We start from the raw sequence: 111,999 nt of genomic DNA, 5'->3' as shown, positions 1-111,999 counted from the left end.
GTCGACTCCGCGTCCAGCACACCGTGGTCTTTGAGCACCGCGCCCGCCCGCAGCGTGAAAACACTACCCAGCGTGGCGATTCCGAGCGTGAAGCTCAGTTGCTGCGCGGTATTGACCGCGCCGGTGGCCATGCCGGCCCGCTGCCACGGCACCGCGGCCATGGCCGCCGAACTCAACGTCGCGGTGGCAAGGCCGACACCGAGACCGATCGCCAGGAAGCCGGGAACCAGTGCCGCCCAACCGGCTTCGTCGTGCACCAGCAGCGCGCCGATGATCCCGCCCGCGCCGGTCACCAGCAGCCCGCCGCCGATGATCCGGCCGCGGTTGTCGCCGTGCAGGAATCGGCCGATGCCGCCGGACACCAGAAATGCCATGACGGACAACGGAAGTCCGACTGCACCGGCTTGGATCGCGGTCAACCCGAGGACCGACTGCAACCAGATCTGGGTGTACATCAGCGCGCTGAAGGCGGCGAAGAACAATGCGCCCGCGGCGACGAGCACGCCGACGAACGAGCGGTCGCGCAGCAGGGCCAGGTCGAGCATCGGCTGCGCCGAAGCGCGTTCGACCAGCAGGAACGCGATCAACGCCGCCGCGGCGACCAGCAGCAGCCACCAGGTGAGCGCGTTGGACCACCCGTGCTCGTTGGCCCGGATCAGCGCGTAGGTCGCCGCCGCGGCGCTGACGGTGAAGCTCGCCATGCCCGCCACGTCCACCCGGCCGCGCGCGGTGCGCGCCTGATCGGTCAGCACCCAGGCGCTCAGTGCGATAGCGACCGCGCTGACCGGCAGGTTGACGAAGAAGATCCACCGCCACGACGCGAGATCGGTGAGCAGGCCGCCGATGATCGGTCCGATGGCGCTCGACCCGCCCGCGACCGCGCCCCAGATCCCATATGCCGCAGCCTGATCCCGGCCGGAGTAGGCGCTGTTCAGCAACGCGAAGGTGGTGCACGCCATGGTGGTTGCGCCGATGCCTTGCACCACCCGCGCCACGATGAGGACGGTGGGATTCGGGGCGAGCCCGCAGACCAGCGACGAGACGGCGAACAGGGCGAGCCCGGCGAGGTAGGTGCGCCGATGCCCGGCCAGGTCGGCGATCGAGCCCGCGCCCAGCATCAGCGCCGCCATCGCGAGCGCGTAGCCGTCGACGACCCATTGCAGCGCGCCGAACGACGCGTTCAAGTCGTTGCGCATATCCGGTAGTGCGACGTTCACGATGGTCACGTCGATCAGCAGCATGAAGGTGCCGAGGCACACCGTCAGCAGCGGCAGCCATTTACGCAAAGCCGTTGTCCTCTCTCGAAATCGGTGGTGGGAGACCGCGTCGAGTATCCGGAGAACCGTCTTGGTGGGTCGCGCGACTTCGAGTTGGGCGTACATTTCCTCCTTATGGCGGGCACTCTTATGGGCAAAAATTCCATCCTGGACGACGTCGATGCGCAGATCGTGCACGCGCTGCAGCTGGATCCTCGGGTGTCGTTCGCCAGGGTGGCCGCCGATCTCGGTGTCGCGGAGCAGACCGTCGCCCGCCGCTACCGGCGGCTGCGCCGGGACGGGGTGGTCCGGGTGATCGGCGCGGTCGATCCCCGCGCGCTCGGCGAGAACGACTGGATCATTCGGGTGCGCTGCCGTCCCGACGGCGCGATGCAGGTGGCCGAGGCGCTGGCCCGCCGCGACGACGCCGCCTGGGTCAGCATCGCCGCGGCGGGCGCCGAGGTGACCTTCTCGCTGCACCCGCGCACCCAGCAGGACCGCGACGACCTGCTGGTGCAGCGGCTGCAGCGCAGTGCGCCGGTGCACGACATCGCCGCGGCGATGGTGCTGCACCGCTTCGTCGAGGCGGACGTGCGTGACTGGCGTGGGCGGCAATTCGCCAAGCGGGAGGGTGAAACAGACTCGGCCCCAAGCGAATACGTCGAGTCGGAACTCCGGCTCCGCGACGAGGACCATGGCCTGCTCGAGCTGCTGTCGCGGGACGGACGCACCAGCTACTCGGTGCTTGCCCGCTCCACCGGCATGAGCATCGGCCGGGTGACGCGCCGCATCGCCGCATTGCAGGCGGCGAACATTCTGTACTTCGACCTCGACATCGCCCCGGCCGCGGAGGGCACCGCACTCAACGCGTTCCTCTGGCTCCGGGTCGCGCCGGTGCGACTCGACGCGGTGGGTCGCGCCATCACCGAACACGTCGAAACCGTCTATGCCGCTGCGGTTACCGGGCCGTTCAACCTTTTCGCCGTGCTACGGGCCGACACCGCCGCCGACCTGTACCGCTATGTCACCGTCGAGATGGCCGATCTCGACGGTGTGCACAGCTTCGAGCTGAGCCCGGTCCTGGAACGACTGAAGCAGGCGGGTTCGCGGACCGTAGCCGGACGGCTCATCCCGCCTGCGCCCGTGCCGCCACGGGCGTCACGTCGCTGACCTCGCAGACGGCAACGACGTCTGGCAGCGCGGACGGTGTGGTTACCGCAGGGGTCGGCTACCGCTGATTACAGCGCAATGCCGAACCGTGCGGCCGTGGTCTTTCCCATCCGGTACAGCGGAACACCGAGGTCCTCGTAGGCCGGGCCGAGCAGGCGCGGAATCAGGTCGAAGGCCCTGGCATCCGCGCCGATCAGCACCCTGGCGCTGTTGCGCTGCACGCCGCGCAGAATGATCTTCGCCGCGGCCTCGGGGCGGGTCAGGGTGAACGTATCGAAGCCGCGGCGCACCGCCTCGATGTCGACGTCGTCGGCGATGCCGCGCGCGTTCACCGCGATGTTCGTCTTCACCCCGCCGGGGTGCACGCAGGTGACGCCCACCGGGTGCCTGGCGATGCGCAGCTCCTGTCGCAGCGCCTCGGTGAACCCGCGCACCGCGAATTTGGCCGCGTTGTAGGCGCTTTGGGATGGCACGCCGATCAGGCCGAACACCGAGGACACGTTGACGATGTGCCCGTCACCCGAGGCGATGAGGTCGGGCAGAAAGGCCTTGGTGCCGTGCGCAACGCCCCAGAAGTTGATGTTCATCAGCCAGTCGAAGTCGTCCCACGCCATGTCCTCGACGTCGGCGGCGAGGGCGACCCCGGCATTGTTGATCACCAGGTTCACCCGCCCGAATTCGCCGCGCACGTCCTCGGCGTGCGCATACACCGCTGCCCGCTGCGCGACGTCCAGCTCGTATGGAACGGCTGTGGCGCCGAGCTTTTCGCAGCGCCCCGCGGTGTCGGCGACCGACTCGGTGTTCACGTCGGACAGCGCGAGCTGCGCGCCGCGCCTGGCGAGTTCCAGTGCGAGCGCCCGGCCGATGCCGGAGCCCGCTCCGGTGATCACGGCGACTTTGTCTGTGAAGTTCTTCATTGAACATCCTCGGTTACTGGGTTGCTGGAGTCGGCCTACCGTTGCTTTTCGCGGTCGGAAAGGTCTGCGGCGGAAAATCTTTCGCCACCGACGGGCGTCGCGTCGCCGGACTCGGTGCCGGACCGAAGAATTCGTACTCGGCCGGGTCGAGCCGCCTGGTCTGCAGCCAGTACTGCCAGGTGAAACCGGACCACATCGTGCGGTTGTTGCCGTGCTCGTCCAGGTACCAGCTCTGGCAGCCGCCGGTGTTCCACACCGAGCGCGCCAAGCCGTGCTGCAGCTTGGCGTTGAACCGGTCCTGCGCCGCCCGGCGCGGCGCCAACGCGACCGCGCCTTGCGCTTTGAGCTGCCGAATCGCTTGCCGCACATAGTGGATCTGTGCCTCGATCATGAAGATGATCGAGTTGTGGCCGAGCCCGGTGTTCGGCCCGAGCAGGAAGAATGCGTTCGGCATGTCGGCGACGGTGACGCCGCGATGGGCCTGCACGCCGTCGCGGGCCCACCGTTCGGACAGGTCGACGCCGCCGCGGCCGACGATGGCCAGGTTCTGATAGGAGTCGATGACGCGAAAGCCGGTGCCGTAGATGATCACATCGGCGGCATGCTCGACACCGTCAGTGGTGACGATGCCGTGCGGGGTGATCCGGTCGATGTGCGCGGTGACCAGCTCGGTCTTGGGATCGGCGAGCGCGGGGTAGTAGGTGTCCGAGCCAAGCAATCGCTTGCAGCCTGCCCGATAGTCCGGCGTCACCTGCGCCCGTAGCACCGGATCGGCGATCTGCCGCTCGATCTGGCGTCGGCCCAACCGCTCGAGCACCTTCAGCAGGTCCGGCCGCCAGTTCATCGCGAACCCGCCGACCTCGGCGCCCCAGTACAGGGCGTTGCGTAAGACGAAGCGCAGACCGGGAATCCGGCGCAGCGCGTTCTTGAACCGCGGGGAGAACTCCGCATCCGCGCGGGGCAGCACCCAGGGCGGGGTGCGCTGGAACACCAGCAGCTGCGCCACCTCGTCGACGATTTCCGGCACGAATTGGACTGCGCTGGCGCCTGTTCCGATCACCGCGACCCGTTTGCCGGTCAGCTCGACCTGGTGATCCCATTCGGCCGAGTGGAATGCGGCGCCGCTGAAATCGGCCGCGCCGGGGAATTCCGGAATATTCGGGATGTGCAGCGCCCCAACGGCGGACACAAGAAACTGCGCGATGTACTCCTGTCCGTCGGCGCTGTGCACGTGCCAGCGTCGTTCGGCGTCGTCCCAGTACCCGCGATCGATCCGCTGGCCGAAGCGAATACGTGAACGCAGCCGGTACTTGTCGGCGATGTCGCGCACGTAGTCGAGGATCTCCTGCTGCCCGGAGAACAGTCGCCGCCAATCCGTCCGTGTCTCATAGGAATACGAGTACAGGAGGGTCGGCACGTCGCAGGCGCAGCCGGGATAGGTGTTGTCGCGCCAGGTGCCGCCGACCTCGTCCGCCTTCTCCACGATCAGGTAGTCGTCGATGCCGTCGGCGTCCAGGGCGATACCCATGCCGAGGCCGGAGAAGCCGCTGCCGACGATCAGGACCCGGGTGTGGATAGCGGACGTCATCGTCCTCACCAGCTCTCTGCGGTGATCCACCGGAGGTATCCAATACCGCCGGTTCTGTGTACTTTTCCGAGTGTGTCCGACGCCTCAGGCGATGTCAACGGCGGGACCTGGTCATCGGTACCGCTGGTAGCAGGTAGCATCCGGAATTGTGATGCGCAGCGGGCGAAAACTGGACGAGGCACCGCGCAAGCGCGTCGACGCGCGGACCGAGCGGTGGCGTGAGCACCGGCTGAAGGTCCGCGCCGAGTTCGTCGACGCGGCGTTCCGCGCGCTCGACACGTTCGGCCCCGAGGTCAGCATGGGCGATATCGCCAAGGAGGCCGGCGCGGCGAAACCCAAGCTCTATCGGCATTTCGAGGACAAGACCGACCTCTACAACGCCATCGTCGACCGGGTGCAGGACATGCTGTGGGAGCAGATCATCTCCAGCTTCGACCTGACCAATGATTCGGCGCGCGAGCTCGTGCGCCGGGGCGCGGCGGAGTACGTGCTCGTGGTGTCGGAGCACCCGAACGTCTTTCGGTTCATGCTGCACAGCCACTTCGCGCAGCGGTCCGACGATTCCGAGCGTGCGCTGCAGTCCGCAAGGCAGTCGGCCAAGCGGGCCGCGGATCTGTTCGCCGGCCTCGTCGGCGCCGAGTCGGTGGAGGTGGACGGGGTCGAGCTCGTCATCTACTCGATCTTCGGCGCGGTCGCCTCGGCCACCGATTGGTGGCTCGGCGCGAATCGCGCACAGCCACATGCCATGCCGATCGAGAAGTTCGTCGCCTATCTCGCGGAGACCATCTCGGCGCTCACTCAGGCGAACGCCAGGCTCAGCGGCATCACCATCGATGCCGATCTGCCACTGCGCCTTGCCTTCTCCGGCGAGTAACGGCACTCCACCGACCGCCGCGTCGCCCCTGTCGCGACATTGAAACGACGCTGAGGTCGGTGCTCGCATCCACTCGAACGACGCTGTTCTCGCTGTGCGCTTCGTTGCGGCCAACTGCGTTTGCGACATCCTTATTGTCTCAGGACCCACCGACAAGAAATGGGCCCGCGCAGCGCCGTCGACCGCACGATTGAATTCAGTTCTCGCGCAACCGCCACAGCGGTGACACCGGGCCGTGCCCTGCGCCGAGGTCATAGGACGCGGCGAGGCAGCGGTAGGTCCACTCCTTGGCGAACTCCACCGCCGCAGGCACCGAATACCCGTTCGCCAGCGCGCAGGCGATCGCCGCGGCGAGGGTGTCGCCGCCGCCGTGATCGTTGCTGGTGCTGATGCGCGGCGCCGTGAATTCCAGGAACTCTTCGCCGTCGAACAGCAGGTCGGTGCTGTACTCGGAGGACCGGAGATGCCCGCCCTTCACGATCGCCCATTGCGGGCCGAGCTTGTGCAGCGCCCGCGCGGCCTCGCGCGCGGAGGCGTCGTCGGTGACATCGATGCCGGTGATCAGCCTGACCTCGTCGAGATTCGGCGTGACCACGGTGGCCAGCGGAATCAACGTGTGCCGCACCGCGTCCAGCGCTTCCTCGTGCAGCAGCGGGTCGCCGTGCATGGACGCCGCCACCGGGTCGACGATCAGCGGGATCTGTCCGTCGCGGCCGATGCCGACCTCGCGGCAGACGTTCGCGACCGCTTCGATGATGGCGGTGGAGGCAAGCATGCCGGTCTTGGCCGCGCCGACGCCGATATCGGTCGTCACGGAGCGCACCTGACCGGCCACGATGTGCGGCGGGATCTCGTGGAAGTCACTGACCCCCGTCGAGTTCTGCACGGTCACCGCCGCGACCGCGACGAGGGCATGCGCCCCGCAGAGCGCGATGGTGCGGGTGTCGGCCTGAATCCCGGCGCCGCCGCCGGAGTCGGTCCCGGCGATGGTGAGCACCCGGACGGGAGTCTGCCCCGCTGGGGTCAATGGCAGGAGTTTCACACCACAGACCCTACGTTCGTCCGGCCGCGCGGCCATGGCCAACCGGCAACCCGACACCCCTGCTCTAAATGAAAACCATTATCATTAGAGGATGACGACGCCACTGACCTCCGACCTGCTTCCCGTCACCGTGCTGTCCGGTTTCCTCGGTGCGGGGAAGACCACGCTGCTCAACCACATCCTCGCCAACCGGGAGGGCCGCAGGGTCGCGGTCATCGTCAACGACATGAGCGAGGTCAATATCGATGCCGCGCTCGTCGCGGGACAGGGCCACCTGGACCGCACCGAGGAAAAGCTTGTCGAGCTGACCAACGGGTGCATATGCTGCACGCTGCGCGAGGACCTGATCGAAGCGGTGGGCAGGCTCGCGCGGGAGGGCCGGTTCGATCAGTTGGTGATCGAGTCGACGGGCATCTCCGAGCCGATGCCGGTCGCCGCGACCTTCGACTGGGAATTCGAGGACGGGTTCAAGCTCGGCGATATCGCACGGCTCGACACCATGGTGACGGTGGTCGACGCCTCGACCTTCCTCGCGGAGGTAGCCAAGGGGCAGGCGCTGGCCGAGCGGAATCTGCAAGCAGGCGAAGGTGATGCGCGCACCATCGCCGACTTGCTGGTGGATCAGGTGGAATTCGCCGATGTGCTGCTGGTGAACAAGACCGATCTGGTCGGTGCGGCCGCCGCCGGGGCGGTGGAAGCCACTGTGCGCAGGCTCAATCCGCGGGCGCGGGTGTTGCGCACCACCAACGGAGTCGTCGAATTGGCGGAGGTGCTCGGCACCGGGCGGTACAACCCGGTGGTCGCCGCCGAGGCGGCGGGCTGGGCGGAGGAACTGGCAGGCGGACATACGCCCGAGACCGAGGAGTACGGCATTCGCAGCCTCACCTACACGGCCGATCGTCCGTTCCATCCGCAACGCCTGGCTGAGGCGCTCGGCGAACTGCGAGGGCTGTTGCGCAGCAAAGGTTTCTGCTGGATCGCCAGCCGGGCGGAACTGGCCGCCATCTGGTCGCAGGCCGGGCCGAACCTGGTCTTCGAACCCGCCGCGTGGTGGTCGTCGCTGGAAGTGCCTGCCGGGCAAGAGCTTGTCTTCATCGGCATCAAGCTCGACCGGGAAAGAGTGCGCGGGTTGCTCGACGGCGCGCTGCTCACGGATGCCGAATTCGCCGCAGGCCCACTCGAATGGGCCGAATACTCGGATCCGTTCCCTGCCTGGGGTGTGTTGCACGAGCACGTCTGACGCAACGGCAGCGACCCACGCACCCGAGCTCGGGGCGTGGGTCGCGGGGGTCGGTCCGGCTGTTGCCGTGCCATGGCGGGCGCCTAATTGGAGATGCCAGGGGCCTTGTGGAGGTAGGTCGTGTCGTTCAGCTGTTCGAGCATGAAGTCGGCGATGTCGGCGCGGGAGATCTTCAGCGACAGGCCCTTCTCGTCGCCGGGGAAGCCGCGGCGGAAGGCACGGGTGCGCGGTCCGTCGGTGAAGGCGCTCGGCCGCACGATGGTCCAGTCCAGGTCGCTGGCCTGGACGTACACCTCCTGCAGCTCGTGGTCGGCGTAGGCCGCCCGCAGCAGCATCCCGAACATCAGGTACTTCCACACGAAGTTCAGGTTGGGCTTGCTGTCGCCGACCCCGAGGGTCGTCTGCACGATCAGCCGCTTCACCCCGGCCCGGTTCATCGCCTCGAGCACCGCACGGGTGCCCTCGGCCCGGATCACGCCTTTGCGGCCTGCGCCGAGCGAGACGAGCACCGCGTCCTGCCCCGTCACCGCCCGTTCCACCGAATGGGTGTCCAGCACATTGCCTTCCACGACATGCAGCCGCTCGTGCCGCTGTCCGATGTTTGCCGCGCTGCGGGTGAAAGCGGTGACCTCGTGCCCCTCGGCGAGGGCCTGCTCGACGACCAGGCGACCGACCGTGCTCGTGGCTCCGAAGACTGCGATTTTCATGGTGTTTCTCTCCTTGTCGAAAGCTGTTGTGCTGTTGATGAATTAAGTACAACAGCGGAGAGCGAGACGAACCATGGCCGTGCGTCTCGATGACATAAGAGACTGTCTCGCGGGTCCGCGAGCATGCGAACGGCCCGCATCCGGTGGCGGGATGCGGGCCGTTTTCTGCGCGGGCAGCCTCAGTCGAGCTGGGCGAAGAACTCCCGGATATCGCCGACGTAGAGCTCCGGCGCCTGGTGCGCGGCGTAATGCCCGGACGCGTCGTTCGGTCCGCCGGTGGGCAGGCCCGGATCGTAGGAGTTCCACCGGACGATGTTCTTGTGGTCGCGATCGGCGAACCGGCGGATGGACTGGAAATCGCCCTTGAACATGGCCACCGCGGTGGGTGTCGTGGTCGGGCCCGCGGGTGCTTCGGTGCTGTGCGCCGACTCGTAGTAGTACCGGACCGCAGAGGCGGCGGTGCCGGTCAGCCAGTAGAGGGCGACGTTGCCGATCACGAAGTCCGGGTCCAGGCTCTCACCGAAAAGCTGTGCGTTCCAACCCAACAGGCCGACCGGGGAGTCGGTGAGCGCATAGGCAAGCGTCTGCGGTTGCTGCGAGCAGAAGATGTTGAAGGCCATCTTGTTGTCCTGGAACCACTGCAGGTGGCCCAGGGCCGCCATATCCTCCGCGGACAGGTCGACGAACTCGGCCGGGTCGCCGGACGGGAACGAAAACAGCTGCGTCACATGGACACCCACCACCCGGTCGGGCGCAAGGCGGCCGATCTCGGGGGAGGCCATCGAGCCGCCGTCGTTGCCGATCGCGCCGAAGCGGTGGTAGCCGAGCCTGGTCATCAGCTCGAGCCAGGCCTTGGCGACGCGGTGCATGTCCCAGCCGGTGCTATGCGTCGGGCCGCCGAAGCCGACGCCGGGCAGACCGGGGATCACCACGTGGAACGCCGGGTCGTCCGCCGAGGCGGGCGCGGTGAGCGGCTCGATGATGTCGAGGAATTCCAGCACCGAGCCGGGCCAGCCGTGCGTCAGGATCACCGGGGTCGCGTCCTCGCGCGCAGAGCGGACGTGCAGGAAGTAGATCTCCTCACCGTCGATTTCAGTGGTGAACTGCGGGTAAGCGTTCAACCGCGCCTCGAGCGCCCGCCAGTCGAAGCTGTCCAGCCAGTACTCGGCCAGGGCCTGCACGCGCCCCTTCGGCACGCCGTAAGAGTCACCGACACCGGGCAGCTCGTCCGGCCACAGGGCGCGGCGCAGCCGGTCGGCCAGATCATCGAGCTTTTGCTGGGGGACGTCGATGCGGAAGGGGCGGATGGCGGTCATGTCGATCTCCTCTTGAAACGGAATGTCTCGTTCTGTTTGAAACTCTATCAGAACGGATTATTCCGTTTCAATAGATGTCTGAAAATTTCTGTTTTCGCAGCTTAGGGCGGCTGGAACGCACGAAGGCCGCGCTCCATTCCCGGAATTGGGAAGGGAGCGCGGCCGTCAGAGCTGCCCGCCGACTACCGGTACTGCCCGAAGAACTCGGTGATCTCGCCCGCCATCAACTCGGGTGCGACGTGGTGCAGGTAATGGGTGTACACCTCGTGGGTCCGCCACGACACGATGTTGCTGTGATCCCGGTCCGCGAACCGGCGGATGCCGTGGAAGTCGCCGACCGACCCGGACAATGCGAGCGGAACCGTGGTCGGCCCGGTCGGCTGCTCGGCACGGCTCTTCTCGAAGTAGTGCCGAATCGCGGAGCCCGCCGTGCCGGTGAGCCAGTGGATCGCGATGTTGGTCAGGACGAAATCGTCGTCCAGGTCGGGTCCGAGCAGCTGTCCGTTCCAGCCGACCAGGCCCGCAGGCGAATCCATGATGGCGTGGGCCAGGGTCTGTGGCTGCTGGGACTGCAGGATGTTGAAGCCCATCTTGTTCTTGACGAACCAGTCGAGCGTCGCCAGCGACTGCGCCTCCTCGTCGGTGAGGTCGGCCAGCTCGGCCGGGTCGCCGGTGGGGAACGCGTACACCTGCGAAACCTGCACGGCCACCACGTGTTCCGGATCCACCCGGCCGAGTTCGGGGGAGATCTGCGCGCCGCCGTCGTTGCCGACGGCGCCGTACTTCTCGTAGCCGAGCCTGCTCATCAGTTCGGCCCACGCCTTGGCGATCCTGGTGTCGTCCCAGCCGGCATCCGTGGTCGTTCCGGAGAATCCGTACCCCGGCACGGACGGGATCACCAGGTCGTAGCCCGCTGCGGTGAGCGGTGCGATCACGCCGAGGAATTCGACGAAGGTGCCGGGCCAGCCGTGCGTGAGGATCAGCGGAAAGGCGTTGTCCCGCTCGGACTTCACGTGCAGGAAGTGGATGTTCTGCCCGTCGATCTCGGTCGTGAACTGCGGGTACGCGTTGAGCTTCGCCTCGACCTCGCGCCAGTCGAAGCCGTCGCGCCAGTAGTTCACCAGGTGCCGCACCCGGTCCACGCTCACGCCGTAGGTGTCGCCCGAGCCCGGGATCTGATCCGCCCACCTGGTGCGCGCCAGCCGATCCTGCAGGTCGTCGAGGTCGGCCTGGTCGACGTTGATGCGGAAGGGGGTGATGGTGGTCATCGGGTTGCTCCTTTGTGAAACGGAATGCTTCGTTCTGTTTGAAACAGTAGCAGAACGGATCATTCCGTTTCAAGTGCTATCCTCGATTCATGGCTAAGACATCCGATCTCCCAGCTCAGAAGGCCCTGCCCGGTCGCAAGGCGCAGGCGGCGCGTAACGATGGCCTCATCCTGGACGCCGCCCGCGCCGTCTTCCTGGCCGATGCCAACGCACCCATCGCCGCCGTCGCGGAGCGCGCGGGCGTGGGGATCAGCGCGCTCTACCGCCGCTATCCGAGCAAGGAGGATCTGCTTCGCACGCTGTGCCAGGACGGTCTCCGCAGGTACAACCTGGAAGCCGATGCGGCGCTGGAAGATTCGGATGGCTGGCAGGCGCTGGTCGACTTCCTTTCCCGAGTCGTCGACGCCGATGTGCACTCGCTGACGGTTCACTTGGCGGGCACATTCACGCCGGACGAGTCCTTCCTGCCCGATGTGTTGCATTCGGCCGAGGTGACCGAGGAGATCGTTCGCCGCGCGCACGCCACCGGACGGTTGCGGCCCGAGGTGAATGCGCAGGATCTCGCCCTGATCCTGGAGTCGTGCGCGGCGATCACACTGCCGAATCCCACGCGCAGCACGGAATTACGCCGCCGCGTGCTCGCCATGCTGGTTGCCGGTCTTGCCGCGCACGGTGACCTGCCGGGTCCGCCGCCCGCGGCGGGTGAGTTCGCGTGGCGCTGGGAGCGGCGCCACTAGGAATCGGGTCAGCGGTTGGCCAGGTACAACGTTTGGGTGCTGCGGCCGAGCGGACCCTTCTCATCGAAGAGGGCGGATTCGGCCAAGCCGATGCCGTGCGGCTGGGGATAGGTGACCGCGTCCAGGCATACCCATTCGCCAACCGGTTGGCGGTGCAGGGTCACGGTGAGATCGGTGTTGATGAACAGGTAGCTGCTCCAGTCGAGCACCGCGCTGACACCGTTGCCGGAGTCGGCCGCCGCGAGCGTGCGTTCCAGCGGGCTCGGGTCGGTGCCCGCCACGATCGGATACTTCAGACGGATCCAGCAGATCGCCGGGCCGGGATCGACGAAAGATCCGGTGATGAAACGGTATTCGATGCCGGTGTGGAACCCGACCGGCTGGGTGGACGGGAACGGCGTCGAGCCGTGCGCGTGTTCGATGCCGGGGCGGGCTCCGGTCGGCAGGATCTGTTCGGCGAGTGCGAGTTCCGGATCGGCCCGCTTGAAACGCCAAGCGTTGGCCTGCAGCACGGGGCCGCGATCGCTGGACAGCGTCGCCTGGATCAGTTCGACGCTGCGACCGGAACGGGCGACGCGAGTCTGCACGGTCAGCGGTGCCAACGGGACCGGGCCCAAGATTTCCACGGCGACCCGGCCGACCTGGAAGCCCTCGCGTGGTTCGCAGCGCTCGATCGCGTAACCGAGCAGGGCGGACGGCGGGCCTGCGTGCTGTGCGTCGGGCGACCACGGCCCCCTGGTGAGTTCGGTCGAGAGAAACCGTTGCGGGTCTGCCGGATCCGGCAGGTAGAAGGCGGTCGGTCCGCTGTCCTCGGTCTTCGGGCCGGATGCGGGCGCCGTCGACGGCGCGCCGGCGGCTGGCGGTGGAGTGCCCGGTGCGTTACCCATGTCCTCACGAAATCAGATGACGGGTGCGGGCGTGGCATGGGGTCTGCGGTGCTCAGGCTCGGCCGAACGCCAGCGCCACATTGTGGCCGCCGAAGCCGAACGAATTGTTCAGCGCGTAGTCGATGCGTTGTCGGCGCGGTGCGCCGGTGACGATGTCGAGGCCGATCTCCGGATCGCGGTTGTCGAGATTCAGGGTGGGCGGGACGATTTGGTCGCGCAGCGTCAGCAGCGTCACGAGTGATTCCAGCGCGCCGACCGCGCCGATCGAATGTCCCAGAGCGGATTTCGGCGCGTAGACCGAGGCGTCCGGGGCGACGGCCGCGATCGCGTTGGCCTCGGAGGCATCGCCGATCGAGGTGGACGTCGCGTGTGCGTTGATGTGCTGGATATCCGAAACCTGAAGGCCCGCAGTCTGGATCGCCTTGCGCATGGCCCGCGCGGCGCCGATGCCCTCGGGCTCGGAGGCGACGATGTGATAGGCATCGGAGGTGATGCCCGCGCCGAGCACCCTGCCGTGGATCGTCGCGCCGCGGGCCTTGGCGTGCCGCTCGGATTCGAGCACCATGAGCGCGCCCGCCTCGCCGAACACGAAGCCGTCCCTGTCTCGATCGAACGGCCGCGATGCCCGCTCCGGTTCGTCGTTGCGGGTGCTCATCGCCCGCATCATGGCGAAGCTCGCGATGGGCACCGCGTGGATGTGGCCCTCGACGCCGCCGGTCACCACCACGTCGGCCTCGCCGGTCCGGATCAGCCGCCAGGCGTGCGCGATCGCCTCCGAGCCCGACGAGCACGCCGACACCGGCGCGAAAACACCGGCCTTGGCGCCGATTTCGAGGCCGACGGTGGCGGCGGGGCCGTTCGGCATCACCATCGGCACCGACAGCGGCGACACCTTGCGATAGCCCTCGGCGCGCATCGCGTCGACCGCGTCGATCAGCGCGTCGCCGCCGCCGAGTCCGGTGCCGATGGCGACGGCGAGCCGCTCGCCGTCCAGCTCTGGGGTGCCTGCATGGCGCCAGACCGCACGGCCGAGCACCAGCGCCACCTGTTCGACGTACGACAGCCTGCGCTGCTGGATCCGGGTCAGCTGCGCGCCGGGATGCGACTTCAGCTTGCCGCCGATGCGCACCGGGAGTTCGTACTCGGTGACGAAATCATCTGTCAGTTCGCCGATTCCGCTGTGTCCGAGCAGCAGTTCGGACCAGGTCTCGTCCATGTCGTCGGCCAGTGAGGTGGTGGCCGCGTAGCCGGTGACGACGACGGAGTCCGGAGTTTCTGAAGCGATTGTTACAGTCACGATGTCATGAATACCTGTAGCGGTCGCTACAGTCAACTCATGGCCCGCCCCCTCGACCACGCCAAACGTGCCGACCTGCTCGCCGCCGTCGTGCGCTACATCGCCGACCACGGCCTGGCGGAGCTGTCCCTGCGCCCGCTCGCCGCCGAGCTCGGCACCAGCTCACGGATGCTGATCCACTACTTCACGACCAAGGAAGAACTGCTGGTTCAGGCCTTGGCGACGCAGCGGCCCGAGATGGAGACGTTGTTCGCGGACATCGCGGACGCGGCTGCGCTGCGGGCTCGCCTGTGGGATTTCTGGCAGGCGAACACGGCCGGTGCAGGGCAGACCAGTGTGCGGGTGATGCTTCAGGTTCTCGGCGCGGCCTGTGCACCCCGCAGTCCCTACGTCGAGTACGCCGATGCCGCGATCGGCACCTTCGTCGCTGCCCTCACCGAGGGCCTCCGCGCCACCGCCGTCGAGCACCCGGAAGTCGTTGCCACGCTCTTGGTTTCGGGCCTGCGCGGCATTCTCCAAGATCGCCTGGTGACCGGCGATGTCGATCGCACCGATCGCGCCGCTCGTCGTCTGATCGAGCAGAACGTGGTCTGAGTCCGGCTCGCGGCCCGGTTGTGGTTACTTGTTGTTTGCCAGCGCGCCGTGAATGCTGCGTCGGGACGGGTTCGGCGAGGGAGGAGGCGGTATGGCTGCGAGGTTGCCGGGATGAGCGACGACACCGCGGTGGTGCGGACGTTCGGGAGGGTGCGGTGGGTGATGCTCGCCGTGCTGTGCGCCAGCCTGCTGTTGGTGGCGATGGATGCCACGATCCTGAACGTCGCGCTGCCGTCGCTGATCGCCGATCTCCAGGTCGGGCAGCTGGAACAGCTGTGGATCATCGACGTCTACGGGCTGGTGCTCGGCGGTCTACTGATCACCACGGGCGCGGTCGGTGACCGTATCGGCCGAAAGTTGTTGTTCCTCGGGGGTTTTGTGCTCTTCGGGGTGGCCTCGGTGGTTGCGGCTACCGCGCAGAGCTCATGGCAGCTGATCGCGGGTAGGGTGCTGCTCGCCGTCGGCGGCGCCATGGTGATGCCGTCCACGCTGTCGCTGATCAGGAACATCTTCACCGACGCGCGCGAACGCACCCTCGCCATCGGCATCTGGGCCGCGGTGGCGGGCGCGGGTGCGACGATCGGCCCGATCGTCGGCGGCGTGCTCGTCGAGCAGTTCGGCTGGGCGTCGGCGTTCTGGTTGAACGTCCCGATCGTCGTGCTCACCGTTGCGGTCGGCGCCTGGCTGTTGCCGGAATACCGTGCACCGCAATCCGGTTCGCTCGACTGGCTGGCCGCCGCACTGTCCATCGCCGGAATCGTCAGCGTGGCATGGGGAATCAAGCACGTCGCCAAGGGTTCCGCCGAACCGATCGACTGGACCGTCCTGGCGCTCGGCGTGCTGCTGCTCGCCTGGTTCGCGCGCCGCCAACTCGTCGCCGACGACCCACTGCTCGACGTGCGACTGTTCCGCAACGGCGCCTTCACCGCCGCCGCTCTCGCCACCCTGCTCGCGATGCTCGCCATCGGCGCCGCGCTGTTCCTGATCTCGCTGTGGTTGCAGTACGTGCACGGCTATTCGCCCTCCGAGGCCGGCTTGCGCACGCTTCCTTCGGCATTGACGCTGCTGGTCGCCTCGCTCGCGACACCGACATTGATGCAGCGCCTAGGTGTCCGTGCCGTGCTCGCCATCGGACTCGGCGCACTCGCGCTCGGGTTCCTCGTGCTGGCGTTGAGCCCGGAGCCGACCACCTACCCGGTCATCGCGCTGGTGCTCGCGTCCTTCGGCATCGGCGACGGCCTGGCGATCACCGCGGCCGCCGCTGTCCTCGTCTCCGCCGTCCCGCCAGAACGCGCTGGCCAAGCGGGTGCCGTCTCGGAGACCAACTACGAACTGGGCATCGGCCTCGGTGTTGCTTTGCTCGGCAGCATCCACGCCCGCATCTTCACCGAGAACATGGACCGACTCCCGCTGCAGGGCGAAAACCTCGACGATGCAAGGGAATCCATCGGCGGCGCCATCGACGTAGCGGGCCGCCTGGACACCGCCACCCGGGATCAAGTCCTCGAGGCCGCCCGCCACGCCTTCGACGTTGCGCTCACCACCACCTCCTACGTCTCAGCCGCCATCGTCGCGACCGTCGCCGTTGTCGCAGTGCTCTTGGTGCCCAAAGGGTTCCGCATCACCGGCTCTCACTGAACGATCTCCACGAGTGGCGCACCATGGAGAGCTCTTCTCGCGATTCGCCACAGCCATGTGCCACTCGTCGGCGCGCTCGCTATTTTGGGGGTGGGTCCTGGTGGGCGTGGTCGAAGACGCGGCGCAGGATGTCCGTTAGTTGAGCGCGTTCCGTGTGGTCGAGTGGGGCGAGGAGCTCGGCGCCGACCTGGTTGGCTTCCTTGTCGAGAGCGCGCAATGCCGCACGACCCGCGCGCGTGATTCGAACGGTCATACGCCGCCGGTCTTTCTCGTCGCGCGTCCGTTCCACCTGCCCGGCGGCGGTCAGCTCATCGACAATCTTCGTGACGTCACTCGGATGAATAGTCAGCCGCTCGGCCAGCTCTCGCTGCGCATGCGGCCCGAAGTCGACCAGCGCCGCGAGTATCGCCATGTGCCAGAGCCGAAGTCCGCGAGCTGCCAAGCGCTCGGCGAACCGTCCGCGCGCCACCTTGCCGACTCGTGACAGCAGATAGATATCGAGCCCGAGCAAGCTCGGCGGCAGTGCCGGTCCAGCATCCATCGCCATATTCTAGGGCACCACCTATAGTAGGTCTGTACCTACTATCTGGAGACACCGTGGACGCCCTACATCCGAGACTGCTCGTCACCAACTTCGCCGCATGCTTCACCTTCTACGCCGCCGTCCTCCCGGAACTGCTCGGCGCCAAGCTGATCAAGGGCACCGCGGCGGGCCCCTACGCCAACTGGGACGTCGACGACCAGGCCATTCTCATCCTCTTCGACCGTGCCGCCATGGCCGCCATCGCGGGCACCACTGCCCTCCCAGTGGACTCCCCGCCTACCCAAGACTCAACCATGTTCGTCTGCCGAGTCCCCGACGTCGATGCTGCCAACACCCTCTGCCTCCACCACGGCGCCACCCCCGTCACCGCCCCCACCGACCGCCCCGACTGGGGCCCAAACCTCCGCACCGCCCACCTCCGCGACCCCGCAGGCACCCTGATCGAACTCCAGTCCTACTGAAACCGGTCGGTCAGTGGGCCGGTTGCAGAAACGAACACATCTGGAGGCAACCTTGTTTCGCCGAAACGCCGGACACGGAACATCTACTGGCGCAGGGCTATTCGGTGACCAGCAGCTGGTCGCGTAGTCGATCGATGACCTTCTGGTCGATCCCTACTTGCCGGGTGAGGTACTGCGAGACTGATTCGTGGGCTGCTGTGAGGTCGTCGAGGACGAGGCGCATGATGGTGGCGGGGGCGCGGCCGTAGCCGGGCCAGGTGAGTTCGCGGTTCGGGTTTGCGGCCTTCCATTCGGTGATGAGGTGTGCTGTGGCTAGTTCGGTGAGGGCGAAGTCGGCCAGGATCTGGTCTTCGGAGATGTCGAGTGCGGACAGCAGCATGGCGGCGATGAAGCCGGTGCGGTCTTTGCCTGCGGCGCAATGGAACACCGTTGGGCCGTCGCTGTCGGCGACAGTTTCGAACACCCGGCGGATCTCTTCGACGCCGTCGGTGGCGACCTCGGCGAATCTGTCGGCGAGGTAGCGCCACGGGTCGACGGCGGGGTCGATCGCTGCCTGGTCGTAGGGGCGGTGTTCGATGCTGAAGTTGGCGTAGGTGAACCGCTGCGGCTCCGGCACCGCACCTCTGGCCGTGATCTCCGACGGATAGCGCAGGTCGATGACTGTTCGGATGCCCAGCTCCAGGAAGCGATCCCAATCGGAGCCGCGCAGCTTGCCCAGCGAGTCGGATCGATACAACCGGCCCCACGCGATCGTTCGCCCGTCGGCCGCGGTGTAGCCGCCGAGGTCGCGAAAATTGTGTAGTCGTTCGAACTCGATGTGCCGCTGCATATCCCGCCCTTCGCCGCCGTCGATCTTAGCGGCAGGGCGGGCGGCCAGGCTTTTCGGCCTGGCCGCACCGGCAGTCGGAGGAATCGAGGTGAGCGGGTTCGGTCGGCTTGGTTGTTGCGAGTGGGTCGCTACTTGGGGAGGACGTTCTGCTTGAACTGGCCTCGGACGTTGCCCGGGGGTGAGTATTCGGCCACGTAGAACGGGCCGTCGGGGCACTGCGCGACGGCCACGCCGACCTGGGTGGTTGCCTTCCAGACGACCTGCGTGAAATGGCCGGTCTCGGGCGAGAATTCGCCTGCGTCGTAGTCGTACTTGGGTTCTTCGTCGTCGACCCAGCCCTTCATCACCTCGTCCCAGGATCGGTAGCCCATGGCGATGTTCTCTCCGTACTTGCGGTCCGGTGAATGTCCGAACTCGCAACGGTCGGCCCATTTCTTGGCAAAGCTCGCCGCCTCGGCGTTCCAGGTCAGCGCGGGTGCGTGGTGCTTGGCTCGCACGGTGTTGTGTAACTCCAGCACGCGATCGATCTCCGCTTGCGACAAGCTATCCGCGTGGGCTGGAACAGCATTGGGCACCGCACCGATGACACCGGCTAGCAAGAGACCGGCGGCTACGACGTAGGACATCTTCATCGAGGCTCCTTCGAGATCCACGCCCCCGATCGGCAGTGGGGGCTACCCCAGATGCTGCCATTCGGAAGGGATTCGGTTCGGAGGATTCATACGATCGTCATATATCTACCCAGTTCCCAACTGCCACTTATATTTCGGGTGTCAAAGCGGCGCTGGGGAGATCTGCCGACCACCGCTTCGCTGGAGCCGAAAAATACGTGCGTGCCGTAGACCCGCTGAGCTATCATTGGTCTCGTGCCACACCGTTAGGTTCCTCCTCGCCGCCTCTACCTGGTCACCCGAGCCGATCTGGCCCCGGGGACGCAGATTGCACAGGCGGCACATGCCGCGTTCGACTTTGCTGTCGCGCATCCCGACTTGGTCATCGACTGGCACGCCACCTCAAATGTGTTGGTGGTGCTTGCCGCACCTGACGAACTGTCTCTCGGTTGGCTGTGCGCCGATGTCACAGCGGCCGGTCACCGGCTGGTCAGAGTCAACGAACCCGATCTCGACCATGCGCTGACGGCCGCCGCGTTCGAACCAGCCGCCCGACGGCTGGTCGCCCACCTCCCTCTCGCCTGCACTGAACGAGGGGAGGTGAAAACATGACTGATTCCATCGATACTTAGCTGAGCGATTTGCGCGCCCAGCTCGTCGAGCTCGCCGCCGAGCGGGACGCGCTGCGCGCCCAGCTCGTCGGGGACCTGCCCACGGCCACGCGCTGGCTGCAGCGCAAGGTGTGGCGGCAGACCGCCGCGCTCGACGTGCTGAACCGCCGCGTCGTCACGCAACGGTTCGTGCTGCGGACGCTCGACGAGCTCGGGCGATCCCTGACGGCTGCGGAGTACCGCGCCGCCAGGGCCGGGATCGCGAACGCCGAACTGCGCGACCGGATCGACGATCCGGACGCCGCCTGATCGGTCATCATGGGGTGGCCGGCAGCGTGCCGGTCACCCCCAACGGCCCCAGAAGCTCGACGGCCGAGCAGCCGCCTCTAAAGCGGCCTGGAGCGGGTTCGACTCCCGCCTGGGGCACCCGGTCATCGTTCAGTTCTGCGAGATACCTTGCGGAACAACATCACCCACGAGTCCGATCGGGGTTCGGGGGTCACTCGACGAGGTAGCGCAGCATCAGCGCGGTGTCGAACTGCCTCGTCTCGACCAACCGGAGCCGAATGCGCTTGTCCAGCAACGGGAAGAACGGCGTGCCCCCGCCGAGCGCAACGGGCACGAGGAACATCTGATACTCGTCGATGAGCCCATGCGGTATCAGCGAGGCCGCGAGGCTCGCGCCGCCGACCTCCATGACGCCGTCACCGGCCGCCTTGAGCCTGCGGACCTCCTCGACCGCGTTCTCGCTGACCAGCGTGCTGTTCCAGTTGACCTCGGTGAGCGTTCTGGAGAAGACGACCTTCGGCTTCGCGGTCCAGAGCCCGCCGAACTCGCGTTGGATCGGCGGCGCATCCTCAGGCAGGTGCGGCCAGAACTCGGCCATCAACTCGTACAGGCGGCGGCCGTGCAGCGAGACCTCGATCTGGCGGTAGCGGTCGTTGTGGAACTGGTGCAGTTCGTCATCCGGGTCGGTCCAGTCGATGTTGCCGTCGCGGTCGTTGATGTAACCGTCCATGGACACGCCGATGCCGTAGATCAGTTTCCGCATGACCGCGTAGACCTCCTTCGAGCTCGCCACTCATCGGTGGACATTAGTTACCGATGCCGTGCCGCGGTGGCAGATGAGCTTGTTTCGTCGCGAACCCGGTGGCACCCGAGCCGATTGTCATCGAACATATGTTCGATACACTGGAGGTGCTGGATGCGGCGAGAGCGAGGGGTCATGCGTGAGTCGTCGGCGGGGTTGTTGAAGTTGCTGGTCAACGAGGTGGCGCTGCGGCATGGGTATGGGTGTGTGGAGTCGGGGGACGAGTTCGTGTTCTCCGGGCGCGGGTCGTTTCGCGTGGTGGTGCCGTGTACCCGGTTGGAACGGCGGGTGGCGCGGGCGCCGCGGCAGCTGTGGGCGACGATCGTCGGGGACCGGCTGGACATGCAGATCGCGGATCTGGTTGCCGATCATTTCGAGATGTCGCGCCTGGCGTTCGTGCGCCCCTTGCTACGGACGCGGCTCTGCTCGGCGCGGACCAGCGGGCTGATCAATGATGTGCGCCGGTTGGTGGCCCCGGGATTGTTGCAGCGGGTGCTGGTCGACTTCGGCGACATCATGACGCCGGTGACCTATGCCCAGGCGCAGGCGTGGGGCGCGAAGGAATCCGAGCTGTTCGAGATCGCGGAGGGGAACACTCGCGCCGACGGCGGTCTCGATCTGATGGCCGCCGAGATCGACGGCATGGACGATGTGGACATCCAGATGCTCTATGGCGCTTCGGATTTCGTCACCGCACACGTGCGCTGGCTGGACGATTATCCGGTGGTCGGGCCATGGGGTGCCCTGCTGGTCATCCCAGGCCACACTCATCTGCTCATTCACCCGATCACCGGGCCCACCGTCTTCGCCGGAACAAGCCTGCTTGCCCAACTATTGGTCGCGGGTGAAGCCGACGTGCGACCGATCAGCCGCGCAATCTACTGGTGGCGCAACCGAATCACGGTGGACATCGCCGCCACCATCCAGGGTGTCGGCGAACTCATGGAGGTCGTCCCCGCGGATCACCTCGAGTCGCTGCTCGACATCATGCGCCGCGGCTGAGCGGTTCCCGCGCACCATGAGTACGCGGGAACCGCTTGCGGAAAACTACGAAACCACCGGCAGATAAACAGCTTTACCGTGGTCGACGAACTCGGCCGACTTCTCCGCCATCCCCGCCTCGATCGCTTCCACGTCGGTCAACTGGTTGCGCGCGGCGTACTCGCGCACATCCGCCGAGATCCGCATCGAGCAGAACTTCGGCCCGCACATGGAGCAGAAGTGTGCCGTCTTGGCGGGCTCCGCGGGCAGCGTCTCGTCGTGGTACTCGCGGGCGGTATCCGGATCCAGCGACAGCGCGAACTGATCGCGCCAGCGGAATTCGAAACGCGCCTTGGACAATTCGTTGTCCCGGTCCTGCGCGTGCGGATGCCCCTTGGCCAGATCGGCGGCGTGCGCGGCGATCTTGTAGGTGATCACGCCGACCTTCACGTCATCCCGATTGGGCAGGCCGAGATGCTCCTTCGGCGTGACGTAGCAGAGCATCGCCGTGCCTGCCTGCGCGATGATCGCCGCGCCGATGGCCGAGGTGATGTGGTCGTAGGCGGGTGCGATATCGGTGGCGAGCGGGCCGAGGGTGTAGAACGGCGCCTCCTCGCACAGCTCCTCCTCCAGCCGCACGTTCTCCACGATCTTGTGCATCGGCACGTGGCCCGGTCCCTCGATCATCACCTGCACGCCATGGGATTTCGCGATCTTCGTCAGCTCGCCGAGCGTGCGCAGCTCGGCGAACTGCGCCTCGTCGTTGGCGTCGGCGATGGAACCGGGACGCAGCCCGTCACCGAGGGAGAAGGTCACGTCGTAGCGGGCGAGGATCTCACACAGCTCCGCGAAGCGGGTGTACAGGAACGATTCCTGGTGATGCGCCAAACACCAAGCGGCCATGATGGATCCGCCGCGCGACACGATGCCGGTGACCCGCTTCGCGGTCAGCGGGATGTAGCGGAGCAGCACGCCCGCATGCACGGTCATGTAGTCGACACCCTGCTCGCACTGCTCGAGGATGGTCTCGCGGTAGATCTCCCAGGTGAGCTGGGTCGGATCGCCGTTCACCTTCTCCAGCGCCTGGTAGATCGGCACGGTGCCGACCGGAACGGGGGAGTTGCGCAGGATCCACTCGCGGGTCTCGTGGATGTTCTTGCCGGTCGACAGGTCCATGATGGTGTCGGCGCCCCAGCGGGTGGCCCACACCATCTTCTCCACCTCCTCGGCGATGGAGGACGAGACGGCCGAGTTGCCGATGTTCGCATTGATCTTCACCAGGAACTTCTTGCCGATGATGGTCGGCTCCAGCTCCGGATGCTTGTGGTTGGCCGGAATCACCGCGCGCCCCGCCGCGACCTCGTCGCGGACCAGCTCGGGCGAGACGCCTTCGCGAGCGGCAATGAAGCGCATCTCCGGTGTGATGATGCCCTGCCGTGCCCAGGCCAGCTGGGTTGGTGGGCCGTCCACCTCGGGCTTTGCCCAGGTGTCGCGCAGTTTTGGCAGCCCACCCTCCAGATCGATGACCGCGGTGTCATCGGTGTACGGACCCGAGGTGTCGTAGACGTCGAAATGCTCACCGTTGGTCATGTTGATCCGGCGGACCGGAATCCGCAGGCCGTCCACTTCGGTGTAGTGCTTGACACTGCCTTCGATCGGTCCGGTGGTCACCGAATCGACGGTCTCGGACGCAGCGGCTTTTGCCATGATGTTTCCTCCCTACGCCGGCATTACCCGGTCAGGTTCATACGGTCGACGGCCCTAGCCGTCCTCTCAGCCCGCTGGTGCGAGCCCCCGTTGGCGGTGTGAAATTTTCCCGCCCGACAGTACCTGTTGCCCCTGAGAGTTGCCCGATGACCGGAGGAATTTCCAACTCGACGCCGAGCCCGAGGGGCCCGGCGTCGGCGGAATCGACGGTTCGGCTCAGGCGGGGTCGATCTTGCCGTCGTAGGCGTCGCGCATCGCCTGCAGCACGATTTTCTTCATGCCGAACATCGCCTTCATGGCGCGGTTGACGGCTTCCCGGTCGTCGCCGCTGACCAGTTCGTAGGCCTCGCTCGGCCAGATCTGCCACGGGACGCCGTACTTGTCGTTCAGCCAACCACATTCGATCTCCTTGCCACCGTCGGCGAGCAGTGCCGACCAGAGGCGGTCGACCTCCTCCTGGTCGTCGCAGTTGACCAGCAGCGACATGGCATGGGTGTAGTTGTATTCACCGCCGCCGTTGATGGCGGTGAACTTCTGGCCGTTCAGCTCGAAGTCGACAGTGACCGCCAGGTCGGCAGGGCGGCCGCTGGCCTCGGTGTAGTGCTGGATATCGGTGATCTTGGAGTCGGCGAACAGCGAACAGTAGAACTCGGCGGCTTCCTTGGCCTCCGTGTCGTACCAGAGGTTGGTGACGATTTTCTGCATGGCGGTCCTCCCGGCCGGAGTGGGTGATGTACCTATGCAGACGATGCGGGCCGCCTGAACTAATCGCAGCGGAACAGACAAGACCGCCCTTCGACCGGGCCGACGTCGGTCGAGGGGCGGCCGTCCGCGGGCTTACCGCTCGCGGGGTCCGATCGGGAAGCCCAGTGCGCCGAAGGTGGCGTTCAGGTTGATCTCGATTTGGGTCAGCAGTGCGTTGAAGTCAGCCAGCATGGACACGACATTCTCGGTGCGGCAACCGAATTGGTCGGGTGCCTGCGGTGCGAGGCGGGACTTCAGCCAGTTGAGCGTGTCGGCCATGCCGAGTGAGGGCAGGGTCAGGTGCTCACTGAGATGGTCGCGCTTGTAGATCACGGAAGCGCCACCGGCACACCACTGTTGGGACAGCCGGTCGTTGGTCCACACCGGCACAGCCTCGTCGAAGACGCCCTGGTACAGGAAGATCGGCGCGGTGGGGATGTTGCGGCCGAGCACCGTCGACTCGAAGGCCTCCTTGATCTCGGGCACCTGCAGGAAGTCCGGGATCGGGATGGTCAGCATGCGGCCGTAGTCGATGAACATCTGGCTGAGTGCGTTGCGCGGCAGGCACTGCTGGTTGGTCCGGTCCATCAGCGCCTTGCCCTCGGCGGTCAGGTAGCGGTCGCTCGCCTCCTTGAACTTCGGGTAGGCGTTGCGCAGCGACGAGATGCCGATGCCGATCAACGAGGAGAACATCGAGCCGTTGACGTGCAGCAACGACACCACATCCGAGGTCGGCGCGCCGAGGGCGATGCCCTTGACGTTCAGCTCCGGCGCGTAGGTCGGCTGCATTTCGGCTGCCCAGCCCGAACCCATGCCGCCGCCGGAGTAACCCCACATCGCGACGGGTGTGTTCGCGCCGTCGAGGCCGAGCGGTTGGAAGCGTTGCGCGGCACGGATGCCGTCGAGGGTCATGTAGCCGGGCTCCCGCGGCACGGTCAGGTGGCCGTTGAGGCCCTCGTAGTCCGGGACCGAGATCGCCCAGCCCTGGCTGATCAGTGCCGCGATGGCGATCAGCTCGCTCTGGGAGTGGATGCCTTCGATTCCTGGCAGGCCTGAACCCTGTTGCAGCACAAAGGATGGTGAGCAGTTGTTGCTCGCGCTGTCGTAGTAGAACTGCAGCGAAACCAAGGGGCGCGAGCGATTCGGGTCCGCGCCTGCGGGCAGGATCACCGTGGTGACGGCGACCGTTGGTTGTTCGTTGAGATCGGTGGTGCGGTAAAGCAACTGCCAGGTGCGCACATTCAGCGGCAGCAGCGTCGCCACGGCCAGCCGTACCTCGCGGGACCGGAGAATGGTGCCCGGCTCCTGTGCGTCGAACGCTTCGGGTGGTTGGTAGAACGGGTCCTCGGTCGGGAGCGGCAGCGCCGCGGCCGGTGCAGGCGTGATCCCGCCGGCGAGCAGCACGGTGGCGACGGCGAAGGCCATGGTCACCAGCACTGCGATGGCACGTCTTCCGCGGCGCGGGCGGCCGGTCGGATCCCCTTTGATCACTGACACGTGTGCGTCCTTCCTCATCAACGTGACAGCGATTACAGCATGAGAACCTGTTATCAACAAGAACTCTTTTTACTAATCATCGAGCTATGGTCATTGGATGACCCGCAGCAAATCCGCCGCGCGGCCTGCCCCGACGCCGGCTCGCCGCCGGATCCGTGGACTCGACGCCGAACAGCGCAGCGCACAGCGACGTAGCCAGCTGCTCGACGCGGCCACCGAACTGTTTGCCGAGCACAGCTATTCGGGAACATCGATCGAGCAGATCTGCCAGCGTGCCTACGTCGGAACCAAAGGGTTCTACGATCATTTCGACAGCAAGGAAGCGTGCTACCTCGCGCTGCTCGCACAGCTCACCGCGCAGATCCAGCAACGAGTGATCGACGGCGCTGCCGCGGCAGCCACCTTGGACTGGCCCGAGCGCTCCGTGCCGGTGATCGCCGCGTTCGTGCACGCGATCGCCGACGATCCGCGCTTGGCGAAGGTGACTTTCGGTGAGGCGGGCGGCATCTCGCCGACCGTGGAGAAGATGCGCCGCAGCAACCGGCGCTGGGCGGCGGCCTTCCTCGACCGCGAATGGTCCGGCGAGCCTGCGCCCGATGCCGGGGTCCAGCGGGCCAGGCTGGCCTCGGCGTTGGCCACGATCGGCGGCATGTTCGAGCTCGTCGCGGACTGGCTGCACCACCACGACGACGGCGGCCCGCCGGATGTCATCGAGACGCTGATCGAAGACCTGACCCACTTCATCGCCGTGGTGTACGCGGGGCGCAAAGTTGTTGCGGGGGAATAGATGCGGAAACGACGCGAGTCGAACCGATAAGGATCGGTCCGACTCGCGTCGCAGTGTGGTGCGGTCCGACTAGCCGCGCGGGCGCGCGGGCCGGATGCGGCCCCTGACCTCACCGAGGCCGATGCGCTGGACGTCGGGGCCCGGCGCGGACGCCGTGATGTTCACCTCGTCGCCGTCCTCCAGGAAGGTACGCTTCTGGCCGTTCACCAAGACGGGTTCGCTACCGCCCCAGGACAATTCGATGAACGATCCGCGTTGATCCGGTTCCGGTCCCGAGATGGTGCCCGAGGCGTACAGATCGCCGGTGCGGGTGACAGCGCCGTTCGCGGTGAGATGGGCCAGCATCTGCGCCGGTGACCAGTACATCCGGGAGAAGGGCGGGTGCGCGACCTCGGATCCGTTCCAGGAGACCGTCAGATCGATGTCGAGTCCCCACGGTTGCTTGTCGAGCAGGTAGGGCAGCGGTTCCGGCGATTGCTCCGGAGTCGGCACGCGCGCGGATTCCAGTGCGGCCAACGGGGTTACCCACGGCGACAGCGACGTCGCGAACGACTTGCCGAGGAAGGGGCCGAGCGGCTGGTACTCCCAGGCCTGGATGTCGCGGGCGGACCAGTCGTTGACCAGGGCGACGCCGAAGACCCGTTCGGCGAACTCGCCGGTCTCGACCGGGGTGCCGAGTTCGGAGCCGACGCCGATCAGGAAGCCGAGCTCGGCCTCGATGTCGAGCCTGCGGGACGGTCCGAAATCCGGTGTGCCCGAATCGGTTCTGCGCTGGCCGCATGGACGGATGACGTCGGTGCCCGAGACGACGACGGTGCCTGCGCGGCCGTGGTAGCCGACCGGCAGGTGCCGCCAGTTCGGCAGCAGCGCTTCGCCGTCCGGCCGGAACAGCCTGCCGAGGTTCGTCGCGTGATCGATGCTGGCGTAGAAATCGACGTAGTCGCCGATCGGCACCGGCAGACCGAGGTGCACCTCCGACAGCGCATGCACCGCGCTGCTGTCGATCTCGGTGTCGACCAGCGCGCGGACGCGCTCGCGCACCTCGCGCCAGCGCTGCGGGCCCTGCGCCATCAGGCCCGCCAGGCTCGGCGCGCCGAACTCCGGATCACCAAGTGCCACTGCGAGATCGATGACGGAATCGCCGAGCCGGGTGCCGACGCGGTAGGCCTGCCCCGCGGGCGCGAACACACCGTAGGGCAGATTGTCCGGACCGAACAGCGAATCGTTCGGTACCTCGATGCGTGTCTTCACTCGGGCCCCCGTCCTGACCAGGTCCACGCGTACGCCGGATCTTCGCAGGCGAGCGCCCCTTCGCCGAGCTCGAGCGGCCGGAAGGTGTCGACCATGACCGCGAGCTCGTCGAAGTACTCCAGCCCGATGCTTCGCTCATAGGCGCCGGGTTGCGGGCCGTGCGCGTAGCCGCCGGGATGCACCGACACCGAGCCCTGCGCGATGCCGGACCCCTTGCGCGCCTCGTAGTTTCCGCCGCAGTAGAACATGATCTCGTCGGAGTCGACGTTGGAGTGGTAGTACGGCACCGGGATCGACAGCGGGTGGTAGTCGACCTTGCGCGGCACGAAATTGCACACCACGAAGTTGATCGCCTCGAAGGCCTGATGGGCAGGCGGTGGCTGGTGCACGCGGCCGGTGATCGGCTCGAAGTCGTTGATATTGAAGGTGATCGGGTACAGACAGCCGTCCCAGCCGACCACATCGAACGGATGGGTCGCATACACCAGCCTGGTGCCGACGATCTGCCCGCCCGGCCGGTGCTTGACCAGCACCTCGACGTCGGTTCCGGTCGCGGTCAGCGGTTCGCCCGGTCCGTGCAGGTCGCGCTCGCAGTAGGGCGCGTGTTCGAGCAGTTGCCCGAACTTGGACAGGTAGCGCTTCGGCGGCGTGATATGGCTTGACGCCTCGATCGCGTAGGCGCGTAACGGTTCCTGGCCCGTCGGCAGCCAGCGATGCGTGGTGGCGCGCGGGATGAGCACCTGATCGCCCTGGCGCGCCTCGATCGCGCCGAAGACCGTCTCGACGACCGCGGTGCCGGACTCGATGTAGACCAGTTCGTCGCCGATCGCGTTGCGGTACAACGGCGATGCGCCCTTGGCCACCACATAGGAGATGCGGACATCGGCGTTGCCGAGGATCAGCCTGCGCCCGGTAACCACGTCGGTGCTCGCGGGCACGTCGCCGGGAAACAGCTCGTGCAGCCGCAGATGACGGTGGCGCAGTGGATGATTCGGTGTCGTGGTCTGATCGGGCAACTCCCAGACCGTCGAGTCGACGATCGCGGGCGGCAACCCGCGGTGATAGAGCAGCGAGGAATCTCCGGAGAACCCCTCCTCGCCCATCAGTTCCTCGTAGTAGAGGTCGCCCTGTTCGTTGCGATGTTGTGTGTGCCGTTTCGGCGGTACCGCTCCTACCTGTCGGTAGAACGCCATGACCGCACCTCCTGCCTGGCTTGTGGCCTGCTTAGCTGATCGCCATCGTAGTGATGGCAGCTGACCCGTTGCGAGGAAATCCGGGTCGGCACCGCGAATTCTGCCGGGTTTCCGCGTTTTTGCTCGACATATCGCCGAGAAAGCTGGAGCTTAGCTGGAGATTTGTCGAGCAGCGGACACTACCTGCGGTGTGTGGTCGCGGCGGCTCAGACGAGCTGGCTGTCGTCGGGCCGTTTTCCGCTGCCCGGCTCAGTCACGTCTGGTTGCGGGTTGGGAACCAACGGGCCGTCCGGCAGCCGATCGATGGGGGGTCGGCACATGGCTTGGACGCGCTCGGCGTTTTGCTCGCTGCTGCGCGCCCTGTCCTTCATGATGGTTTCGGCGTTCGAGAACGCGGTATCCAAGATGTTCAAGAACCGCGCGTCGTCGGGGATACTGCCGACGGTGGCGAATGTGGTCGAGTACTTGTTGATACCGGCGATCAGGTCCCTGATGCCGTTGCGGCCCAACTCGGCGTTGTGTTCGCCCTTGTCGACGAGATTCGACAGCTTGACGCTGTCTTTTGCGAAGTCATCTGCCGTGTTCACCATGTGGTTCGCGCGGGTCTCATAGTTCTTGATGCCGCTGTGGTGCTCGGGTACGTGCAGTTTCGTCGGTGACGATGCCACCGGGGGCGGTTCGCAACTGTCGGCTCTGCCGAACAGCTTCCAGATCTGGCACAGGAAGGGCGGCAATTGGTCGTAGAGCTCGTTGAGCTCGAGACCGAGCCCGGCTGGCTTCAGCAACGGTGGCATGGCGGGGCAGCTGTCGTTGCCGATGTCGATCGTCCGTCGATCCTTCGGTGTGAATCCTCTGACGAGTTGTCCGAGTCCGGTGCCGCCGCCGACCATTGCGTGCCCAATGCCCCGCCACAGCGCCTCGTCCGCCGCGGCAATGCCCATTTTGGCTACGCCGAATGACGCAAGGCTGCCGCCGACCGCACCGACTCCCGCATCGAGGAGGATGTCGCCGACACTCTCGTTGTTCAGAAACCCACCGACGGCGCCGCCGATAGCTCCGCCGATCGCGGCGCCTGCCACGAGTCCGGCCGGTCCGAACGCGCCGCCGATCAACCGACCGACTACCGCGCCGCCGGTGGAGGTCGCGGCTCCGATAAAGGGATTCCCGTCGGGATGTTCCAGGGTGTTCTTCGCCATGGGGAATCTTCCCGAGTCGATGGATAGCTTTAGCCACCAACGCTATCCGCTATCCACTCCGACTTCTCGAGGCTGGCGAGCCCGGCCTGGATGCGAAACCCGCCGGACGCGGGACCGCTCAGGCCTGGCGCAGGGCGCGGTAGACGGCGGCGCCGACGAAGGCACCGAGATCCTGCGGAGTCCAGTCATCTTCGGATGCGAGCAGGCTGCGGACCGCGCCTTCTCCTGCGGACACCCACTGCTCGACCAGGATCGGCAGTTTGCGTTCGGCGTCGGCGGTGCCCCAGGCGCGCAGGGTCGGGCGCAGCAGGGTGGTGCAGCGCTCGACGGCGAGCGTGCGGCCGCGGCCGAACGAATCGGCAACGGCCGGATCGGGATTGCCGTAGAGCAGGCGCCACGCGTCGGGGCGGGCGGCAGCCTTTTCCAGTAGTGCGCGGAAACCCTCGACGAACACGGTTTCATCCGCGTCGACATGCCGGGGCGGCAACACCTCGAGCAGGCCGTCGACCAGGTAGCTCTCCTCGCGCTGGATGAGCGCTTCGATCAGTTCGACGCGGTCGGCGAAGCAGGCGTAGACCACCGGCCTGGTCACCTGCATCCGCTCGGCAATGGAGGCCATGGTGACCGCGGCGATGCCGTGTTCGATCGCGATGGTCAGTGCGGTGTCGAGGACCTGGGGACGGCGGCGTTCCGGACCGAGGTGCGGCGCTCGCTGCTTAGGCTGCACGGCCGAATCGCTACCCATCGCACCAACATAGCAGCGGTGGTTGCCGAATTCGTGCTGGTCCGGTGCCCGAAGATCAATTTCCTACATCTGAGAACAAAAATGCTACAGTCGTGCATGAAGTCGGCTGGACGGCGGTCGGCTGCCGCGTTGTGCCATGGCTGAGGAGTCCCGATGACCGACACCCTGTTCAACCCGAAGACCTGCGCGTTCACCGAGTTCGACGCGGAGACTCGGCGCCTGCTGCGGGCCACCGTCGACTGGTTCGAAGGTCGCGGCAAGGCGGTGCTCAAACAGGAGGATCGGGACCGGATCTGGTACGCCGAGTTCCTCGACTTCGTGAAGCGGGAGGGGATCTTCGCCACCTTCCTCACCCCGGCGGCCGAGGCCAACGGCGACCCGAACAAGCGCTGGGACACCGCGCGCATCGCGATGATGAGCAAGATCCTCGGCTTCTACTCCATGCAGTACTGGTACGTCTGGCAGGTCAGCATCCTCGGCCTCGGCCCGATCTGGCAGAGCGACAACGCGGCGGCCAAGCAGCGGGCGGCGGGCCTGCTGGATTCCGGTGAGATCTTCGCCTTCGGCCTGTCCGAGAAGGAGCACGGCGCCGACGTCTACTCCACCGACATGATCGTGACGCCGCAGCCGGGCGGCGGCTACCGCGCCACCGGCGGCAAGCACTATATCGGCAACGGCAATCAGGCCGCGCTGGTCTCGGTGTTCGGGCGGCGGTCGGACAAGCCGATCATCGACAGCTCGAAGGCGCTGGAAAGCAAACCGACAGACCAGGATTACGAGGGATACCTGTTCTTCGTCGCGGACAGCAAGCACGAGAACTACCAGCTGCGCGGCAACGTCGTCGACAGCCAGATGTATGTCGCAGCCTTCGATCTGGAGGATTACCCCGTCGCCGAGGAAGACATCCTGCACCGCGGTGAGGCGGCGTTCCACGCGGCGATGAACACCGTCAACGTCGGCAAGTTCAACCTCGGCTTCGGCGCGGTCGGCGCCTGCGAACACGCCTTCTACGAGGCGATTACGCACGCGGAGAACCGAATCCTGTTCGGGCACAGGGTCACCGAGTTCCCGCAGGTGCAGTCGCTGATGACCGACTCGTACGCGCGGCTGCAGGCGATGAAGCTCTACAGCGAGCGCGCCATCGACTACATGCGCTCGGCGTCGCCGGAAGACCGCCGCTACCTGCTGTTCAACGCGATCGAGAAGATGACCGTGACCAGGCAGGGGCAGCGGATCATCGAGGATCTCGCTGACGTGATCGCGGCCCGCGGTTTCGAGAAGGACATGTACTTCCCGATGGCGATGCTCGGCCTGTTCGGCCTGCCGCGGCTGGAGGGCACGGTGCACGTGAACATGGCGCTGTCGCTGAAGTTCATGGCCAACTACATGTTCCATCCCGCCGACGCCGGTCTGGCGGCGCTGCGTCTCGTGCCCGGCGCCGGTGTTGCGCCGCAGGGCGCCGTCCGCGCCGTCTCCGGCGCGCTGAGCTGGTCGAGTCGCAAGCTTGCGCCGCGCGCAGGGGGCGCGGTGCCGAAGCTGCGCGCCGAACTCGCCAGTGCCGCTTACGCTCCGGTGCCGACCCGGCGGGACGCAGCCGACGACGAGTTCCTGTTCCGGCAGGGGCCGAGCAGCGGGCTCGGCCGCATCCGGTTCAGCGACTGGCGGCCGGTCTTCGAAAAGTTCACCCGCGTACCGAATGTCGCGGTGTTCCTGGAACAGGCGCTGGCCTTCCAGACCCTGCTCGTCGCCGCGTCGCCGACCGCGGCGCAGCAGCGCGACGTCGACTTCCTCTTCGCGCTCGGCGAGCTGTTCACCGCGCTGCCGTACGCCCAGTTGATCCTCGAACAGGCCGAGATCGAGGGCACCGACGATGATCTGCTCGACCAGATCTTCGACATCTTCGTTCGCGAGTTCGCCAAGCACGCGTTGACGCTGCACACCAAGCCCGCCGCGACCAAGGCGCAGCAGACCCGCGCTCTCGACCTGCTGCGCAGGCCGGTCGCCGATCGCGCGCGCTTCGAGCGTGTGCTCGGTCGGGCGCGGGCGCTCGCGGGCGCCTACGAGATGAACCCCTGAGGTCTGACCTGCGGTAACGGTAAACGCTACACTGATGTATGAATATCTCGGTGTAGCTACGCCATCCGTCGTGCAAAGGAGCAAGACGATGACAGTGCAATCCACGCGCCCGCACTTCGACGCACCCGCGCGGACCATCCGCGAGGTCGATTACGGATTCTTCGGCCCGGACTCACCGACCTGGAAGGTGTGGACCAACGCGACCGCCGTGATCGGCTTCCAGCGCTCGGTGGTGCTCGAGCACTTCGACCCGGCCCTCACCGCTGCGGTCGCCGACGTACAAGGCATCTACACCGACCCGCGCGGCAGGCTCGACCACACCTTTGCCTACTTCCTCATCGCCGCGGTCGCCGACAGTCGCATGGCGATCGAGGCCGCCGAGCATCTGATGACGGTGCACGCGCAGGCCACCGGCGTCGAGCCGATCACCGGAAAGCGTTACAGCGCAAACAATCCCGCCTCTCAGCTGTGGATCCACGTCACCGGCTGGCACTCGGTTCTCAAGTGCTACGAGGTATTCGGCCCCGGCCCGCTCTCCGCCGAGGAGGAACGGCGGTACTGGGCCGAATGTGTGATCGCCGCCGAACTACAGACCTGCAAGCCCTCGGACGTGCCGAGCTCGCGCGCCGAAGTCCGCGATTACTTCGCCGAGATGCGCCCCAAACTGTGCAGCTCCGAACGTGCGCACCAGGCCATGCACTACCTGCTGCACACCCCGCGCGACCGTGGTTTCAAGCTCTGGTCCGGCAGCCGCCTAGTGGCCCCCGCTGCCATCGCCACCCTGCCCCAATGGATGCGCACCATCGGTGGCTTCGACCACCCCGGCATCGTCGACTTGGGTTACCGGATCCCGATGAAGGTGGCGATCAAGGCGCTCGGCAACGAAACCGCCAAACAGGCCGTGCTCGGAAACTTCTTGGGCCCCATGACCGCTCGCCTCTATCGCGAACATCTGGACGCGGGCACCCCACAGCACCCGGTGACGGTCACTCCGGCGGAAGCCAAGCAACGCTATGGGCGCGCCGCTCGTCCCAACGCCTCAGCCAGCTGAACCGTGCGATGATCGAGAGACTGATCGATGAACTCAGTGGTCTCTGCCAGGGTTTGGCAGAGACTGGTTAGTTGTCGGTCGCGACCGGTACCGTTTTGCTATGACCGCCATCCAGGAGCCTCGCATGAGTACTGAGTCCCTGATGACCACCGAGGAGTTCGAGGAACTCGCACGGCTGGCTGGTCAAGTCTCGGAGGGTGTGCGGCTGGAGTTCATCGACGGAAAACTGGGGGCCAAGGCGGTGCCGGACGGGGATCATGGCTGCATTGTCGAGTGGTTGATCCGAGCGTTTTTGCTGCTGCGTCCAGAGCTATGGCTTTTTCAGGAGCAGGGTCTGAAGGTCGAGGGGTACCGTTCCGGCCGCGCGCGACCCGACGGCGTCCTGGCGCCAAGCGGTGTTTTCGCCGGACAACCCGAGTGGGCAGATCCCGACCCCGTACTTCTTGTCATCGAGGTGACCTCGCACGATCAAGACACCGACCGTCGAGATCGGGTGGAGAAGCCTCGTGCCTACGCTCAGACCCGCATTCCGGCCTATCTCCTGATTGATCGGGATTCGTGCGAATTCACGCTCTACAGCGAACCGCGGGACGGAAAGTACCAGCGCACTCTCACCCAGCCGATCGGAGCTCGCCTCGAACTTCCTGAGCCCATCGGCGGCTCCATCGATACCGAGCCGATCAAGAATTGGGTGCGCTGAGTTTCGGTTGGCCGACGTTCAGTCGGTGAATTCGGCGATCACGGGGGCGTGGTCGCTGGCGCCCTTGCCTTTTCGCTCCTCGCGGTCGACCTGCGCATCGGTTGCGGTGGCGGCGAGGGCGGGGGAGGCGAGGATGAAATCGATGCGCATGCCCTCTTTGCGGGGGAAGCGGAGCTGGGTGTAGTCCCAGTAGGTGTAGACACCGGGGCCAGGGGCGAAGGGGCGCATGACATCGGCGAAGCCGGTGTCGAGGAAGGCTTGGAAGGCGTCGCGTTCCGGCTGCGAGGTGTGGGTTTTGTGCTCGAAGAATTCCGGCGACCAAACGTCGTCGTCGGTGGGGGCGATGTTCCAGTCGCCGACCAGCGCGATCTTCGCCTGCGGGTCGTCGGCCAGCCAGCGAGCGCCGTTGTTACGCAGGGCCGCAAGCCATTCCAGCTTGTAGGCGTAATGCGGGTCGTCGAGCGCGCGGCCGTTGGGCACGTACAGGCTCCAGACCCGGACACCGCCGCAGGTCGCGCCGAGCGCGCGTGATTCGACGACCGGCGCGCTGATCAGCGACTCGCCTGCCTCCTTGTCGAAACCGGGCTGATCGGGGAAAGCGGGCTCGACATCGGTGAGCCCGACGCGGGACGCGATGGCCACCCCGTTCCACTGGTTGATGCCGAGATGGGCGACCTCGTACCCGAGCTCATCGAACCGCTCGAACGGGAACTGGTCGTCCCGGCACTTCGTCTCCTGGATGGCGAGCACGTCGATGTCCTGGCGGTCCAGGAATTCGGCGACCCGGTCCACCCGGGAGCGAATCGAATTGACGTTCCAGGTGGCGAGGCGCACAGGTGCCTTCCTTTGTAGGGCCTAACTCGACATGCGGTCGCGGTGTGCGGCCATCTCGGTGTTTGTTGCGGTGGGTTGTCGATTCCTCTGCTGGGGGCCGTCCCCGGCAGGCGCGGCCTATGGTCCAATTCCGTTCTACCCCAGGTCGGCAGAACCGGCGAGCGCGGCTGGGGCCGCATAGCGGTACATGTGGTGCTCGACGAAACCCATGTCGCGATACAGCGCGATCGCGGCGCCGTTGCCCGCCTCGACCTGAAGATACGCGTGCGTCGCGCCACGGCTGTGGCCCCACCGGATCAGCTCGGCGCACACCAGCGAACCGAGACCCTTCCTGCGGTGCGCGGCGGCTACCGCGACGCAGGTGAGGCCGACCCAGCGTCGTCCGTCCGGCGCGGTGGTGACCGCGCCGCGCCCGATCGCGATCGGGCGAGGCACGCCCAGCGAGGCGAACCCGAGCTCACCGTCGCGCACGGCGGTGAGCACCGCGACATCCGGCTCCGCGGTCGAAAGCTGTTGTGCCGTCGGCTCCGCGCCCTCGAAGCGGTGCATCGCCAGCCAGGCGTCGTCAGGTGCCGCCGCGCAGCGCACCATAGAAGGCCCCTGCGGGAGCACGAAATTCTCGATATCGATGGCCATCATGACGGTCTCGCGGAAGCTGTTCCAGCCCGGCGGGATGGGGGCGAGCCGGTCGGGCAGCGCGAGCAGCAGCGGCAGGCCGTGCGCGGTGTACCACTCGCCGATGCGGTGCGCGGCGTCCGCGGTCAACGCCGCCGGATCCGCGGAACTCCCGAGCGGCACAGCGGAATTGGCACGCCTGGTGTACCCGTTGCCTGCCCGGACGAGCCACCCGTCGATCCAGGTGTGCTCGATGCCAGGCCACGCGTCGGCGGCGGCCGCCTCCAGCGCCCTGATCTCCTTCGTGCGAATCGGCCTCGGCCCCACCGCTTTCAGTGCGACCACTCGATCCGGCGTCACCGAGACGATCTGGCCGTCGGCGCCGCGCACGGTCGGTGGATCCAGCGAGACGAGCTCGCCGATCACATCGGTGAGTGGCTGGGGATAACCGGCGGGCAGCCGGTAGCGCAGTACTACGCGATGGCCGAGCGGAATTCCGGGGTGGGTGCTTTCAGGGTCAGTCGTCATGGCCGAACGGGTCTGCGACGGTGCCCGGAATCCAGCTGAGTCCCGGTGTGCCCCAACCGTTGCGCTTGATCGCCTTCTTCGCCGCGCGGGCATTGCGCCCGATCAGCACGTCGACGTAGAGGAAGCCGTCGAGGTGCCCGACCTCGTGCTGCAGCATGCGGGCGAAGAAATCCTTGCCCTCGATCTCGACCGGCTTGCCGTGCTCGTCGGTGCCGGTGACCTTCGCCCATTCGGCGCGGCCGGTCGGGTACTGCTCACCGGGCACCGATAGGCAGCCTTCTTCGTCGTCGTCCGGATCCGGCATGGTCTCCGGGATCGCCGAGGTCTCCAGCACCGGGTTGATCACCGCGCCGCGGCGCCGGGTCGCGGTGCCGTCGGCCGCCACATCCGGGCAGTCGTAGACGAACAGCCGTAGTGGAACGCCCACCTGGTTGGCGGCCAGGCCGACTCCGTGGGCGGCGTCGAGCGTGTCGTACATGTCCGCGATCAGCTCTGCCAGTTCTTCCGGTGATTGGGTGACCAGCTCGGTCGGGTTGTGCAGCACCGGGTCGCCGACGATCACGATCGGGAGAATAGCCATGCGCTCAATTATTGCCGTGTCCCCTGGTCGCCGCCGCTGCGGGGGCGGCAACCGGCGCGACGCGCTGAGGGCTGAGCGTCAGCGCAGGAGGAGGCAGCGCAGCGTCACCACGTAGGCGTAGCGAAGCCCTCGAATCTGACACTGACCGGCGGGTCGTGAACACGCCGCGCCGTAGACCGAGTGATCCTGCGGTCTCGTGGTTGAATGATCCGCGACGTACAAGCACCATTTTTCGTCTGGTGGTAACTCGGCGAGGGAGCAAGATGGACGGCGCAGCGGCACGGAACTTTTCCGCGATCCAGGGCGACCCTTCCGCGAGCGACGATGTCACGGCAGCGGAATCGACCGGCGACAGCGACGGGCTCAGCCGTCGCGAACACGACATCCTGGCCTTCGAACGCCAGTGGTGGAAGTACGCGGGGGCGAAGGAAGAAGCGATCCGGGAGCTGTTCGGCATGTCGCCGACCAGGTATTACCAGGTGCTCAACGCGGTCGTCGACCGCCAGGAGGCGCTCGCCGCCGACCCGATGCTCGTCAAGCGGCTGCGCAGGCTGCGGGCGAGCAGGCAAAAAGCCAGGGCCGCGCGACGGCTCGGTTTCCAGGTATGACGGCGCTAGGCTCGACTAGGTGAGCTACCCGAATCCCACCTCCGGTGGGCCGCCATTGCGAGCGTTGGCGATGGTGTTGATCGCACTGGCCATCGTGTTCGGCGGACTCGGCGCGATGTCGCTGTCGACGTCCGATGCAGACAGCACCGGATCGGGTCCCTCGGAGACCACGACCGCGAGCGCTGCGCCGCAGGTTCCCGTTGTCAGCACGGCCCCGAAGCCGTCGGAGGCCGCATCGTCATCCGCCGCTACCACCACGCCGTCGTCGGCGACGACAACGCCACCGGCCACCAGTAGCGCGCCAACCCCCACCGCGGCTGTCAAGGCGGTCCCCGTGCGGGTGCTGAACAACAGCATGATCGCGGGCCTGGCGGGCAAGACGGCGGGCCAGCTCACCGACGCAGGCTGGAATGTGATCGAGACCGGGAACTATCCGGGCGCCAACATCCCGAAAACGACCGTGTACTACGGCAATTCGCCGGGCGACAAGGAGGCCGCGCAGGCCATCGCCGCCCAGCTCGGCATCACCGCGGAATCGAAGTCGACCGGATTGGGTGAGACCTCGCCAGGTGTGACGGTCATCGTGACGGGTAACTGACTGACGCGACCGGCCGTGCACGGCCCTGTCACCGATGCGACACAGCGGGCGTGGCATCATCTTGTCCGGTAACGATCGTGTCCACCCAGCTTTACTCGTAAACTCGGTACTCGTAAAGGAGTTCCCCGATGGCCCCGTCCACATCTCGTCGCCCGTCCTGGCGGACTGTGACCCCGGTGCTTGCGGTCGCGGTCCTCGGCCTCGCAGGCTGCACCAACAGCCAGGAGTCCAGCGACGTCAAGGGAACGACCCCGCCGGTGTGGAGTGGCGCGGCCGCCCCGCCCGCGAAGGAATTCGGCAAGGAAACCGGCACCGCCGCGACCGACGCCGGCGTGAAGGTCGACCTGAAGGACGCCGCTGGTGTCTCGGTCGGCACCGCGAGCTTCGCCAAGGACGGCAACCATCTGCAGGTCACCGTTGAGGCGCACGGCTTGCGGCCCGGCTTCCACGGCATGCACGTGCACTCGATCGGCAAGTGCGAGCCCAACTCGGTGGCGCCGACCGGTGGCCCGTCCGGCGACTTCCTTTCCGCCGGTGGCCATCTGCAGGTCGGCAGCGCCAACACGCATCCGGCCAGCGGCGACCTCACGTCGCTCGAGGTCCGCGCTGATGGCTTGGCCAAGCTCGTCACCACCACCGATGCGCTGACTCTCGACGACCTGAAGAACAAGGCGTTGATCATCCACGCCGATGCCGACAACTTCGGCAACATCCCCAACCGTTACACCCGTGCCGACGGCGTTGCCGGCCCGGATGATTCAACGCTAGCGACAGGTGACGCGGGTGGCCGCGTCGCCTGCGGTGTGATCCAGTAGCGCAGGAGCCGACATGGCCGGGGCAGGCAGAGAAGACGTTCCTTTCCATGGTTCGCCCCGGCCCACGATAGGCATCGAGTGGGAGATCGCGCTCGTCGACAAGGTGAGCCGTGATCTGTCGAATACCGCTGCGGCCGTGTTCGATTCGGTCGGCGATCTGCGCGCGCACGACGGCACGCCGCAGATCACCAAGGAACTGCTGCGCAATACCGTCGAGCTGGTCACCGGGGTGCACGACACCGTCGCCGAGGCGGTCGACGACCTGCGCGGCACCATGGACGCCGTGCGGCGCGCCGCCGATCCGCTCGGGGTCGACCTGTTCTGTGCGGGCACCCATCCGTTCGCGCAGTGGTCGGCGCAGCAGCTGACCCGCTCGGAGCACTACGACGAGCTGATCGAGCGCACCCAGTGGTGGGGCAGGCAGATGATGATCTGGGGCGTGCACGTGCACGTCGGAGTCTCGCACCGCGACAAGGTTTTTCCGATCCTCAACTCGTTGTTGCTGACCTACCCGCATCTCCTATCGTTGTCCGCGTCCTCACCGATGTGGGCGGGCGCGGACACCGGTTACGCGAGCAACCGGACGTTGATGTTCCAGCAGCTACCCACCGCAGGCCTGCCGTTCCAGTTCGAAAACTGGCGGCAGTTCGAGCATTTCGTGCACGACCAGCTCAAAACGGGGGTGTTCGAACAGCTCGGCGGCATGCACTGGGACATCCGGCCTGCGCCGAAGTGGGGCACGATCGAAGTGCGGGTGTGCGACGGGATCTCGACCCGCGCCGAGCTGGCCGCGATGGCGGCGTTCATCCACTGCCTCATCGTCGACCTGGATCGCAGGCTCGAAGAAGGTGAGACATTGCCGACACTGCCGCCGTGGCACGTGCAGGAGAACAAGTGGCGGGCGGCGCGCTACGGGTTGGACGCGATCGTCATCGTGGACGACCAGAGCAACGAGCGGCTCGTCACCGACGACGTGACCGATCTGCTGAACCGGCTCGAGCCCACCGCCAAGCGGCTGGGCTGCGCGGATGAGCTCGCGCTCGTCGCCGAGATCCCCGAGCGCGGCGCGTCGTATCAGCGGCAGCGCAAAGTCGCCGCCGCCGCACAGGGCGACCTGATCGCGGTGGTCGATGCCCTGGTCAAGGAGCTCGACCAGTAGGTGAGCCGGGGCGGACGCGCCAGCTGCCGTCCCCCGAGTGTTCAGTCAGCAAGCGGGATGGCGTTCACCCCCCGTTTACTATGGTCGACGTGCTTGTCGAAGACCCGGGACCCAGAGTAGGCCGTGCGGCTTCGTGGTTACGTGTGCCGTCGCCCAAGGTGTGGGTCGCGGTCGGCGTTGCCGCGGTGCCGGTGCTGCTGATCGTGTTGCAGGTCGTGGCGATGCGGGAAGGCTTCCAGGGTCCGCTGGGCAGTCTCTGGCAGGACTACGTCGGCACCCCCAAGTCCATGTCGGTGCCGTGGGCCGGGTTGGTCCTTGCGCTGGTCGGCATTTCGATGCGACATCGGCTCATCGCCCTCGGCGTCGCGGTGTCGATCGACGTGGTGTGGGCCGGGATCCGGCTGCTCGCCGGTGCGCCGTTCGCGATCGGGAACGGTGCGGTGATCGTGCTGACCGCGCTGGCGGCGATCGCCTGGCTGCGGTGGGACGGGATCCAGCGGCGCAACGCGCTGCACGCCGCCGCGCTCGGTGCGCTGCTCATCCTCGCCACCAAGGTCGGCGACGTGTGGTTGCACGTGACCGTGCTGAGCAGGCCGACGGTGTTCGACGAGTACGTGCTGCTCGCCGATCACGCGCTCGGCGATCCGTCCTGGGTGATGGGGCGGGTGCTCGATGTGCTCGGGCCCGCCGTCTACGCGGTATTGCATTGGGTCTACATCGAATTGCCGGTCGCGGCGATCGTGGTCGCGGTGTGGCAGTTGCGCCGGGTGGTGTCGAGCGGCCGGTGGCCGACCCACTATCTGGTGCGCACGTTCCTGGTGCTCGGTCTGGTCGGCCCGATCGTCTACGTGATCTTCCCGGTGGTCGGCCCGATGTTCGCGTTCGGCGCCGACGGGCACGGCATGCAGCTCGGCAACTATTGGCCCGGCGTTGTGCCACCGTTGGACCGCAACCCCGCGCCGATGCCGTTCGATACGGCGACCCCGCGCAACTGCATGCCCTCCATGCACACCGCGTGGGCCCTCTCGGTCTTCTTGCACACCCGCCGCGACACCGACGGCAGTCAAGCACCCCCCTGGATTCGCTGGGGCGGCACCTTCTGGCTGTTGGCCACCCTGACCGCCACCCTCGGCTTCGGCTACCACTACGGCGTCGACCTCGTCGCGGGCGCCGTCCTCTGCCTGACTGTCGAATCGGCGCTGCGCGCCCCCGAACGCGGCTGGGGCTGGTTCCGCATCCGCCTGGTCGCCAGTGGCGTAGTCATTCTCGCCGCGCTGCTGCTGTCCTACCGTTATCTTCCCGCCTCGATGGCCGAATACCCGGTCCTCGCAGGCACTGTCGTCCTCGCCCTGCTTGCAGGTTTGGCCGCTGCTTTCCACGCGACCTGGTTCGCGGGCAAACAGGAAACGCCGCAGGTGTCGCACGAAGTGGAAACCGCCGCACGCTGATTCCGGGTTGTGCCGTGCTGACCTACTCGTAGGCGCCATCTCGGCTGTGTCGTCGGCTCGACCTCAGTCGTCGACGTTGTCGCCCAGTTCGTTGACGGTGAGGAGGCCGTCACGGTGGCGTTGTTCGCGGTAGGCGGTGCGGCCGATGAGGTGGGCGACGACCGGGGCGGTCAGCAGGGTGAAGACGCCGACGAGGACCAGGGCCCAGACGTTGCCGTGGCCGAAGAGCTCGATGGCGGCGCCCTGCAGGACCAGGATGAGGCCCACCACTTGGGGTTTGGTGGCGGCGTGCATGCGGGTGAGGGTGTCGGGGAAGCGGACGATGGCGATGGCGGCGGTCAGGGCGAGGGTCGCGCCGGAGAGCATCAGGGTGCCGGAGATCCACGGCCACGGGTTCATCAGTCGTCGCTCACGCGGAAGCGGGTGACCGCGGCCGAGCCGAGGAAGCCGACCAGAGCCAGCGCGATGATGGCGGGGAGCAGGGTGGTGTCCTCGCTGTAGGAGGCCCAGACGGCCAGACCGGAGGCGGCGATCGCCATCAGCGAGTCGATGCCGACCACCCGGTCCAGCGTGCTCGGTCCCGCCAGGACGCGATAGCTGGTGATGACGGCGGCAGCGGTCAGCAGGACCCCCGCCACGATGACGACCACGGTCACAGCTCCACCTCGCTAGCGCTCGGTTCCGCTGCGACCGATGGTGCTGTGTCCATGGTTCCCTCGCTACGCTCGGTCATCAGTACACCTCCGGAGGTGTTGAGCTGGAACGCCATTCGGAGTGGCGTTCGAACGATGAGATGAGCAGCTTCTCCAGGCGGCGCGTCGTCCGGTAGAACTTGTCCACCGCCGCGTCGCTGCTCACGTCGAGCACATGCACGTAGACGATGCACCGCCGCCGATCGATCTCGAGCACCATGGTGCCCGGAATCAGGTTCAGCAGGTCGGTGCAGAGCACGAGCACCAGATCGGACTTGGTGCTCAGATAGACGCGCAGCACCCCGGAGACCGGCGGTGGCGCTGGCCTGATCGCGAACCAGGCCACCTGCACGCTGGATTCGATCGCGTAATACGAAGCGACAACGATCAATTCGAGCATGGACAGCGGATGCAGCCTGCCGCTGACCGGCACCCGTGGCAGCGGCAACGCCATCATGATCAGCGCACCGACCGCGAGCCCGGCCAGGATGGTTGCCGCACCGAGATCGCCCCACAGCGCGGTCCAGACGACGGTCAACCAGCCGAGCACCCCGATGCGCACCACATTGTCGCGGCTTATCCGCATGGCTTGCCTCCCGTCGTGCCTGCCACCCGGCATTCGGTGTGCGGATCCGCGCCGACGCCTGGCCTGCCTAGTGCGGCTCCGCCGGGCGCGTCGTCGGCGGGCTGGAGGACCGCGGTGATGTAGACGGCAGGGTCGCGCAGGTCCGCGGCCGACCGGTCGGCGATGCGCAGGACCGGGCCTGCCAACACGGTGAGGGCGAGGCCGACCACCAGCAGCCCGATCGTCGAGCCGACCATCATGAGCGGCATCCGCCCAGGATGCGGACGATCGTCGTAGTGCACGTCCGTCGAATCCTCCACCAGCGACGGCGTTTTCGCCGCGGTGAGGTGTCCCTCCGGCGCCTCGGCCCGCGGCCGCCAGAACGCCTTGCTCCACACCCGCGCCATGGCGTACAGCGTCAGCAGGCTGGTGAGCACCGACCCGGCGACCAGGATCCAGGCCAGCACGCTGCCGTCGCCCACACTGGCCTGCAGCAGCGCGACTTTGCCGATAAACCCCGAAAACGGCGGTATGCCAGCAAGATTCAGTGCCGGAATGAGGAAGAGCACGGCGAGCAGCGGGCTCGCCGTTGCCAACCCGCCGAGCCTGCGCAGCGAGGTGGACCCCGCCTGCCGCTCGATCAGCCCGACCACCAGGAACAACGTCGTCTGCACCAGAATGTGGTGCGCTACATAGAAAACCGCACCGGAGAGCCCCTCGGTACTGGCCAGTCCGACGCCGAACACCATGTACCCGATGTGGCTCACCAGGGTGAACGACAGCAACCGCCGGATATCGCTCTGCGCGATCGCGCCGAAGATGCCGACAAGCATGGTGAGCAACCCGCAGACCAGCAGGATCGAGTTGAACTCGCCGCCGGGAAACAGCAGCGAGTGCGTCCGGATGATCGCGTACACACCGACTTTGGTGAGCAGGCCGGCGAAAACGGCGGTGACCGGCGCAGGCGCGGTCGGGTACGAATCGGGCAGCCAGTTCGACAGCGGGAACACCGCGGCCTTGATGCCGAAGGCGACGAGCAGCACCGCGTAGACGGCCGTGCGCGTCCCCTCCGGCACCGCGCCGATCCGCTGCGCCAACTGCGCCAGGTTCAGCGTGCCGGTGGCCGCGTAGGTGAGCCCGATGCCGGTCAGGAAGATCAGCGACGCCACCATCGAGACCATCACGTACGACACGCCTGCCCGGATCCGTGCCTCGGTGCCGCCGACGGTGAGCAGCACGAACGAGGCGGCGAGCAGGATCTCGAACCCGACGAACAGGTTGAACAGATCACCGGCGAGGAACGCGGCAGCGACACCGCCGGTCAGCACCAGGTAGGTGGGCCGGTAAATGGACGTCGGCTGGCGCTCGTCGCCGTCTCGAATATTCTGTCCCGCACCGTAGATCGCGACGGCGAGCAGCACGATGGACGAGACGAGCAGCATGCCTGCGGACAGCCGATCCACCACCAGCGTGATGCCGATCGGGGTCTCCCAGTTGCCGACCTGCAGCGCGGTGGTGCCGTTGCGGTCGGCCAGATACAGCAGCAGCGCGCAGATGACGACGACGGCGCCGAGAGCGCCGAGCATGATGATCCGCTGGGTCCGCGGTCTGCGGCCGAAGACCAGGGTGCCCGCGGCGGCGAGTAGCGGCACCAGCACCGGGAGCGGCGTGAGGATCGGAAGCAGCTCGGGGGAGACGATCAATCTTCCGGGTCCTCTCGCTCGCGCCGCCGGGCGATATCGACGTCGTCCTGGTCGTTTTCGACGTCGTCGGTGGTGGTGAGCGTGTAGGAGCGGTAGGCGAGGGCGAGCACGAAAGCCGCCAGGCCCATGGTGATCACGATCGCGGTGAGCACCATCGCCTGGGCGAGCGGGTCGGCGGTGTCGCGGTGGGTGGTGTCGGTCTGGCCCTGGATCGGCGCCCGCCCGTCCGGTCCTGCCAGCGTGATGATCAGCAGGTTCACCGCGTTGCCGAACAGGATCAGGCCGAGCAGCATCTTCGACACCGCGCGCTCGAGGATCAGATACACCCCGCAGGCGACCAGGATGCCGATCACGATCAGCAGCGTGAGATTGCCGGTCATGGCGCGGAATCTCCTTTCGCGGAACGGGTTACGGTGGCGAGCTCGCTGTCCAGGCGAGCTCCGAGGCTGCGGAGCACGTCGAGCACCAGGCCGACGACGATCAGATAGACACCTAGGTCGAAGAACAACGCGGTCACCAGCTTGACGTGGCCGAGCACGGGCAGCGTCACCTCGAAGATCGCCGAGGACAGCGGCGGTGCGCCGAAAAACAGTGAGCTGACGGCGGTTCCGGCGGCCATGGTCAACCCGGCCCCGAGTAGGTGGCCTGCGTCGACGGGTAGTGCCTCGCCGAGTTCGTACCGCCCGCCCGCAAGATAGCGCAGCGTCAGCGCGAGCCCCGCGGTGAGCCCGCCGGCGAAGCCGCCGCCCGGCGCGTTGTGGCCGGAGAAGAAGAAGTACACCGAAAGCACCATGATGGTGGGGAAGACGAGCCGGGTGGTGATCTGCAGGACCATCGAGCGGTCCGCGCGATCGACCAGCCGCCCGGCGGGCAACCAGCTCACCAGATCCGGGTCGTAGTTCGGCGAATCCGCGGCGCGCGGCGCACTGCCGAAGCGGCGGCTGCGGAACACCAGCGAGGCGACACCGGTCGCGGCGACCACGAGCACCGAGATCTCACCGAGGGTGTCCCAGGCCCGGATGTCGACGAGCAGCACGTTGACGGCGTTCTTGCCGCCGCCGAATTGGTAAGCGGCATCGGGGATTCGGTACCAGATCGGCTCTGCGGTGCGTGCCGCCGTCGCGAACGCGCCGAACACGGTGACCGCGGTGCCGACCAGTGCGGCCAGCAGCGCCCTGCGCGCCTTGAACGCGGTGGCCCTGCTCTCCTCGATCTCCGCGGGGAAGGCCCGCAGCACCAGCACGAAGATCACCAAGGTCAGTGTCTCGACCAGGAATTGGGTCAGCGCCAGATCCGGGGCGCCGTGCAGCGCGAAGATCACGCCGCAGCCGTATCCGGTGACGCCGACGACGAGCACCGCGGCCAGCCGGTTGCGCAGCACCGTCGCGCCGAGCGCCATCGCGATCATGATCCCGCCGATCACCGCCTGCAGCGGCGAATCCCACAGGCGCAGTTCGACTCCGGTGCGGGTGCCGACGGCGAGCAGCGCCGAAGGCAGGATGATCAGCGTGCCGAGAATCGTCGCCTGGCTCAGCGGCAGCGAGCCGCGCTGCACGGCGCCGGTCATCCGCAGCGAAAGCCGGTCCATGGCGTGCAGGGTGGCGTCGTAGGCGCGGTCGGCGTTGCCGAGCCGCGGGCGCTCCGGATCCCGCAGCCGATCGCGCAGCTGGAACAGGCCGAGGCCGCCCGCGATGATCACGACCGTCAGCGCGAGCGGAACGGTCAGCCCGTGCCAGAGCGCCAGGTGCGAAAGCAGTTCCGCGGGCAGGGTTTCCGCGTACGGGCTGAAAAGGTGATCCAGCCACGGTGCGGCCGGTCCCGCGAGAAAACCCGCTGCCGCGAGGATCGCGGGGGGCGCGATGAACAATGCGCTCGGCGCGTGCCATACCGTCGTCGCTCGGGCAGGCCTGGCGTGCTCGGCGCGTGCCGCCTCGCCGTGTTTGGCGGCATGTGCTGGGGGCCCGTGCTTTTCGGCGCTGTGCTCGAACCACGCCGGGTGGCCCTCGGCCGGACTCGCCCGGTGCGCACCCTGCTCCGACGGGTGCAGGGTCTTGTCGGCGAACGCGCCCCACAGGAACCGTGCGCTGTAGCCCACCGTGAGCATCGACCCGAGCACCACGCCGACCGCCAGTGCAACGCGTATGGGCCCGGCGATCGTCTCGGTGTCCAGGATCGCGCCCAAAGCACTTTCCTTGCCGACGAATCCGATCAGCGGCGGGATCCCCGCCATGCTCAGCGCGGCGAGCACCGCCGTACCGCACAGCACCGGGGCACGGCGGCCGAGCCCGGACAGTCGCCGCAGATCCCTGGTGCCTGCACTGTGATCGATGATCCCGACGACCATGAACAGGCAGGCCTTGAACAACGCGTGCGCGACGATCAACGCGACACCGGCCAGCGCCGCGTCCGGGGTGCCGAGGCCGACCAGCACGATCAGGAACCCCAGCTGGCTCACCGTGCCGAAGGCGAGCACCAGCTTCAGGTCGGTGACCTCCATCGCCCGCAGCCCGGCGAGCAGCATCGACGCCACTCCGAGGGTGAGCACGAGCGGATGCCAGACCGGGTTGTCCGCGAAGACCGGGGCCAGCCGCGCCACCAGATACACGCCCGCCTTCACCATGGCCGCCGCGTGCAGATAGGCGCTGACGGGTGTCGGCGCCGCCATCGCGCCAGGCAACCAGAAATGCAGCGGGACAACGGCGGACTTGCTGAGCGCGCCGATCAGGATCAACACCACCGCGACGTTCACCGCGAGCCCGTGCGGCGGTTGCGCGCGGGCCAGCAGGTCGGAGAGCAGATAGCTGCCGTTCGCCTCGCCGAGGATGATCAATCCGACCAGCATCGCCAAGCCGCCTGCCGCGGTGACCAACAGGGCCTGGATGGCGGCGCGGCGACTGGCGGCCTGCTCGGCGTGATGGCCGACGAGCAGGAACGACAGCACCGTCGTCACTTCCCAGAAGACGAAGAGCAGCAGGATGTTGTCGCTGGTGACCAAGCCGAACATGGCGCAGGCGAAGCCGACCATCTCGGCGGCGAACACCCCGAGGCGGGGCTCGTCGTCGTCGAAGTAGCGGGCGCAGTAGGCCAGGATCAGCGCGCCGACGCCGAGGACGAGCGCGCTCATGACCGCGGCGAGCGAATCGAACCGCAGATCGATGTTCATCTCGATGCTCGGCGCCCAGGCCAGCCGAACTTGCTGTGTGCTACCCCAATTCGCGAACACCCAGCCGAGACCGGCGAGTGGGACCACGGCCAGCACGTAAAAAGCGTTGCGCCCCAGCGCCTTTACCCACAGCGGTGCGACCAGCGCGGCGGCGGCGAGGGCGAGCAGGATGGCGAGCAAACTACACTCCGTCGGGTAGGGGCGGCGGGGTGGTCCGGGATAATCCTACGTTGTGCCTGGGACTTCCGCGTCCCGTCGGCCGTGGCGTCGGTCATCCCGTGCCGCTGAAGCTATATATCCGCTAACGCTTCGTCGGCGGTCGGTCCCGTCCGATTCGGCTTGCCGCGCGGCCGTAGGCGATACAGCACGGCGAGGCCGACCGCGCTGCCGAGGACGATCGCCAGCGCGGCTCGGCCCGGTGTCGAGTTGTGTGCGGCGCCTTCGTCGACATGCCAGCTCTTGGTGTTGTCCGGCAGCGAGCCGACCACCGACGGCAGGTACAGCGCGGCGATCGCGAGCACGGCGCTCGGCGGGTAGGCAGGCCAGGCCGTGCCGCAGCAGTACCCGGCGGTGAGCGCGAGAATCGCGCTGCCGATGGAGAATGCGATCCAGTTCGAGTCCGCGGGTGTGTTGATGGCGAAGACGGCGATGACGATCATGAGCAGCACGGCCAGCGTCGTCGACGGCCGCCGCACGCCTGCGAGCAGGCCGATCGCGGCGAGCACGACCAACAGCCAGATGCTCCAGCCAGGACGCTGCGCGTAGCCGAAGGCATCGGCGGTCGCGGTCAAGCTGATCGCCAGATAGATGCCAACCCCGTCGCGTTTCGGGAGCAGCATCGCGGCGGCGGTCGCGGCGAACACCGTGGCCGCCGCGGTGATCCCGATGTCGACGGCATGGTCGATGGCGGGCGCGGTGACGTATTGCCGGTTCAGCCACTCGGTGACCGCGAGGATCACCAGCGCGAGCACCATCGCCGCGAGGATCGGCGCCACCGGCAGTTCGATCGAGATCTTCGCCGTCTCCGGCTTGCCCGCGCGCGACCAATTGCGCAGGGTGCTGAGGAGCAGCAGCGCCAATGCGACCGCGATCAGCCAGCGCGGCGGCGTCTCCAGCACCGCGAACGGGTCGTCGTCGATGTCGAGCAGCTCGGCGAGATCACTGAACAGGAAGAAGCCGACGCCGCCGAGCGCGAAGCCCATGGCGGGCAACGGCCTGCGCAGGACCGCCGCGCCCAGCGCGCCGAGCACGACGCCCGCGCACACCGCGTCGACGTAGTTCTGCGTGGTCAGCATGTCGGCTGACGAAGCATTGTGTCCGACAATGTGATTGATCAGCTGCACGAACATGCCGAGCAGCGCGGCGAGCCAGGCCGTCGCAGGCCTGGCCGCCGTACAGGCAAGCACCGCGACCGAGGTGGCGATGATGACGCCGATCGCCGCGCCGCGCGGCACGCTGCTGGTCAGGCTGGACAACAGGTAAGGCGAGCTGTCACGCACCGTGACGAAGGAGATCGGCAGGAACATCGTCACGGCCGCGACCACGGCCGCGAAGAAGGCGGTGACCGCGTCGAACGCGTCGCCGAGTGGGCGCAGCCGCAGCGGGACGGCGGACGACGAAGCCGACGGAGTGGGTGGCTCCAGCGGGTCCGTCATCGGGCCGCGCTCCGTCGCAGCGCTGGCGAGGGCCGCAGCGTTGGTGGGGGAACGCCTATTCGCCGCACAGGCCGAACATACCCGCGTCCGACCGGCCAGCCTGTGATTGCCGCCACTTCGCCAGTTGATGTCGAATTGGCAGAAGTGCCAGTAATTGGCCGTTAATCAGGTGTTAGCCAACCTCTCGGCTGCTAAAGGTAGCGGCCCTCTCCGCCCGCAGGCTGCCCCCGTGTCTCCGCGTACCGGCGCAGCGATTCGACCTGCAGCGGGTCCAACGAGGGCCGCACCACCGACCGGGCCGCCGCCACATCGGCCGCGGTGACGTCCGCGGCGTCGACATCGCGGCGCATCGCCGCCAGCGCCGCCTCGCGCAGTAGCGCCGCGCAGTCCGCCGCCGAGTAGCCGTCCAGCTGGCGGGCCAGGGCGGGCAGGTCGACGCCTGCCAGCGGCACCGCGCGCCCGGCCGTCCGCAGGATCGCCAGCCGCGCCGCGCTGTCCGGCGGCGGCACGAACACCAGCCGCTCCAACCGTCCGGGGCGCAGCAGCGCGGGGTCGATCAGCTCCGGCCGGTTGGTCGCGCCGAGCACAACGACGTCGCGCAGCGGCTCCGCCCCGTCGAGCTCGGTGAGCAAGGCGGCGACCACCCGATCGCCCACCCCGGAATCGCCGGTCTGGCCGCGCCGCGGCGCCAGCGCGTCCACCTCGTCGAGGAAGATCAGCGAGGGCGCGGAATCGCGTGCGCGCTGGAACAATTCGCGCACCGCGCGCTCGGAGGAACCGACCCACTTGTCCATCAGCTCGGCGCCCTTGACCGTGTGCACGCTGAGCTGGCCGGTGCTGGCCAGTGCCCGCACCAGGAAGGTCTTGCCGCAGCCGGGCGGGCCGTAGAGCAGCACGCCGCGCGGTGGGTCGATGCCGAGCCTGGCGAACGAGTCCGGGTGGCGCAGCGGCCACAACACCGTTTCGGTGAGGGCCTGCTTGGTCTCCACCATGTCACCGACCTCGTCCAGGGTGAGGCTGCCGATGGCGGGTTCGTCGACGCTCGAACGGGACAGCGGCCGAATCACGGTCAGCGCGCCGAGCAGGTCCGGCTGGGTGAGCTGGGGATCGATGTGTTCCTTGCTGGTCCGCGAGGCCGCGCGCAACGCCGCCTCCCGGCAGAGCGCGGCGAGGTCGGAGACCACGAAACCCGGAGTGCGCGCCGCGATCTCGTCCAGCATCAGCTCCCCGGTCGGCACCCGGCGTAACAGCTGTTCCAGCAACGACTTTCGCACTGTCGCGGTCGGAAGTGCCAGGGCGAGTTCGCGGTCGCACAGGTCGGGCGCGCGCAATCGAGCATCGATCCCGGCCGGGTGGGCAGTGGTGGCGAGGAAGGCGACGCACGGCTCGGCGACCGCGGCCCGCAGCTGATCGAGGATGAGCGTCGCGACCGGCTCGGCCTGCGCGGGCAGCAGCGCGTCGATGTCGGTGATCAACAGGATGCCGCCCTGCCCGGAACACGCGTCGGACACCGCCTCGGCCACCTCACGCAGCCGGGTGCCGCTCTCGGCGGCGCCGATCGTCGGGCCGTCGAGTTCCACGATCCGGCGCGGTGCGGTGACCGCGCGGGCGAGGGTGGCCTTGCCGACACCGGCCGGCCCGGTGATCAACACGCCGAGATGCGGTGTCGCGCCCAGGGTTTTGAGCAGTTCGGGTTCGTCCAGAGCGAGGCTGAGCCATTCGGTGAGCTTCGTCGCCTGGCTGTGCGCACCGGCGAGATCCTTGACGGTGATCGGCGGATTGATCTCCCTGGTCGCGGCGAGGCGGCCGGCCGCGGCCCCCTCCGATGCCGCCGCGCCCTCGAAGGCCGCCGCTTCGGTGACGGCGCGGGCCGCCTCGCCCCTCGGGACCGGGGTCCCGGCCAGCGCGCGATCGGCGGCGTTTCTGGCGGCGACCACGCCTGCACCCCAGACGACCGCGGTGTTCGGTTGCACGCTCACCGGGCCGCGCGGATCGGTGGTCGTGACGGTCAGTAGTTCGGTGGTCCACGCGATGCCGAAGGTGCGCGAAAGCGCTTGGGAGGCAGCGGCAGAACTGATATCGGGCCCGAGATCGCGCGGCAGCAGGGAGACCGCGTCGCCGACGGTCACCACCTTGCCGAGCAGTGCCTGGCGCAGCGTCGCCGCCGGGATGGTGCGGGTGGCGTGCACCGAGCCGCTCACCGAGATCTGCTTTGCGCCGTACACGGTGGCCGGCGCGACCACCACGGTCGCGTCCTCGCGCAGACCAGCGTTGGACAGCGTCACGTCATCGAGCAACGCGACCCCGGCGGGAGTGCCCGCCGGGGCGACCCCGACCACCGCGGCGGTACGCCGCGCGCCGACCAGCGAGATCCCGTCCCACTCGCGCAACCCGAGCGCGGTGAGCGCCTCGGGATGCAGCCGCACCACGCCGCGGCGTGCGTCGGCCGCGGACGGATTCAATCGAGCGGTGAGCGCCAGTTCTGCCACCGTGCCATTCTGCCGCGCCGACGGCGGGCTGTGGCCGGGACGGCGGGCAGCCGCGGACTTACTTGTCTTTGGGCACGATCCCGACGGCGACCGCGACCGAGGTGTTCGCGGCGCTACCCGACAGGCAGACCAGCTTCGCCGTGCCGAGCGCGACATTCGGGCTGCCCGCGAACTTGCTGTCGGGGTTCTCCGCCAGGATCCGCTCGATCAGCGCCTTCTCCGCGTCGGTGTCGAGCGTCTTGAACTCGGCGCAGGTGGTCTTCGACGCGGCGCCGGACGCACCGGTGTCGGACTTGCTCGTGGGCGGCGTGCCCGTGCTCGACGGGGCGGCGGCGGACGTCGACGGCTTGGCCGCCGCCGACGTCGTGCTCGTGGCCGAGCTGCCCTTGCGCAGCCCGTTCGCGTCGACGGCGTCGTTCGAGGACCCGCCGCAGCCTGCCAGCAGCAAAGCCGCCGTCCCGATGGCAAGGACGAGGGCGGAAGTTCGCTTCATACCGTGCTTTCCCCGGTGGATCTGTCGGTTCGATGGTGGCCGGAGGCCCGGCGCATTCGGTGCAGCGTACCGGGTGCCGCACGAGTCAGTGGATGTGTGCCTGCCAGTCCGCGGGCACCCTGGCGCGCGGGCCTGGCGCGCCCTGATCGACGGGGTGGCTGGTCGGCGGTGCGAGTTCCGGTCCGTCGCCGTACATCTCCTCGGTCTGGAAGTTCCAGTACCAGTCCTCGCCGGGCTCGAAGCTCTGAATGAACGGGTGGCCGGTGTTTTTCGCGTGCTTGGTCGCGTGCTGCTCGGGGGAGGTGTCGCAACAGCCGATGTGCCCGCACTGGGCGCAGCGGCGCAGATGCACCCACCAGCCTTCGGCCGCTTCGCATTCCATACACCCGGTGCCGCTCGGCGGTACGGCCGTATCGATGCCTTCGAGCTCCTGCGTCATGGATGACCTCCTACGGTGGGTTCCGGTGCGACGTCGGCCTGTTCCTCCGGTGTGCGATGCAACGGCAGCCAGACCGTGAAAACGGTCTTACCAGGCTCGGAGTCGACCTGGATGTCACCGTCGTGCTTGTTCACCACGATCCGGAACGAGATGTCGAGGCCGAGCCCGGTGCCCTCGCCCATCGGCTTGGTGGTGAAGAACGGCTCGAAGATCCTGGTGCGCACCTCCTCGGGAATGCCGGGTCCGGTATCGCCGATCTCGATGACGGCACAGTCGTTTTCGTGCCTGGTGCGGATGGTGAGCGTGCCATGGCCCTGCATCGCGTACACCGCGTTGTCGATCAGGTTGGTCCACACCTGGTTCAATTCCGCTGCGTAACAGGGCACCTGGGGCAGCGACCGCTCGTATTCCTTGACGACTTCGACGCCGTCGCCGATCTTGCGGCTGAGCATCACCAGCGTGCTGTCCAACAGGTCGTGGATGTCGACCACCTGGAACGGCGCCCGGTCCATCTGCGAATACTGCTTGGCCGCATTGACCAGCGAGGAGATGCGCGTCGTCGAGTCGGCGATCTCGTTCATCAGCAGCTCGGTCTCGATGGTGTAGTTCAACCAGCGGATCGCGCCCTGGAACACCTGCTCGGGCGCGCCTTCCAGGGTGGCGCCGACCCGCTCCAGCCAGTCGACGTCGAAACCGGCCTGCACGAAGTTCGGCGCGAGGTTCCAGCCGTCGAGGATGCCGTGCTCCTCCAGCCACTCGCCGAGCACGTCCTCGCGGTCGGCGGCCTCCATCGGCGTCAGCTCGGGCGCCTTGGCCACCTGTGCCGCCGCCTCCTCCTGCAACCGCACCAGCGCGCCGAGGGATTCGGTGTCGAACTTGCCCTCGGCCATCATGGCCAGCTTGTGCCGCATGCCTGCGACCCGTTCGCGCAGGCCCGAGGTCGCCCGGACGGCCGCGGCGGCCGGATTGTTCAGCTCATGGGTGAGGCCCGCCGACAACGACCCGAGCGCGAGCAGGCGCTCGCGCTGCCCGACCCGCGCGTTCGCGTTCCTGTTGCCGAAGAACACGCCCTCGAGCAGGTGCACCGCCATCGGGAACCACTCGTGCATCATGTCGGCGAAGATCTCGCTGTCGAGCACGAAGAACCGGGACGGCCTGGTCACCGACAGCGAGCTGTTGTAGGTCTGATCGACCTTGTCGCCGAGGTAGGCGCTCCACGCGCCCGCGTAGGAGCCGTGGTGCTGGGTGCGGACCAGCTCGATCTCGGTGCCGCCGGACAGCTTGGTCAGCACCACCTCGCCGTCCATCAGCACGTAGAAGCAGGTGGCAGGCTCGCCCTCGCGAAAGACCAGGCCCGGTTCGATGGATTCGATCCGCCCGTCCCGGCACAACCAGTCCAGCTGTTCGTCGGTCAACTTCTCGAACAGGAACAGGGTGCGCAATTCCGCGGGGTCGCAGACCATTCGGCTGCTGCGCTCCGCGTTTTCCGTTGAATTCATCTGCCAGCCTCCTGTTTACGCCAGGTACCGATGCACGAGCATCACCGCCATCGCACCTTCGCCGACCGCCGAAGCGACGCGCTTGGCCGAATCGGCGTGCACGTCGCCGGCCACGAACACCCCGGGCACGCTCGTCTCCAAATGATGTGGCGGCCTCGGCAATTCCCAGCCCGCCGGGCGTCCGCCGTCGACAAGCAGATCCGGCCCGGCCAGCACGTAGCCCGCCTGATCGCGGGTGATCACGCCGTCGAGCCAGCCGGTCTGCGGCGCGGCGCCGATGAACAGGAACAGCCGTTCGGCCTCGGCCTTCTCCTCGTTGCCTGTCTGGTTGTCGCGCAACACGATCTGCTGCAGGTGCTCGTCGCCGTCGGCGGCGGTCACCTCGGTGTTGGTGTGCACCTTGATGTTCGGGATCTGCGCGATCTGCTGGATCAGGTAGTGCGACATCGAGTTCTCCAGCGACTCCGACCGCACGACCAGATGCACGGTCTTCGCGTTGCGTGACAGGAACACCGCGGCCTGGCCCGCCGAGTTGGCGCCGCCGACGATGTAGACGTCGCGGTCGGCGCACTCGGCGGCCTCGGTCATCGCCGAGCCGTAATACACGCCACGCCCGGTGAATTCGTCGACACCGGGCGCGGGGTGCCTGCGGTAGTCGACACCGGTCGCGATGATCACCGTGTGCGCGCAGAGCCTGCCGCCGTCGGCGAAGCGCACCGTGCGCGCGGAACCGTTCACCTCGAGCCCGATCACCTCGCGGGTGGTGATCACCTCGGCGCCGAATTTCGCCGCCTGCCGCCGTGCGCGATCGGCCAGCTGCGCGCCGGACACCCCGTCAGGGAAGCCGAGGTAGTTCTCGATGCGGGAGCTCTGCCCGGCCTGACCGCCGGTCGCGGTGCGCTCGACGAGCACGGTCCGCAGCCCCTCCGACGCGCCGTAGACCGCCGCGCCGAGGCCTGCGGGGCCGCCGCCGACCACGATCAGGTCGTAGAAATCGCCCGTCGCGTTGACCGTGAGTCCGACGTGCTCGGCCAGCTCGCTGTCCGAGGGCTGAACCAGTGCGTCACCGGCCGCGGTGATCACCACCGGACACCGTTCGGGATCGGCGCCCGCGGCCTCGAGCAGTCGCGTGCCCTCCGGCTCGTCGGCCAGATACCAGCGGTAGGGCAGTTGATTGCGGGCCAGGAACTCGCGCACCTCCGAGGACCGCGGCGACCAGCGGTTGCCCACCACCTTGGTCTCGGTGATCGGCCGGTGTTCGCTGCTGCGCCAGGCCTCGATCAGGCCGTCCAGCACCGGGTACAGCTTCTCCTCCGGCGGGTCCCACGGCTTGAGCAGATAGTGGTCCAGATCGACCACGTTGATCGCGTCGATCGCGGCGCTGGTGTCGGCGTAGGCGGTCAGCAGCACGCGGCGGGCGTACGGGTGCAGGTCCATCGCCTGCTCGAGGAATTCGATGCCGTCCATGCCCGGCATCCGGTAGTCGGCGATCAGCACCGCGACAGGCTGACCGCGCAATTTCATCTCGCGCAGGGCATCGAGCGCCTGCGCGCCCGATTCCGCGCGCAGAATCCGGTAATCGGCGCCATAGCGGCGTCGTAGGTCGCGGACGACCGCGCGGGAAACACCGGGATCATCGTCGACGCTCAAGATGGCCGGCTTCGTAGCAGCGGGAGAACTCACCTAACGAGTATGTATGCTCAGGCAAACCAAGTCGTCGGCGTTTCTCTCGAAGCGGACGCCTCACACCTTGTGATGGCGCAGCAGGTCGAGTTCGTTGGGGGTCAGAAGTCGTTCGAGATTCTCGGCCGACGGGCCGCGAGCGGACGCGCCGTCGGGGTCGCTGACGGGAAGCAGCGGAACGTGTTCCGCGTGCCTGTGCAAGAAAGAGCGCAGTTTCACGGCCGATCACCTCACGTTTTGACGGAAAAGCTGGAGGCAGTGTCTTTGCTTCTTCTATCCGGCATTGTGCGCCCGGCATTACCAAGATCGATGCACAACATGCTGAATGTGACCCAACTGTCTTCCCGATTAAACTGTGTGCTGACCATCAAGCGTGCTCGGCCAGGCATCACGCACCGGCCCGACCGCCTGGACTTGCGGAGGCACCGTTGGCGAAGAATCTCGAAGTGACGATCGACATCACCGCGCCACCGGAGCAGGTGTGGGCCGTGGTCTCCGACCTCGGGCGGATGCCCGAATTCAGCCCGCAGTGCGTGCGGATGCTGCTGCTCGGGTCGGCGAAGCCGGGTACCTGGACGCTGCACTTGAACAAGGACGGCAAGAAGTACTGGCCGACCACGGGGCGCATCGTGCGGTTCGAGCCGAACCGGAGCTTCGCCTTCAAGATCAACGACAATCGCACGATCTGGAGCTACACGCTCGAGCCGACCGAAACCGGCACCAGGCTGACCGAACGCCGCGATGTCCCCAACGGCACAACCTGGATCTCCCGCAAGGCCATCAACGCCGCGCTCGGCGGCGAAGAAGCCTTCGAGGAAGAGCTGGTCCGCGGCATGAACGAAACGCTCGGCAAGATCAAAGCCGTGGTCGAGTCGCGCGGCTGAGCCGCGACCGATCCGGCGTGTTCGGCCGCGCGACACCGGGTTCGGTGCGTATGTTGCCGAGGTATGCGACCAATGACGCGCTGGTCCGCGGCTGTTGCCGCGCTCGCGGGAGCCGCTGTGCTGGTGAGCGGTTGTGGCTCGTCCGATTCCGGACCTCGGCGTGACGTCACGGTCGTCGGTACCGGTCAGGTGCGTGGCGCCCCGGATATCTTGAACGGCGATATCGGCGTCGAGGTGACGGCCGACAATGTCTCGGCGGCGATTGCCCGCGCCAACGAGAAGGCGAAGGCGATGACCGACGCCATGGTCGGGGCCGGGGCGGTCCGGGAGGACGTGCGCACCACCGACGTTTCGATCCAACCGCAGTACGCGGGCGGGCCGAACGGCGGCAACACCGTCGTCGGCTATCGAGCGACGAACTCGGTTCGGGTCGTCGTGCGTGACCTGAGCAAGGCCTCCGGTGTGCTCGACAGCGCGATCGCCGCGGGTGGCGACGAAACCAGGCTGCGCTCAGTGTCCTTCGCGATCGACGACAACTCGAAGCTGCTCGCCGACGCGCGCGCCCGTGCCTTCGCCGACGCCAAAGCGCGGGCAGAGCAGTACGCGGTGCTGGCCGGGGTGAAGCTCACCGACGTGCTCACCATCAGCGAGGCGAGCACTCGCGACGACAGTCCGAAGGCCGCCGCGCGCGACGCGGGATCGGCGCAATCGCTTGCGCTGGAACCAGGCACGCAGACGGTGACGTTCACGGTGAAGGTCACCTGGGGGCTTGGTTGATGTCGGCCGGGGCCGAGTGCTGACGTCGGCCGGGGCCGGGTGCTGACGTCGGCCGGGTGTTGACGTCGGCCGGGTGTTGATGTCGACGGTTACTGCCACTTGGGCAGCGTCACCACCTGTGCCGCGTAGGACAGTCCCGCGCCGAACGCGATGAGCAACGCGGTGTCGCCCGGCTTGGATTCGCCCTTGCGTAGCAGCGCCTCCATGGCCAGCGGGATCGACGCGGCCGACGTGTTGCCGGTTTCCTCGATGTCGTTGGCTAGCGCGCAGTGCTCCGGCAGCTTGAGGACCCGCGCCATGATCTCGATGATCCGGCCGTTGGCCTGGTGCGGGATCATCGCGTCCAGGTCGTCGGTGGACAGTCCGGCCCGGTCGACGGCGTCGCGGCAGACCTTCTCCAACGAGTGTGCGGCCCAACGGAATACCGCGGTGCCCTCCATCGCCATGTAGGGGCGCACCGCCGCGGTGCCCTTTTCCTCGATCTCCTGGAAGAACTCGACCCAGTCCTTGTCCTGGCGGATCGCGTGGTGCTGGGTGCCGTCCGAACCCCAGACCGTCGGCCCGATGCCTTGCTCGTCAGACGGGCCGACGACGACCGCGCCCGCGCCGTCGGCGAACAGGAATGCCGTCGAGCGGTCGGTCGGGTTGATGGTGTCGGTCAGCTTCTCCGCGCCGATCACCAGGACATGCTGGGCGGTGCCGATCCGGACCAGGTCCGAGGCGAGCGCGAGTGCGTGGCAGAAGCCTGCGCAGCCCGCGGAGACGTCGAACGCGGCGGCGCCGTTCATGCCGAGGTCGGTGGCGATGCGCGGTGCGGCGGCGGGGGTGAGCAGCAGATGGGTCGAGGTCGCGACGATCACGCAGTCGACCTGATCGACGGCGATGCCCGACGATGCCAGTGCGTCACGCGCGGCCGCGACGCTCATGCTGTGCAGGGTTTCGGACTTGTCGGCGAACCGCCGGGTCTTGATGCCGGACCTGGTCTGGATCCACTCATCGCTCGAGTTGATCGGACCGGCCACTTCGTCGTTGGTCACGACTCGGGCCGGGCGGTAAACGCCGAGCCCGAGGATCGCCGTGTGCTCTGCCCCTGTGGTCTGGGCGATGCGAGCAGCCATCTGCGTCTCCTATGTACCTGCGGCACCGGCGCCGGGTTGTCCGCGCGAAGCCTCGAAAGGGTCCCTCATCAACAAGCCAACACCTACGGAGCCGTAGACATGAGGCCCCCTCATATTAGCCCGAGAATCGCCGATCTGTCGTGCGTATTCTCACATCCCCCGGGTATACGCTCGTAGCACGCTGAATTGCTTTCAGGCGGCGTGAAACCCAACTAGTGATGCGAGGTCACCATGCTCGGTCTCGGGATTATCGGGTGGATCATCATCGGCGGTCTTGCGGGCTGGATTGCCAGCAAGATCATGAAGACGGACGCCCAGCAGGGCATCCTGCTCAACATCGTCGTAGGCATCGTCGGCGGCCTACTCGGTGGGTTCTTCTTGAAGTTGCTGGGTGTCGATGTGCAAGGTGGCGGCCTCTGGTTCAGCTTCTTCACCTGCCTCGGTGGCGCGGTGATCCTGCTGTTCCTGGTCGGGCTGGTTACGGGACGCAAAGTCCGAAGCTGACGACGCCGTGCCACAGGCTCCGAGTCCCGTAAGGTGTGAACGCTTGCGCCGTTCCTATCGTTGAAGGCGCGATCCGTCTGCATCTAGCACGAAAGAGGAGCCTGTGGCCCGCCGTCCCACGCCGCCCGGCACGCCTGAACGCACCGGAGTCGGTCACGTCGCCGATCTGATCCGCAACGCGATCCCCCCACTGCATCCCGCCGGGCTTCCGTTTGTTGCAGCACCTCTCGCGGTCGCCGTCCTCGGCGGCAGGCGCAAGTGGGTACGCCGAACGGGACTGCTTGCCGCCGCCGCGTGTGCGACATTCTTCCGCCACCCGAATCGGGTGCCGCCGAACCGGGTAGGCGCCGTGGTCGCGCCCGCCGACGGCGAGGTCGCCCTCGTCGACACCGCAGCTCCGCCAGCAGAATTGGGCCTCGGCGACCAGCCGCTGCCCCGGGTGAGCATCTTCCTCTCGGTGCTCGATGTGCACGTGCAACGCACGCCGGTGTCCGGCGTCGTGCGCAGCGTGCTGCATCAGCCAGGCAAGTTCCTCTCTGCCGACCTGCCGGAAGCCAGCGCGGCGAACGAGCGCAACAGCATGGTGCTCGATACCCCGGAAGGCCGACAGGTGGTGGTGGTGCAGATCGCGGGGCTGCTCGCCCGCCGCATCGTCTGCGACGCCAAAGCCGGTGACAAGCTGACGATCGGCGATACCTACGGGCTGATCCGCTTCGGCTCGCGCGTCGACACCTACTTCCCGGCAGGCACCGAGCTGCTCGTCGAGCCGGGCCAGCGCACCATCGGCGGCGAAACCGTGCTGGCGGTGCTCGAGTCCCCGTCCGCTTCATGATGGAGTCGGCTGTTCCGACCCAGCGACGACGGCGCCGCACGATCCGGCTGCTGCCGAGTGTGGTGACCATCCTGGCGTTGTGCGCCGGGTTGTCCGCGGTGAAGTTCGGCCTGGACAACCGGCTCGACCTCGCGCTCGCGATGATCGGCGCCGCGGCGGTCCTCGACACCCTCGACGGTCGGCTGGCGCGAATGCTCGACGCCACCACCAAGATCGGCGCGGAGCTCGACTCGCTCTCCGATGCCATCTCCTTCGGCGTCGCGCCCGCACTGGTGCTCTATGTGACGTTGCTGCACAGCGAAACCGCGGGCTGGATCATCGCCCTGCTGTTCGCGGTGAGCATCGTGCTGCGGCTGGCCAGGTTCAACACGTTGCTGGACGACGACACCCGCCCGGAATGGTCCCGCGAATACTTCGTCGGGGTGCCCGCCCCGGCGGGCGCGCTCATCGCCATGGTTCCGGTCGCGCTGTTCGTCGAGTTCGGCGACGGGTGGTGGGTCGGTTTCTACGCCGTCGCGGTGTGGACCGTCGTCGCGGCGGCGTTGTGCGTCAGCACCATTCCGACATTGGCCATGAAGTCGGTGTCGGTGGCGCCGCAGGCCGCCGCCGGGTTGCTCGTGCTCGTCGCGCTCGCCGCGGCGCTGCTCGTCACCTTCCCGGTCGTGTTGCTGCTGATCCTGGTCGCGCTGTACCTCGGGCACATTCCCTTCGCCTGGCACTCACAGCGCTGGGTGGCCGCGCGCCCGGAAACCTGGCAGCACAAGCCCGCCGAGCGGCGCGCGCAACGGCGTGCGCAGCGTCGGCCGGTGATCCGCCGCCCGGCGATTCGCGGTTCCACCGCCCGGCTGCGGTTACGCAGGCCGGGCGGTAAGCAGCGCGGTATCAACGACATGCCGCGCTAGTTACTTCTCGCTGGGATTTCTTAAGGTCTTGGCAAGGCAGGGCGCGCAGGCTCCGGAGCATGGACACTCTGGTGACGGTCGGCGGCTTCGGCGGCACGGGGTTCGGCGCCGGTGGTTTCGGTGCGGCGACGTTCGGCCTGAAGCGGCTGTTCGGCTTCGCCGGTTCTGCGGGTGGTGAACTCGGGCGACTGTCCGCCCGGGTGAGCGGTACGGTCATGTCCGGAGGTCGGGGCCGGAAGGGGACGGCGGCCGGCGGAGGCGGCGGGGTGGGTAAGCACAGGGAGGTGGCGATGGAGCCGGACGGGGTGCGGGAATTCGTCGGCCATCGACCTCGGCTGTTCGCACTCGCCTATCGCATGCTCGGATCGGCCGCCGAAGCCGAGGACGCCGTGCAGGAGACCTATCTGCGCTGGGATGCCGCCGACCGGAGCCGAATCCGTGCCGCCGAAGCATGGTTGACGACCGTGCTGGTGAATCACTGTCGCACCGAACTGGTTTCGGCGCGGGCGCGGCGGGAGACCTATGCCGGGCCGTGGCTGCCCGAGCCGGTGCCCACCGCGCACGGCGAGTTGGGCCCGCTGGAGACCGTCGAAGAGCGCGAGCAGGTTTCGCTGGCGCTGCTGTGCGCGCTCGAGCGGTTGACGCCGGTCGAGCGGGCGGTCTTCGTGCTGCGCGAGGCGTTCGGCTATGCGCACCGCGAGATCGCAGACATGTTGACCATCAGCGAGTCCAACTCGCAGCAGATCTTCCGGCGGGCGGGCATCCGGGTGCGAGAAGGCCGGGCGCGCTTCGATATTCCGCCCGAGCACGCGGGTGAATTGATCCAGCGGTTCCTCAAGGCGGCACGCAACGGCGACCTCGAAGCGCTGGAGGAGATGTTGACCTCCGATGTCGTCTCGACCGCCGATGGTGGCGGTCAGGTCACCGCGGCCCGGCGGCCGGTCGTCGGCGCGAAGCAGGTCGCGCGGTACCTGGCCGGACTGTTCCGGTGGGAGGTGCCCGGGTGGGAGATCCGCGTCGAGGAGGTCAACGGCGCACCCGCCGCGGTGGCCAGGATCGATGGAGCGCCGCTCGCGGTGGTCGCGGTGGAGTTCGTCGGCGGCGCGGTCGCCGCGCTGCGTTTGGTGGTCAATCCCGAGAAGCTCGCCTACTTCGCGAAGTCCGGTAAGGCGACCGCGTAAGGGCGTGATGCGGCTCACGGCGGCCCGCTGTCATGGATGGCGGGGCTATCCGGTCTGGATGGTGTCAGCCGATCTAGAGAGGAGCCACATCATGACCGGACAGCATCGGATCGTCGTCCTCGGCGCCGGATACGCGGGCCTGGCCGCCGCACGCCGCCTCGCGGACAAGGCGCGCGGGGCCGAGATCACCGTGGTGGACAGCCGGACTCACTTCGTCGAACGGGTGCGGCTGCATCAACAGGCGGCCGGACAGCGGATTCCGGCGTGGGATCTGCGGGAGCTGTTGGCAGGCAAGAAGATTCGTTTCGTTCGTGCGAGGGCTACAGAGCTCGACACCGACCGGAAGCGCGTAGTGCTCGACACCGCAGCGGCTCTCGACTACGACACCCTGGTGTACACACTCGGCAGCAGTGCCGACCTCGACGGTGTGCCTGGTGTTGCCGAGCATGCCTACTCGGTGTCGACGCCTGAGGACACGGCCAGGTTCACTGCGGTGGCGGGAACCGTCGTCGTGGTCGGCAACGGTGCCACCGGAATCGAACTGGCCGCGGAACTGGCGGAAACGCAACCGGATTCGCGCGTCGTACTGCTCGGAGCCGCGGAGCCGGGCGCCTGGCTGTCGACGCGTGCACAGGCCCATATCCGTCGGGTGCTGGCGCGGCTCGGCGTCGAGATCCGCTCGGATGCCAAGGTGATCGAGGTGACCGCGGCCGGTGTCCGCCTGGCCGACGGCACGACCATCGAGTCGGCCGCGACGGTGTGGACCGCGGGATTCGGCGTGCCGGACCTGGCAGCGCGGGCCGGTCTCGGGGTGGATGCCACCGGGCGGGTGCTGACCGACTCGTCGCTGCGGTCGACCACACATCCGGATGTCTACGCCGCGGGCGACAGTGCGGTGGTCGCCGGCCCCGGTGGCCGGGAACTGCGGATGGCCTGCGCGACCGCGCTACCCACCGGCAAGTACGCCGCCGATGTCATCGCCGCACGGCTGCGCGGCGCCGAGCCGCGAACGCTGCGGTTCCGGTACGTGGTCCAGTGCGTGAGCCTCGGCCGCCGTGACGGTGTCATCCAGGCGCTGCGCGCCGACGATTCGCCCGCGAGCACGGTGCTGACCGGCCGGGCGGCCGCCTGGGTGAAGGAGGGGATAGTGCGCGGGGCGGCATGGGCGGCTCGTCCATGAATCATGTTGGCGCCATGGGTGTTCCGGGTGCCGGTGGGGTATCGCCGCACTAGTGTCCGGTAGTGGAGTGCGGTTCGTCAACTTTGGGTTGACGATGATGGATCGTCAACCTATGGTTGACGCATGACGAACCCTTCGATCCGCCTCGACGACCTGATCGACGGCATCAAGAAAGCCCGCCCCGACAACGCACTCGACCAACTCTCCGACGCCGTGGTCGTCGGGAATCACCTCGGCGAACTCGCCGACCACCTGATCGGACACTTCGTCGACCAGGCACGCCGGACCGGCGCCTCGTGGACCGATATCGGCGCAAGCATGGGCGTCACCAAGCAGGCCGCGCAGAAGCGCTTCGTGCCGAAGACGCCGGGCGATGCCGCTCAGATGGACCCGAACGCGGGCTTCGCGCGGTTCACCGACCGCGCCCGCGCGGTGGTGGTTGCCGCGCAGGAGGCCGCACGGACGGCAAGCAATGCGCAGATCACGGTCGCGCACCTGGTGCTCGGACTGCTGTCCGAGCCGGAAGGTCTTGGCGCCGCGGCGATCCCGACCAACGGCGTCACCCTCGACGCGGTCCGCGACGCCGCCAACGCCGCGCTGCCGCCTGCCTCGACGGAGGTGCCCGCGCTCATTCCCTTCGACCCGGATGCCAAGAAGGCGCTCGAGCTCACCTTCCGTGAGGCACTTCGCTTGGGGCACAACTACATCGGGACCGAACACATTCTGCTCGCACTGCTGGAGCAGGAGAACGGCAGCGGCCTGCTGACCGACCTCGGGGTCGACAAGGCGAAGACCGAGGCCCACCTGGTCGACCTGCTCTCCCAGATCGTGGCCCAGGGGCAATGAGCAGGGCGCGGTCCGGTGCGGAGCAGGCCGCCGTGGTTGCCGCGCTGTTCGGTGTCGGGCTCGTGCTGGCGGGGCAGGCCCGACCGCGGATCCGCCACGCTCGTCTCGGCTTTCGCGCAGTACGCACGACACGAGCGTGTCGTCGCCGGGCGATGCGTCGCAGGGCCGCGCATCAGCAAGCCGTGCCGACGCAACGACTACCGGCGGCACGTGCTGCCTGAGGCGCTTCCCTCGAGGCGGCTCAGGCCCGGCCGCGCAGGCCACCGCCCCAGCGCGGCCACTGCGCCTGCGGCTTCGGCTCCGAAACCAGTGGTGCGCGTTCGGTATCGGTGACGAACAACGGGAGCTGCGGTGCCAGCTCGGCGAGCAGGGCGAGCGTCCGCCCGCCCTGCGCGGCCCGGTACTCCGGCATGGTCAGGCCCACCAGCTGCAGGAAATGCAGTCTGCCGTGCGGGGTTTCGATGGGGTCGAGCTCGGGGTCAGCGATGAAGCCGACGGCGCGGATGCCCGAATCCGGCTGGTCTGCGGCGATCGGTCCGTTGGCTTTGATCGTGTGCCCCGGCTCGAACCACTTGCCGGACTGGAAGACATAGCGCGCCAGGTTCTGCAGAAACGTGGCTGGCCACATTGGCGGCTCGGTATCGGTGGGCTTGCGGGCCAGGCGGAAGGTGAACTCGAATCCCCAGCCGGACTCGTCGGGGTTGTCCCACTCCTTCTCGTACAGCTCGGTCATGCCGTAACTGATGTAGTGCCAATGCGGGACCGGCTCGGTGCGCGCGTACGCGCTGATTCCGTCGAGCGGATCGGGACCGCCGAGCGACCAGCGGTGATCGGTGGCCCAGTGGATAGGTTCGGTATCGCCATACAGCGGCTGCAGTGCGTCGTCGATGGCCTTCCAGCCGGGTGCTTCACTCACACCGCCACCCTAGGCAATCGACGTCTGTCCCCGCTGTCCGTGTCGGAATGCGTTGCCGGGCAGCAGGTCAATCCGGGACGTTGCGGGACAGCTCGTCCAGCCAGGCCGCGGCCGAGGCGTCGCTGGGTGCGCGCCAGTCGCCGCGCGGCGACAGCGAGCCACCGGAGCCGACCTTGGGGGCGTTGGGCAGGGTCGAGCGTTTGAACTGGCTGGTCTGCACGAAGCGGCGCAGGAATTCCGCGAGCCACCGTTTGATCGTCGGCAGGTCGTAGGCGTTGCGCTGATCGGCGGGGATCAGGTCCGGCCATGGGCCGCGGCTCGCGTCCGACCACGCGTGCCTGGCGAGGTAGGCGATGCGGCTCGGGCGATAGCCGAAGCGCAGCAGGTAGTAGAGGTGGAAGTCCTGCAGTTCGTACGGGCCGACCGTGGCTTCGGAGCTCTGGCTCGGCGCCGCGGAATCGGTGGCGGGCACCAGTTCCGGTGAGATCTCGGTGTGCAGGATCGAGGCGAGCACCTCGCTGCCCGCCTTGCCGAACTGTTCGGTCTCGACCGACCAGGCGATCAGGTATTTGATCAGCGTCTTCGGCACGGAGGCATTCACGCTGTAGTGCGCCATGTGGTCGCCGACGCCGAAAGTGCACCAGCCGAGGGCGAGTTCGCTGAGATCGCCGGTGCCGAGCACGAGCGCGCCGTGCTGATTCGCCAGCCGGAACAAGTGCGACGTCCGCTCGCCCGCCTGCACATTTTCATAGGTGACGTCGTACTGCGGCACCCCGTCGGCGGCCGGATGGCCCAGGTCCCTGAGCATCTGGGTCGCCGAGGGGCGGATGTCGATCTCGGCCGCCGTCACGCCGAGCGCGGCCATCAACCGGTGCGCGTCGGTGCGGGTGCGGGTGCTCGTCGCGAAGCCGGGCATGGTGTACGCCAACACATTTGCCCGGGGCAGGCCGAGCCGGTCCATGGTCTTGGCCGCCACGATCAGCGCCTGGGTGGAATCGAGTCCGCCGGAAACACCGATGACCACGCGCTGCATTCCGGTGGCGCGTAGCCGCGTGCTCAACCCTTCCACCTGGATGTGATGTACTTCGGCGCAGCGTTCATTGCGTACCGTGGGATCGGCGGGCACGTAAGGGAATCGTTCAATTTCGCGCCTGAGTTCGACGACGCCCTCGGGTATCGGCAATTCCACATCGATGCGCCGCAGCCTGGCGAGTTGTTCCCGGTGGTCGTGCACATTGTCGGCAAAACTGGTGGTGCGCAAACGATCCGCGGCAAGTCGGCGCAGATCCAGGTCGGCGGTGATCAATTGCGGATGATCGGAGAAACGCACGCCTTCGGCGAGCAGGTCGCCGTTCTCGCACACCAGCGCCTGCCCGTCCCAGGCCAGGTCGGTGGTCGATTCGCCGTGCCCCGCAGCCGAATACAAGTAGGCGGCCAGGAAACGCGCCGAATGCGAGGTGCACAGCGCGCGGCGGTAGTCGGCCTTGCCGATGACGATATTGCTCGCCGACAGGTTCACCAGCACGGTGGCCCCGGCCAGCGCCGCGTACCCGCTCGGCGGCACCGGGACCCAGCCGTCCTCGCAGATCTCCAGATGAAAGACGAACCCGTCGAGGTTGGTCGCGGTGAACAGCAGGTCGGCGCCGAACGGCACCGACTGCCCGGCGATGGTGAGGTGCGTGTCCAGGTTCTCCCTGGCGGCCGCGAACTGGCGCTTCTCGTAGAACTCCCGATAGTTCGGCAGGTAGCTCTTGGGCACGGCGCCGAGCACAGCGCCGCGGCACACCGCGATCGCGCAGTTGAACAGCCGCCCCTGCGCCCGCACCGGCGCACCGACCACCAGCACGGTGTCGATATCGACGCTCGCGGCCACCACCTGCGCCAGCGCGTCCTGCACGGCATCGTCCAGCGCGTCCTGGTGGAACAGGTCGTCGGCCGTGTAGCTGGACAGCCCGAGCTCGGGGAACACGGTCAACAGCACCCCGTCGGCCGCCGCCTGTCTGGCCAGCGTCACGGTCTGCTCGACGTTGTAGGCCGGATCCGCGACCCGCACGCCGGGCACCGCCACCGCCACCCGCGCGAAACCGTGTCGATAGAGCGATTCGAAGGGCCGTTGCCCCATCGCCGTCCCCTTACGCCGAGAAAAAGCCGGTGTCGATCATGATTTCCCCTCCGTAATCTACGCGGGCCCGCGGCCCGCTAAGCTGTAGCAATGGCGGATGAAACGGATTCCGACCTAATCGCGGGGGAACGACGCGCCGATCTACTGCGTGCGCTTTCTTATGTCTCCACAGAGTCCCAGCCGGACGGCGGTTATGTCGTAAACGGCGACCTACCTCCCGAGGTGGCGCCCCCATTTATTCGGGCGATCATGCGGGTCGAGGCCGAATTGTTGTTGCACGATGCTGAGCTCGTCACGGTCGAGGGTGGCGAGCCGCGTTCCCCGGAGGAACGCAGGACGGACGCGTTCGTGGCGCTGGTGCTGCGCGTCGACGACCGGGCCTAGCCTGCCCTACCCCGGACCGGGCCTAGCCTGCCCTACCCGGACCGGCCTAGCCGGCCGCACCCCGACCTTGCACTCGGCACCCCTGAGTGCTAGAAATGGCTTTGGCACTCTCTACCTGTGAGTGCCAGGTCGGGACGGTGAGACCGGGTTCCATCGACACCCTCGGTCGTCCGTCGCGGGCACCGAACCTGGCCAGCGTAATGGGGCGATCCGACCTGCGATCGTCCTGTGTGTCAGCCATATACATGGAGGATCTCAACAACGCCATGGCCAAGACAATTGCGTACGACGAAGAGGCCCGTCGCGGTCTCGAGCGGGGCCTCAATGCCCTCGCTGACGCGGTCAAGGTGACGCTGGGGCCGAAGGGTCGCAACGTTGTCCTGGAGAAGAAGTGGGGCGCCCCCACGATCACCAACGATGGTGTGTCCATCGCCAAGGAGATCGAGCTGGAGGACCCGTACGAGAAGATCGGCGCCGAGCTGGTCAAGGAAGTTGCCAAGAAGACGGACGACGTCGCTGGCGACGGCACCACCACCGCCACCGTGCTCGCCCAGGCGCTCGTGCGTGAGGGCCTGCGTAACGTCGCGGCCGGCGCGAACCCCCTCGGCCTGAAGCGCGGCATCGAGAAGGCCGTCGAGGCCGTCACCGCCAAGCTGCTCGACACCGCCAAGGAGATCGACACCAAGGAGCAGATCGCTGCTACCGCTGGTATCTCCGCGGGCGACTCGTCCATCGGTGAGCTCATCGCCGAGGCCATGGACAAGGTCGGCAAGGAAGGCGTCATCACCGTCGAGGAGAGCAACACCTTCGGTCTCCAGCTGGAGCTCACCGAGGGCATGCGCTTCGACAAGGGCTACATCTCGGGTTACTTCGTCACCGACCCCGAGCGTCAGGAAGCGGTCCTCGAGGACCCGTACATCCTGCTCGTCGGTTCGAAGGTCTCGACCGTCAAGGACCTGCTCCCGCTGCTGGAGAAGGTCATCCAGGCCGGCAAGCCGCTGCTGATCATCGCCGAGGACGTCGAGGGCGAAGCCCTGTCCACCCTGGTGGTCAACAAGATCCGTGGCACCTTCAAGTCCGTCGCCGTCAAGGCGCCCGGCTTCGGTGACCGCCGCAAGGCGCAGCTCGCCGACATCGGCATCCTGACCGGTGGCGAGGTCATCACCGAAGAGGTCGGCCTCTCGCTGGAGACCGCAGGCATCGAGCTGCTCGGCCAGGCGCGCAAGGTTGTCATCACCAAGGACGAGACCACCATCGTCGAGGGTGCAGGCGACGCCGAGGCCATCAAGGGCCGCGTTGCGCAGATCCGTGCCGAGATCGAGAACTCGGATTCGGACTACGACCGGGAGAAGCTGCAGGAGCGTCTGGCCAAGCTGGCCGGCGGTGTTGCGGTCATCAAGGCCGGTGCCGCGACCGAGGTCGAGCTCAAGGAGCGCAAGCACCGCATCGAAGATGCCGTGCGCAACGCCAAGGCTGCCGTCGAAGAGGGCATCGTCGCCGGTGGTGGCGTGGCCCTGCTGCAGTCGGCTCCGGCTCTGGACGACCTGAAGCTGACCGGTGACGAGGCGACCGGCGCGAACATCGTGCGCGTCGCGCTGTCGGCCCCGCTGAAGCAGATCGCCTTCAACGCGGGCCTCGAGCCCGGCGTTGTCGCCGAGAAGGTCTCCAACCTGCCCGCAGGCCACGGCCTCAACGCCGACTCCGGCGTGTACGAGGACCTGCTCAAGGCCGGCGTCGCCGACCCGGTGAAGGTCACCCGCTCCGCGCTGCAGAACGCGGCGTCCATCGCGGCCCTGTTCCTCACCACCGAGGCCGTTGTCGCCGACAAGCCGGAGAAGGCCGCCGCTCCCGCCGGCGACCCGACCGGTGGCATGGGCGGCATGGACTTCTGAGTCCTGCCACCCGGCAACACTTTTCGAACCGAAGGCCGGCCCACCATCTGGTGGGCCGGCCTTCGGCCTTTTGTAGGGGCGCCGGGTCAGATGCCGTCGACGGCGAGGACGGTGAAGGGCTTCGGGGTGCCCGGGCCCATGGGGCCGCCCTTGTCGAATTGGGAGGCGACGACCAGGGTCTGGTTGTTGGTGCGGACCAATGTTGTTGGTAGGCCGAGCGACTCGTCGGTGAAGGCGCTGGTCCTGGTGGCTGCGGTGCCGTCTTCGGTGACTGTCCAGCGGGAGATGGTGTTGATCGTGTTCTGCGCGACCCACAGGGTGTTGTCGTGTAGTTCGAGGCCGTCGCCGTGGGTGAGGTCGCCGCCGTGCATGGCGACCTTGCGGATCGGGTCGGTGGCGTTGGGGGCGAGGGGAATTCGATACAGCTCGCCTGCGTTCATGTCGACGGTCAGCAGGTAGCGGCCCGCGGGGTCGGCGGCAATGCCGTTGAGGGTGAACGCAGCCGGGTCGTGTTGCGCGACGACGGTGCTCAGGTCGTAGTGCGGGGTGAGTTCGGCGCGGCCGCCGTGCGCAACGGCGTCGGCCAGTTGTTCGGTGGTGACGCGGTAGACGACGCTGCGTGCGCTGTCGGTCAGGTACGCGGTGCCGTCGGGGGTGATGGCGAGGTCGTTGACGAAGCGGGCGGCGGTGCCCGGGACGTCGAATCGGGCGACCGCGGCCCGAGTCGCGGTGTCGTAGACGGTGACTCCCGCGGTGGAGTCGGTGACCCACAGTCGACCTGCTCGGTCGACCTTCAGTCCGTTGGCGGTCGTGCGGCCGTCCGTGCCTTCGGGCAGGAAGGTCTCGGCTCGGGCGGCTCCCGGGGCGGCCCGGTACACACTGCCGTTGGTGTACGAGCCGACGTAGGTGTCGCCGGTGCGTGCGTCGACCGCGATCCCCTCTGGGTAGGCGCGGTCGTTCGGCAGTGCGTAGGCGGTGCTGATCCGCGGTGCGGGGGCAGGCGATGCGGCCTTGTCGGTTGATCCACAGGCGGCCACAGCGGTGCAGGTCAGCGCGATGGCGGCGGCCGAAAGACGGCGGCGCGTTGCGTGGGACATGGTTGTGCCTCTCATAAGGTCTATCGCTCAGATGAACTCACATCTAAGTAACGAGACGAACATAGATTAGAGTTCTAACTACCGTCAAGAGTCGAACGTGGGAGTGGGCAGATACCATGCGGTTATGACGTCCCTGCCTTCGACCGAGCGCATCGGCTCGTACGTGAAGCGCGCCGAGCAGGCGCTGAACACGGCGAAGAACGCCGCGTTGAAGCCGGCGGGCGTCACCGTCGCGCAGTACGCCGCGCTGCTGTTCCTCGACGAGAACCCCGGCATCTCGGCCGCGGCACTGGCGCGGCTGTGCGGCGTGACGCCGCCGACGATGAACACGGTGCTGACCAACCTGCAGGACCGCGGCCTCATCGAGCGGACCCCGCACGCGTGGCACAAGAACATCCTCGAGACGCGCCTCACCGAGGACGGCGCCGCCGTCATGAAGGACGCGGACGCGCGCGCGGTGCGGGTCGAACGCGCGGTGGCGGCGGGATTCACCGACGCCGAGCGCGCGACGCTTCAGCAGCTGCTCACCCGCTGCGCGGACCTGTTCGACTCGGTCCGGCCGGAAACCGCCACTGCACCAAAGAAATAGCGCGATCGCCGCGGCCGGGCGCGAGCTCAGCCGAGTACGAACGCCACGAGAAAGCCTGCCGCGGTGGCCATGCCGACCCACCAGCCTCCCTCGCGGTAGGCCTCCGGCATCAGTGAGTCGGCGAGCACCGCGATGGTCGCACCGCCCGCGAAGGCCTGTACCACGCTGATGTGCGTCGCGGAGAGGTTGTCCGACAAGGCATGTCCGACAACGGTGACCACGACCAGCGTCAAACCTGTTGCGGTCCAGAGCCATAACGGCCCCCAGTCGCGAATGCCGTGCTTGTCCCGCATCAATGCCGCGCCGCTGATCGCCTCGGGTACGTTGCCGACCGCGACCGCCACGAGTAGCGCGAACCCGCCACCGCCGTCGAGAGTGACGCCGAGCGCGGTGTTCTCCGGGATGCCGTCGAGCACGGTGCCGAGCATCAGTGCCCATCCGATTGCGCTTGCGCCCAAACGGGTTTCGATCAGGTGATTGGCCACGACATAGACGCCTGCACCCGCGAAGAGGGCGAGCGCGGCGATCAGCACGCCCGCCTGGCCGAAGGCGGGCTCGAACAGCTCGTTGGACACCGCGGCGATCATGGTGCCCGCGCCGAACGCCATCAGCGAGGCGAGCACCGCCTTCGGCAGCGTCCAGCGCAGCCCGATCACAGCGCCGAGTACGAGCGGCACCGCGGTGCCGAGTCCGTAGAGCAACGCAATCAGCATGTGGCCCACCATAAGCCGTCGCTATTCGACGATGTATTCGCCGAACTCTCCGCGGGTCGGGCGACATCGGCCGGCGACGGGACGAATCCGGCAGAACCAGCGGACCGGTTCGGTTTACGAATAATTCTACGAATTCCCGTCAAAATCACGCGTAGTGTGCCGGTCTGCCCCAAACGCCCATTAGGGCAAACAGTCAGTGACGGCAAGGTTGCTGGGGTTGTACAGAACGGCCTTCCTGTCCGTCTTGGCATTTGCCATGCACAAGTCGCTGTTTCGGAGACGGACTGCTTCAGATCGTACAAGTATGCATTGAGTCCTCTACGGTCTCGCCAACTTTCGGCAAACCACCGGTCGGCACAGGGTTGAAACGAACAGCCCGATCGATGACAAGGCCTTCCAGGGCTTCTGTATTGTCTGCCCCAATGTCACAGGATGCGAATACGGGTCGAATGTATGCCGGGCAACCCGTCGAGGACCGGCAACGTCAGCGGCGTGCGCGTTTTCTGGAATCGGGCCTGACGGTCTTCGCGCGCGACGGCTACGCCAATAGTTCGGTCGGCGCCATCTGTAAGGACGCTGGTCTCTCCTCACGACAGTTCTATGAGGAGTTCACCGGCCGCGAGTCCCTACTACTCGAGCTCTACGAGCAGATCGATCGAGAGTCGCGGGACACGGTCACCAAGGCGTTGGAGAACAAGGCCGACGCCAGTGCGCTCGAGATCATCGACGCCGCCGTGCGCGCGTACGTCGAGTCGATCGGCTCCGACCCGCGCAAGGCGCGGGTGGCGCTGGTCGAGGTGGTCGGCGCGGGCCCGAAGGTGGAGAAGTTCCGGCTAGAGCTGCGCCGGGTGTGGGGTTCGCTGCTGGCCGGTGCCGCCGAGGATGCCGCCATGCACGGCGAGATCCCGACCGGTGACTACGAGATGCGGGTGCTCGCCATCATCGGCGCCGTCAACTACGTGGTCGACGCATGGAGCGGATCGGATCCGCGCGCGCCGCTCGACGACGTGATCCGGGTGCTGAGCAGGGTGATCATGGGGGCGGTCGGCGCCTGACGGAGTGCTGCGCCGACGGATCGCGCTGGGCAGGAGCGAGGGGAACGGGCACTGTCGGAGGGAGCCCGTTCACCGCTGCTCCGGTCCGCCGGCGTCGCCGATCTGCACGCGTGCGGTGCCTCGCGGTAGCGTTCCCGGGATGGAGACGGTTCCGATCCAGATGCCCGACGGCAGCACCGTTCCGGTGCGATTGATCCCGGCCGTCGGCGAGCACCGGCATCCGGTCACGCCGGACACCCCGCGGCCGGTGCTGGTGATCGTGCCAGGGCTCGGCGTGCCCGCCGAGTACTACTCGACGTTCGGCGCCGGTCTGGCCAAGCGCGGGTTCGACGTCGCCATCGGCGAGCTGCGCGGCAACGGTGCCAGCACGCCGAAACCCAGCTCCGCCAGCACCTTCGGCTACCACGAGCTGGTTTCGGTCGACTTCCCGGCGATCTTCCAGGTGGTGCGTGACCGGTTCCCGGCCAGCACGCCGTACCTGGTCGGCCACAGCATGGGCGGCCAGCTTGCCGTCATGTATGCCGCGCGGATCCGCGGCAGGCTCGGCGGACTGGTGTTCATCGCCTCCGGCACGCCGTATCACCGTGGCTATCCCGGACTTTCGGGGCCGGGCATCCTCATGGGCACGGCGGCGATCTCGCTGACCGCCAACCTGGCGGGCTTCTGGCCGGGCGACAAGATCTCGGGCGGCTTCGGCCGCCAGTCGAAGGTGCTGATCGCGGATTGGGCGCGGCTGGCCCGCACCGGCCGGTTCGTCCCGGTCGGCGCGGACATCGACTACGAGGAGCGGATCGCGCGCCTGAAGCTGCCCGTGCTGTCGATCACCATGACCGGCGACGATCTCACCCCGCCCGGTTCCGCCGAGCACCTGCTCGAGAAGCTGCCGCAGGCCGAGGTGACGCAGTGGCATCAGCCGGAACCGTTGGGGCACAACGGTTGGATCCAGCAGTCCGGCAGCACGATCGACCAGATCGAGAAGTGGTTGCGCGACCGCTGAGCCCTACGGCATAGATCGTGTCTACGGCGTAGATATCGAAAGCCGAAGCGGCCCATGGCTGCCTCGCCCGGCCCTGCTACGGCGCGGGCGAGGCGAGTGCTCAGCCGCGCCGTTCGATCAGCATCTGCGTGAAGAACTCGTAGATCAGCCCCGCCTGGAACGCCGACTGCTTGTTGTCCGCCGCACCGCCGTGGCCGCCCTCGATGTTTTCGTGATACCAGAACTCGTGGCCCTGTTCCTCCAGCAGCGCAGCCATTTTCCTGGCATGGCCCGGGTGCACCCGGTCGTCGCGGGTGGAGGTGGTGAGCAGGATCGGCGGGTAGGCGACGTCGGCCCGTGCGTTCTGATACGGCGAGTACTTGCTGAGGTACTCCCACTCCTCCGGCTTGTCCGGGTCACCGTATTCGGCGATCCACGAGGCGCCTGCCAGTAGCAGGTGGTAGCGCCGCATATCCAGCAGCGGCACCTGGCAGACGATGGCGCCGAACAACTCCGGGTACCGGGTCAGCATCACGCCCATGAGCAGGCCGCCATTGCTGCCGCCGACCGCGCCGAGCTGGTCGGCGGTGGTGATGCCGCGCGCGACCAGATCCTTGGCGATCGCGGCGAAGTCCTCGAACGCCTTGTGCCGGTTGGCCTTCTGCGCGACGGTGTGCCACTGCGGACCGTATTCGCCGCCGCCGCGGATGTTCGTCGTCACCCAGGTGCCGCCGCGTTCCAGCCAGCCCATGCCGGACGCGCCGCTGTAGGCGGGCGTCCGCGAGATCTCGAAGCCGCCGTACCCGGACATCACCGTCGGGCCGGGGGTGCCCTTGCGGTCGCGGTGGCGGATCACGAAGTACGGCACCATGGTTCCGTCGTCGGAGGCCGCGAAGAACTGCTCGGTCTCGATACCGCCGGCTTCGAAGAAGCCCGGCTCCTGCTTGAGCTGCTCGGTGTGGCCGCCGACCGAGCCGGTCAGCAGGGTGGCGGGGGTGGTGAATCCGCTGGTGGTGAGCATGAATTCGTCGCCGCCCTCGAGCGGGTCGAGGTTCATCACGCTGGTCGTCGCCATCTGCGGGGTGTCGGCCAGCGGTTCCCGGCGCCAGCCGTCGGCGCCAGGGGTCACCACGTAGAGCTTGGTCTGCACATCTTCGAGGGTGATGAGCAGCAGATAGTTCTCGGTCCAGCCGTACCCGTGCAGCGAGGTGTGTGCGTCGGGAGTGAACACGACCTCGAAGTCGCGTGCGCCGGCGAGGAACTCGTCGAGGCCGGTGGCCAGCAGGGCGCCCGCCGGGTAGGTGGTGCCGTCGACTTCCCACGGCGACTTGAGGCGCACGAGCAGCCAATTCTTGTACCAGGACTCGCTTGCGTCGCTCGGTGTCTCCAAATGCCGCAGCGTGCCGTCGTTTTCGAGCAGGTACACCTCTTCGTTGAAGAAGTCGGTGGCGCGGCCGACGAAATGGCGTTCGTAGCCGGGGGTGCGGTCATAGCCCGCCGAGACCGCGACGTCGTCGGCCGCGCCCTCGAAGACGGTCTGCGCGTCGGCCAGTGCGGTGCCGCGCTGCCAGCGCTTGGCGATGCGCGGATACCCGGAGTCGGTCAGCGAGCCGGGGCCGAAATCCGTTCCGACATAAACGGAATCGAGATCGATCCAGCGCAGTTCGGACTTCGCCTCTGGCAGGAAGAAACCACCGTCGGCCGGTTCGATGAACTGCCTTGTGGCCATGTCGAATTCGCGCACCACCTTGGCGTCGGCGCCGCCGCGGGACAGGCTGATCAGCGCGCGGGACTGCTCGGGGCGCAGCACGCCCGCGCCGCCCCAGACCCAGTTCTCTGCCTCGGCGGCGGCCAGCGCGTCCAGGTCGATCAGCACGTCCCAATCGGGAGAGTCCTTGGCGTACTCGGCGAACGTGGTGCGCCGCCACAGCCCGCGCGGGTGCTCGGCGTCGCGCCAGAAGTTGTAGAGCCACTGACCACGCCGGCCCGGGTAGGCGATCTTCGTATTGGTGTCGAGCATGTCCAGGATGCGATGCTCGAGCGCGCTGAACCGGTCCGACGAGGCGAATCGCTCGACGACCACCTCGTTGTGCGCCCGCGCCCAGTCGAGGGCCCGCTCGTCGGTGACTTCCTCGAGCCAGAGGTAAGGGTCGGTCATGTCCTGCTCAACGCCGCGCATCCCCATATTGTGCCGAGCGGTCCGAACCGAGCCGTCACGGCTACCAGAAGTGCGCTACGTCGACGACCACCCGGGCGGGGCCGTCGAGGGTGAAGACCCGGAACGGCAGCCTGCCGCGCACGCCGAGGCCGACGGTGGTCTGGCCCTCGAACGATCCGGCCCATGCCACGTGCCGGAAGGTCTGGTAGCCGGCGACGTCGACCAGTTCGCTGCGGTTCGCGGGCTGGTAGGTCGCGTTGCCTGCGCTGTCGTAGGCGGGCGCCAGCACGACGATGTGCAGGACCGCGCCGCCACGTACCGGGACCGTCGCGCCCGAGCCGTCCATCGAGATGCCACCGACGTAACCCGCGCGGTAGCCGGACACCTGACCGGCGAGGTCGAACACCAGCCGGTCGAAGCATTCGTGTCGGCCTGCGCGCACGTTGGTGATCGGCGCGCTCGACATCGACCCGCTCGTCTTGTCGAGCGAACCCCACACCTGTCCGCAATACGGGGGAGCCGCCGTGGCCGGTCCCGGCACGATCCACAGGCCGACGCAGGTGGCGATGGAGACAATCAAGAGAAGTATGCGACGCATGTCGCACCGCCTTCAGGCAGTAAGAATGAAGCATGGAGTGAATCGGGCGAATTGGACATGCTGTTACGTGGGCGAATCCAGGCCGCTCGACACCGTCGGCGAATGCGTTAGTGGCAGGCCCCCGCTCCGTAGGATCGCTGGTTCGAGGTTGATTCGACCAGGAGGTTCCGGTTGCCGCCCTTTCTCTGGGAGCAGCACTGCTGTCTGCCGTTGCAGCCAGGCGCGCGCATCGCGGACCTGGCCCGCTATCCGCTCGGTTCCTACCTGTCGGTGAACATCGGGTATTCGGCGCAGACGACCGAGGATTCGTTGCAGCTGGCGCGTCAGTTCCGTGCGGACGCGCTCGCCGACGGGCGATTCCGGTTGGTGCACAGCATTTCCGATATCGGCGACCCGGATGTCATCGCGCTGGCCTTCGACCTCGAGGACTCTGGGCCGCTCGGCGGCGACCTGGACAACGTGGAGCTGTTCTACGAGTTGGGTCTTCGCTCGCTGCTGCCGACCTACAACCGCGCCAACCAGGCGGGCTGCGGCTGCCTGGACACCGACGACGCCGGCCTCACCGCGTATGGCCGCGACCTCGTGCGCAAACTCAACGAGGTCGGCATTTTCGTCGACGGATCGCACTGTTCCCGGCGCAGCGGCCTCGATCTCGCGAAACACACGCAGGTGCCGATGATTTACAGCCACTCCAACTTCGCCGCGCTCTGGGATCATCCCCGCAATATCACCGATGAGCAGGCGAAGGCGTGCGCCGCGACCGGTGGCGTGATCGGACTCAACGGCGTGGGAATCTTCCTGGGCCACAACGGAGTCGACGAAAAGGCGGCGCGGATCGAGGCAATGGCCGACCACGTCGAATACGGCGTGCAGCTGGTCGGGATCGAGCACATCGGCGTCGGCTCGGACTATTCGTTCGATGCCGAGGATTTCAACGACATGCTGCGCTCGGATCCGGCCTCCTACCCCGAGGCATACACCAAATGGGGTCCACTGCAATGGGTCCCGCCAGAAGACCTCCTCGGCCTCAGCGAGGTCCCCGGTCTCGACGAGGTACTGACCCGCCGCGGATTCAGCCCGAGCGATCGAGCGGCCCTGTTCAGCGGCAACTTCGCACGGGTCGCCCAGCAGGTCTGGCGCGACTAGCCCAGATGTTCCTTGGCTACTCGCTTGGGGACACACATGCGCCAGGCTTCCTCGATGAGCTCGGTCAGTTCCGCCTCGTCGATGGCGGCCAGCCGCACCCGGACCCAGTTGTACCGCTCATACCTGCGCCTCGCTGGCGCTCGGCTCCGGTATGCGCGATGCGCGCTGTGACATGGCTCGCTCGCTGCGCTCGCTCACGCGACGGGCGCGGCATCATGAACTTGTCCGGCTCGGCCTCGACCAGCGCCACCCGCTCGGTCTTGGGAAAGGCGAAGCCCATGCGGGTTTCGTCCGCGGAGAGCGCCAAGTAGACGATCCTGCCGATCCGGTACTTCACCCGGTCCCTGACCAGCGCCTCGGTGGTGCGCGGCAGGCTCATCGCGATCCGCCGCACGTCATCAGCTGTCACCATCGGCTCAGTATCGCGCCGGGGTACGACAGCTGGGCCGCGCTGATTCGAAGGGCCGAAAACAGGTGTGGCGCGACCCCATCGCCCGGTACCTCACCCGAGGCGGACCAGCATCTTGCCGGTGTTGGCGCCGGAGAGCACACCGAGGAAGGCGGCGGGCGCCTGATCGAGGCCCTCGTAGACCGTCTCCGTGGTGCGGATCGTGCCGTCGGCCAGCCAGGCCGCGGCCTTGGTGATGTAGTCGCCGAAGATCGGGAAGTAGCTGCTGACGAGCATGCCGCGCAGCGAAACCTCCCGTGTCGCAGCCTTGTACAGATCAGGCCCTGGCTCGGCGGTGGCGCCGTTGTAGCCGCTGATCGCGCCGACCAGCGCGACTCGGCCGTGCGGGCGCATCGCGTCGACCGCGACGCGCAGGTGTTCGCCGCCGACACTGTCGAGGTAGACGTCCATGCCGTCGGGCGCGGCGGCCGCCAACTGTCCGGCCAGATCGCCCGCCCGGTAGTCGATGGCGGCGTCGAAGCCGAATTCGTCGAGCAGCAGCCTGGTCTTGGCCGGCCCGCCCGCGGAGCCGATCACCTTCGCCGCGCCGAGAGCCTTGGCAATCTGCCCGGCCACGCTGCCCACCGCGCCTGCCGCCGCCGAAATGAACACGGTGTCACCGGGTTTCACCGGTGCGACATCCGTCAGCGCGGCGTACGCGGTGAGACCGGTTGTGCCGAGCGCGCCGAGGTAGTGGTGTGCCGCCGCGAGCGAAGTGTCCACGGGGGTAGCGGTTTCCGCGTCGAGCACCACATACTCGCGCCAGCCCGCGAAGTGCGTCACCGTGCTGCCGACGGGCAGGCTCGCCGCCTTCGACGCGATCACCTCGCCGACCGCGGATCCCTCCAGCGCCGCGCCCAACTGGAACGGGGCGATGTAGGACGGGCGATCATCCATTCGTCCGCGCATGTACGGGTCCACCGACATCCAGGTGTTGCGCACCAGGACCTGTCCGTCGGCGAGCTCCTGGATCGGCCGCTCCACCAGCGCGAAATGTTCCGCCGTCGGCGCACCGGTCGGCCGCGCGGCCAACTGGATCTCCCGCGAGATCTGCGGCAGCACGCCGGTGGTGCTCGCCTGGTTGGTGGTCTGAACGCTCATTGCTCTGCCTCTTCTTCGCTGTCCGAACCGCTCCGATCCGGTACGGCTAACGCTATGAGCGCAGCACCCTCGTTCCCAGGTCCGCCGACGCCACCACCCGGTCCATTCGCGCCACCCCGTTCTCCCAGGTGAACCGATCCGCGACCAGCACCTCGCGGGCTGCGCCCCACCCTCGCACAGGTTTTCACCAACGAGTGGCACATGGTGGAGAGGTCCTCTCGACAAACGCCGCAGCCATGTGCCACTCGCTAGGCGCGGCGCGATCTGGTGGGGGAGGTGCCGCTCCAGCGGTGGAAGGCTTTGCGCAGGGCGCGGTCGTCGGTGAAGCCGAGCCGGGTCGCGATCGCGGAGGTGGTCAAACGTCCTTCGGCGAGCAGGGTTTTCGCCTGCTCATATCGGACGAGGTCGAATTCGTGGCGCCACGTGGTGCCGTGTTCGGCGAGCTGGCGTTGCAGGGTGCGCGGACTGACCGCCATCCGATGCGCGACCGAGGTCAGCGCCGGATCACCCGCGGTGAGCGCGGCGGCGAGGGCGATGCGGAACGCCTCCAACGGTCCGGGGATCGGGCGGGCGGTGGCCAAGACCAGGTCGGCGTGGCTGCGCAGGAGGTCGGCGAGCATCGGGTCGGCGCGCGGCAGCGACGCGGTCGCGTCGTCGGCGCGGAACGTGATGGTGTCTGCGGGAGCGTCGAATTCGATGCGGTCGGTGCCGAACGCGGCGGTCAGTGCGTCGTGGTTGCGTGGCGCGGCCCGGCTGAACGCGACACGTGCCGGAACGACCTGGCGGCCGGTCGCCTCGCGCGCCCGTCGCAGGTAGTACGCCAGCACGTACTCGTTGATCACCGCGGCGACCGCCGGATCCCCTGCGGTGGTGCGGAACTCGACGGTCAGGTCACCGTCATGGGTCAGGCCGAAGCCTTCGGCGGCCGCGGTGACCAGCCGGTGGTACGGCTGCGCCGCACCGAGCGCGTCGGCGAGGGTTGGGCCGTTGGTGACGAGGTAGTCCCAGGTGGTGAGGGTGCCGAGCGGCGCGGCAGCGACGACCGCGAGACCAGCGCCCGGTTCCGGCCTTGCCGTCGCGAGCAGTTCCCACAGTTGCAGCAGCGAATGCAGCGGGATCCGATTGAGCTCGCCTGACAACGCGGAGTCGTCGATGCCGTGGATGGCGGCCAGTTGCGCTTCGGCGACTCCGGTCCGTCGCGCCGTATCGCGAACCAATCGGATGAGGTGCGTCGAAGCGGTCCCATCGAGCAGCGACCCCGGGGCCGACCGATCTGCTTCGACTACGCGGGTCGCGGCTACCGACGACGTGGGTGGATCGCCTCGCCCCGACAGATCCACCACGCGCCCACACTAACGCGCAACGACTGGCACTTCCGTACCCGATCTGCGTCCTGCGCACCGAACTTTCCCGCCCGGTTGTGGCGCACGGCTCAATGTTGCGGGGGACCGGTGGGCCAACTTCAAGCAACAGAGTTAGGCTCGACAGCGTGACTTCCCATTACGACGTTGTCGTTCTCGGTGCCGGTCCTGGCGGTTATGTCGCCGCCATCCGCGCGGCACAACTTGGCCTCCGTACCGCGATCGTCGAGCAGAAGTATTGGGGTGGTGTCTGCCTCAACGTGGGCTGCATCCCTTCCAAGGCGCTGCTGCGCAACGCCGAGCTGGCCCATATCTTCACGAAGGAAGCCAAGACCTTCGGCATCTCCGGTGAGGTGAACTTCGACTTCGGGGTTGCGTTCGATCGCAGCCGCAAGGTGGCGGACGGCCGGGTCAAGGGCGTTCACTTCCTGATGAAGAAGAACAAGATCGACGAGTTCGACGGCAAGGGCACCTTCACCGACGCGAACACCCTGTCGGTCGAGCTGTCGAAGGGCGGAACCGAGACCGTCACCTTCGACAACGTGATCATCGCGACGGGCACCGTCACGAAGCTGCTGCCCGGCACCACGCTCAGCGACAACGTGGTCACCTACGAGGAGCAGATCCTCACCCGCGACCTGCCCGGCTCGATCCTGATCGTCGGCGCAGGCGCGATCGGCATGGAGTTCGGCTACGTCCTCAAGAACTACGGCGTCGACGTGCGCATCGTCGAGTTCCTCGACCGCGCGCTGCCGAACGAGGACGTCGACGTCTCCAAGGAGATCACCAAGCAGTACAAGAAGCTCGGGATCACCATCACCACCGGTGCCGCCGTGCAGTCCATCGACGACGACGGCTCGAAGGTCACCGTCGCGATCAAGGACAACAAGTCCGGCAACGTGGAGACGGTCACCGTCGACAAGGTGCTGCAGGCCGTCGGCTTCGCGCCCCGCGTCGAGGGCTACGGCCTCGAGGCGGCGGGCGTCCAGCTCACCGACCGCGGCGCCATCGCGATCGACGACTACATGCGCACCAACGTGCCGCACATCTACGCGATCGGTGACGTCACCGCGAAGCTGCAGCTCGCGCACGTCGCGGAGGCGCAGGGTGTGGTCGCCGCCGAGACCATCGCGGGTGCGGACACCGTCACCCTCGGTGACTACCGGATGATGCCGCGTGCCACCTTCTGCCAGCCGCAGGTCGCCAGCTTCGGTCTCACCGAGCAGCAGGCGCGCGACGAGGGCTATGACGTGAAGGTCGCGACCTTCCCGTTCACCGCCAACGGCAAGGCGCACGGGCTCGGCGATCCGACCGGTTTCGTCAAGCTGGTCGCCGACGCCAAGTACGGCGAACTGCTCGGCGGGCACCTCATCGGCCCGGACGTCTCCGAGCTGCTGCCTGAGCTGACGCTGGCCCAGAAGTGGGACCTCACCGTCAACGAGCTGACCCGCAACGTGCACACCCACCCGACGCTCAGCGAAGCGCTGCAGGAAGCCTTCCACGGGCTCGCGGGGCACATGATCAACTTCTGATCTCGCTGCGTACTTCGACGGTGGCGTCCGGCCTGAAAAGGTTCGGGCGCCACCGTTTTCGTTGTCGGAGCGAACCTGCTAGACAGCAATGATGCGGCGCAAAGGGTTCATCGGTGGTGTGCTGGTTCTTGTCATCGTGCTTGTTCTCGCCGTCGGCGGCTACTTCCTGATGAATTCGCGCACCTTTCAGCTGGCAGGGCATTTGGTGTCGCGTGTCGACACCACCGACAAGGTTGTCGCCCTCACCCTCGACGACGGGCCGACCGACCGCACCCCCGACGTTCTGAAAACCCTTGCCGAAGCCCAGGTTCCGGCCACCTTCTACCTTGTCGGCAGCGACCTCGCCGCCCACCCCGACTACGGCAGGGCCATCGCCGCCGCAGGCCACGAAATCGGCAACCACACCTACACCCATCGCCGCATGGTCCTGGTCTCCGCCGACACTGTCCGCGACGAAATCGAACGCACCGACGCCGAAATCAGCAAAACCGGCTACCAGGGACCCGTCACCTTCCGCCCTCCCAACGGCAAGAAACTCTGGTCCCTACCGCACTATCTCGCCGAACACCGCCGCACCACGGTCACCTGGGACATCGAACCCGACTCCGGCAAGATCGCCACCACCGACGAGATCGTCGCCGAAACCGTCGGCAAAACCCGCCCAGGCTCCATCATCCTGCTCCACGTCATGCACAAATACGGCGCCGACTCCCTAGCCGCCATCCCCCGCATCATCACCGAACTCCGCACCGCCGGTTACCGTTTCGTCACCGTCTCCGACCTGCTGCAGCACTGATCACCGCCGCTTATCGGTCTCTCGCGGATGTCCGGTCCCAGCCTGCGTGATCCACAGCGTCCGCCGCTCGTCGTCTATGGCATACCAAATTCGTCCGCCACCGGTGACTTCGTACTGTCATTGGTCCAGCCGGATACCGTCGACCTCGACCTTTCCCAGGTCGAATTTCAGCGGATGCTGCCGCAGTTTCTCAGCCATCGACCTTGCCCGGGGGCGGGACGTCGACGGAATCGGTGGTGGTGAACGGGCCGCGGAGTCGGCGAGCAAGCTCGGGGTCGGAGTAGATCTCCGCAGTGGACTGCCATTCGCGTGCTACCGGGCACTTCGAAAGTAGTTCAGTTAAGTCTTGACGAGGTCAGAGCAGGCCGTAGGCGTGGTTGGGGGTGAAGCGGACCAGGGCGCGGTGGTCGGTGACCATGGCTCGGCGGTATTCGTCCCAGTCGGGGTGTTCGCCGGAGGCGGCGCGGTAGTAGTCGACCAGGGCGTCGACGGTGGGGTCGGCCGGGTCGGCGGCGACCGGGGTGACGTCGGCAATGCCTTCGAGGACGGCGTAGGCGAAGAAGTCGTCGCGGGTGACGTGGACGGCGGCCCACGGGTCGCGGACGAGATTGTGGTATTTCGCGCGATCAGCGGTGATGGAGATCCGGATGACGCCGTCGTCGCCGACCACGTGCAGCACGTTGGACAGTTGCGGGCGGCCGTTGCGGCGGATCGTGGTCAGCACCGAACGCTGGTGGGTGCGGGCGAAATCGAGCGCGGAGACGAGGTCCATGCCGATATCAACCGGCGGTGATCTCGGTCTCTTCCCGCGGCGGCGCGCCGTCAGTCGCGGTGATAGGCGGCTTGGGCTTCGCGCACCTTCGGCATGTTTCGCTCGACCACCTGGATGAGCGATTCGAGCTGGTCGGCGACCTCGGCGCCCAGCTCGGTCAGCGTGTATTCGACACGTGGCGGGATGGTTTCGTGCACCTCGCGGTGCACCATGCCGTCGCGCTCCAGCGCTTGCAGTGTCTGCGAGAGCATGCGTTCGCTGACGCCGTCGACGCGCCTGCGCAACGCGCTGAATCGGTAAGGGCCTTCGCGTAGTGCGACGAGGGCGAGGGTGCCCCATCGGCCGGCGACATTCTGCAACACCGGTCGGGACGTGCAGTTTCGTGCGAAGACGTCGGCTTCCAGCGTCGGATCGTCGACGCCAGGCGACGATGCGTGCTGCGTACTCATGAATCCGATGGTACCCACCGTGCCCATAGTGGTGTAGGAATGAATAGTACTTACTATTAGTTAGTGCTTATCAAACCGTACATACTTGGGAGGTAGTCATGACCGTTGCCGTCACCGGTGCCAGTGGACAGCTGGGCCGTCTCGTGGTGGAAGAGCTCCTGCGCATCGGATCGACGCCGGTCGTCGCGATCGTGCGCGACCCGCAGCAGGTGGCCGACCTGGCCGAGCGCGGCGTCGAAGTCAGGGCGGCGAGCTACGACGACGTCGCCGCACTCGACCAGGCGCTCACCGGTGTCGACCGGGTGCTGCTGGTCTCCGGCAATGAGTTCGGTGCCCGAGTGGCCCAGCACGCCAACGTGATTCACGCCGCCGAGCGGGCAGGCGTGGAACTGCTGGTCTACACCAGCATTCCGCGCGCGACCGAGAACCCGTTGATCCTGGCGCAGGAACACATCGGCACCGAAGCGGTGCTTGCGGATTCGACTGTCCCGCATGCGATTCTGCGCAACGGCTGGTACTGGGAGAACTATCTCGGTGGACTCCCGCACGCGGTCGAGTCGGGCGTGCTGCACGGTGCTGCCGGCGAGGGGCGAGTGGCGGGCGCCGCGCGGGCCGACTATGCGGCGGCGGCCGCGAAGGTGCTCACCACCGACGGTAACGCGGGTCAGGTCTATGAGCTCGGCGGTGACGAGCATCTCACCTATGCCGAACTGGCCCAGGTCATTTCGGATGCGGCCGGAAAGCCGGTCCGTTACGAGAACCTGCCGGAGGAGGCCTACGTCGCCGGGCTCGTTCAGGCGGGCCTGCCTGCCGACTACGCGAAGGCGATCGCCGACGCGGACACCGGCATCGCCGCGGGCATCCTCGATGTACACAGCGGCGACTTGCAGAAGCTGCTCGGCCGCGCGTCGACACCGGCGATCGAGGTGTTCCGCGCGGCACTGCGCTGATTGCTGCGTAATCGGCTGGTGCCGAACGACTTCGGCACCTTGCACATGCGGCACCTCGCCTTCGGCATCCGAGCGCCTTCGGCACCTCGTGCAGGTCTGTGGTGATAAGGGTCGGCGACGACGTGAACGCGGTGTGGTTCCACTGCACGGAACCTCACCGCGCTTACGCGCCAATCGCCCTCGTCGCCGACGACCTCATCGAACTCGGTAACCGCATGAACCCGGTGAGGTTCCGGCAGTCCGCAAGACGCCGCTAGTTCACACCCACTGCACGAGCTGCACGATGATCCCGTTCGGGTCGCGCATCTGGAAGTAGCGCTCGCCCCACTCCTCGGTCTCGATCGGCGTGACGATCGGCACGCCCTCGCTCTGCAGCCGGGCGTACTCCCCGTCGATGTCGTCGACGACGAACACGACAAGCAGTCCTTCGCCCGCGCTGCCCGCCGCACTCTGCGGCTTGAACGTCTTCAGCCCGGTGCGCAGGTAGATCATGTTGAGCCCGGCGTCGGGCCGGTCCAGCGAGACGAAGCCGTCGGCGGACATCTTCTCGACGAAACCGAGGTGGTCGATGAGGAATTTCGCCGAGGCCTGCGGATCGGCGACGTTGAGCGAGAGGGCGGAAGCGGTGATGCGCATGGTTCTCCTCGGGTCGAGATTTACTATGTACTAAGTACGCTATACTTTGTAGAAAAATTCCGACCCGACCGCACTGTGATCTACATCACGCCGATAACATCGGGACTCGACCAGTTGAGGAGGGCAGGGTGGACGACTCGGCGCCGGCGCCCGGCGACCGCCGCGGCAAGCAAGACCGAAGCGGCGCAGGCGATCCGGTGCGCACCCTGGAGTTGCTCTGGCGGGTACCTGCGAGTCCGAGCCGTGGCCCGAAACAACGCAGCAGCATCGACGCCGTCGTCGACGCGGCCATCGCGATCGCCGACGCGGCAGGCATCGGCGCCCTCACCATGCGCGCGGTGGCGACCGAGCTCGGCCTGACTCCGATGGCCACCTACACCTACGTGCCCGGCAAGGCCGAACTACTCGATCTCATGGTGGACAAGGTCTACGGCCAGATGGACCGCGCGGACCTGACAGACCTGCCGTGGCGCGACCGGGTCGCCGCGATCGCCGCGGCCAACCGCGCGCTGCTGACCAGGCATCCGTGGCTCGCATACCTGCCGACCACCCGCCCGCCGCTCGGACCAGGCCTCACCGCGAAGTACGACCACGAGCTGCGCGCGTTCGACGGCCTCGGCCTGGACGACGTCACGATCGACGCGGCACTGACCTTCGTGCTCGGCTTCGTCACCTCGGTGGCCAGGATCGCGATCGACACCGAGCGGGCTGCCTCGGACAGCGCCATGTCCGATCATCAGTGGTGGGAGCGCGCGGCGCCGCTGCTGGCGCAGCTGTTCGACGCCGAGCGGTTTCCGCTGGCGGCCCGCGTCGGGCAAGCGGCGGGTCAGGCGTACGACTCGGCGGTGAGCGCCGACCATGCCTACGAATTCGGGTTGGCCAGGGTACTCGACGGTTTGGCGCGTCTCATCGGCGAGCACTGAGTGCGTCTCATCGATAGAAGCGTGCGGGGCTAGATCCCGTCGCGTTGGATCCGCAGCGCGGTGATGCTGGCCGCCAACCCCTCGTACTGGTTGATCAACAGCACGATCTCGATCAGCGTCCGCTCGTCGTAGTGCGCGGCCAGGTCGACCCAGTGCGCGTCATCCACGTCCCGCGTCTCGACCATCTGGTCGACGACGGCGAGCAGCGCCCGATGCTTGTCCGACCAGTCCGGCGCCGTCGGCCCGACGCGCACGCGGTCGAGGATCTCCGCGGTCACCCCGGCCCGCCTGCCGAGGCGAATGTGATGATCCATCTCGTACTCGCAGCTACGCAGGTGCGCGACGCGCAGAATCACCAGCTCCGACTCGTGCCGGGGCAGCCGCCCACCAGGCATCAATTTGCCCGAGTAGTGCAGCCAGCCGCGAAACAGTCCCCTGGTGCGGCCGAGCGTGCTGAACAGGTGTGCGTCCTCGGTGCCCGCGGCACGGGAAAGTACCTGCCAGACCACCCAGTTGATCGGGCCGAGCTCCCGGAATCGTCCGGGCGCGATCCGTGGTCGCAGCGGTGAAACCATGCGTGGGACGCCACCTTCGGGTGAGGGGTGCGGCCAGGCGGCGCCTGCCCGAGCCGTCAGCCTACCGGCGAGTACCCGTCGAATCGAGGGTGCGACCTGCGCCGGAATTGGGCCGAGCGGAACCATCGTGCCGAATTGCCTGCGCAGCGTGGGGTTTCCACCGTTACGATCGTTTTGTGAGCAGCGGGGTAATTCGTCGGGGAATCCTGTTGCTCGCCGTGCACTCGATCGCAGGCTCTGAGCGCAGCGAATGCGGCGCTCACTAGTGCGGGCCTGGAGACGCGGAGAGGCGGACTAGCTCGACATGCTGGTGAGGGTCAACCCCGGGGCGCAGCTCTCCGATGCTGAACAAGAATTCGTCGAATGCTTGCGGTCGTACCCGTCGACCGCGCTCGCCATGGTCGACCTGCAGGTCGGCGGACGGCAGATCGATGCGGTGGTCTGGACGCCGCGCGGGCTCACGGTGCTGGAGGTGCGTGGCTTCCGGCGCAGGCAGAGCGGCATTCTCAACATCTCCGGTGCCGGGCCGTGGCGGATCAGCGATGCCGACGCGGACCTGGACGAGCAGGCGGGCAGCCCGTCCGATCGGCTGGAGCACGGCATCTTCGCGGTGAAGAGCGCGCTGGAAAAGGGACTGCTCGATCCGGGGCATGTGTGCGGCGCGGTCCTGCTCGTTCCGTTCCGTGGTGCGGTGGTGCGCCCGTCGCGCACCAACCTGCGGCCCGGCCTCGACGTCGTCGTCGGCAACGTCTCCGATGCCACCGAGCTGCGCATCTATCTCGAGGGTTTTTCGGCGGGACCGCGGAAGTGGACGGCCGACCGGGTGATCGGCGACTGCACCGCGCTCGGCCTCGCCGGCGGTGCGCCGTCCCGTCAGGAGCTGGTCGACGCGGGGTTCGAGCAGGTGGCACAGGAGTCGCCGAGCGTCATTCCGCGCCCGCCGAAACCCAAGGTCGAGCCGAAGCCGGGCCCAGCGACGAAACGACAGTCCTATGCGGGCTGGGTGGTCGCCGCCGTGGCAGTTGTCGGGATGATCGCCGTCATCGGCGTGATCGCCAACTCACTGGCCCACGAGTCCTCGCACCCGGCGCCGCCGACCACCAGTGTGACGAGCCCGCCCCCGTCGCCCGCGCCGTCCCGCACGACCCCGTGCTTCCCGTTCCAGACGGACTGCTGAAACCGTAGCGCGATATCAATCTCGCACGGCGCGAGCAAGTTTGGTCAGCGCCATGGCGTGCTGCGCGCGGGCGAGGACGTGGGCGCGCGAGGTGTCGATGTGCGTGGTGAGGGTGTGCAGGGCGGTGGTCGTGTCGCCGGACAGGAGTTGTTCGGCGATCGCGATGTGTTCGGCGGTCATAGTGGCGATGCGATCCGGGGTCGGCACGTCGAGTGTGCGAACCGGGCGCACCCGAATGTGTACGGCGGCAAGGGCATCGGCCAAGGCGGCATTGCCGGCGGCGGCCAGCAGCGCGGTGTGGAACTGTTCGTCGGCGGCCAGCGCCGGACCGGGTTCGGGCGGGTTGTCGCGCAGCGCTCGCCAGATATCGAGCTCAGCCCGAATCGAGGCCAGGTCGTGCCCGGGCCGCGCGTCGGCGTGCATGCGTTGAATACCTCTGGCTTCCAGCACGATTCGCAGCTCGTACAGGTGATCCAGCTCGTCGAGCCGCGGCCGGTACGGGTATAGCCCGTCGGCGTGCCGTTCGACAAGCCCGTCGGCTTGCAGCCGGACGAGCGCCTCCCGGACCGGGGTGCGCGAAACCCCGTAGCTCTCCGCGAGCCGTTCCTCGCCGAGCCGGTCAGTCGGCACGAACGCCCCGGCGGCTAGATCCCGGCGCAGCGCGTGATAGACCCGCTCGCGCAACGGGATCCGCCCCCCGCGTGGCACGGCGGCCAGCTCAGATCGCCATCGCCGAGCGGACCGTCGACTCCGCGCCTGCGCCGCCCGCCCCGCTGGAGGTGACCCGGCCGGATTGCAGGATGTAATACCGTTGCGCCGCTTGCAGTGCGAAGCCGATGTGCTGTTCCACCAGCAGCACGCTCAACCCACCTCGTCGCGTCAGATCGATGATGGTGCGCTCGATTTCGGCGACGACCGACGGCTGGATGCCTTCGGTGGGTTCGTCGAGAATGAGCAGCGTCGGCTCGGTGATCAGCGCCCTTGCGATGGCCAGCTGCTGGCGCTGCCCGCCGGAGAGCAGACCTGCCTTGCGGGTCAACAGCTCGCGCAGCGCCGGAAACAGGTCGAGCGACTCGTCGATCAGCGCCTTGCCTCGCTTGCGGCCGTCGGCGACCACCTGCAGGTTCTCCGCGGTGGTCAGCTGCGGGAAACTCTGTTGTCCCTGCGGCACATACGCGATGCCGCGCCGCACCCGCCGCGACGGCGACAGCTTGGTGATCGGCTCGCCGTTGAACTCCAGCCTGCCCGACTTGGCGCCGATCAACCCGACGGCGGTGCGCAGCAGCGTGGTCTTGCCTGCCCCGTTGTGCCCCATGACGGCCACCACGCTGTCGTCGGGAACGGTCAGCGAGACACCGTGAATCACTTCGGTCCGGCCGTAGCCGGCATGGACGTCGATGAGCTCGAGCATCAGACGGACTCCTTGCTTGGCGCCGATGTTTCGTCTTCCAAAGCGGTTCCGATGGCCGCCGCGGTCCCCAGATAGACCTCCTGCACCTTCGGGTCCGCCTGCACCTGCTCGACGGTGCCTTCGCTGAGCACCTTGCCCGCGGCGAGAACGGTCACCGAGCTGGCGAAGGCGCGCATGAAGTCCATGTCGTGCTCGACCACCACGACGACCCGTTCACCGCCGATGCGGCGCAACAGGTTTCCGGTCTCCTCGCGCTCCTCGGCGCTCATGCCCGCCACCGGTTCGTCCAGCAGCAGCACCGACGCGTTCTGCACCAGCAGCATGCCGATCTCGAGCCATTGCTTCTGGCCGTGCGCGAGCACACCGGCGGGCCGGTCACGCAGGTCGCCGAGGCCGGTGAGCTCCAGCGCCTCCTCGATGCTCGGCAGCACCGACGTGCGGCGACGCAACATCGTGAGCGCCGAGCGGCGCGCACCCGCGGCGATGTCGAGATTCTGGAGCACGCTGAGCTGTTCGAACACGCTCGCCGTCTGGAAGGTACGGCCGATGCCGAGCCTGGCGATCTGGTGCACCTTCTTGCCGAGCAGTTCGACGCCTGCCTTCTGCGCCGAGCCGGTCGCCGGAACCAGGCCGGTGATCGCGTCGATCAGTGTCGTCTTGCCCGCGCCGTTGGGGCCGATCAGGAAGCGCAGATCGCCTTGCAGGACCGTGAGATCGACATCGGTGACCGCTTTGAATCCGTCGAAACTCACCGAGAGGCCACGGATTTCGAGATAGTCGCTGCCGGACATCCCGGCGTTGCCGCCGAGCTTCGGCGCTGGCGTCGGTGCGGTCATCGGGATTCCACCTTCTCCGGTGCGGTCGCGCGCGCCGGTGGCGGCGCGAGCACGGTCTGCGTGACCGGCCTTTCCTGCCGGAATCTGCTGTCCAGCAGACCTTTCAGCAGCGGCCACACGCCGGCGAGCCCGGCCGGGATGAAGCCGATCACCACGATGAACAGCACGCCCTGCAGATAGGTCCAGCCGGACGGGAACTCCTCGGAGAACGCCGTCTGCGCCCACGCCACCCCGATCGCCCCGAGCACCGGGCCGAGCAGGGTGGTCCGCCCGCCGATGGCGACGCCGATAAGGAAGGCGATCGACGGCACGACGCCGATATCGGCGGGGGAGATGATGCCGACGATCGGCGTGAACAGCGCACCGGCGATGCCTGCGAAGAACGCGGCGACCACATACGCGACGATCTTGACGTTCGCCGGGTCGTACCCGAGGAAGCGCACCCGCTCCTCCTGATCCCGCACTGCGACAAGCAATTCGCCGTACCGGCTGCGCATCAGCTGACGCACCAGCGCGACCACCACGAGCAGCGTGCCCGCCGCGAGGAAGAACAGCATCCTGCGGTTCGCCGGGTCCGAGAGCTTGAAGCCGAAGAACGCGCGGAAGTCCGAGAGGCCGGTGAAGCCGCCGATGGCTTGCTGCCCGGTGAGCAGGATCGCCAGGGCCGCGGCCAGCGCCTGACTGAGGATCGCGAAGTATGCGCCCTTGACCCGCCGCTTGAACACCCCGAACCCGAGCACCGCCGCCACCAGCGCGGGCAACACCAAGATGCCGATCAGCGCCACGGGTGCGGACGCGAAAGGCTGCCAGAACGAGGGTAATTCGCTGATCCCGGAGATCTCCATGAACTCGGGCACGTCGTTGCCGAGCCGGGTGGCATCGGCCATCTGCAGGTGCATCGCCATGATGTAGGCGCCGATGCCGAAGAACACCCCCTGGCCGAGCGTGAGCATGCCGCCACGGCCCCAAGCCAATCCGATGCCGACCGCGACGATGGCGAAGCACAGGAACTTCGCGAGCAGGTTCAACCGGAAGTCGCTCAGCACCGCGGGGGCGACCGCGAACAACAGGACGGCGGCGACGGCGAAGCCGCCCAGCGCGGTGAGGGTGGAGTGTTCGCGCCACCGTCGGGTGAGTGTGGTCATGCCAAACTCCTTGTGCGAACCGTGAACAGGCCCTGCGGGCGGACCTGCAGGAAGATGACGATGACGACGAACACGATGACCTTCGCGATCGACGCGGTCGTCGAGTACTCGATGAACGAGTTGAGCAGGCCGAGCGCGAACGCCGCGATCACCGTGCCCTTGATCTGGCCGAGCCCGCCGATCACCACCACCAGGAAGGCGTCGATCAGATAGCTCTGCCCGATGGTCGGGCTGGTCGAGCCGATCAGGGTGAGCGCGACGCCGGCGACGCCAGCCAGTCCCGAGCCGATGAAGAACGTGCTGATATCGGTGAAACGACTGGAGACACCGCTGGTTTCGGCCAGGCCGCGGTTCTGCACCACGGCGCGGATGCGCCGGCCCATCGGCGTCGTCTTCAGCACGGTGGCCAAGGCGATCACCGCGGCAACGGCGAGCACCAGAATGAAGATGCGACTCTTCGGCACCACGGCGCCGAGAATGGTGACACCGCCGCTGAGCCATTCGGGGGCAACGACATTCTTGGCCGGCGCGCCGAAAATATCGCGGGCCAGCTGTTGCAACACCAGCCCGACACCGAAGGTGACCAGCAGGGTGTCCAGCGGCCGGTCGTACATCCAGCGGATCAGGCCCATCTCCAGCGCCGCGCCGAGCAGTCCGCCGACCAGGAAGCCGACCAGCAGCGAAACCACCAGTGACACACCGGCGGACGAGATGACCTTCTGCACGACATACGTCGTGTAGCACCCGGCCATGATGAACTCGCCGTGCGCCATGTTGATCACGCCCATCTGACCGAAGGTCAGCGCAAGGCCCAACGCGGCGAGCAAAAGAATTGATCCCAGACTCAGCCCCGTGAAGAGCTGGCCGATCACGACGTCCATACCGGACTCCTCGGATATCGGGCCGGTATGGGGTGGACGCGAGAACGCCTCCACCCCATACCGATCGGGCGAACTACTTGAGGCCCTTGGCCCAGTCGTAGGACTTCAGGTACGGGTCCGGCGTGACGGCCTTGCCCGAGTCCCACACGGTGTAGATGAGCCCGTCCGGCCGGATCTCGCCGATCCGCGCGGTCTTGGTGATGTGGTGGTTCGAGCCGTCGACGGTGACGAGGCCCTCCGGCGCTTCGAAGCTCACGCCGTCGGCGGCGGCCTGAATGTCGGTCACCGCGAACGACTTCGCCTTCTCCACGGTGTTCTTCCACAGGTAGACCGAGGCGTAGGCGGCCTCCATCGGGTCCGAGGTCGGCTTGTCGGCGCCGAACGCGGCTTTGTAGTCCGCGACGAACTTCTTGTTCGCGGGCGAGTCCACGGTCTGGTAGTAGTTCCACGCCGTCAGCTGCCCCGCGATGTTCTGCGCGCCGATGCCTGCGACCTCTTCCTCGGCGATGGACACCGAAACCACCGGCATCTCAGCGGCTTTCAGCCCCGCATTGGTGTACTCACGGAAGAACGCCACGTTCGAGTCGCCGTTGAGGGTGTTGAACACCGCGCCCGCCTTGGCGGTGCGCACCTTGTTCACGATGGTGGAGAAGTCGGTGGAGCCGAGTGGGGTGTAGTCCTCACCCTTGATCTCGATGCCGTTGGCCTTCGCGTACGCCTTGATCTCGCGGTTGGCGGTCTGCGGGAAAACGTAGTCGGAGCCGACCAGGTAGAGGGACGTGATGCCCTTCTGCTTCAGATAGTCCAGCGCCGGAATGATCTGCTGGTTGGTGGTTGCGCCGGTGTAGAAGATGTTCTTGCTGTCCTCCAGCCCCTCGTACTGCACCGGGTAGTAGAGCAGCGAGTTCAGGCTCTCGAATTTCGGCTTCATCGCCTTGCGGCTCGACGAGGTCCAGCCGCCGAACACCGCGGCGACACAGTCGGAGCTGATCAGCTTCTCAGCCTTCTCGGCGAAGGTCTTCGGGTCCGATGCGCCGTCCTCGAGCACCAGCTCGATCTTCTTGCCCATGACGCCGCCCGCGGCGTTGATCTGGTCGACCGCCAGCTTGGTCGAATTGGCCACGGTGACCTCGGAAATCGCCATCGTGCCCGACAGCGAATGCAGGGAACCGACCTTGATCGAATCCTTCGAGGTGTCGACGCAGGATGTCGCATTTGTCCCGGTGGTCGTGGCATCGTCCTTAGCGCCACAGGCGGTCAGCAACAATCCGGCGAGCGCTACCGCGGTCGGGACCGCCATCGCCTTGACCATGCGTCGGGGGCTGTGTCGATGGACGGCAGGGGAATCTGACATGGGGCGGGACCCTTCTCACTTCATCAGGCAATTCGGCGGCACGACGTGCACCGCGGCGAATACCTCCGCCGTATGCCCCGGTCAGAGCTGTCGACCGAGTTGTATACAGCGGTTGTATTCGAGGTGAACGGTAGCCAGAAGTTGTTGCGCCGGAATATCTCTCGATGACGAGTCCGTTTCGGGTGTTTCGGACATGTGAACCTTTGCGGTTACCGGCTGGTGAACCTCGGTGAGATCTGGGTGACCCTACGGTTGCGTAGCGTCACCGCCGTACGGCACGCTTCGTTTGTACAACGTCAAAACGGCTGAAACCTGGGAGGACCGTCGTGGGTCACTACAAGGCGAACGTGCGGGACATCGAGTTCAATCTGTTCGAAGTGCTCGGGCTGGACAAGTTGCTCGATACGGGCGCCTACGGCGACCTGGACTCCGACACGGTGCGCGAGATCCTGACCGAGGTGAAGCGGCTGGCCGAGGGGCCGATCGCAGAGTCTTTCGCCGCCGCCGACCGCGACCCGGTCGCATTCGACCCGGCGACCTACTCGATTTCGGTCCCGGAGGCGCTGCGCAAGAGCATCGACGCCGTGCACGACTCGGACTGGAGCAGGCTCGGCCTGCCCGAGGGGATGGGCGGCACGCCGGCGCCCGCCGCGGTGGTGTGGGCGGTGCAGGAGATGATCACCTGTGCCAACCCGTCGGCCATCTTCTTCAACATGGGCCCGGTGATGGGCTCGGTGCTCTACAACGTCGGCACCGAGCAACAGAAGCGCTGGGCCACCCAGGGCTACGAGCGCGGCTGGCAGGGCACGATGGTGCTGACCGAGCCGGATGCTGGCTCCGATGTCGGCGCGGGCCGGACCAAGGCGATCGAGCAGCCCGACGGCACCTGGCACATCGAGGGCGTGAAGCGGTTCATCTCCGGCGGTGACGTCGGCGACACCGCCGAGAACATCTTCCATCTGGTGCTCGCCCGCCCCGAAGGCGCAGGGCCGGGCACCAAGGGGCTATCGCTGTTCTACGTGCCGAAATTCCTGTTCGACCCCGAGACACTCGACCTCGGCGCCCGCAACGGTGTCTACGCGACCAACGTCGAGCACAAGATGGGCCTGAAGTCTTCGCCCACCTGCGAGCTCACCTTCGGCGGCGACGTGCCCGCGGTCGGCTGGCTGGTCGGCGACGTGCACGACGGCATCGCGCAGATGTTCCAGGTGATCGAGAACGCGCGAATGATGGTCGGCATCAAGTCGTCCGGCACGCTGTCCACCGGCTACCTGAACGCGCTCGCGTACGCCAAGGAACGGGTGCAGGGCGCGGATCTGACCCAGATGACCGACAAGGCGGCGCCGCGTGTGCCGATCACCAGGCACCCCGATGTGCGGCGCAGCCTGGCGATGCAGAAGGCCTACGCCGAGGGGCTGCGCGCGGTGTACCTCTACACCGCGGCGCATCAGAATGCCGATGTGGCGCAACTGGTTTCCGGCGCGGATGCCGAATTGGCGCACCGCGTCGACGATTTGCTGCTGCCGATCGTCAAGGGTGTCGGTTCCGAGCGGGCCTACCAGTACCTGACCGAATCGCTGCAGACCTTCGGCGGCTCGGGTTACCTGCAGGACTACCCGATCGAGCAGTACATCCGGGACGCGAAGATCGACTCGCTGTACGAGGGCACCACCGCGATCCAGGCCCAGGACTTCTTCTTCCGCAAGATCATTCGGGACAAGGGCGTGGCGATCGGGCACATCACCGGGCAGATCGCCGCGTTCCTCGACACGAAGAGCGGACGGTTCGAGACCGAACGCGAACTGCTGCAGACGGCATTGGCCGATGTGCAGGCGATGGCGGCCACGCTGACCGGCTATCTGATGGCGGGGCAGCAGGATCCGACCGAGCTGTACAAGGTCGGGCTCGGGTCGGTGCGCTTCCTGCTCGCGGTCGGTGACCTGCTCATCGGCTGGCGGCTGCTGGTGCAGGCCGAGATCGCCGCCGCCGCGCTCGCCTCGGGCGCCTCGGCGAAGGACCAGCCGTTCTATGCCGGAAAGGTCGCTGCCGCAAGCTTCTTCGCGAAGAGCGTGCTGCCGGGGTTGACCGCGGTGCGAGGGATCATCGCCGCGATCGACAACGACATCATGAACCTGGACGAAGCGGCGTTCTGACCAGCAGCGCGCCAGCTCGGCCCGCCTGCCCCTTCGGCCGCCACCTGTCGGCCGAAGGGGCAGGCTCCGTTGAGCCGCCCTTCGCCCACAGCGAGGGTTCCACCCTCGCCGTCCTGGCAGGGTGGGCTGAGCGCCTGAGGCCACGAGTGGCACACCATGGAGAGGCCTTCTCGCACTTTGCCGCAGCCATGTGCCACTCGTGGCAGTTGCGCGGGTGATGGGGCTGTGGATGGGTGTGTTTTCTGGGGATAAGTGGGTGTTGGGCGTGAGGGCTGGTTGGTGGGTGGGTGCAGGATCGCGGGCATGGGGGAACTCGATGAGCCATTTCCGGGAAGTTGGGCGGTCGCCGCGGGTGCGGTGAGTGCGTGGGAGCTACGCAAGGATTTCGAGCGGGTGCATCCGGATGTCTATGTCCGGAAGGGCGTTCGCCTCGATGCTCGGGGGCGTGCGCTGGCGGCAGGGCATTGGGCGAAGGGCGAGGGGATCCTGGCCGGGTTCTCGGCCGCGGCGATGCACGGCACCCGCTGGCTCGACGCCAAACCAGCCGAGATCGTGCTGCCGCACCGCGCGCGACCACCACAGGGTGTCCGGGTGTATCGCGATGCGATCCACGCCGACGAGCTGTGCACACTCGGCGGTTTCCGGTGCACCACACCGGTTCGGACCGCGTTCGATGTGGCGCGGCGCCTCGACTTCACCGAGGCCGTCGAGGTGCTCGACGCCCTCTGCAATGCAACAAAACTCGCCCCGAAAGACATCGAGCACTTCACCGATCTCCACCCCGGCCTCCCCGGTCGCAGCAAGGTAGGCGTCGTGCTGCCCTACATCGATGGCGGCGCCGAATCCGTCCCGGAAACCCGCACCCGCCTCCTTCTCGTGGATGCAGGCCTACCGAAACCGGAAACCCAGATCCGCGTCTCCGGCCCCGACGGACTCTCCGTCGCTCGCCTCGACATGGGTTGGCGCCGTTGGCAAGTGGCCGTCGAATACGACGGAGCCCACCATTGGACCGACCACGACCAACGCGCCTGGGACATCGACCGCAGCGCAGCCCTCGAATCCCTCGGCTGGACCCTCATCCGAGTCAGCGCCACCCTCCTGACCACCCGACCCCACACCATCATCTCCCGCGTCACCCACGCCCTCCGCGCCCACAACGCCGACTACTGACGAGTGGCACACCATGGAGAGGCCTTCTCGCACTTTGCCGCAGCCATGTGCCACTCGTGGGGCGAAGGGGCCTGGTCGGCGGCGCGAGCGAGGGTTGCGCCGCCGACCGGCGCTGCGGTGGACCGGGCAGTGGTCCACCGGGTCTTGGCGGTGTGAGGAACGCCTTCTACCTTGGTCGGTTCGGCTGAAAGGTGGCGTCATCGCCGCTGTGAGTCAGCTGGGAGCGGACCACCGAGGTGGAGTTGCCCGAGCGGAGGGAGGCAGTGCGTGTCGAGTGACGCAAGCCGGTCGACTACTTCAGCACGTAGGGGGAGACGGAGCTGCGGTGCTCGCTGATGTCGAGGACCTTGCCCAGCGGCGGGAACGCGCGCTGCGGGCAGTTGGTGCGTTCGCAGACGCGGCAGCCCGCGCCGATGGGGGTGGGCTGCACCTCGTCGAGATCGATGCCGTCGGCGTAGATCACGCGGCCCGCGTGGCGCAGCTCGCAGCCGAGTCCGATGGCGAAGGTCTTGGTCGGCTGGCCGTAGCGGGTGGCGCGGCGTTCGACCGTGCGGGCGACCCACAGGTATTTGCGGCCGTCGGGCATCTGCGCGATCTGCGTCATGATCTTGCCCGGGTAGGCGAAGGTCTCGTAGACATTCCAGAGCGGACAGGTGCCGCCGCTGGCGGAGAAGTGGAAACCGGTGGCGGACTGGCGTTTCGACATGTTGCCCGCGCGGTCGACGCGAACGAAGGAGAACGGGACGCCGCGTAGCTTGGGTCGCTGCAGCGTCGAAAGCCGGTGGCAGATGGTCTCGTAACTCTGGGTGAAGAAGGCCGAGAGCCGCTCGATGTCGTAGCGGAAGTCCTCGGCCACCTCGAGGAAGTGGGTGTAGGGCAGCACGGTGGCGGCGGCGAAGTAGTTCGCGAGCCCGAGCATGGCCAGCTTGCGGGTGTCCTCGGACGCGAAATTGCCTTCCTCGACCAGCTTTTCGAGGAGATCACCGCATTCGAAGTAGGCGAGTTCGGCGGCGAGTTTGAAGGTGCGCTGGCCGCCGGAGAGGTGCGGGGCGATCTCCAGGCGCTGCGTCTCCGGGTCGTACCGGTGCAGCACGCCTTCGCCGAGGTCGATGCGCTCCACGATCCGCACGTCGTGTGCGCGCAGGATCCTGGCCACCTCGCTGTGCACGTCGCCGCCGTGGAAGCGGATGCGCGCGGTGAGTTCTTCTGCGGCGGTGTCCAATTCGTGGATGTAGTTCTGGCGCTGGTAGAAGTAGTCGCGCACTTCCTCGTGCGGTTTGCTGATCGCCGCGCTGCCCGAACCGTCGGCGAACCGGTCTTCGGTGGCGGCGGCCAGCTGGGCCGAGGTGTTGCGGTAGCGGTTGTGCATGTTGACCAGGGCGCGCGCCATGCTCGGGTGCGCCGAGACCATGTCCGCGATCTCCTGGGTGTCGGCCTCGATGCCGAGTTCCTGGTCCATCACGACCTCTTGCAGCTCGGCGATGAGCCGGGTGTCGTCCTGGGAGGAGAAGAAGGTCGCGTCGACCCCGAACACCTCGCTGATCCGCAGCAGCACCGGCACGGTGAGCGGGCGCACGTCGTGCTCGATCTGGTTGAGGTAGCTCGCCGAGATCTCCAGCTTCTGGGCGAGTGAGACCTGGCTCAGCCCTCGTTCGGTCCGCAGCTGACGAAGCCGCGCCCCGACGTAAGTCTTGGCCATGCGTCCAGTTTATGGGCGGTTTCGCAACCCTGCCAATGGGGAATTAGCAGCAGAGCTGAGCGATATGTCACAGGCAGGCGTTACCGTCGACGAGTGTTGTTCTCGCATGTCGTCCAGGTTTCCGAGGCGGTCCGCGCGACCAGGTCGCGGAAGACGAAGATCGCAACGTTCGCCGAGCTGTTGACTGCCGCCGCACCGGAGGAACTCGCGCCGGTGGTCGCCTGGGCATCCGGCGAGCTACGCCAGGGACGCATCGGAACCGGATGGCGGACCCTCACCGCCATGGACACTACCCCGGCACCTGTTGCGGCACTGACTGTTTCGGCGGTCGACGACGCGCTGACCGAGTTGGCGGGCACCTCGGGTTCCGGATCGACGGCGCGCCGCAAGGCGCTTCTGTCCGCGCTGTGGACGGCCGCGACCGCCGACGAACAAGCCTTCCTGCTTCGCCTGCTGACCGGCGAGCTGCGCCAGGGTGCGCTCACCGCGATCGTCGCCGAGGCGGTCGCGGTAGCCGCCGAGGTGCCGATCGACCTGGTGCGCCGCGCCTACATGCTGTCCGGTGCGCTGCCTGTCACCGCGATTGCCGCGCTGACCGGTGGTGTCGAGGCGCTCGGCGCCTTCCGGCTCGAGGTGGGCAGGCCGATCCAGCCCATGCTCGCCTCACCGGGCGCATCCCTGGACGAGGTGCTCGACGAGTTCGACGGCGACGTGAGCGTCGAACAGAAGATGGACGGAGCGCGGATCCAGGTGCATCGCAAAGGCTCCGACGTATGGGTGTTCACCAGGACCCTGCGCGACATCACCGCGGGCGTGCCCGAACTGGTGCAGTTGGTGGCCGGGCTCGACTGCGCCAGTGTCGTGCTGGACGGGGAAACCTTGGCGCTCAACGATTCCGGGCGGCCACGTCCGTTCCAGGAGACGATGAGCCGATTCGCCGAGGTGAGCTCGACGCGCGAATTGTTGTTGCACCCTTACTTTTTCGACTGTCTGCACCTGGACGGTCATGACCTGCTCGATGCGCCGCTGTCGGAGCGGCGTGCCGCGCTCACGAAGGTGGCAGGGGAACACAGCATTCCCGCGCTGATCCGGCCGGACGCGGAGGCGGCCGCCGAATACTTCGACGGTGCGCTGGCCGCAGGCCACGAAGGCCTGATGATCAAGTCACTGTCCGCGCCCTACGCGGCGGGCAGGCGTGGCCGGGCCTGGCAGAAGATCAAGCCGATGCACACCCTCGACCTGTTGGTCCTCGGCGCCGAATGGGGCTACGGCCGCCGCACCGGCTACCTGTCCAACCTGCACCTGGGCGCCCGCGACCCGATGACCGGCGAGCCGGTGATGGTCGGCAAGACCTTCAAGGGCCTCACCGACGCGCTGCTGCACTGGCAGACCGCGGAATTCCCGCGCCACGAGCGGGCCCGCGACGATCAGACCGTCTATCTGTTCCCCGAACTCGTCGTCGAAATCGCGCTGGACGGGGTGCAGGTCAGCCCGCGCTACCCCGGCGGTGTCGCCCTGCGCTTCGCCCGCGTGGTGCGCTACCGCCCCGACAAGGAGGCCATCGATGCCGACACCATCGACACGGTCCGCGCGTTGCTGCCATGAACCGAAGAGGCACCGAGCTGCCCAGGTTTTGGAGCCCATTGGCCCAGGCTGAGCACCGCTTTACCGAGCGGTGTTGCGGCCGAGACCCAGGTAAAGACGCGGGCACATCTCGATGAATACTTCACCGTCCCGCTCGGTGCCGCATTCCTGGCAAATGCCCGGATCGATGATCGTTTCGCCTGCTCGCCGATGATCACCAGCGGCACCCGATTCGGCTGATAGAGGACAGAATCCAACTTAACGCATGGCCGACGCGCGGTGAAGGGCAACCATCTGGCAATCGTATTGACCTGTACCGCACACTAGAGGCGTGACCGTCGAATTACTGGTTCTTCTGATCGTCATCGTCACAGCCCTCGCGTTTGATTTCACCAACGGCTTCCACGACACCGCCAACGCCATGGCGACGTCGATCGCCACCGGAGCACTCCGGCCGCGTGCTGCGGTCGCGCTGTCGGCGCTGCTCAATCTGGTCGGCGCTTTTCTTTCGGTAGCCGTCGCCGCCACCGTGGCCAAGGGCATCGTCCGGCTCGACGCTGTGCAGGGCCACGACCTGTTGATCATCGTGTTCGCAGGCCTGGTCGGCGGCATTCTGTGGAACTTGCTCACCTGGCTGTTCGGCTTGCCGTCGAGTTCCTCGCACGCCCTGTTCGGTGGCCTGATCGGCGCCACCCTCGCGGCGCTCGGCTGGAGCGGCGTGATCTGGGCGGCGGGGTCGGACGGCGTGCTGACCAAGATCATTTTGCCCGCCGTGCTCGCGCCGATCGTCGCCGCGATGGTGTCGGCCATCGGTACCTGGCTGGTCTATCGGATCACCGACAAGTCCGATCCCGGTAAACGGGAAGAGGGTTTCCGGTGGGGCCAGATCGGCTCGGCGTCGCTGGTCTCGCTGGCACACGGCACCAACGACGCGCAGAAGACGATGGGTGTGATCTTCCTGGCACTGGTCGCGCACGGCACGCTCACCAAGAACGCGGAGATGCCGCTGTGGGTGATGGCCGCGTGTGCCGTCGCCATCGCGGCGGGCACCTACCTCGGCGGCTGGCGGATCATCCGCACGCTCGGCAAAGGGCTCGTCGAGATCGAATCGCCGCAGGGCCTGGCTGCCGAATCCGCGTCGGCGGCGATCATTCTCACCTCGGCGCACTTCGGGCTGCCGCTGTCGACCACGCAGACCGCCACCGGGTCGATCCTCGGCACCGGGATCGGCAAGGGCGCGGAGGTGCGCTGGGGCGTGATGGGCCGCATGGTGGTCGCGTGGTTGTGCACGCTGCCGCTGGCCGGTATCGCGGGCGCGGCGTGCTGGGCGATCGCACACTTCATCGGCGGGCTGCCCGGTGTGCTCGTGGTGTTCGCGATCCTGCTCGCGCTGTCCGCGGCGATCTATCTGCGCTCGCGCCGGGATCCGGTCGACACCAGCAACGTCAACGAATGGCCCGGTCATCCACCGGGCGTCGCGGTCGATGCCGCGAGCGGGAACGGATCGGCGGCGGCCGTCGGCGCGACCACCGACGCGGTCGCGGAACCGGACAGGTCGAACCGATCGGCACAGGTCTAGGAGTGAATGTGCTTATGTCGAGCACAAATCCGAGCTCGCTCGCCGCGCAGGCGGCTCGCGGCGGAGCCGGGGTGATCGGTCCGATCGGCGTGCGCCGCACAGTGGCCACGCCTACGCTCGTCGTGCCTGCACGACAGGCCAGTTCAGCACCGCAACGGGAGGCGTGACGTGCACACACTCATCACGAATCTGAACGCGCTGTGGAAAGTGACACTGGCTGGGCTGGTGCTCGGCGCCGGGCTGCCGATGGTGTTCGCGGTCGCGATCCGGTTCTGGTCGGCGGCCGAGACGGTGAGCGCGGACGGCCGTGTGACACAACGCAATTACCCGGCGCTGACGGTCGCGCTGCTGTGCTTCGCGTTGATCATCGCCGCCATTCTTACCGGGATCCTTTATACGGCAAAAGCTTTCATCGCTACCCACTTCGGTATCCATCTGTTCGGACAGTCCTGAAGGGCGCAATGTGACGGATCAAGCGAAATCCGCGGAGCTCAGGCCGAATCTGCTCAGCCGGATCATCGGGTGGCTGCGGGCCGGCTATCCCCAAGGCATCCCGAGCTCGGACTACGTCGCCCTGTTCGCGGTGCTGCACCGGCACCTCACCGACTACGAGGTCGCCGCGATCGCCGCGGAGCTCGCGGCGTCGAACCCCGACGGCGCGATCACCAACCCCGACATCGAGGACGCCATCGCGCGATTCGCGAAGGAACAGCCCGCGGAACACGACGTCGCCAGGGTGGCCTCCCGTCTCGCCGCAGGCGGCTGGCCGCTCGCCACTCCGCCGACCGACGCCGACTGAACAGGTCGGCGTCGGCGATGCCACCCTTCCTGACCGCCATCATCGACTGGCTGCGGGCCGGATATCCGGACGGCGTACCGGAATCCGACTACATCCCGTTGCTCGCCTTGCTCCGGCGCCGCCTCTCCGACGACGAGGTCCGCCAGATCGCCGCCGAGCTGGCCGGTTCCGGCGACCTGCCCGACAAGACCGACATCCAGGTGATGATCACCAAGGTCACCAACGAAATGCCGTCGGAGGCAGACGTTTCCCGGGTCCAGGCGCGCCTCGAGGCGCACGCGTGGCCGGACGACGGATCGGCCGACCGCGGCTAGTCGGCAGGAGCGGGCGCGGGGAAGAAGAAGGCGGAGTCGTCCCCGTGGATGCCGGGGATGTGGTGAAAAGGCGTCTGCATCGCGAGGACTGGAGTGCCGCCCGCGGGGTCGCGCCAGACGTGGATGTCCCAGAAACGGCCGTGCGTGGCGCCAGGAGTGACCATCGGCAGTGGCATCATCTCGCCCGCGGACTCCCCGCGGTAGCGCTCTGGCGGGGGTTGTGCGGTGAACCCCCAGTCGAGGGCCGAGTGCACGCCCTGTTCGTGGACGAACCAATCCTCTTGCGCGATACAGAGATCGGTGGACCTCGGGTACGCACCCGGCGTGTACATGACGCCGTGACCCCATCCGGCCAGCTCGTACGGAAAAGCCGGTCGGTAGGGATCGCCGGTGTACGGCAGGTCCGGATTGGGGCGATACAACAGCGCACCAGGATTTCCCGAGCGAACCTGCTGATCCATGATCGCGTCCGGACGCGCGAACGACGTCCCGATCCCCTCGAAACTGGCCAGCATATGCATCGGAACGGCATACCCGAGCGCCGCCAGTGCGGCAAGATCCTCCGGCCCGCGCAGCGTCGTGAGGTGCCCGAGCCGCGCCATCAGCCGCGCCTCGTCCGCGCGCAACGAGGCAGCTCGCGCCTCGCCGTCGCAATAGCCGACGGTGTCGACCTGCGCGTGGCCGTGGTCGTGCCCAGCCGCCACACCCGATGCCGCCAGCACGCACACCGTCACCGCGACAACCAGAGAACTCGCCCGGATCATCCGCATGAACAGGAACAATAGCTATATCGAATAACTCACAGTTGGATTCGACCGGGGCTGGGCGTGGCCCTGACTTCGGGAGGTCGACTGCCCCGCGACACTCCGATCCGGCATTTCTTCCAACCCGAATTCGCGGAAGTACGGTGAACCAAACCGGCTGGTCTACCTGAAGGGATCGGTTCGATGCGAAACGTCTGGACAAGAGCGACCACTGCCGGTGTGGCATCAATAGTCGCCGCAGCCTGCTGGGTGGCCATGTCGCCCACCGCGCTGGCCGCGGATGCGACTGTCACACTGGACAAGAAGGCAACCTGGAAGACGGACCAGGACGATGACGAGATTCTGTACGTCTCCGGAACTGCCTCCTGTACCGCCGGGACCGCCAAGGTCATCGTTGGGGCAGCAGAGAATGATCACCTTCGCTGGCACGCATCCAGCGATGAATTCACCTGCAATGGGAAACCGCACACCTGGCAGGCACGAATCGAGGTACCGGATGGCGGTCGGCTGAACACTGGCGGCAAGGAAAAGGCGATCGCCGCGTTAGTCGTGAACGACAAGGCCATCGTCAGGTCCGGCGAAGTAACAGTGGAAATCCCCGAACCTCCGGAAGACACGAACTGATAATTAGCTCGAGCACAACGAATTTGCCTCGGTCTACGACTGGGCGAAGGCCGACTCCGGAGGTAATTCCGGTGTCGGCCTTCGCTTTTCACCGCTTCGACGGCGGCCGTCGAGTCCTGGTCAGGCCGATTGTTCCCGCCGTTGCATGCGGAGTCCGACCAGGGTCATGGCGAGAGCAGCGACCAGCAGCAGGGCCAGGGTCCAGGCGAGGGCCGAAAAGCCGTGCGGGGCAGCGGCTGCTGCTACCAGCGGGCCTATCGTGGCGCCGACGTAGAAGCTGAACATCGCGACCGACATGGCGGCGGCGCGGGATTCGCCGCCGAGCTCGCCCGCGCTCTGCAGGACGGCGGGGCCGATGATGCCTAGGCCGCCGACCAGGACGGCGAGTAGGACGGTGAGGGTTGCGAGGTGGGATCCTTCGAAGGTGGCGGCCACCATGGCGGCGGCGGCGATCAGGACGCCGAGGGTGATCTGGCTGTGTTTGGTGAGGCGGGCCAGCGGGATGGCCAGCAACGGCAGCAGCATCATCACCGGAAGGCCGCCTGCGCGCAGGGCCAGCAGTTCGCCGGAACCCTTTACCACGCCGGTGAGTTCGAGGCCGGTGTAGATGCCGACCATCACCGCCATGCTCATGGCGCCTGCCACCAGCATCGGCAGCAGCGAGCGGATGCGCAGCACCGCGGGGATGGCGGCATAGCTGTGCCGCAGCGGCCGATCGCGCCCGGTCGGCGCGTCGTCGAGCAGCACCTTGCGCAACAGCACCGCGAGCACCGCGAAAACTACTGCGGAGCCGAGGAATACGGTGCGCCACGGGAACGAGGCGACGACCGCCTGGGACACGATCTGCGCGATCACTGTCGCGGCGAGGAATGAGGTGGCGACCGATGTGGTGGTCACGGCACGATGTTCGGGCGCGATGCGGGTCGCGACGTAGGCCATGATCGCGGGCGGGATCGAGCCGACGACCAACCCTTGCACGATCCGCAGTCCAACGGCCAGCGGTGCGCTGAAGGCAAGGCCGGTCAACAGTGTGACCACTGCGGCGACAAGCATGCCGGTCACCAGGACCTTGCGGTGCCCGTAGCGATCTGACAGCGGCCCGAAGAGCACGAAGCCGCCGGCGTAACCGAACGCGAACGCGCTGATGATCCAGGTCATCACGCCGGAGCCGACCTGCCAGTCCGCCTTCATGGCGCTGAAAAGCGGGATGGGTACATACATTTGACCGGTGGCGAGCAGGGCGGACAGCACGAAGACCGGCAGGGTGCGCGCCGTGTGGGCACGCGGCGAGACACGGGAGGACGCGGTGGCCGCGGGAGCGGCGGTGAGCGGAAGTGTCGGCGAAGCCATAGGGCGACAGTACGACTGACGCACACTCGATGTCAACCAAATAGTTGGTTTATTCAAGTGCTAAAATATCGGGCATGACGGCCACGATAAAGCGCAGTGACGCCACCAAGCAGGCGCTGCTGCGGGCGGCGCGAGACGAATTCGCCGAGTACGGCCTGGCCGGGGCGCGCGTCGATCGCATCGCCGAGGCGGCCGGGGTGAACAAGGAACGCATCTACGGCCTGTTCGGCAGCAAGGACAAGCTGTTCGACGTCATCCTGATCGACACCATGCGCGAGTTCATGGACGTGGTCCAGCCGTTGACCGAGACCGACGCGGGCAAGTACGTGGCCAAGCTGTTCGACTACCACAACAACAACCCGCACCTGCTGCGCCTCATCCTGTGGGAGGCCCTGCACCGAGGCGTCGACGCACACGATATCGACGGCTGGCGCGCGGAGGTCTACGAGCAGAAATTCGATTCGGCCAGTACGCAATTCGGCGTCGACCCGCAGCACGCCGGACGGTTACTGCTCGCACTGTGCGGACTGTCCAACTGGAGCCTTGCCGTGCCGCAAACCACCAGGCTGCTGCTCGGCGCCGACGCCGACGACAAGGACGCGACCAGGGAGTTCATCCAAGAGTTCGCCCGAGCGGCGATGCGCAACCTTCCGTTCGCGAGCAACCAGGACAACACACCGGACCCGGCAACCGCCGAACCGGTCAATGCATTGACTACCAGCGTCGACCGCGCCGCCGAAGTCGATCAAGCAGCGCAACGCCTCCGAAAAGCGCAGGCAGCAGCCGACGCAGCCCGCGACGAACTGGCCGCCGCCCTACGTGCCGCGCACGCCGAAGGCACCAGCGCCAACCAACTCGCCCGCCAGGTCTCCGGCACCGTATCCCGCCCCGTCGTCCTGAAACTCCTCGCCGACTGACAAACCCTCACTCACACCACCCACCAGACCCGGTTGCCCGACGAGTGGCACATGGCTGTGGCGAAGTGCGAGAAGGCCTCTCCGTGGTGTGCCACTCGTGATTCCTAAGGGGGCTCTCAGGTGGGGGTGGGGTTGTGCTCAGGTGGGGCGGGCAGGGTGGGGGTGTCGGTTGAGGATGGTTGACGGAGTTGGTCGTCGGCCGGGGGCGGTGGTGTGTGTTTCTTGCGCTGCCGGCCAACTTCGCTAGGGGCGGACCTGGGATTGGGGTCCGCCTGCTCGGCCGATCGAGACTTCCCTCCCGCGGTCGGCGGCGCTGTGTTGGCGCGTCGCCGGCCGCCACTTTTCAGAGGGTGAGGAGCTGGAGGAAGCGGGCTACTTCGGATTGGACGGCGGTGCGGGCCGGGGTCAGGTATTTGCGGGGATCGGAGAGGGTGGGGGTGGCATCCAGGGTTTCGCGGATGGCCTCGGTCATCAGGACGTTGAGGCGGGTGGCGATGTTGACCTTGGTGATGCCGTGCTCGACGGCGGCGCGCATGCCTGCGTCGGGGACGCCGGAGGAGCCGTGCAGGACCAGCGGGACAGGGACTTTCGCGGCAAGGGCGGCGATGAGGTCGTTGTCGAGGGTGGCGGTGCGGGTGTGCATGGCGTGCGAGGAACCGACGGCGACGGCGAGCGCGTCCACGCCGGTCGCCGCGACGAATTCGACGGCTTCGGCAGGGTCGGTGCGGACGCCGGGGGCGTGCGCACCGTCCTTGCCGCCGACCTCACCGAGTTCGGCTTCGACGTGCACGCCGCGGTCGTGGCACCAGCGGGTGATGTCGGCGGTGGTGGCGACGTTGGCGGTGTAGTCGAGGGTCGATCCGTCGTACATGACCGAGCGGATGCCGAGATCGACTGCGGCGCGGACCAATTCAGGCGTTGTCGCGTGGTCGAGGTGAACGGCGATGTCGGCGGTGCTGTCCGCCGCGATGCGCAGGCAGGCCAGCGCGAGTGGCGCCAGGCTGCCGTGGTAGGCCGCCGTGTTCTCCGAAAGTTGCAGCACGACAGGGCGTTGCGCGGACTCCGCCGCCGCCGCGATGGCCTCGGCATGCTCCAGCGTGATCACATTGAAGGCGCCGAGCCCACCCGGTCGCGCCGCAGCGATCAGGTCGGAAACAGGCGTCAACGGCATAGCGGTATCTCCTGACAGCGGAATCTGGCCGACCGCTCGACAAGCAAGGTCGGGACAGTAAGAGTGGCAAGGACTTTCGGTGACGTTGCCACGCGGCTGTGCGCGGCATCGCCGATCCAGGAGGCAGCCCGTTCGATGATCTCGATGGCGGACAAGCCCATCGGCTGGTCGAGGAGGGCGACGCGCGGTGACCGGCTCACGCCTGCGCTCGGCTCCGTCGTGCTCGGAGGCGTTGAGTCGATGGTTCGCGCACTCACGAGACGGGTTCGCGGTGGGCGGGCAGGTCGAGCTTGCTGACGCGGACCGTGGGGGCGATGCGGGTGCGCAGGCAACGGTCGATTTCACCGGCCACGGGGATGACCACGGCGGCGGCCGAGGTGGCTACCGCGTCGGCGAGGATGGTCGGCCAATCGGGGACCGGCTTGGCGGTGAGGGCGGCGATGACCGCGGCGGTGGCGGAATCGCCTGCGCCGGTGGGATTTCCGGCGAGCGGCTCGGGGAGGACGGCGGACCAGGCGCCGTCGGCGGTGACCGCGACCATGCCCTCGGCGCCGCGGGTGGCGATGACGGCGCGGACGCCGTTGTCCAGCAATGGAAGTGCGGCGGTGACTACTTCGTCGGGGGTGGTCGGCTTGGTGCCGGTGAGGTGGCGTAGCTCGTCACCGTTGGGCATCAGGATGACGCCCGGGACCTGGGCGGCCAGGCGTAGCGCCTCGCCGTCGACATCGCAGATGGTCGGCACGTCGGCGGCGATGGCGCTGCGGGCGATCTCCGCGGGCAGTGTCGGCGAGATGCCGCCGGGTAGGGAGCCCGAGATGACCAGGCCGTTGATTTCGGGTAGTAGGCCGACGACGCGGACCGCGAGCTGTTCTGCGGCGTGCGGGTTGGAGACGCGGGCGCCCGGCTCCCACAGGGCGGTCGCGGTGCCGTCCTCGGATTCGCTGATCACCACCGTGCGCCGCACCCACGGCAGCGCGTGCACGAAGTCGACCGGCATCTCCAGCTCGGCGGCGGCCGCGAAGGCGTGATCGGAGAAACCCGTTGCCCTGGCGTACTTTCCGAGTTGATTGAGCACTCTGGTGACGTTGATGCCTTTGCCGCCGATGCGCTGCTCCACCGAGCTGACCCGATGTGCCTGACCGCGCTCGAAGTGTTCGACCCGGTAGGTCATGTCGTAGGCGGGGTTCATAGTCACGGTAAGGATCACGACAACCACTGTCCTCGTCTGAGCACTCGGCGTAACCGGAGGTTTTCATCCACTACCAGTGCATCGGCGAAATGGCCGATACGCAAGTCGCCGACATCGGCGAGGCCGAGCGCGGCGGCAGGCGTCGCCGTTGCGGCGGTGACGGCGTCGGGCAACGGCACGCCGGATTCGCGCACCGCCCGCACCACACCGTCGAGCAGGGTGCTGATGCCGCCTGCGATCGAACCGTTCGCGATCCGGGCCACCCCCTGATGCACGGTCACCGCTTGCGGGCCGAGCTGGTATTCGCCGTCCGACAATCCGGCCGCCTGCATGGCATCGGTGATCAACGCGACCCGGCCGGGCGCGGTCGCGAAAACCAGTGCGGCGAAACCCGGGTCGACGTGCACACCGTCACCGATCAACTCGACCGTCACGGCACCGCTCGCCGCCGCAACCAGGGCGGCGCCTACCGGGCCGGGGTCGCGGTGGTGCAGCGGTGGCATGCCGTTCGCGAGATGGGTGACCACACTGCCGAAACCGGTGGGCCGCAAAGCCTTCAGGAACGATCCGTAGTCGGCATTGCTGTGTCCCAGTGAGACCACCACGCCGTGCTCGGTAAGTCGTTGCGCGACAGCGTCATATCCGGCGCGCTCCGGCGCCATGGTCATCACCCGCAGGTGTCCACCCGCGGCGGCGAGCAGCTGGTCGGTCAGCTCGAGATCGGGATCGCGCAGATACCGAGGATCTTGCGCCCCGCACCGCGCCTCCGACAGGAACGGCCCTTCGGCATGGATGCCGCCGAGTAGCCCGTCCTCCGTCAGCTCCCGCAGCACCGCGGTCTGCGCAACCATGTCCGCAGGCACCCCGGTGACAACGCTCGCTATCACGGTCGTCGAACCGCTCGCATGATGGAACTGCGCGGCCGCGCGTGCTTCCGCCGCGTCGACAGTGTCGAACCGATGCCCGAACCCGCCGTGGTTGTGGATATCGACCAGTCCGGGCAGCACCGTCCCCGCAAACGCCGGAAGCTCCGAATCAGGATGGGCCGCAGCCCATTCCGCCGCCGACCGCACCCCGGTGATCCGCTGGCCGCTGACCGAGAGCACGCCGTCGTCGAGCGTGATACTCGCGGAAACGATGCGGCCGCGAAGGTCGAGAGTGCCAGTCATGCGCCGACCTCGATTCGGCCGGTGCGCTGCTCGCAGCGGGATAGGCCACTCACGACTCCGCCTCGCCGACGCTCGGCTCCGTCGTGCGTGGCCGCACGTTGTGGCCTCGGTTCACTCGCTGACGCTCCCTCACTCCAGCGCCCCCTGCCTGGCGAACAACGCGGCCCCGGTCAGCCCGGCACGCGCGCCGTATTCCCCGAGCACCACGTGAGGTGCGGGGACCAAACGCAAGCGGTCGGCGATGGCCTGGTGCAGTGGATCGGTGAGGGCAGCGCCCGCGCCGGCCAGCCCACCGCCGAGGATGATGAGTTCGGGGCAGGCGGCGTGCACGATGCCGATGAGACCGTCGGCGAGCGCGTCGACCGCGTCGGCGAGCACCGCAGCGGCGTCCGAGTCGGTGTCGACCAGGGCGAATACTTCTGCGGCTCCGTCTATTTCGCGTCCGGTGCGGCGGGTGTACGCCCGCGCGATCGAGGCGCCGGAGGCAACGGTTTCGACGCAGCCGATGTTGCCGCACGGGCAGGGCAGCCCGTGCGCGCGGACCGGGATGTGGCCGTACTCGCCGACCTGGCCGTAGCTGCTGCGCAGCAGCCGTCCGCCGACGGACAGGGTGCCGGAAATGCCGGTGCCGAGGATGACCACGCACACGTTGTCGTGGCCGCGGCCCGCGCCGAAGCGCCATTCGGCCCACCCGGCGACGAGCACATCGTGTTCGAGCAGCACCGGCATGTGCCACCGGGCGCTGAATCGATCGCCGACTTTCACGTCGCGCCAGCCGATGTTACTGCTGAATACCGCGATCGACTCGACAGGATCGACGATGCCGGGCACCACAACGGCCGCCCGGCCAACCCGGTCGCGCTGTTCCGCGGTCAACTCGGCGAGCAGCTGGTCACCCACCGCGCCCATCGCCTCGAACGCGGCCTCACCCTGCGGCGTCGCGACGGTCGCCGCGGCGAACACGGTGCCATCGGCGTCGGTGATCTCGCCCTTCATGGTGGTGCCGCCGACGTCGAGACCGAGGACGAGCGCATCGTCGGCCAACGCGTCCGGCTGCGGCAGTGCCGCAGCCGAACGCGTCGTTGTGCCGCCGGGCCGAGCCATCGCGGCCGGTCCGGCAGACCCGGCC

General features: G+C 67.3%; 110 protein-coding genes and 1 riboswitch (2 of these 111 running past the window's edge). Of the genes, 47 read left to right on the top strand and 63 right to left on the bottom strand.

What is annotated here, in order from left to right:
* Positions 1-1,286, bottom strand: partial view of an MFS transporter gene (locus ACGFNJ_RS01955; protein ID WP_393442355.1) — the 5' portion only. It extends 232 nt beyond the left edge of the window; the window shows 1,286 of its 1,518 coding nt (coding positions 1-1,286); the start codon lies at positions 1,284-1,286; the stop codon falls past the left edge of the window.
* Between the two features lie 120 nt (positions 1,287-1,406).
* Between ACGFNJ_RS01955 and ACGFNJ_RS01950 the strand changes: the two genes are divergently transcribed.
* Positions 1,407-2,426: an Lrp/AsnC family transcriptional regulator gene (locus ACGFNJ_RS01950; protein WP_393442353.1), complete on the top strand. Its 1,020-nt coding sequence runs from the start codon at positions 1,407-1,409 to the stop codon at positions 2,424-2,426.
* 68 nt (positions 2,427-2,494) lie between these two features.
* On the opposite strand, the gene ACGFNJ_RS01945 is transcribed toward ACGFNJ_RS01950, so the two are convergent.
* On the bottom strand, positions 2,495-3,343 hold the full coding sequence (locus tag ACGFNJ_RS01945; protein ID WP_393442351.1) for an SDR family NAD(P)-dependent oxidoreductase: 849 nt from the start codon (positions 3,341-3,343) through the stop codon (positions 2,495-2,497).
* Positions 3,344-3,356: 13 nt separating this feature from the next.
* Positions 3,357-4,931, bottom strand: coding sequence for a flavin-containing monooxygenase (locus ACGFNJ_RS01940; RefSeq protein ID WP_393442349.1), 1,575 nt, complete (start codon positions 4,929-4,931; stop codon positions 3,357-3,359).
* 151 nt (positions 4,932-5,082) lie between these two features.
* On the opposite strand from ACGFNJ_RS01940, the gene ACGFNJ_RS01935 reads away from it, so the two are divergent.
* A complete protein-coding gene (locus ACGFNJ_RS01935) occupies positions 5,083-5,805 on the top strand; it encodes a TetR/AcrR family transcriptional regulator (RefSeq protein WP_393443708.1) in 723 nt (240 codons plus the stop codon).
* 196 nt (positions 5,806-6,001) lie between these two features.
* On the opposite strand, the gene thiD is transcribed toward ACGFNJ_RS01935, so the two are convergent.
* Positions 6,002-6,847 (bottom strand): bifunctional hydroxymethylpyrimidine kinase/phosphomethylpyrimidine kinase, encoded by an 846-nt coding sequence (thiD, locus tag ACGFNJ_RS01930; protein WP_393442347.1) that lies wholly within the window; start codon positions 6,845-6,847, stop codon positions 6,002-6,004.
* A 91-nt stretch (positions 6,848-6,938) separates the two neighbouring features.
* On the opposite strand from thiD, the gene ACGFNJ_RS01925 reads away from it, so the two are divergent.
* The gene (locus tag ACGFNJ_RS01925; protein ID WP_393442345.1) at positions 6,939-8,087 is read left to right on the top strand and encodes a GTP-binding protein; all 1,149 of its coding nucleotides are present in this window, start codon (positions 6,939-6,941) and stop codon (positions 8,085-8,087) included.
* An 83-nt stretch (positions 8,088-8,170) separates the two neighbouring features.
* Here the strand turns inward: ACGFNJ_RS01925 and ACGFNJ_RS01920 are convergent, their stop codons facing one another.
* The 3 genes from ACGFNJ_RS01920 to ACGFNJ_RS01910 form a co-directional block, all read right to left on the bottom strand.
* Positions 8,171-8,794: an NAD(P)-dependent oxidoreductase gene (locus ACGFNJ_RS01920; RefSeq protein ID WP_393442343.1), complete on the bottom strand. Its 624-nt coding sequence runs from the start codon at positions 8,792-8,794 to the stop codon at positions 8,171-8,173.
* 179 nt (positions 8,795-8,973) lie between these two features.
* Positions 8,974-10,110 carry an epoxide hydrolase family protein gene (locus ACGFNJ_RS01915; protein WP_393442341.1) on the bottom strand — a complete coding sequence of 379 codons (1,137 nt, stop codon included), beginning with the start codon at positions 10,108-10,110 and terminating at the stop codon, positions 8,974-8,976.
* A gap of 182 nt (positions 10,111-10,292) precedes the next feature.
* Positions 10,293-11,378, bottom strand: coding sequence for an epoxide hydrolase family protein (locus tag ACGFNJ_RS01910; RefSeq protein ID WP_393442339.1), 1,086 nt, complete (start codon positions 11,376-11,378; stop codon positions 10,293-10,295).
* An 89-nt stretch (positions 11,379-11,467) separates the two neighbouring features.
* Here ACGFNJ_RS01910 and ACGFNJ_RS01905 point away from each other — a divergent pair, with 89 nt between their 5' ends.
* Positions 11,468-12,115, top strand: a complete 648-nt coding sequence (locus ACGFNJ_RS01905; protein ID WP_393442337.1) for a TetR/AcrR family transcriptional regulator — start codon at positions 11,468-11,470, stop codon at positions 12,113-12,115.
* Positions 12,116-12,123: 8 nt separating this feature from the next.
* Here ACGFNJ_RS01905 and ACGFNJ_RS01900 read toward each other — a convergent pair whose 3' ends face one another.
* Positions 12,124-13,002, bottom strand: a complete 879-nt coding sequence (locus ACGFNJ_RS01900) for a thioesterase family protein (protein ID WP_393442335.1) — start codon at positions 13,000-13,002, stop codon at positions 12,124-12,126.
* 52 nt (positions 13,003-13,054) lie between these two features.
* Positions 13,055-14,299: a KasA/KasB family beta-ketoacyl-ACP synthase gene (locus tag ACGFNJ_RS01895; RefSeq protein WP_393442333.1), complete on the bottom strand. Its 1,245-nt coding sequence runs from the start codon at positions 14,297-14,299 to the stop codon at positions 13,055-13,057.
* A 39-nt stretch (positions 14,300-14,338) separates the two neighbouring features.
* Here ACGFNJ_RS01895 and ACGFNJ_RS01890 point away from each other — a divergent pair, with 39 nt between their 5' ends.
* Entirely contained in the window at positions 14,339-14,893 is a 555-nt protein-coding gene (locus tag ACGFNJ_RS01890; protein WP_393442331.1) for a TetR family transcriptional regulator, read from the top strand.
* Between the two features lie 111 nt (positions 14,894-15,004).
* Positions 15,005-16,531: an MFS transporter gene (locus tag ACGFNJ_RS01885; RefSeq protein ID WP_393442329.1), complete on the top strand. Its 1,527-nt coding sequence runs from the start codon at positions 15,005-15,007 to the stop codon at positions 16,529-16,531.
* A gap of 79 nt (positions 16,532-16,610) precedes the next feature.
* On the opposite strand, the gene ACGFNJ_RS01880 is transcribed toward ACGFNJ_RS01885, so the two are convergent.
* Complete coding sequence (locus ACGFNJ_RS01880; RefSeq protein WP_393442327.1) at positions 16,611-17,072, bottom strand: MarR family winged helix-turn-helix transcriptional regulator; 462 nt, start codon at positions 17,070-17,072, stop codon at positions 16,611-16,613.
* Positions 17,073-17,128: 56 nt separating this feature from the next.
* Between ACGFNJ_RS01880 and ACGFNJ_RS01875 the strand changes: the two genes are divergently transcribed.
* Positions 17,129-17,536 (top strand): VOC family protein, encoded by a 408-nt coding sequence (locus ACGFNJ_RS01875; RefSeq protein ID WP_393442325.1) that lies wholly within the window; start codon positions 17,129-17,131, stop codon positions 17,534-17,536.
* Between the two features lie 97 nt (positions 17,537-17,633).
* Here the strand turns inward: ACGFNJ_RS01875 and ACGFNJ_RS01870 are convergent, their stop codons facing one another.
* Both ACGFNJ_RS01870 and ACGFNJ_RS01865 read right to left on the bottom strand, forming a co-directional pair.
* On the bottom strand, positions 17,634-18,365 hold the full coding sequence (locus ACGFNJ_RS01870; RefSeq protein ID WP_393442323.1) for a tyrosine-protein phosphatase: 732 nt from the start codon (positions 18,363-18,365) through the stop codon (positions 17,634-17,636).
* 128 nt (positions 18,366-18,493) lie between these two features.
* The gene (locus ACGFNJ_RS01865) at positions 18,494-18,997 is read right to left on the bottom strand and encodes a CAP family protein (RefSeq protein ID WP_393442321.1); all 504 of its coding nucleotides are present in this window, start codon (positions 18,995-18,997) and stop codon (positions 18,494-18,496) included.
* A gap of 620 nt (positions 18,998-19,617) precedes the next feature.
* On the opposite strand from ACGFNJ_RS01865, the gene ACGFNJ_RS01860 reads away from it, so the two are divergent.
* Complete coding sequence (locus ACGFNJ_RS01860; protein WP_393442319.1) at positions 19,618-19,896, top strand: hypothetical protein; 279 nt, start codon at positions 19,618-19,620, stop codon at positions 19,894-19,896.
* Between the two features lie 190 nt (positions 19,897-20,086).
* On the opposite strand, the gene ACGFNJ_RS01855 is transcribed toward ACGFNJ_RS01860, so the two are convergent.
* On the bottom strand, positions 20,087-20,638 hold the full coding sequence (locus ACGFNJ_RS01855) for a dihydrofolate reductase family protein (protein WP_393442317.1): 552 nt from the start codon (positions 20,636-20,638) through the stop codon (positions 20,087-20,089).
* Positions 20,639-20,812: 174 nt separating this feature from the next.
* Between ACGFNJ_RS01855 and ACGFNJ_RS01850 the strand changes: the two genes are divergently transcribed.
* Positions 20,813-21,679, top strand: coding sequence for a hypothetical protein (locus ACGFNJ_RS01850; RefSeq protein ID WP_393442315.1), 867 nt, complete (start codon positions 20,813-20,815; stop codon positions 21,677-21,679).
* 45 nt (positions 21,680-21,724) lie between these two features.
* Here ACGFNJ_RS01850 and thiC read toward each other — a convergent pair whose 3' ends face one another.
* The 3 genes from thiC to ACGFNJ_RS01835 all read right to left on the bottom strand — a co-directional run bounded on the left by thiC (position 21,725) and on the right by ACGFNJ_RS01835 (position 25,606).
* Positions 21,725-23,365, bottom strand: coding sequence for a phosphomethylpyrimidine synthase ThiC (gene thiC / locus ACGFNJ_RS01845; RefSeq protein WP_393442313.1), 1,641 nt, complete (start codon positions 23,363-23,365; stop codon positions 21,725-21,727).
* Positions 23,358-23,466, bottom strand: a riboswitch (TPP riboswitch). It overlaps the preceding gene by 8 nt.
* Positions 23,467-23,581: 115 nt before the next feature.
* Complete coding sequence (locus tag ACGFNJ_RS01840; RefSeq protein ID WP_393442311.1) at positions 23,582-24,070, bottom strand: VOC family protein; 489 nt, start codon at positions 24,068-24,070, stop codon at positions 23,582-23,584.
* Between the two features lie 132 nt (positions 24,071-24,202).
* Positions 24,203-25,606: a lipase family protein gene (locus ACGFNJ_RS01835; protein ID WP_393442309.1), complete on the bottom strand. Its 1,404-nt coding sequence runs from the start codon at positions 25,604-25,606 to the stop codon at positions 24,203-24,205.
* A gap of 97 nt (positions 25,607-25,703) precedes the next feature.
* Between ACGFNJ_RS01835 and ACGFNJ_RS01830 the strand changes: the two genes are divergently transcribed.
* Entirely contained in the window at positions 25,704-26,393 is a 690-nt protein-coding gene (locus ACGFNJ_RS01830; RefSeq protein WP_393442307.1) for a TetR/AcrR family transcriptional regulator, read from the top strand.
* A gap of 69 nt (positions 26,394-26,462) precedes the next feature.
* On the opposite strand, the gene fahA is transcribed toward ACGFNJ_RS01830, so the two are convergent.
* The 4 genes from fahA to ACGFNJ_RS01810 all read right to left on the bottom strand — a co-directional run bounded on the left by fahA (position 26,463) and on the right by ACGFNJ_RS01810 (position 30,778).
* Entirely contained in the window at positions 26,463-27,644 is a 1,182-nt protein-coding gene (gene fahA, locus ACGFNJ_RS01825) for a fumarylacetoacetase (protein ID WP_393442305.1), read from the bottom strand.
* On the bottom strand, positions 27,641-28,837 hold the full coding sequence (locus ACGFNJ_RS01820) for a homogentisate 1,2-dioxygenase (RefSeq protein ID WP_393442303.1): 1,197 nt from the start codon (positions 28,835-28,837) through the stop codon (positions 27,641-27,643). The genes fahA and ACGFNJ_RS01820 overlap by 4 nt, the downstream gene beginning before the upstream one ends.
* Before the next feature lie 206 nt (positions 28,838-29,043).
* On the bottom strand, positions 29,044-30,033 hold the full coding sequence (locus ACGFNJ_RS01815; RefSeq protein ID WP_393442301.1) for a hypothetical protein: 990 nt from the start codon (positions 30,031-30,033) through the stop codon (positions 29,044-29,046).
* Positions 30,034-30,151: 118 nt separating this feature from the next.
* Positions 30,152-30,778, bottom strand: coding sequence for a TetR/AcrR family transcriptional regulator (locus ACGFNJ_RS01810; protein ID WP_393442299.1), 627 nt, complete (start codon positions 30,776-30,778; stop codon positions 30,152-30,154).
* Between the two features lie 153 nt (positions 30,779-30,931).
* On the opposite strand from ACGFNJ_RS01810, the gene ACGFNJ_RS01805 reads away from it, so the two are divergent.
* The 3 genes from ACGFNJ_RS01805 to ACGFNJ_RS01795 all read left to right on the top strand — a co-directional run bounded on the left by ACGFNJ_RS01805 (position 30,932) and on the right by ACGFNJ_RS01795 (position 34,605).
* Complete coding sequence (locus tag ACGFNJ_RS01805) at positions 30,932-32,854, top strand: acyl-CoA dehydrogenase family protein (protein ID WP_393442297.1); 1,923 nt, start codon at positions 30,932-30,934, stop codon at positions 32,852-32,854.
* 88 nt (positions 32,855-32,942) lie between these two features.
* Positions 32,943-33,905 (top strand): oxygenase MpaB family protein, encoded by a 963-nt coding sequence (locus ACGFNJ_RS01800; RefSeq protein ID WP_393442295.1) that lies wholly within the window; start codon positions 32,943-32,945, stop codon positions 33,903-33,905.
* Positions 33,906-34,029: 124 nt separating this feature from the next.
* Positions 34,030-34,605, top strand: a complete 576-nt coding sequence (locus ACGFNJ_RS01795) for a Uma2 family endonuclease (RefSeq protein ID WP_393442293.1) — start codon at positions 34,030-34,032, stop codon at positions 34,603-34,605.
* A gap of 18 nt (positions 34,606-34,623) precedes the next feature.
* Here ACGFNJ_RS01795 and ACGFNJ_RS01790 read toward each other — a convergent pair whose 3' ends face one another.
* The 3 genes from ACGFNJ_RS01790 to ACGFNJ_RS01780 form a co-directional block, all read right to left on the bottom strand.
* Entirely contained in the window at positions 34,624-35,439 is an 816-nt protein-coding gene (locus ACGFNJ_RS01790) for an exodeoxyribonuclease III (RefSeq protein ID WP_393442291.1), read from the bottom strand.
* A 135-nt stretch (positions 35,440-35,574) separates the two neighbouring features.
* Positions 35,575-36,582, bottom strand: coding sequence for a GNAT family N-acetyltransferase (locus ACGFNJ_RS01785; protein WP_393442289.1), 1,008 nt, complete (start codon positions 36,580-36,582; stop codon positions 35,575-35,577).
* Positions 36,572-37,162, bottom strand: a complete 591-nt coding sequence (locus ACGFNJ_RS01780; RefSeq protein ID WP_393442287.1) for a peptide deformylase — start codon at positions 37,160-37,162, stop codon at positions 36,572-36,574. The genes ACGFNJ_RS01785 and ACGFNJ_RS01780 overlap by 11 nt, the downstream gene beginning before the upstream one ends.
* Positions 37,163-37,425: 263 nt before the next feature.
* On the opposite strand from ACGFNJ_RS01780, the gene ACGFNJ_RS01775 reads away from it, so the two are divergent.
* The 5 genes from ACGFNJ_RS01775 (at position 37,426) to ACGFNJ_RS01755 (ending at position 41,790) form a co-directional block, all read left to right on the top strand.
* Positions 37,426-37,770, top strand: coding sequence for a DUF3263 domain-containing protein (locus tag ACGFNJ_RS01775; protein WP_393442285.1), 345 nt, complete (start codon positions 37,426-37,428; stop codon positions 37,768-37,770).
* A 19-nt stretch (positions 37,771-37,789) separates the two neighbouring features.
* Positions 37,790-38,368, top strand: coding sequence for a LytR C-terminal domain-containing protein (locus ACGFNJ_RS01770; protein ID WP_393442283.1), 579 nt, complete (start codon positions 37,790-37,792; stop codon positions 38,366-38,368).
* A 128-nt stretch (positions 38,369-38,496) separates the two neighbouring features.
* Positions 38,497-39,183, top strand: coding sequence for a superoxide dismutase[Cu-Zn] (gene sodC / locus ACGFNJ_RS01765; RefSeq protein WP_393442281.1), 687 nt, complete (start codon positions 38,497-38,499; stop codon positions 39,181-39,183).
* 13 nt (positions 39,184-39,196) lie between these two features.
* Positions 39,197-40,342: a glutamate--cysteine ligase gene (locus ACGFNJ_RS01760; RefSeq protein WP_393442279.1), complete on the top strand. Its 1,146-nt coding sequence runs from the start codon at positions 39,197-39,199 to the stop codon at positions 40,340-40,342.
* 158 nt (positions 40,343-40,500) lie between these two features.
* Positions 40,501-41,790, top strand: a complete 1,290-nt coding sequence (locus ACGFNJ_RS01755; protein ID WP_393443705.1) for a DUF5933 domain-containing protein — start codon at positions 40,501-40,503, stop codon at positions 41,788-41,790.
* A 63-nt stretch (positions 41,791-41,853) separates the two neighbouring features.
* Here ACGFNJ_RS01755 and mnhG read toward each other — a convergent pair whose 3' ends face one another.
* The 13 genes from mnhG to ACGFNJ_RS01690 all read right to left on the bottom strand — a co-directional run bounded on the left by mnhG (position 41,854) and on the right by ACGFNJ_RS01690 (position 56,390).
* The gene (gene mnhG / locus ACGFNJ_RS01750; RefSeq protein ID WP_393442277.1) at positions 41,854-42,189 is read right to left on the bottom strand and encodes a monovalent cation/H(+) antiporter subunit G; all 336 of its coding nucleotides are present in this window, start codon (positions 42,187-42,189) and stop codon (positions 41,854-41,856) included.
* On the bottom strand, positions 42,189-42,446 hold the full coding sequence (locus ACGFNJ_RS01745; RefSeq protein ID WP_393442275.1) for a monovalent cation/H+ antiporter complex subunit F: 258 nt from the start codon (positions 42,444-42,446) through the stop codon (positions 42,189-42,191). The genes mnhG and ACGFNJ_RS01745 overlap by 1 nt, the downstream gene beginning before the upstream one ends.
* 76 nt (positions 42,447-42,522) lie before the next feature.
* Positions 42,523-43,062: a Na+/H+ antiporter subunit E gene (locus ACGFNJ_RS01740; RefSeq protein WP_393443703.1), complete on the bottom strand. Its 540-nt coding sequence runs from the start codon at positions 43,060-43,062 to the stop codon at positions 42,523-42,525.
* Complete coding sequence (locus ACGFNJ_RS01735; protein WP_393442273.1) at positions 43,059-44,750, bottom strand: Na+/H+ antiporter subunit D; 1,692 nt, start codon at positions 44,748-44,750, stop codon at positions 43,059-43,061. The genes ACGFNJ_RS01740 and ACGFNJ_RS01735 overlap by 4 nt, the downstream gene beginning before the upstream one ends.
* On the bottom strand, positions 44,747-45,130 hold the full coding sequence (locus ACGFNJ_RS01730; RefSeq protein WP_069164819.1) for a Na(+)/H(+) antiporter subunit C: 384 nt from the start codon (positions 45,128-45,130) through the stop codon (positions 44,747-44,749). Before ACGFNJ_RS01730 ends, ACGFNJ_RS01735 begins: the two co-directional genes overlap by 4 nt.
* Positions 45,127-48,093, bottom strand: coding sequence for a Na+/H+ antiporter subunit A (locus ACGFNJ_RS01725; protein WP_393442271.1), 2,967 nt, complete (start codon positions 48,091-48,093; stop codon positions 45,127-45,129). Before ACGFNJ_RS01725 ends, ACGFNJ_RS01730 begins: the two co-directional genes overlap by 4 nt.
* A gap of 110 nt (positions 48,094-48,203) precedes the next feature.
* Positions 48,204-49,568, bottom strand: coding sequence for a hypothetical protein (locus tag ACGFNJ_RS01720; protein ID WP_393442269.1), 1,365 nt, complete (start codon positions 49,566-49,568; stop codon positions 48,204-48,206).
* 191 nt (positions 49,569-49,759) lie between these two features.
* Complete coding sequence (locus tag ACGFNJ_RS01715; RefSeq protein WP_393442267.1) at positions 49,760-52,057, bottom strand: AAA family ATPase; 2,298 nt, start codon at positions 52,055-52,057, stop codon at positions 49,760-49,762.
* Positions 52,058-52,115: 58 nt separating this feature from the next.
* Positions 52,116-52,550: a hypothetical protein gene (locus ACGFNJ_RS01710; protein WP_393442265.1), complete on the bottom strand. Its 435-nt coding sequence runs from the start codon at positions 52,548-52,550 to the stop codon at positions 52,116-52,118.
* Positions 52,551-52,635: 85 nt separating this feature from the next.
* Positions 52,636-52,989 (bottom strand): UBP-type zinc finger domain-containing protein, encoded by a 354-nt coding sequence (locus tag ACGFNJ_RS01705; protein WP_393442263.1) that lies wholly within the window; start codon positions 52,987-52,989, stop codon positions 52,636-52,638.
* Positions 52,986-54,488: an ATP-binding protein gene (locus ACGFNJ_RS01700; RefSeq protein ID WP_393442261.1), complete on the bottom strand. Its 1,503-nt coding sequence runs from the start codon at positions 54,486-54,488 to the stop codon at positions 52,986-52,988. The genes ACGFNJ_RS01705 and ACGFNJ_RS01700 overlap by 4 nt, the downstream gene beginning before the upstream one ends.
* 15 nt (positions 54,489-54,503) lie before the next feature.
* Entirely contained in the window at positions 54,504-56,171 is a 1,668-nt protein-coding gene (locus ACGFNJ_RS01695) for an FAD-dependent oxidoreductase (protein WP_393442259.1), read from the bottom strand.
* 60 nt (positions 56,172-56,231) lie between these two features.
* Positions 56,232-56,390, bottom strand: a complete 159-nt coding sequence (locus tag ACGFNJ_RS01690; RefSeq protein ID WP_167837577.1) for a hypothetical protein — start codon at positions 56,388-56,390, stop codon at positions 56,232-56,234.
* Between the two features lie 209 nt (positions 56,391-56,599).
* Between ACGFNJ_RS01690 and ACGFNJ_RS01685 the strand changes: the two genes are divergently transcribed.
* Together ACGFNJ_RS01685 and ACGFNJ_RS01680 are read left to right on the top strand one after the other, a co-directional pair.
* Entirely contained in the window at positions 56,600-57,055 is a 456-nt protein-coding gene (locus ACGFNJ_RS01685; RefSeq protein ID WP_393442256.1) for an SRPBCC family protein, read from the top strand.
* A 63-nt stretch (positions 57,056-57,118) separates the two neighbouring features.
* Positions 57,119-57,832 carry an SIMPL domain-containing protein gene (locus ACGFNJ_RS01680; protein ID WP_393442254.1) on the top strand — a complete coding sequence of 238 codons (714 nt, stop codon included), beginning with the start codon at positions 57,119-57,121 and terminating at the stop codon, positions 57,830-57,832.
* An 89-nt stretch (positions 57,833-57,921) separates the two neighbouring features.
* Here ACGFNJ_RS01680 and ACGFNJ_RS01675 read toward each other — a convergent pair whose 3' ends face one another.
* Complete coding sequence (locus tag ACGFNJ_RS01675) at positions 57,922-58,950, bottom strand: beta-ketoacyl-ACP synthase III (RefSeq protein WP_393442252.1); 1,029 nt, start codon at positions 58,948-58,950, stop codon at positions 57,922-57,924.
* Between the two features lie 231 nt (positions 58,951-59,181).
* On the opposite strand from ACGFNJ_RS01675, the gene ACGFNJ_RS01670 reads away from it, so the two are divergent.
* The 6 genes from ACGFNJ_RS01670 to ACGFNJ_RS01645 all read left to right on the top strand — a co-directional run bounded on the left by ACGFNJ_RS01670 (position 59,182) and on the right by ACGFNJ_RS01645 (position 64,395).
* Positions 59,182-59,454, top strand: a complete 273-nt coding sequence (locus ACGFNJ_RS01670; RefSeq protein WP_069160741.1) for a GlsB/YeaQ/YmgE family stress response membrane protein — start codon at positions 59,182-59,184, stop codon at positions 59,452-59,454.
* A 103-nt stretch (positions 59,455-59,557) separates the two neighbouring features.
* Positions 59,558-60,286, top strand: a complete 729-nt coding sequence (locus ACGFNJ_RS01665) for a phosphatidylserine decarboxylase (protein ID WP_393442250.1) — start codon at positions 59,558-59,560, stop codon at positions 60,284-60,286.
* Entirely contained in the window at positions 60,286-61,188 is a 903-nt protein-coding gene (locus ACGFNJ_RS01660; RefSeq protein WP_393443701.1) for a CDP-alcohol phosphatidyltransferase family protein, read from the top strand. Before ACGFNJ_RS01665 ends, ACGFNJ_RS01660 begins: the two co-directional genes overlap by 1 nt.
* A gap of 59 nt (positions 61,189-61,247) precedes the next feature.
* Positions 61,248-62,369: an RNA polymerase sigma-70 factor gene (locus ACGFNJ_RS01655; protein ID WP_393442248.1), complete on the top strand. Its 1,122-nt coding sequence runs from the start codon at positions 61,248-61,250 to the stop codon at positions 62,367-62,369.
* Positions 62,370-62,460: 91 nt separating this feature from the next.
* Positions 62,461-63,549 (top strand): NAD(P)/FAD-dependent oxidoreductase, encoded by a 1,089-nt coding sequence (locus ACGFNJ_RS01650; RefSeq protein ID WP_393442246.1) that lies wholly within the window; start codon positions 62,461-62,463, stop codon positions 63,547-63,549.
* Positions 63,550-63,672: 123 nt separating this feature from the next.
* Positions 63,673-64,395, top strand: coding sequence for a Clp protease N-terminal domain-containing protein (locus tag ACGFNJ_RS01645; protein WP_393442244.1), 723 nt, complete (start codon positions 63,673-63,675; stop codon positions 64,393-64,395).
* Positions 64,396-64,636: 241 nt separating this feature from the next.
* Here ACGFNJ_RS01645 and ACGFNJ_RS01640 read toward each other — a convergent pair whose 3' ends face one another.
* Complete coding sequence (locus ACGFNJ_RS01640) at positions 64,637-65,311, bottom strand: suppressor of fused domain protein (RefSeq protein WP_393442242.1); 675 nt, start codon at positions 65,309-65,311, stop codon at positions 64,637-64,639.
* Positions 65,312-65,378: 67 nt separating this feature from the next.
* Positions 65,379-67,433, bottom strand: a complete 2,055-nt coding sequence (locus ACGFNJ_RS01635) for an NAD(+) synthase (protein WP_393442241.1) — start codon at positions 67,431-67,433, stop codon at positions 65,379-65,381.
* A 90-nt stretch (positions 67,434-67,523) separates the two neighbouring features.
* Here ACGFNJ_RS01635 and ACGFNJ_RS01630 point away from each other — a divergent pair, with 90 nt between their 5' ends.
* Together ACGFNJ_RS01630 and groL are read left to right on the top strand one after the other, a co-directional pair.
* The gene (locus ACGFNJ_RS01630) at positions 67,524-67,817 is read left to right on the top strand and encodes a hypothetical protein (RefSeq protein WP_040739548.1); all 294 of its coding nucleotides are present in this window, start codon (positions 67,524-67,526) and stop codon (positions 67,815-67,817) included.
* A gap of 266 nt (positions 67,818-68,083) precedes the next feature.
* The gene (gene groL, locus ACGFNJ_RS01625) at positions 68,084-69,709 is read left to right on the top strand and encodes a chaperonin GroEL (protein ID WP_393442238.1); all 1,626 of its coding nucleotides are present in this window, start codon (positions 68,084-68,086) and stop codon (positions 69,707-69,709) included.
* 86 nt (positions 69,710-69,795) lie between these two features.
* Here groL and ACGFNJ_RS01620 read toward each other — a convergent pair whose 3' ends face one another.
* Complete coding sequence (locus tag ACGFNJ_RS01620; RefSeq protein ID WP_393442236.1) at positions 69,796-70,806, bottom strand: SMP-30/gluconolactonase/LRE family protein; 1,011 nt, start codon at positions 70,804-70,806, stop codon at positions 69,796-69,798.
* 124 nt (positions 70,807-70,930) lie between these two features.
* Between ACGFNJ_RS01620 and ACGFNJ_RS01615 the strand changes: the two genes are divergently transcribed.
* Positions 70,931-71,395, top strand: coding sequence for a MarR family winged helix-turn-helix transcriptional regulator (locus ACGFNJ_RS01615; RefSeq protein ID WP_393442234.1), 465 nt, complete (start codon positions 70,931-70,933; stop codon positions 71,393-71,395).
* Between the two features lie 26 nt (positions 71,396-71,421).
* Here the strand turns inward: ACGFNJ_RS01615 and ACGFNJ_RS01610 are convergent, their stop codons facing one another.
* Complete coding sequence (locus ACGFNJ_RS01610) at positions 71,422-72,108, bottom strand: ZIP family metal transporter (RefSeq protein ID WP_393442232.1); 687 nt, start codon at positions 72,106-72,108, stop codon at positions 71,422-71,424.
* A gap of 422 nt (positions 72,109-72,530) precedes the next feature.
* On the opposite strand from ACGFNJ_RS01610, the gene ACGFNJ_RS01605 reads away from it, so the two are divergent.
* Together ACGFNJ_RS01605 and ACGFNJ_RS01600 are read left to right on the top strand one after the other, a co-directional pair.
* Complete coding sequence (locus tag ACGFNJ_RS01605) at positions 72,531-73,163, top strand: TetR/AcrR family transcriptional regulator (RefSeq protein WP_245745735.1); 633 nt, start codon at positions 72,531-72,533, stop codon at positions 73,161-73,163.
* Positions 73,164-73,302: 139 nt separating this feature from the next.
* Positions 73,303-74,160: an alpha/beta fold hydrolase gene (locus tag ACGFNJ_RS01600; protein WP_393442229.1), complete on the top strand. Its 858-nt coding sequence runs from the start codon at positions 73,303-73,305 to the stop codon at positions 74,158-74,160.
* A 100-nt stretch (positions 74,161-74,260) separates the two neighbouring features.
* Here the strand turns inward: ACGFNJ_RS01600 and ACGFNJ_RS01595 are convergent, their stop codons facing one another.
* A complete protein-coding gene (locus tag ACGFNJ_RS01595) occupies positions 74,261-76,318 on the bottom strand; it encodes a prolyl oligopeptidase family protein (protein WP_393442227.1) in 2,058 nt (685 codons plus the stop codon).
* A gap of 40 nt (positions 76,319-76,358) precedes the next feature.
* Complete coding sequence (locus ACGFNJ_RS01590; RefSeq protein ID WP_393442225.1) at positions 76,359-76,895, bottom strand: hypothetical protein; 537 nt, start codon at positions 76,893-76,895, stop codon at positions 76,359-76,361.
* Positions 76,896-77,066: 171 nt separating this feature from the next.
* Between ACGFNJ_RS01590 and ACGFNJ_RS01585 the strand changes: the two genes are divergently transcribed.
* Complete coding sequence (locus ACGFNJ_RS01585) at positions 77,067-78,041, top strand: dipeptidase (protein WP_393442223.1); 975 nt, start codon at positions 77,067-77,069, stop codon at positions 78,039-78,041.
* Between the two features lie 64 nt (positions 78,042-78,105).
* Here the strand turns inward: ACGFNJ_RS01585 and ACGFNJ_RS01580 are convergent, their stop codons facing one another.
* The 3 genes from ACGFNJ_RS01580 to ACGFNJ_RS01570 all read right to left on the bottom strand — a co-directional run bounded on the left by ACGFNJ_RS01580 (position 78,106) and on the right by ACGFNJ_RS01570 (position 80,807).
* A complete protein-coding gene (locus ACGFNJ_RS01580) occupies positions 78,106-78,453 on the bottom strand; it encodes a hypothetical protein (protein WP_393442221.1) in 348 nt (115 codons plus the stop codon).
* Between the two features lie 90 nt (positions 78,454-78,543).
* Positions 78,544-79,590 carry an NADP-dependent oxidoreductase gene (locus tag ACGFNJ_RS01575; protein WP_393442218.1) on the bottom strand — a complete coding sequence of 349 codons (1,047 nt, stop codon included), beginning with the start codon at positions 79,588-79,590 and terminating at the stop codon, positions 78,544-78,546.
* Positions 79,591-79,838: 248 nt separating this feature from the next.
* Positions 79,839-80,807: an AraC family transcriptional regulator ligand-binding domain-containing protein gene (locus ACGFNJ_RS01570; RefSeq protein ID WP_393442215.1), complete on the bottom strand. Its 969-nt coding sequence runs from the start codon at positions 80,805-80,807 to the stop codon at positions 79,839-79,841.
* Positions 80,808-81,079: 272 nt separating this feature from the next.
* On the opposite strand from ACGFNJ_RS01570, the gene lpdA reads away from it, so the two are divergent.
* Both lpdA and ACGFNJ_RS01560 read left to right on the top strand, forming a co-directional pair.
* On the top strand, positions 81,080-82,483 hold the full coding sequence (gene lpdA, locus ACGFNJ_RS01565) for a dihydrolipoyl dehydrogenase (RefSeq protein ID WP_393442212.1): 1,404 nt from the start codon (positions 81,080-81,082) through the stop codon (positions 82,481-82,483).
* 88 nt (positions 82,484-82,571) lie between these two features.
* Positions 82,572-83,279: a polysaccharide deacetylase family protein gene (locus tag ACGFNJ_RS01560; RefSeq protein ID WP_393442210.1), complete on the top strand. Its 708-nt coding sequence runs from the start codon at positions 82,572-82,574 to the stop codon at positions 83,277-83,279.
* A gap of 355 nt (positions 83,280-83,634) precedes the next feature.
* On the opposite strand, the gene ACGFNJ_RS01555 is transcribed toward ACGFNJ_RS01560, so the two are convergent.
* Both ACGFNJ_RS01555 and ACGFNJ_RS01550 read right to left on the bottom strand, forming a co-directional pair.
* A complete protein-coding gene (locus ACGFNJ_RS01555; RefSeq protein ID WP_393442208.1) occupies positions 83,635-84,051 on the bottom strand; it encodes a PPOX class F420-dependent oxidoreductase in 417 nt (138 codons plus the stop codon).
* A gap of 50 nt (positions 84,052-84,101) precedes the next feature.
* Positions 84,102-84,500: a winged helix-turn-helix transcriptional regulator gene (locus ACGFNJ_RS01550; protein ID WP_393442206.1), complete on the bottom strand. Its 399-nt coding sequence runs from the start codon at positions 84,498-84,500 to the stop codon at positions 84,102-84,104.
* Between the two features lie 98 nt (positions 84,501-84,598).
* On the opposite strand from ACGFNJ_RS01550, the gene ACGFNJ_RS01545 reads away from it, so the two are divergent.
* A complete protein-coding gene (locus ACGFNJ_RS01545) occupies positions 84,599-85,450 on the top strand; it encodes an SDR family oxidoreductase (RefSeq protein WP_393442203.1) in 852 nt (283 codons plus the stop codon).
* A 258-nt stretch (positions 85,451-85,708) separates the two neighbouring features.
* On the opposite strand, the gene ACGFNJ_RS01540 is transcribed toward ACGFNJ_RS01545, so the two are convergent.
* A complete protein-coding gene (locus tag ACGFNJ_RS01540) occupies positions 85,709-86,086 on the bottom strand; it encodes a VOC family protein (RefSeq protein ID WP_069160722.1) in 378 nt (125 codons plus the stop codon).
* Between the two features lie 128 nt (positions 86,087-86,214).
* Here ACGFNJ_RS01540 and ACGFNJ_RS01535 point away from each other — a divergent pair, with 128 nt between their 5' ends.
* Positions 86,215-87,009, top strand: coding sequence for a TetR/AcrR family transcriptional regulator C-terminal domain-containing protein (locus ACGFNJ_RS01535; RefSeq protein ID WP_393442199.1), 795 nt, complete (start codon positions 86,215-86,217; stop codon positions 87,007-87,009).
* A 29-nt stretch (positions 87,010-87,038) separates the two neighbouring features.
* On the opposite strand, the gene ACGFNJ_RS01530 is transcribed toward ACGFNJ_RS01535, so the two are convergent.
* Positions 87,039-87,572 carry a carboxymuconolactone decarboxylase family protein gene (locus tag ACGFNJ_RS01530; protein ID WP_393443699.1) on the bottom strand — a complete coding sequence of 178 codons (534 nt, stop codon included), beginning with the start codon at positions 87,570-87,572 and terminating at the stop codon, positions 87,039-87,041.
* A 316-nt stretch (positions 87,573-87,888) separates the two neighbouring features.
* Between ACGFNJ_RS01530 and ACGFNJ_RS01525 the strand changes: the two genes are divergently transcribed.
* Entirely contained in the window at positions 87,889-88,761 is an 873-nt protein-coding gene (locus ACGFNJ_RS01525) for an NERD domain-containing protein (RefSeq protein ID WP_393442196.1), read from the top strand.
* Positions 88,762-88,776: 15 nt separating this feature from the next.
* Here the strand turns inward: ACGFNJ_RS01525 and ACGFNJ_RS01520 are convergent, their stop codons facing one another.
* The 6 genes from ACGFNJ_RS01520 to urtA form a co-directional block, all read right to left on the bottom strand.
* On the bottom strand, positions 88,777-89,469 hold the full coding sequence (locus ACGFNJ_RS01520; RefSeq protein ID WP_393442194.1) for a GntR family transcriptional regulator: 693 nt from the start codon (positions 89,467-89,469) through the stop codon (positions 88,777-88,779).
* 10 nt (positions 89,470-89,479) lie between these two features.
* Positions 89,480-90,172 carry an urea ABC transporter ATP-binding subunit UrtE gene (gene urtE, locus ACGFNJ_RS01515; RefSeq protein ID WP_393442192.1) on the bottom strand — a complete coding sequence of 231 codons (693 nt, stop codon included), beginning with the start codon at positions 90,170-90,172 and terminating at the stop codon, positions 89,480-89,482.
* Positions 90,172-91,008 carry an urea ABC transporter ATP-binding protein UrtD gene (urtD, locus tag ACGFNJ_RS01510; RefSeq protein WP_393442190.1) on the bottom strand — a complete coding sequence of 279 codons (837 nt, stop codon included), beginning with the start codon at positions 91,006-91,008 and terminating at the stop codon, positions 90,172-90,174. The genes urtE and urtD overlap by 1 nt, the downstream gene beginning before the upstream one ends.
* Positions 91,005-92,153, bottom strand: coding sequence for an urea ABC transporter permease subunit UrtC (gene urtC, locus ACGFNJ_RS01505; protein WP_393442188.1), 1,149 nt, complete (start codon positions 92,151-92,153; stop codon positions 91,005-91,007). Before urtC ends, urtD begins: the two co-directional genes overlap by 4 nt.
* A complete protein-coding gene (urtB, locus tag ACGFNJ_RS01500; protein ID WP_393442186.1) occupies positions 92,150-93,034 on the bottom strand; it encodes an urea ABC transporter permease subunit UrtB in 885 nt (294 codons plus the stop codon). The genes urtC and urtB overlap by 4 nt, the downstream gene beginning before the upstream one ends.
* 73 nt (positions 93,035-93,107) lie before the next feature.
* Positions 93,108-94,346, bottom strand: coding sequence for an urea ABC transporter substrate-binding protein (urtA, locus tag ACGFNJ_RS01495; RefSeq protein ID WP_393442183.1), 1,239 nt, complete (start codon positions 94,344-94,346; stop codon positions 93,108-93,110).
* Between the two features lie 368 nt (positions 94,347-94,714).
* Here urtA and ACGFNJ_RS01490 point away from each other — a divergent pair, with 368 nt between their 5' ends.
* Both ACGFNJ_RS01490 and ACGFNJ_RS01485 read left to right on the top strand, forming a co-directional pair.
* Positions 94,715-96,541: an acyl-CoA dehydrogenase gene (locus ACGFNJ_RS01490; RefSeq protein WP_393442181.1), complete on the top strand. Its 1,827-nt coding sequence runs from the start codon at positions 94,715-94,717 to the stop codon at positions 96,539-96,541.
* Between the two features lie 303 nt (positions 96,542-96,844).
* Positions 96,845-97,711: a DUF559 domain-containing protein gene (locus ACGFNJ_RS01485; RefSeq protein WP_393442179.1), complete on the top strand. Its 867-nt coding sequence runs from the start codon at positions 96,845-96,847 to the stop codon at positions 97,709-97,711.
* A gap of 292 nt (positions 97,712-98,003) precedes the next feature.
* Here ACGFNJ_RS01485 and ramB read toward each other — a convergent pair whose 3' ends face one another.
* Positions 98,004-99,410: an acetate metabolism transcriptional regulator RamB gene (ramB, locus tag ACGFNJ_RS01480; RefSeq protein ID WP_393442177.1), complete on the bottom strand. Its 1,407-nt coding sequence runs from the start codon at positions 99,408-99,410 to the stop codon at positions 98,004-98,006.
* Positions 99,411-99,503: 93 nt separating this feature from the next.
* Here ramB and ACGFNJ_RS01475 point away from each other — a divergent pair, with 93 nt between their 5' ends.
* The 6 genes from ACGFNJ_RS01475 (at position 99,504) to ACGFNJ_RS01450 (ending at position 103,686) form a co-directional block, all read left to right on the top strand.
* Positions 99,504-101,015, top strand: coding sequence for an ATP-dependent DNA ligase (locus tag ACGFNJ_RS01475; protein WP_393442175.1), 1,512 nt, complete (start codon positions 99,504-99,506; stop codon positions 101,013-101,015).
* A gap of 310 nt (positions 101,016-101,325) precedes the next feature.
* Positions 101,326-102,573: an anion permease gene (locus ACGFNJ_RS01470; protein ID WP_393442173.1), complete on the top strand. Its 1,248-nt coding sequence runs from the start codon at positions 101,326-101,328 to the stop codon at positions 102,571-102,573.
* Positions 102,574-102,587: 14 nt separating this feature from the next.
* A complete protein-coding gene (locus ACGFNJ_RS01465; RefSeq protein WP_393442171.1) occupies positions 102,588-102,740 on the top strand; it encodes a hypothetical protein in 153 nt (50 codons plus the stop codon).
* A 1-nt stretch (position 102,741) separates the two neighbouring features.
* Positions 102,742-103,026, top strand: coding sequence for a hypothetical protein (locus ACGFNJ_RS01460; protein ID WP_393442169.1), 285 nt, complete (start codon positions 102,742-102,744; stop codon positions 103,024-103,026).
* A gap of 10 nt (positions 103,027-103,036) precedes the next feature.
* Positions 103,037-103,372 (top strand): DUF3349 domain-containing protein, encoded by a 336-nt coding sequence (locus tag ACGFNJ_RS01455; RefSeq protein WP_393442167.1) that lies wholly within the window; start codon positions 103,037-103,039, stop codon positions 103,370-103,372.
* Positions 103,373-103,389: 17 nt separating this feature from the next.
* Positions 103,390-103,686: a DUF3349 domain-containing protein gene (locus ACGFNJ_RS01450; RefSeq protein WP_393442165.1), complete on the top strand. Its 297-nt coding sequence runs from the start codon at positions 103,390-103,392 to the stop codon at positions 103,684-103,686.
* On the opposite strand, the gene ACGFNJ_RS01445 is transcribed toward ACGFNJ_RS01450, so the two are convergent.
* On the bottom strand, positions 103,683-104,456 hold the full coding sequence (locus tag ACGFNJ_RS01445) for a hypothetical protein (protein ID WP_393442163.1): 774 nt from the start codon (positions 104,454-104,456) through the stop codon (positions 103,683-103,685). The genes ACGFNJ_RS01450 and ACGFNJ_RS01445 overlap by 4 nt on opposite strands.
* Before the next feature lie 177 nt (positions 104,457-104,633).
* Here ACGFNJ_RS01445 and ACGFNJ_RS01440 point away from each other — a divergent pair, with 177 nt between their 5' ends.
* Positions 104,634-105,074: a hypothetical protein gene (locus ACGFNJ_RS01440; protein ID WP_393442161.1), complete on the top strand. Its 441-nt coding sequence runs from the start codon at positions 104,634-104,636 to the stop codon at positions 105,072-105,074.
* 120 nt (positions 105,075-105,194) lie between these two features.
* On the opposite strand, the gene ACGFNJ_RS01435 is transcribed toward ACGFNJ_RS01440, so the two are convergent.
* Positions 105,195-106,424, bottom strand: coding sequence for an MFS transporter (locus ACGFNJ_RS01435; protein ID WP_393442159.1), 1,230 nt, complete (start codon positions 106,422-106,424; stop codon positions 105,195-105,197).
* 74 nt (positions 106,425-106,498) lie between these two features.
* On the opposite strand from ACGFNJ_RS01435, the gene ACGFNJ_RS01430 reads away from it, so the two are divergent.
* The gene (locus tag ACGFNJ_RS01430) at positions 106,499-107,341 is read left to right on the top strand and encodes a TetR/AcrR family transcriptional regulator (RefSeq protein WP_393442157.1); all 843 of its coding nucleotides are present in this window, start codon (positions 106,499-106,501) and stop codon (positions 107,339-107,341) included.
* Between the two features lie 343 nt (positions 107,342-107,684).
* On the opposite strand, the gene ACGFNJ_RS01425 is transcribed toward ACGFNJ_RS01430, so the two are convergent.
* The 4 genes from ACGFNJ_RS01425 to ACGFNJ_RS01410 all read right to left on the bottom strand — a co-directional run.
* Positions 107,685-108,512 (bottom strand): class II fructose-bisphosphate aldolase, encoded by an 828-nt coding sequence (locus tag ACGFNJ_RS01425; protein WP_393442155.1) that lies wholly within the window; start codon positions 108,510-108,512, stop codon positions 107,685-107,687.
* 253 nt (positions 108,513-108,765) lie between these two features.
* Positions 108,766-109,719: a 1-phosphofructokinase family hexose kinase gene (locus ACGFNJ_RS01420; protein ID WP_393442153.1), complete on the bottom strand. Its 954-nt coding sequence runs from the start codon at positions 109,717-109,719 to the stop codon at positions 108,766-108,768.
* Positions 109,716-110,870 carry an N-acetylglucosamine-6-phosphate deacetylase gene (locus ACGFNJ_RS01415; RefSeq protein ID WP_393442151.1) on the bottom strand — a complete coding sequence of 385 codons (1,155 nt, stop codon included), beginning with the start codon at positions 110,868-110,870 and terminating at the stop codon, positions 109,716-109,718. The genes ACGFNJ_RS01420 and ACGFNJ_RS01415 overlap by 4 nt, the downstream gene beginning before the upstream one ends.
* A 129-nt stretch (positions 110,871-110,999) precedes the next feature.
* Positions 111,000-111,999 carry the 3' portion of an ROK family protein gene (locus tag ACGFNJ_RS01410; RefSeq protein WP_393442149.1) on the bottom strand. It continues 32 nt past the right edge of the window, so the window shows 1,000 of its 1,032 coding nt (coding positions 33-1,032); its start codon lies off the right edge, out of view — the gene reads right to left on this strand; its stop codon occupies positions 111,000-111,002.

The sequence above is a fragment of the Nocardia sp. NPDC049149 genome, assembly GCF_043197455.1.
In the GTDB taxonomy this organism is placed as follows: domain Bacteria; phylum Actinomycetota; class Actinomycetes; order Mycobacteriales; family Mycobacteriaceae; genus Nocardia.
This window is presented reverse-complemented; position numbering and strand designations above follow the sequence as displayed.

Coding starts and splice junctions, on each gene's coding strand:
- ACGFNJ_RS01885 (WP_393442329.1), top strand. CDS start 15,005: ATGAGCGACGACACCGCGGTGGTGCGGACGTTCGGGAGGGTGCGGTGG.
- ACGFNJ_RS01830 (WP_393442307.1), top strand. CDS start 25,704: ATGACCCGCAGCAAATCCGCCGCGCGGCCTGCCCCGACGCCGGCTCGC.
- groL (WP_393442238.1), top strand. CDS start 68,084: ATGGCCAAGACAATTGCGTACGACGAAGAGGCCCGTCGCGGTCTCGAG.
- ACGFNJ_RS01795 (WP_393442293.1), top strand. CDS start 34,030: ATGAGTACTGAGTCCCTGATGACCACCGAGGAGTTCGAGGAACTCGCA.
- ACGFNJ_RS01780 (WP_393442287.1), bottom strand. CDS start 37,162: ATGGCTATTCTCCCGATCGTGATCGTCGGCGACCCGGTGCTGCACAAC.
- ACGFNJ_RS01650 (WP_393442246.1), top strand. CDS start 62,461: ATGACCGGACAGCATCGGATCGTCGTCCTCGGCGCCGGATACGCGGGC.
- urtE (WP_393442192.1), bottom strand. CDS start 90,172: ATGCTCGAGCTCATCGACGTCCATGCCGGCTACGGCCGGACCGAAGTG.
- ACGFNJ_RS01525 (WP_393442196.1), top strand. CDS start 87,889: ATGCTGGTGAGGGTCAACCCCGGGGCGCAGCTCTCCGATGCTGAACAA.
- ACGFNJ_RS01820 (WP_393442303.1), bottom strand. CDS start 28,837: ATGGCGTTCTACCGACAGGTAGGAGCGGTACCGCCGAAACGGCACACA.
- ACGFNJ_RS01865 (WP_393442321.1), bottom strand. CDS start 18,997: ATGAAGATGTCCTACGTCGTAGCCGCCGGTCTCTTGCTAGCCGGTGTC.
- ACGFNJ_RS01580 (WP_393442221.1), bottom strand. CDS start 78,453: ATGGTGACAGCTGATGACGTGCGGCGGATCGCGATGAGCCTGCCGCGC.
- ACGFNJ_RS01675 (WP_393442252.1), bottom strand. CDS start 58,950: ATGGCTGCTCGCATCGCCCAGACCACAGGGGCAGAGCACACGGCGATC.
- ACGFNJ_RS01435 (WP_393442159.1), bottom strand. CDS start 106,424: ATGGCTTCGCCGACACTTCCGCTCACCGCCGCTCCCGCGGCCACCGCG.
- ACGFNJ_RS01785 (WP_393442289.1), bottom strand. CDS start 36,582: ATGACGACTGACCCTGAAAGCACCCACCCCGGAATTCCGCTCGGCCAT.
- urtC (WP_393442188.1), bottom strand. CDS start 92,153: ATGACCACACTCACCCGACGGTGGCGCGAACACTCCACCCTCACCGCG.
- ACGFNJ_RS01465 (WP_393442171.1), top strand. CDS start 102,588: ATGTCGAGCACAAATCCGAGCTCGCTCGCCGCGCAGGCGGCTCGCGGC.
- ACGFNJ_RS01915 (WP_393442341.1), bottom strand. CDS start 10,110: ATGACCGCCATCCGCCCCTTCCGCATCGACGTCCCCCAGCAAAAGCTC.
- mnhG (WP_393442277.1), bottom strand. CDS start 42,189: ATGAACCCGTGGCCGTGGATCTCCGGCACCCTGATGCTCTCCGGCGCG.
- ACGFNJ_RS01680 (WP_393442254.1), top strand. CDS start 57,119: ATGCGACCAATGACGCGCTGGTCCGCGGCTGTTGCCGCGCTCGCGGGA.
- ACGFNJ_RS01880 (WP_393442327.1), bottom strand. CDS start 17,072: ATGGATGCTGGACCGGCACTGCCGCCGAGCTTGCTCGGGCTCGATATC.
- ACGFNJ_RS01925 (WP_393442345.1), top strand. CDS start 6,939: ATGACGACGCCACTGACCTCCGACCTGCTTCCCGTCACCGTGCTGTCC.
- ACGFNJ_RS01615 (WP_393442234.1), top strand. CDS start 70,931: ATGACGTCCCTGCCTTCGACCGAGCGCATCGGCTCGTACGTGAAGCGC.
- ACGFNJ_RS01905 (WP_393442337.1), top strand. CDS start 11,468: ATGGCTAAGACATCCGATCTCCCAGCTCAGAAGGCCCTGCCCGGTCGC.
- ACGFNJ_RS01920 (WP_393442343.1), bottom strand. CDS start 8,794: ATGAAAATCGCAGTCTTCGGAGCCACGAGCACGGTCGGTCGCCTGGTC.
- ACGFNJ_RS01850 (WP_393442315.1), top strand. CDS start 20,813: ATGCGTGAGTCGTCGGCGGGGTTGTTGAAGTTGCTGGTCAACGAGGTG.
- ACGFNJ_RS01805 (WP_393442297.1), top strand. CDS start 30,932: ATGACCGACACCCTGTTCAACCCGAAGACCTGCGCGTTCACCGAGTTC.
- ACGFNJ_RS01540 (WP_069160722.1), bottom strand. CDS start 86,086: ATGCGCATCACCGCTTCCGCCCTCTCGCTCAACGTCGCCGATCCGCAG.
- ACGFNJ_RS01630 (WP_040739548.1), top strand. CDS start 67,524: ATGGCGGATGAAACGGATTCCGACCTAATCGCGGGGGAACGACGCGCC.
- ACGFNJ_RS01605 (WP_245745735.1), top strand. CDS start 72,531: ATGTCACAGGATGCGAATACGGGTCGAATGTATGCCGGGCAACCCGTC.
- ACGFNJ_RS01950 (WP_393442353.1), top strand. CDS start 1,407: ATGGGCAAAAATTCCATCCTGGACGACGTCGATGCGCAGATCGTGCAC.
- ACGFNJ_RS01870 (WP_393442323.1), bottom strand. CDS start 18,365: ATGCAGCGGCACATCGAGTTCGAACGACTACACAATTTTCGCGACCTC.
- ACGFNJ_RS01635 (WP_393442241.1), bottom strand. CDS start 67,433: ATGGGGCAACGGCCCTTCGAATCGCTCTATCGACACGGTTTCGCGCGG.
- sodC (WP_393442281.1), top strand. CDS start 38,497: ATGGCCCCGTCCACATCTCGTCGCCCGTCCTGGCGGACTGTGACCCCG.
- ACGFNJ_RS01710 (WP_393442265.1), bottom strand. CDS start 52,550: ATGAAGCGAACTTCCGCCCTCGTCCTTGCCATCGGGACGGCGGCTTTG.
- ACGFNJ_RS01655 (WP_393442248.1), top strand. CDS start 61,248: ATGGACACTCTGGTGACGGTCGGCGGCTTCGGCGGCACGGGGTTCGGC.
- ACGFNJ_RS01610 (WP_393442232.1), bottom strand. CDS start 72,108: ATGCTGATTGCGTTGCTCTACGGACTCGGCACCGCGGTGCCGCTCGTA.
- ACGFNJ_RS01415 (WP_393442151.1), bottom strand. CDS start 110,870: ATGACTGGCACTCTCGACCTTCGCGGCCGCATCGTTTCCGCGAGTATC.
- ACGFNJ_RS01485 (WP_393442179.1), top strand. CDS start 96,845: ATGGGGGAACTCGATGAGCCATTTCCGGGAAGTTGGGCGGTCGCCGCG.
- ACGFNJ_RS01555 (WP_393442208.1), bottom strand. CDS start 84,051: ATGGACCTCGTCTCCGCGCTCGATTTCGCCCGCACCCACCAGCGTTCG.
- ACGFNJ_RS01620 (WP_393442236.1), bottom strand. CDS start 70,806: ATGTCCCACGCAACGCGCCGCCGTCTTTCGGCCGCCGCCATCGCGCTG.
- ACGFNJ_RS01840 (WP_393442311.1), bottom strand. CDS start 24,070: ATGCAGAAAATCGTCACCAACCTCTGGTACGACACGGAGGCCAAGGAA.
- ACGFNJ_RS01700 (WP_393442261.1), bottom strand. CDS start 54,488: ATGAATTCAACGGAAAACGCGGAGCGCAGCAGCCGAATGGTCTGCGAC.
- ACGFNJ_RS01760 (WP_393442279.1), top strand. CDS start 39,197: ATGGCCGGGGCAGGCAGAGAAGACGTTCCTTTCCATGGTTCGCCCCGG.
- ACGFNJ_RS01550 (WP_393442206.1), bottom strand. CDS start 84,500: ATGAGTACGCAGCACGCATCGTCGCCTGGCGTCGACGATCCGACGCTG.
- ACGFNJ_RS01430 (WP_393442157.1), top strand. CDS start 106,499: ATGACGGCCACGATAAAGCGCAGTGACGCCACCAAGCAGGCGCTGCTG.
- ACGFNJ_RS01705 (WP_393442263.1), bottom strand. CDS start 52,989: ATGACGCAGGAGCTCGAAGGCATCGATACGGCCGTACCGCCGAGCGGC.
- ACGFNJ_RS01855 (WP_393442317.1), bottom strand. CDS start 20,638: ATGCGGAAACTGATCTACGGCATCGGCGTGTCCATGGACGGTTACATC.
- ACGFNJ_RS01890 (WP_393442331.1), top strand. CDS start 14,339: ATGGCCCGCCCCCTCGACCACGCCAAACGTGCCGACCTGCTCGCCGCC.
- ACGFNJ_RS01810 (WP_393442299.1), bottom strand. CDS start 30,778: ATGGGTAGCGATTCGGCCGTGCAGCCTAAGCAGCGAGCGCCGCACCTC.
- ACGFNJ_RS01800 (WP_393442295.1), top strand. CDS start 32,943: ATGACAGTGCAATCCACGCGCCCGCACTTCGACGCACCCGCGCGGACC.
- ACGFNJ_RS01730 (WP_069164819.1), bottom strand. CDS start 45,130: ATGACCGGCAATCTCACGCTGCTGATCGTGATCGGCATCCTGGTCGCC.
- urtB (WP_393442186.1), bottom strand. CDS start 93,034: ATGGACGTCGTGATCGGCCAGCTCTTCACGGGGCTGAGTCTGGGATCA.
- ACGFNJ_RS01445 (WP_393442163.1), bottom strand. CDS start 104,456: ATGCGGATGATCCGGGCGAGTTCTCTGGTTGTCGCGGTGACGGTGTGC.
- ACGFNJ_RS01910 (WP_393442339.1), bottom strand. CDS start 11,378: ATGACCACCATCACCCCCTTCCGCATCAACGTCGACCAGGCCGACCTC.
- ACGFNJ_RS01670 (WP_069160741.1), top strand. CDS start 59,182: ATGCTCGGTCTCGGGATTATCGGGTGGATCATCATCGGCGGTCTTGCG.
- ACGFNJ_RS01775 (WP_393442285.1), top strand. CDS start 37,426: ATGGACGGCGCAGCGGCACGGAACTTTTCCGCGATCCAGGGCGACCCT.
- ACGFNJ_RS01720 (WP_393442269.1), bottom strand. CDS start 49,568: ATGACGGACCCGCTGGAGCCACCCACTCCGTCGGCTTCGTCGTCCGCC.
- ACGFNJ_RS01645 (WP_393442244.1), top strand. CDS start 63,673: ATGACGAACCCTTCGATCCGCCTCGACGACCTGATCGACGGCATCAAG.
- ACGFNJ_RS01815 (WP_393442301.1), bottom strand. CDS start 30,033: ATGGCGAAGAACACCCTGGAACATCCCGACGGGAATCCCTTTATCGGA.
- ACGFNJ_RS01590 (WP_393442225.1), bottom strand. CDS start 76,895: ATGCGTCGCATACTTCTCTTGATTGTCTCCATCGCCACCTGCGTCGGC.
- ACGFNJ_RS01595 (WP_393442227.1), bottom strand. CDS start 76,318: ATGCGCGGCGTTGAGCAGGACATGACCGACCCTTACCTCTGGCTCGAG.
- urtD (WP_393442190.1), bottom strand. CDS start 91,008: ATGACCGCACCGACGCCAGCGCCGAAGCTCGGCGGCAACGCCGGGATG.
- ACGFNJ_RS01900 (WP_393442335.1), bottom strand. CDS start 13,002: ATGGGTAACGCACCGGGCACTCCACCGCCAGCCGCCGGCGCGCCGTCG.
- ACGFNJ_RS01935 (WP_393443708.1), top strand. CDS start 5,083: ATGCGCAGCGGGCGAAAACTGGACGAGGCACCGCGCAAGCGCGTCGAC.
- urtA (WP_393442183.1), bottom strand. CDS start 94,346: ATGGTCAAGGCGATGGCGGTCCCGACCGCGGTAGCGCTCGCCGGATTG.
- ACGFNJ_RS01945 (WP_393442351.1), bottom strand. CDS start 3,343: ATGAAGAACTTCACAGACAAAGTCGCCGTGATCACCGGAGCGGGCTCC.
- ACGFNJ_RS01425 (WP_393442155.1), bottom strand. CDS start 108,512: ATGCCGTTGACGCCTGTTTCCGACCTGATCGCTGCGGCGCGACCGGGT.
- ACGFNJ_RS01450 (WP_393442165.1), top strand. CDS start 103,390: ATGCCACCCTTCCTGACCGCCATCATCGACTGGCTGCGGGCCGGATAT.
- ACGFNJ_RS01940 (WP_393442349.1), bottom strand. CDS start 4,931: ATGACGTCCGCTATCCACACCCGGGTCCTGATCGTCGGCAGCGGCTTC.
- ACGFNJ_RS01660 (WP_393443701.1), top strand. CDS start 60,286: ATGGAGTCGGCTGTTCCGACCCAGCGACGACGGCGCCGCACGATCCGG.
- ACGFNJ_RS01560 (WP_393442210.1), top strand. CDS start 82,572: ATGATGCGGCGCAAAGGGTTCATCGGTGGTGTGCTGGTTCTTGTCATC.
- thiC (WP_393442313.1), bottom strand. CDS start 23,365: ATGGCAAAAGCCGCTGCGTCCGAGACCGTCGATTCGGTGACCACCGGA.
- ACGFNJ_RS01600 (WP_393442229.1), top strand. CDS start 73,303: ATGGAGACGGTTCCGATCCAGATGCCCGACGGCAGCACCGTTCCGGTG.
- ACGFNJ_RS01575 (WP_393442218.1), bottom strand. CDS start 79,590: ATGAGCGTTCAGACCACCAACCAGGCGAGCACCACCGGCGTGCTGCCG.
- ACGFNJ_RS01545 (WP_393442203.1), top strand. CDS start 84,599: ATGACCGTTGCCGTCACCGGTGCCAGTGGACAGCTGGGCCGTCTCGTG.
- ramB (WP_393442177.1), bottom strand. CDS start 99,410: ATGGCCAAGACTTACGTCGGGGCGCGGCTTCGTCAGCTGCGGACCGAA.
- ACGFNJ_RS01440 (WP_393442161.1), top strand. CDS start 104,634: ATGCGAAACGTCTGGACAAGAGCGACCACTGCCGGTGTGGCATCAATA.